Below are 115,343 nucleotides of genomic sequence, written 5' to 3' on the forward strand. Positions count from 1 at the left end.
ATTTAGCGTAAGGTTTGCTTGGGGAAACGCATTACAATCTAATGTGTTTAATAGGGCAGATTTACCAGCTTCTAGTTTTACTACAGAAAAATAAATTTAAATCATGACGACTACGAAACACACGATAATTTTTGCTTTAACGCTATTTGTATTCACAAATTGTAAGGCCCAAAATAATATGAAGATGACAAAAAATAAAACTATAGAAAACAAAATAGATTCACTATTAAAAATCATGACTATCGAAGAAAAGGTAGGTCAGATGAATCAGTATAATGGTTTTTGGGATGTTACAGGTCCTGCGCCAGAAGGTGGTAGTGCAGAACAAAAATATGAACATTTAAGAAAAGGTTGGGTCGGTTCTATGTTGTCTGTAAGAGGTGTGAAAGAGGTGAGAGCTGTTCAAAAAATAGCAGTAGAGGAAACCCGATTAGGCATCCCGTTAATTATTGGTTTTGATGTTATTCATGGGTATAAAACCTTAAGCCCAATTCCCTTAGCAGAAGCTGCAAGTTGGGATATGGAAGCGATTAAAAAATCAGCAAGTGTAGCGGCTGCAGAGGCTGCGGCATCTGGTATTAATTGGACATTTGGACCCATGGTGGATATTGGTAGAGACGCACGTTGGGGACGCGTTATGGAAGGTGCTGGTGAAGATCCTTATTTAGGGAGTAAAATTGCTGTGGCTAGAGTGCATGGGTTTCAAGGAGATGATTTGTCTGCAACGAATACTATTGCTGCTTGTGCTAAGCATTTTGCGGCTTACGGATTTGCGGAAGCTGGTAAAGAATACAATACCGTAGATATAGGAACATCAACGCTACATAATATGGTTTTACCGCCTTTTAAGGCGGCTGTAGATGCTGGTGTACGGACTTTGATGAATTCATTTAATGAAATAAATGGCGTGCCAGTAACTGGAAGTTCGCATTTGCAACGCGATATTTTAAAAGGTAAATGGGGTTTTGATGGTTATGTTATCTCAGATTGGGCTTCAATTTTTGAAATGATAAGTTGGGGACATGCTAAAGATAAGCGAGAAGCTGCTAAAATTGCAGCAATTGCTGGTTCAGATATGGATATGGAAGGCAATGTCTATGTGCAAGAATTGGCTCAACTTGTTAAAGATGGTGTTGTTGAAGAATCTATAGTAGACGATGCTGTAAGACGTATTTTACGTGTAAAATTTGAATTAGGTTTGTTTGAAGACCCTTATAGATATTGTGATGAAACAAGAGAGAAAGAAACTATAGGAAATCCGGCACATCACGAAGCTGTTTTGGATATGGCGAAAAAGTCGATTGTGTTATTAAAAAACGACAATCAACTATTACCATTAAAAAAAGAAGGTCAGAAAATCGCTTTAATGGGCGATTTAGCTAATGATAAATCGAGTCCTTTAGGAAGTTGGAGAATCGCTTCGGACGATGAAACTGGGGTATCTGTATTAGAAGGAATGGAAAAGTATACCGGAAATACCTTAACTTATGTGAGAGGTGCTGAGGTGGCTACTGAAAAAACGACATTTCTTAAAGAAATTCAATTCAACACAACAGATACGAGTGGTTTTGCTGAAGCTATAGCGGTTGCAAAAACTGTGGATGTTGTGGTTATGGTTTTAGGTGAGTATGGATTTCAAAGTGGTGAAGGGCGAAGTCGTACAGATTTGCAATTACCCGGAGTTCAGCAAGAATTATTGGAAGCTGTTTATGAGGTAAACCCAAACATCGTTTTAGTTTTAAATAATGGACGTCCCTTAGCCATTTCTTGGGCAGACGAACATATTCCAACAATTGTTGAAGCATGGCAATTAGGAACACAAACCGGAAATGCTGTAGCACAGGTTTTATATGGTGACTATAATCCTAGCGGAAAATTACCAATGACCTTTCCTCGCAATGTTGGTCAGGTGCCAATTTATTACAACCATAAAAACACAGGTCGACCAATAGATAAGGATGATAACGTATTTTGGTCACACTATTCTGATGTTGAAAAAACTCCACTATATCCTTTCGGACATGGCTTAAGTTATACGAGTTTCAGCTATTCGGATTTAGAACTTAACGGTAATACTTTTGCTTTAGAAGATGACGTAAAGGTGAGTGTTAATGTGACTAATACGGGGAAGTTAGATGGAAAAGAAGTGGTTCAATTATATATTAGAGATTTAGTAGGCAGTGTTACACGTCCTGTTAAAGAACTCAAAGGATTTGAATTAGTGGAAATAAAAGCTGGAGAAACCAAAACGATTAGCTTCACTTTAAATAAAGAAACGCTTGGATTCTATAACAATAACGGTGATTTTATTATTGAGCCAGGTGACTTTAAAGTCTTTGTAGGTGGAAGTTCTATAACCGTATTAGAAACCGATTTTATACTTGAATAAATTAATTTTTAATCAGTTTAAATGTTTTACTAGAAGTCTTTAAGCTTACTTTTACAAAGTAAATACCCGAAGTCTTAATGTTTTTTCCAATAGCACAAGAGTTTGAAAAACGACCCGTAGAAATAGAGCGTCCGGCTAAGTCATAAATATGATAAGTAGCTGGTTCTTCTGTGGTAATCGTAAATTCATTTTTAAAAGGATTGGGATGTAAGGTTATGTTTGAATTATTAACGACGTCATTAACAGAAAGTGGTTCTTGCAATCCAACAAACTTAGATAGCAAACGAATATAAGCCACCTGATAATTATTACTATTTTCAGTGACTTCCCAAGAATTCATTGGCCAAGTTGTATTAAAATCATCATAAGCTTTTTGTTTAGGTTGTCCTTTGATTCGGTCTACTTGAGTTATGTCACAAGTTTGACTGCCACAACCAGATGGACAGCAACCATCCCAATCGTAAAATGGATTAGCACCACCAACAACAAATCCAGGTGCCGGACCATATAAATCATTTTGAGCGTTATCCCAATCCGTTCCGTCGCTAAACCAAGTGTGGTAAAATTCATTGACACCGTGGTCTGCTCCGTAATCATACATGTTAGATAGATAGCAGAAATTTAATGGGTTTACACCATGTATATAGTGAATGTAACGTTCTGCAGCTCTAAAAGCATCCGTACTATTAGCGTTATTAATATCGTAATTAATGTAATCCATAAACATTAGACCTTTTCGAGATTTTGTACCATTACTGCCCCAAACATAATCTGTAAGATGAGCGAGATAAGGATCTGTTTCATTGGTTAGCGCACCAAAATTAGCTGTAGTGTTCATTGCATTTTCATACGTGGTTTTAATTGCGGCTACAACTGTTGGGTTTGCTGATGGAATTTTAGTGTAATACAATAATGTTTCCTGACTTTCTTGTTCAAAAGGATAGGCGTAATTCCATAATATTAAATGCATGTTTTGGTAATTGTTATCAATAAATGTTTTGTAGCCAGTGTCTAACGTTGCTTCATATAAATGTATGGCAGCTCTCATTTTATAAGCAAAACGACCATCGTCATCCGTTTCTTGTTGTCCTGCTCCAATATCCAATGAGTTATAAGCAGAACTATTGTTTTCCCAAATCACATTTGGATTTGCTTCTGTCCAATTCCAAGCATTAATAGCACTTTGTTCTAATGTTGAAGCGTATGTTGTGTTACCTAAATCATTAAAAACTTTAGAGCCAAGTGCAAATGCCACAGCAGAAGCTAGGGTGCATGATGTGTTTACGGCTCCATATAAACTTTGTCCGGTTGCAGAAGATGGTGGTGAGGCATGCGATAAATCGACAATACTTATCATTGAGCCATCCGTTTCTTGAAGACGTAATAAATGATCCATTCCCCATTTTATTTCATCAATAATATCTGGTGTGCCGTTTCCAGAATGTGGTAAGTTATAGTCATCTGTCCAAGCATCAGGCTTTTCTTGATAAGCTTTTAATAAATCAACAATGTAATTGGCTGTCCAAGTGGTGTATTTATTATAATCACCTGCATCATACCAGCCTCCACTTACATCTCTTTCAGTTGAGGCATCGTTGGGTGCATCCCAACGTCTTGCTTGTGTGTCTTGCAATGGGCCTATATGACTTGCTCCATCTGCCCAATTGCTTCCTGCATAAGTGGCGTCTTTGGCATAGCCAGCTCTTTGGTAGTAAAACGTGCGAACGGCATGTTTTAGAATATCAGAATAGATGTCTTCAGCAATAACAAAGTCGTATGATTTTAAATTTTTATTGATATCTAGAACATAATATGTCCCTGGAGTTTCAAATGCCGAAAAATCGAACCACCACACACGGTCTCCGGAAGAAGGGTCTTCAATACCTGATTTGTAAGGAACCGTATTTCCGAAAAATACTTGAGTGTTTGTTGTAGCGTCAACAATAGCATAAGAAAAACTTGGAGCAAAAGATTCTGCCGCATCAAAACCTGAAATAGGATCTCTTAGTATCGCAATTTTTTCTGATGTTGGCCGATAACCAAATTGATCCACTACAATATATTTAGACTGCGTTTGCGAACTGATAAAAAAAGGAATGCAAAACAAGATGGTGAAAATAGTGACTTTCATAAGTGAATCTTTTATTGAATTTATATTGTAATAATCATTCGGCAATTAATAAATTATACTTTTTAATCAATTCTAAAGTTGAAACGTCAGATGCAAAAACAGAATTTAAACCTTGTGGTTCTTGTGGAGGATCTGCAGTGAAATCATCACCATGTTTCCATTTTCCGTTATTTGGATCTGTAATCGCATAACCCGCAAATCCCCAAAAATTTAAACCAGCAATAGGACTTAGATTTGTTTTGTTTTTTTGAACCTCTTCAAAAATAGCTTTGTAAAATGTATTTCTGTTTTCTATGGACGCTTCAGGTGATAGATTTTCTTTTTTTCTAGGAAATCCAAATTCAGACATCACAATAGGTTTGTTTAGTTTATTCGCAATTACGACATGTTCATTCATGTATTTTTTAGCATTTATTATAGAAACTTGGGTCGATTCTTCTTCATTATCAATATCGTACCAACCCCAATTTTTTGGCCACATGTGCATGGTTAAATAATCGATATTCTCATTTTTATGCAGTCTTTGGTACATGTCTATGTCTTGTAAAAAACCATGTTTTCCTTCGGTTCCTGTTGAGATAAGTTGATTAGGTGCTAATTCTTTAATAATCCGTACGGTCTCATTTAACCAACCTGCAAAAGCGTCTTCATGTTCTGGAGTCATTAAAACTCTAGGCTCATTTGCCACTTGCCACGACATAATAGAAGGATCATCTACATACTTAATATTGGTATAAGAATTTGTGCGACCAATAATGTATTTTATATGTTTATAAAAGGCCTCTGTACAAGGTTCACAGCTATGAAATTGTTTGGTGTAGTTCATGTAGTCATCCCAAGAATACGCTTCTAAAAATGGGTTTGGAACCTCACCATAACCATTCCATTTTAAATATTCAGACATGCCGCCAGACCATATCCAATTGTTATTTAAATAGAGTACAGCATACATATTTCGCTGTCTCATTTCGGCTAGTAAAAAATCTAAACCATCAAGTAAATCGTCATTGTAAAGACCTTGTGCTGGTTGTAAAGCAGGAAAAACTCTTGAGTCACCTCCATCTCCTTCTGCACCAACTAAAATGCGTAGATTGTCAATACCAACAGATTTCATTAAGTCTAATTCTTTGATAAGGCGTTCGCGATCTCCACTTTTTTTGGCTCCTAATAATGGACCGTACCAATAATTAGCTCCGATAAAATAATAGGGTTGATCTCCTTTTTGAAATTGAGTGCCTTTTACAGTTATAAAATCTGATTTCTCTGGAGTTTCATCAAACACATATTTTTTACTTTTACAGGAAAATAGTACTGTAATACAAAGGCTTGTTATTATTAGCTTGAAGTTTTTCATTGTAAATTTATTGAGGTAATTCGTATATATTAGGCAGTTCGTTTTGTAATACCGATCTCGGTTTGTTTACAAATTCTAAGAAGTCTGAAGTGCTAGGTTGTCCTGGAGGTGGTGTGCAGTAGGTATTTGAAGTATTTGTCCAAAACATCATATAGCCGATTTCTACATTATTATCAGATAAAGCATTATACATGTGGTTAGAATAAAATCCTGAAATAGGATTATTAACACCAGGTGTTACGATATAAGCCGATTCTGTTAATGCTGCAATTTTAACGCGGTCCTTTGCAAGACCCGTAAGAATTTGAAGTTTTTCGTTCGCACTTTCTAAAGCCATTTGACCTTGATTATTAAAATCGGAATAATTATCCATCCCAAGAATATCTACATAAGCATCACCAGGATATCTGCTTAAGTATTCCGCAGCCGAGAAAAAATTGTTGTCTGGTGAAAAAGCAAAAAGGATATTGTTGACGTGCAATGTGTCTCTTAAATACGTGACGGTAAATTGCCAAAGTGCTTTAAATTCTTGTGGTGTACAATAATCTTTTCCCCACCAAAACCAATCTCCATCAAACTCATGAAAAGGCCGAAAAATAAAGGGCACTAAGTTTCCATCGCTTCCAACCATGCTATTAGCAACATCTGCTATTTTCTGAAGTTTTTGTTTGTAGTAATCGTGATTTGCACCATCGGGTAAAATGCTAACAAGTGCGTTATCTTTCTGAAATTGAGTCATTTCGCTAGTGTAAAAATGTTCACCGTTATAAGGTTCTCTCATGTGCCATGAAAAGGAGTTTATCATGCCTTTATTATAAGCTTCTATGGCGTCTGATTTTATATTCTGCTCTTGCTGATAATACCAGTTAGATGTGGCTCCATTATTATTGTCATCTGTAATAAACATAAAATCCAACCCTAATAAACCTGGATCACTTCCTGTTGTTTTCATGATGTCAGATTCTCCAATGTTATCGTTATAAAAACTACTGAAAGCGTCTTGCTGACCAACGACAAATTTGGTTTTAGAAAGTAGTTTTAAATTATAAAACAGTGCAATTGTTTGTGGTGTTGCATTCGGATTTACCATATATAAATAGGTTTCATCTGGTGATAGTATAAATTCTTCGGGTAGCTCAGAAATAGTAACTGTTGCAACATCTGAATTTCCTATAATAACGTTGTTGTTCGTTGCATTTAAAGTCATGGTTACCGTTTCATCACCTTCTGTTGTTGTATCATCAAGAACAATGATAGCTATTGATTTGCTTAAGGTATTTGCAGGAATACTAATAGAATTAGCAATGGTTTGATAATCGGTGCCATTCGTTGCAGTTCCACTAATGGTGTAATTAATAAGTGTGACTGTACTCACTGTGTTTGTTAATGTAAATGTGAATTCTCCGTTAGATGATGGTTCTGATGCAAAACCAATCGTTGCAGAGATATTAACTAGAATGTCATTTTCAATTTCAGGATCGTCTTTAGAACAACTGAAGACGAATAGTCCAAAAAAGACACTCATTAGTAGTAGTTTTTTCATTTACAGTTGTTGCTTAAAATAATTAATGCTCTAGAGGTATGGTATGGAGCTTTCCACATGCTTACTTTGTCTTCTTCTGTATAAGGTTTTCCCTTTTTATCAACTCTAAAATACCATTCTCCGTTTTCGTGATCTATAATATACTTTTTAGTAAACTCCCATATTTTTAAGGAGCTATCAATGTACTTTTTGTCTTTTTTGATGTCGTAAGCATATTTTAAACCCACTAAAGCTTCAACCTGTGGCCACCAATGCCTATCAGTATCTTTATGATTTGTATTCAGGTTTTTTTCATTTATAACAGCACCTTCACTATCAATGGCTTCTTCTAAAAAGGTGTTAGCAACTTGTATTGCCGTAGCTTTTGCGTCTTTTAATAATGCATCATTATTTAAAGCTTTTGCGGCTTCGAGAACTAACCAAGTGGTTTCAATATCATGTCCATAAGACACTGTATTGCTTAGTAAATTCCAATTTTCATCAAAAAATAAGTCGTAGTGATTGTTGCTATTTAGAAATTTATTTTGGAAGAGGTTTACTGATGTTGTTAAGGAGTCTTTTAAATTTTGATGGTCATATATTTTGAGTAGTGACGTGTAGGCTTCTAAAATATGAAGATGTGTATTCATTGTTTTTTCAGCATTCATATCCTTGTCACTTAATCGCATATCTTCAATAGGACTCCAATCTTCATTAAAGGCTTCTAAATATCCTGAGTGTTCATCTTTAGCATGTTTTTCTATAAGGTTGAATAGTTCAATAGCCCAATCTTTAGCGGCTTCATTTTTTGAAAGTATATAGTATTCTGATAAAGCATAAATAGAGAAAGCCTGAGCATAAACCTGCTTGCGTTTGTTAATAGGGTTTCCTAAATAATCCAATTCCCAGAACACACCTTTAGAAATGGTATCGTTAAAATGAGTTTTGAGATAATTGTAAGCTCTATCGCAAAAGTCGTTATACGTTTCCGTTTGAAAATGATTAGATACGGCAGAGAAACTCCAAAGAATTCGCGAATTTAAGATGATGCCTTTTGAGGCTTCTGGAATAACAACATTGAAATGATTAATCTGACCAAAAAATCCACCATACTTTTGGTCCAATGTGTTTTTACACCAATACTCTAGAATATTGCCGAGCTCAATTTTACATTCGTTTTGAAGCTGTTGGTAGGGTTTAGACATTAATACAATCCTTTATTGTTATCAATTAAATTTATGATGGTATCCACAGAACTTGCTGAGGTGTAGCCGTCTTTGGGTGAGTTTATAACATAATCAACCAATAAATCGATAGACGATACTGCGACATGCATTCTTGTGTCAGAAGAGGCGTAGTATATATAAACAGTACCGTCGTTATCTTCTATCCATCCATTAGAAAACAACACGTTTGATACATCACCTAAACGTTCTTTATTAAGAGGCGCCATAAAATGACCTGCGGGTTGGTGTGTAACTTTGGATATGTCGTTAAGGTCGGTCATAAACATATATAATGTGTAGCGTAAACCGGCAGCTGTATTTCTAACTCCATGAGCCAAATGCAACCATCCTTTTTCTGTTTTTATTGGAGCAGGACCCAAGCCATTTTTGAGCTCAAATACAGTGTGATAGATTTTGTTATTTATTATTTTTTCGTGTTTGACTTCAGGATTCAGCATATCGTCAATAAATCCTAAACCTATTCCTCCTCCATTACCAACGCTAATAAATCCATCTTGTGGACGTGTGTAAACAGCATATTTTCCATTGACAAATTCTGGATGCAATACAACATTACGTTGTTGTCCCGTAGTTGAAATTAAATCAGGAAGCCGTTCCCAATTAATTAAGTCTTTAGTTCTTACGATTCCGGCATTAGCAATTGCAGAACTTGTATCTTCTGAAGGAGCATTTGGATCTTTACGCTCTGTGCAAAAGATGCCGTAAATCCAACCATCTTCATGTTGAATTAATCGCATGTCATACACATTCGTATCTGGTATTTCGGTTTGAGGAATGACACAAGGTTTATCCCAAAACTCGAAACCATCTATACCATTTGCACTTTCGGCAATGGCAAAAAATGATTTTCTGTCGTTGCCTTCTACGCGGACACAAATAATATATTTTCCATTCCATTTTAAAGCACCTGCATTGAATGTGGCGTTAAACCCAATACGTTCTATACCATCAGGATTAGTTTCAGGATTTAAATCATACCTCCAATGAATTGGTATATGACTTGCGGTGACTATTGGGTATTTATATCTGGTATAAATGCCATTAGATAGTTTAGCTGGTTTATTTTTTCTACGTACTGTTTTAGCGTAATGCTTTTTTGCCTTATCGATAGTGTTGATGCTCATAACTATAGTTTAGTTTTTATAAGGTTAATCGAGTTTTTGATTTAAATTGTTCCACCAGAATTTCTTTAGTAGAATGATACATACTATTAATACCGCTATAGAAATATAGACCGGAGTTTCTTGTCTGAAAATAAGATACATTGGTAAAATTACTAATGCCGTTTGGGCAACTATACCTATCGCGACATTGAACATGTCTCTTCCGAAATCAGTATTCTTTTTGAAGTTTGGATTTTCGGCTGCTAGTTGATCATGCACCGGTTTCCAAAATCCCCATGGTCGTACGTTTTTATAAAAATCTTTTAATACCGTTGCTTCCGTTGGAGGGGCTGAATAGGTGCCGATAACACTTCCTATTAATGAAACAATTAGCAATATCGGGAATAAGTATAAAGCATTCACATTTGGAAATAATTGTGGAACTATTGCCGCAGCAAGTAATCCTGCGACCATTCCCCAGAAAAAACCTTCGCCATTAAATCTCCACCAATGCCATTTTAAAATGTTAGCTCCTACATAACTTCCATAAAGCACAGATACAATAATGTTTAATATGGCATTTACATTTTCTGCGAAAAAACCAAGAACAATACTGATAATAACCACAATGATACCTGTGATGTAGTTCATGTTTTTTATTTGATTTTGAGACGCATCAGGTTTTGTGTATTTTAAATAAATATCATTGACCAAATAAGCTTGAGCAGCGTTTAAGGTACCAGCAAAAGTGGACATAAATGCCGCAATTAAGCCCGCTAACAATAAGCCTAATAAGCCAACAGGTACAAATTCTTTAATTGCTGTTGGTAGAATGAGTTCAAAATCGATATGTCCGGCAGCATTTAATAAATCTAACTTATCGTAATAGATTAAAGCTAAAGCAGCAAAACCAGCAATCATTAAGTAACGAATTGGCATTAAAATTACGGATACAAACCCACTCATTTTTGAAGCTTCAACGGGGTTTTTAGTAGATAGAATTTTCTGCATATCATATGTTGGAGCAGGGCCAGCGACACTTACAAGCACTCCTTTAAATAGCATCATGAATAAGAAGTAAGTGAAGATACCATAACCATCACTTTTAATTTTATCTGTAACTTCTGGAATGATATTACTCCAATCTAAATCTAATCCTCCAACAAACGGATTCATCCAGTCCTTTGGCACGTTAACTCCAAATTCTCCAACGGCTTGCCATCCTAAATAGCCTATGACTAAGGCTGAAATGGTCATAATTCCGAATTGAACAACATCTGCCCAAACAATACCAGACATACCACCCAATAAAGAATAAAACACAGCAAACAACGTGAATATGGTGCCATAAAAATGCGGGACATATTCTAGTGGAATAGAAAAAGGAACATAATTACTTACTAATTCCCAAGGCACAAAGATTTCAACAAATTTTCCTAAACCAATAAAACCATAAGCTAAATAACCTAAGCACACTACTAATGCAAAAATGACGACAATAATATGAGATAGTTTTGCTCCTTTTCCAAAACCGAAACGTGTACCTATCCATTCAGCACCTGTTGTAGCATTAGATCTACGTAGCCATTTAGATAAATAAACCATTAAAAATATTTGGTTAAATACGGGCCATAACCATGGAACCCAGGCACTTTTTATCCCATAAACAAACATCAGCGTCACTAGCCAAATTGTCCCTGATATGTCGAACATGCCAGAGGCATTAGAAAGTCCTAATAAATACCAAGGAATAGATTTACCGCCCAATAAATAATCATCCTTACTTTGTTGAGCTTTTTTACGAAGTACCAAGCCAATGATAATAATTGTGACTAAGTATAAAGCGATAATTAGGATGTCAATTGTGTGTAGTAATTGCATGTGAATTATGGGTTTATAAGATTTATGTCTTTTAAGAACAATGTTTCAGGTAGTGCCTTAAATTTCTTAAAATCGAGCTCGTTAGTATGTCCTTTGTAAGGCATATAATGGTGTTTTTCGTCATGATTTCTCCAGAACAATATCCAACTAATTCCAGAATCTTTAATACTTGGATACAAAACCTCAGTAAACCAATTGGTAGTTGGTATTTTTTCTAAGCCAGTTTCTGTAAATGCAAATAGTTTACCTTTTTCTGTTGCATAAGATTTAACAATGGCCAAATCATTAACAACTGAATTTATGTATTCTTCAGTATTGTTGAAATCATAAATATCAGAACCTAAAATATCAACAAAATCATCTCCAGGGTAATAAGTCATATAATTATCATCAGGATTCAGTTTATTAGGTGAGTAGGTATATAATAGATTGTTGACACTGTGTTTGTCTCTTAAAAGTTCAACCGTTTGATGCCATAAAGTTTTATACTCTGTAGTTGTGCAATTGCCTTTTCCCCACCAAAACCAAGAGCCGTTCATCTCGTGAAAAGGTCTAAATATTATTGGGATTTCTGTATCATTATACTTTAAAGATTTAAAGAAGCTTGCGACTCTTCCGATCCAGAGTTCATATTTTTCTCTATGAACTCCTCCTTCTAAGATGTTAGCTACTGCAGGTGTTTGGTCCCAAGAATCTCCGCTAGACACAGGGTTGTCGGCGTGCCAACTAATTGTAATGATGCCACCTTTTTTATGGGCATCTATAATTAGGTTTCGCATCAAATCAAAGGGAACACTATCTAGGTTTATGTCCGATCCTTTTTCTATCCAACCAATATCAAAACCGTAAACTGAGGGTTGGTCTTCTATCATATCAAATACGTCACTCTTTTCAACATCGAGATAATCCGCTTTATTCCATCCCATACCATAAGATGTACAATCTTGATGCCCTATAGCAAAACCTTTTTTTGAGATAAGGAATAGTTTTTTTCTCAATAATTTAGAGCTTTCTGATATTTTATTATCAACCAAATTGGGTTTTTTGTAGTCACTCGTGTAAATTGATTTACAAGAAAGCATTGTAAAAACTAATACTATTGAGATAATCTTTCTAAACATAATTGTTAGGTGTTTATGGTATTCTTAAAAAAGAACATCTGTATTTTAAATTAATTAATATTTTTACACTTTTAATTATGAAAAACGTAAGATTTATATATTAATTTTAGATATTTCAAATTTAAGGAACACAACATTACATAATTGGTATTATTTTATCAATTTATTACACTATTATAAATCATTATTATGAATATTCTTAAAAACACGCATAGAGAAATCACTCCGTTATCTCCAGAGGATAGTTTTTTAGTCTTTGATAGGGTGAAAGAAGATTTTGACTTTCCGATACATTTTCACCCAGAATTTGAGTTGAATTTCATACATAATGGTAAAGGTGTGAAGCGGATAATTGGAGATAGTATGGAGGAAATTGGTGATATTGAATTGGTATTAGTTGGTCCAAATTTACATCATGGTTGGGTGACGCATAACTGTAAAAGCAAATCTATCCATGAGATCACCATTCAGTTTGATGAAAATTTATTTACACAAGATCTTTTAAGAAGACGAATAATGAAGCCTATAAGAGACATGTTTAATAGATCTATTCATGGTATTTTGTTTTCAAGAAAAACAGCTTCAGAATTATATAGTAGAATAGCTCAAGTGTCTCGTTTGGATGGAATGGATTATTTTTTAGAATTAATTTCAATACTTCACGATTTGGCTAATTCAAGAAATCAACGCTTGCTATCTACGTATACCGTTAATAGAGAGAGTTTTGAAAATAGTGATAAGATAAAAGCTGTTTATGAATATGTTCAGGAGAACTTCAGTAATAAAATAACGCTTTCCGAAGTTTCAGAAATCGTTAATATGAGTAATGTGTCCTTCAATAGGTTTATGAAAAAAAGAACTGGCAAAACATTTGTAGATTATGTTAATGATGTTCGTATTGGTTATGCTGCAATGTGGTTGTTAGAAAAAGACAATAGCATTTCTGAAATCGCATTTAATTGCGGCTTTAATAATATCGCAAATTTTAACAGGGTGTTTAAGAAGTTAAAAAAATGCACACCTAGTCAGTACAAAAATGAATTTTCTGGTATTAAAAGAATCCTTTGATTTTTTTTCGTTTTAGACCTTCAATATTATAATAGTCGGTATTTTTTTATATCCGCAACTTCTTCATAATAAATGCCTCGGGTTTTAATTGTTATCTATACAATTATTCGAATTCCATGTATTATTTTGTCCTATCGAATATATTTTATTAGTAAATGACAAAATAATATTAACAATAAGTTAACAATTCTCTTAATTTTGGAATCATCAATAAACGACCTTTAAAATTATTTATATAATAATTAAAAGGTAAAAAAATTGGGAATTAATAATCAACTTCTACAAACATCTATTAATATGCAAAAACTCGATTTTAAAAACATTTGTTGCAGCACTAAATATTGTTTTTCCTTCTTACTGCTTCTTATAATAGGGCAGTTTGCTGTTGCTCAAAACCAAGTAAAAGGAACTGTGTATGATTCTAATGGAGTAACGCTACTAGGAGTTGCTGTTATAGAAAGAGGCACCACCAATGGTGTGGTGACCGATTTTGATGGTGGTTATATAATTAACGTAAATGAAAACGCCACTTTAGTGTTTAGTTACATAGGGTTTACTACTAAAGAAATTGTAGTAAATAATAAAGAACTCATTAATGTAACATTAGAAGAAAGTGTTGAAGGTTTAGATGAGGTCGTCGTTATAGGCTACGGCTCGCAACGAAAAGAACAATTAAGTGGTTCTGTGTCTAGTGTAGATACAGAAGCATTAGAAACTATACCACAAGTTGGAATTGATCAAATGATGCAAGGTAGAGCGGCAGGTGTGAGTATTACTCAGAATTCTGGTCAGCCTGGTAGTGCAGTTTCTGTAAGAATTAGAGGTATAAATACTATTACAGGTTCTAGTGAGCCTTTATATATTATTGATGGTGTACCAGTGTCTGGAGATTCTAATAATACAGGTACTAGTGGACGGTCTATTGCAGATAATGGATTGGGTGAGAGTTCTGGTTCTACAGGAGTAAGCCCGTTGTCAGCATTAAACCCTAATGATGTAGAATCTATTGATATTCTTAAAGATGCTTCTGCTACGGCAATATATGGGTCTAGAGGATCGAATGGTGTTGTGATTATTACAACAAAAAAAGGTAAAAATAGCAAAGGAACACTTGCGTATAGCACATTTTTGGCTATTCAGCGTCCTACAAACTTAATTGAAGTTCTAGATTTACCTGGCTACGCAAGGTTGCAGAATGAAATCGGTGAAATATACGGTCTTAATCCTCAGATAGCTTTTTTAAATCCGAACTTATTAGGACCAGGAACTAATTGGCAAAAAGAAATTTTTAGTGACGCCATTATGCAAAATCATCAAGTATCTTTTTCTGGTGGTAATGAAGGTATAAATTACTTTTTGTCTTCAGGATATGTCGATCAAGAGGGAACGGTAATAGGATCTTCATTCGACCGTATTTCATTAAGAGCTAATGTGAATGCTAAATTAAATAAGTCCATTAATGTTGGGGCCAGTTTTACGATGAGTAGAACAAATGAAAGCCTAACCTTAAATAACTCAACTAATGGACTTATCGGACTTTCTTTATTAAATAATCCTGCAACGGCAGTTTATAATCCAGATGGTTCTTTTGCTGGCCCTGTTACTGCTGAAGAAATTGCTTTTGGTGTAAGAAACCCAATTGCTGAGGCATTAAGCGTTAAAAACAAATTAACAAGAAATAGAGTTTTAGGAAATATTTTTAGTGAGTTTAAAATATCAGATAACTTTACCTACAGATTAGAAGTCGGTGGTGATTTTGGAAATAATATTAGTAACAGATTTCAGCCTACATTTAGCTATGGTGCTATAGAAAGGGGAACTAATAATTTAAGTATAAGAAATGAAAACACCGATTTTTGGATTGTAAAAAACTTATTTACGTTTAATAAAACGTTTAACGGTAAGCATAACTTTACAGCATTAGTAGGACACGAGGTACAAGAGTCTAGATGGGAAGGTGCAATTGCTCAAGATGGAGATTTTGTAAGTAACGATGTTCCAATTTTAGGAACAGGAGATGCTAATGACTTTACAGATCAATACAAAGGAAGTGCGGCATTAGAATCCTATTTTGGAAGGTTAATCTATTCTTTAGATAATAAGTATAATGTGACGGCATCACTTAGAGCAGATGGGTCTTCAAAATTTGCTGAAGGTAATAAATGGGGTTATTTCCCTTCTATTTCAGCAGCATGGAGAATATCTAATGAGAGTTTTATGGATGGTTTTACGGCGATAGAAAATATAAAACTATATGGAGGTTATGGTGAAGTAGGTAATCAAAACATTCCAAACTTTGCGTATGGAGCACGTTTGAATACAATCTCAACAGGGACTGGAACAGGATTCGAATATGCGAATTTTGCGAACGAAGACTTAACTTGGGAATCGTCTACACAAACAAATTTTGGTTTAAATTTTACCTTATTCGATTCGAAATTAAACGCAACAGTTGAGGTTTACAAAAAAGTTTCAAAAGATTTTCTTTATCAACTTGCAGTAACCGATTTTATAACGGGAGGTAATTCACCAGGAGCTATTACTCCGCCGTGGGTAAACTTAGGTGAAATGCAAAATACAGGTGTAGATGTTACTTTAAGTTACAAAACTGATGCAAAGGATTTTAATTGGAGTTCATCATTAACGGTGTCGCATTACAAAAACAGAGTAAATGAGCTTTTAGGAGATTTAACTATAAATGGGGATCTTTCTTTAGATAATTCTAATCAGAACATAACCTTAACTCAAGTAGGACAGCCTATAGGTTTATTCTACGGATACCAAGTAGAAGGTCTTTTTAGAACTTTAGATGACATCAATGGTGCACCAATTCAATTCGGAAGACCATTTGAAGATGCCTTGTTTGGTTCAACATGGCTAGGAGATGTAAAATATAAAGATGTAAGTGGTCCAGACGGTGTTCCGGATGGTATTATTAATGGTGATGATAGAACCGTAATAGGAAATCCACATCCAGATTTCACGTTTGGTTTTCAAAACTCATTCTCTTATAAAAGCTTTGATGTATCCATATTTATGCAAGGGTCTTATGGGAATGATATTTTCAATGCTATCGGACGTTCTTTAACAGCAGGAAATAGAACCTATACAAATCAAGTTTCTTCAGTATTAGACTATTGGTCTATTGATAATCCTAATGCAGGTTCTCCGAGACTAGCTAGAAATGATACACCAAATATTAATATATCAGATAGATATGTAGAGGATGGTTCTTATCTTAGGATACAGAATGTAACTTTAGGGTATACGTTACCAAGTAAATTTTCAAAAGATATTGGGTTGAGTAAACTAAAAGTATATGGAAGTATTCAAAATCTACACACATTTACTAAATACTCAGGTTATGATCCAGAGGTTGGGGCATATAACCAAAATGCACTTTTATTGGGAGTGGATAATGGACGTTATCCATCACCAAGAACATTTACGCTAGGAATCAATGTTGAATTTTAAAAACCAAGATATAATGAATAATTTATTACGAACTAAGTTTTTGCTGACATTGGCAGTATTATTTCTTCTGCCATCATGTACTCACGAATTTTTAGATAGGCCACCAGAAGATTCGTATAACGTTGTAGACTTTTATCAAACAGAAGAGCAGGTTAATTCTGGAACGAATCACTTATATTCTAAACCTTGGTTTAATTTCATCTCTAATGTTTCTTGGTGTGTTGGTGAATTAAGTTCAGGTAACGGACGTACATGGGATCCTAGAAATGCCGATTTTAGTAATTTTGCAATTACAGGAGAACACGGAACATTAACCCAAGCTTGGGAGTCTTTATACGCTGTAATTGCACAAGCAAACTCAGTCATAAATACCTTGCCGGAATTTGTTAATCCAGATATCCCTCAAGATGTCGTTAATAATGCTATAGGCGAAGCGCGTTTTATTCGTGCAACAGCTTATTTTTATCTTGTAAGGATTTTTGGTTCTATTCCAATCATTGCAGATAATGATGAATATATACTAGAACCTGTTGTTCCTAGAAATCCAGAGTCTGATGTTTATGAGTTTATAAAAAGGGATTATCAATTTGCAGTAGATAATTGTTATCAAAAAATTAGAGGTGGTAGTTATGAGTTAAATGCAAAAGTTTCTAGTGGTTCTGCAAAAGCAATGTTAGCTAAGATTTACTTATATGAGCAAAATTATACGCAAGCTTTCCAATTATCTCAAGAGGTAATTAATTCTGGTGAATTTAAATTATATGGTGGTGACGCAGCAGATGGTGATGCTTCAGGTAGTTATTATGATTTGTTCTTAACCGCTAATGATAATAATCCGGAATCAATTTTTGCGCTACAATGGTCAACATCTGGTCAATATGCAGAAGGTAATGGTTTACAATCTCTTTTCGCACAAGCTGGTATCACTGGGTTCTCGGATGGATGGTCTGCGATTGGACCATCAATAGATTTACAAGAGGCTTATGAAGACAAGGAGCTAGATGTACGTTATTATGCTACAATAATGGATCCTGGTTCTTATTATCCGGATTTAAACGGAGGGTATACTGTATCTGATGCCGTGAACCATCAAGGTACAAATGTTGGAATAAAAAAATATGTCGTAGGTAATGCCGCAACTAATGGTGGCGGAGGACAACAGAGTTATCCTAATAATACTTACATCCTTAGATACGGTGAGTTGTTATTAATAAATGCAGAAGCAGCAATTATGGGAGGAGGTTCAAATTCATTTGGAACCGAATCTCTTAATAAAGTACGTAGACGTGCAGGTTTAGAGAATATAGATAACCCAGATATTGATGATGTTTTTCAAGAAAGACGTATTGAGTTGGCTTTCGAATTCGAATTTTGGTACGATGTTGTAAGACGTGGGCCTGCTTTTGCACTGAATTATTTGAGTAATACAGAGCGAGGAGCTTATAATAACGATACAACTCCTCCAACAGTTAACTCTGAAATGTATAGTCCTACAATGGATGATATGGTGTTTCCATATCCAACAAACGAAATTCAAAATAACCCAGCATTACAACAACCTCCGGTGCCTTATAATTTTGGAGAATAAAAATAAAAAAGAAGATTATGAAAAAAAATAATTTCACATTGAACAACATATCTGCTTTCTTTTTAATGTTGTTAGCCTTAGTCCAGTTAACGTCTTGCGAAAACGAATTCCAAAAAGATTCAATTCCAGAAGCGACCGCACCACCAGTTATTGAGAGTGTGAGCGAAGCTAGAGAAGATGTGCCTGTAACACAAGGTGTATTAGAAGGAACGTATATTATAAGAGGGAAGAATTTAGCGTCATTACTATCTATTGACTTTAATGGATTTCCAGCCGGATTTAATCCAGCGCTTTTAACTGATAATATAGCTTTTGTAAAAGTACCATTGGAAGCACCTTATGTAAATCAAGCAAATGTGCTGCGTTTAGAAAATTTAAAAGGTGTAACCGAATATGATTTTTCATTATTAACTATTGATGGATTTACTGAAGAAACGGTAGATGGAATTAAAATAGTTAAGCTTCAGGGGGGTGACTTTACAGATACGTCTACAGTAACCTTTGTATCCGGATCAGAAGAAAATGGAAACTTAGTTGAAGCACCAGCAACAATATTATCTATTACTGAAACAGAAGTTGCTGTAGAGGTGCCATCTGGTATAGAACAAGCTTTTATTTATTTAGCGACGAGTAGAGGTGCTGTTGCACAATCCGACTCTTACGGATTTAGCTATTCTATTTATATAGATGCTTTGCACCCAGATTGGACGACAAGTGAATGGGGAGGGACGCACGATTTAGCGTCTTCTGAAGTTGCTCTAGGCGAATACTCAATTAAAAGTGTTAGAGAAGCCTGGTCTGGACTGTCTTTCTTAATACCAAATATTCCATTTGATGAATATGATGCCCTTACAGTTTCTGTATATGGAACAGGAGCAGTAGGCGATAAAGTGCAAATTGCTTTAAATGATTTTGATGGAGCACAGACAGTACAGCCTATAGAACTGATACCAGGAGTATGGAATAAAGTCGTGATTCCTTTATCTGATTTTTATACAAATGGTGGTGCGCCAGACACTCTATTTAGACTGGATTTTCAAGAGGCATCTAATACAGGGTTAGCACAATACATTTTCTATATTGATGATTTTGGTTTCCTGTAATAGAAATTAATCAAGTGGAGTTTAAAAACTAATTATTAAAAATATTTGTAATGAAAATATCTAAAACCTTTTATATCTCTTTGCTTGTTGTCTTTACTTGCTTTTACTCTTGTAAAGAGGATGACGATATATTCCAATCAACAAGTAGTCCTAAAAATATTTCAGAGATTGTATCCGAACGACAGAGTTTGTCTATACTTTCTGATGCATTAGCTCAAGTGCATTTAGATTCTACTTTAAGTAGTACAACTACCTATACGGTTTTTGCTCCAGATAACTCGGCTTTTAGTGATTCAAACATAACGTCATTAACAAATGAAGCATTGGAGAATGTATTATTAAACCATGTGTTAAGTACAGTCACAGCTGATTTTACAGGAGGAATGGAAACGGGGTATTTAACGACTTTAGCTACTGGTCCAGATGATAATAATATTAGTTTTTATACAAATGCAGAAGGTGATCTTATATTTAATGGAGTAGCGTCATTGGTAGACAATGCATTCGACTTAGGAGCGACCAATGGAATTATTCATACTGTAGACGCTGTTTTAATGCCGCCAACAGTTGTAGATCATGTTATGGCAAATCCTGATTATTCTAGTTTGGCAAGTGCCATTGCATTGTCTGGATTAAGTGAAACATTGTCAATATCAGATCCTGAAAACGAAAATTATCCTTATACTTTATTTGCGCCTAACAATACAGCATTTGAAGCCTTAATCGCTCAAGTTAATGGTGCTTTTGGATGGGCGTCTTTAAGTGATATTCCAGAAGCGGTATTACAACAAATTTTATTATATCATGTCGTTTCTGGTGCTAATACGCGTTCTTCGGAAGTTGATGGTACAACGCAGACTTCCATGCAAGGAGATTCATTTTCCATTAGCGGAACATTAATAGATGATACCTCTTATAATAATGCGGAAATTGTTCTTACAGATATTCAGGGAATAAATGGTGTGGTGCATGGTGTTGACAAAGTGTTATTGCCAGAAGAGGTTTTTCAAAGCATATTAAGTGCAACTCTTAATATTGTTGAAAGATCTAATGATAGAGGTTTTACAACCTTTTTAGAAGCTGTAGAAAAAGTGGGGCTTACAAATAGTTTGTCAACAGATGACTTGACTGCTTTTGCACCTAATAATGATGCTTTTGTAGGACTTTTTGCGGCCATAAATAATTTTGAAACTTTAGCAGATTTTGATACACCTGAAGAATTAGCTGTATTAACCGATTTAATAAACTATCATCTTCATGCTGGTAGTTTAATGGCGAGTCAGTTAACGGATGGTGGAACAATATCTACACTATATGGTGATAATATTACAGCAGATTTATCTGGTGATAACGCTAGATTGTTACCGTCTTTTGGTGATGCAATCCCATCTACTATTACAATGGCGAATATTGGTGCTAATAATGGTGTTATTCATGAAATTAACCGCGTTTTAATCCCTGAAGCATTACTAAGTGCTCTTGGAATTGAAACAGGTGAAGGCGGATTATGTCCTGTAGGAGATCCTTCGATGGTATTCTTCGATTGGGATTCAAACGGACCTTGGTGGGGAAATGTTGTTGCAGAAAATACGGCGGCGTTAAGTATTGACGGTAGCTCGTATGGTAGAGCAAATTTCCAAACAGGAGGTGTAGGTTGGCAAGATTTATTTTGGAGAAACGATGCCGGGACTTTTAATGGTGCTGCAGCAGTAGGTAGTAATCTAAGTAATTACTCATTAAAGTTTGATTTAAATGTCATAGAACCTATGACAGGCGGTATGGTAAGAATTAGATTTAATGATGCCGACGGTGTAGATGCTTTTTATGATTGGGCACCTTGGAATGACACCGGTGAGCCTTTTACGACTGACGGATGGGAAACGATTGAAATCCCACTTTCCGTATTAGGTGTTCCAGACTTTAGTTTGGTAGATGCGGAATTCGGTATGGCATTTGAAGGGGCTGATGTGCTTTTAAATTTTGCGATAGATAATGTGCGTTTTGATACACCAGGATGTGGTGGTCCAGATCCTATAGATGATACGTCTTTAGTATTCTTTGATTGGGATGCTAATGGACCATGGTGGGGAAATGTTGTAGCAGAAAATGATGTTTCACTAAGTTTAGATGGTAGCGCTTACGGTAGAGCAAATTTCCAAACTGGTGGTGACGGATGGCAAGATTTGTTCTGGAGAAATGATGCTGGAACTTTTAATGGAGCGTCAACTGTAGGGTCTAATTTATCGGGTTACGTCTTAAAATTTGATATCAATACGTTAGAGCCATTAACAGCAGGTGTGTTTAGAATTAGATTTAATGATTCTGATGGAGTTGATGCTTTTTATGATTGGGCACCATGGAATGATACAGGAGAAGCATTTGATTCTGAAGGTTGGACAACCGTTTCAATACCGTGTTCAATACTAGGAGTGCCAGATTTTAGTCTTGTTGATGCAGAATTTGGGATGGCATTTGAAGGTGCAGATGTATTATTAAATTTTGCGATAGATAATGTGCGTTTCGAAGCTTTATAATAATTGATTTTTTTAGCAAGATGAAGTCCCTGTAATTTTTTTACAGGGATTTTTTCATTTGTAAAACATGAAATATCGTTTAGTTGCTTGTGCTTTTTTTTTATAAATATTAATGGATAGCGACTTGAAGATTTAACAAAATGTCTTCTATTTGTGAGCGTTTTTGTGTTATTCTAAACTCTAACTGTGCTAAAATTAATGATTAAATTCGGGAATTACTCGAGAATATAAAAACCAAAAAAGCCTTAAATCATTTATTTCTAAATGTTTAAGGCTTGTTAGTGGTGGTGCCTCCAGGAATCGAACCAGGGACACAAGGATTTTCAGTCCTTTGCTCTACCAACTGAGCTAAGGCACCAATTGCTTTGTTAAGCGGGTGCAAATATAAAAGCATTTTTATTATTAACAAAAGGAATTTGATAAAATTTGATTTTATAAATTTGTAACTTAGAATTTACTTATGAATCTTATTGTAGATGTGGGGAATACGTATGTTAAGTTTGCGGTTTATAATGACGCAGATTTAATTTATAAATTGAGTTTTAAGCTTAATGAGTTTAAAAAACAGTATAAAATATTAAAAAAAGACTTTCCAAAGTTGAAAAAAGCAATTATTTCTTCTGTCGGTCACTTGGCTATGGAGCAGTTAGAATTAATTGGAAATGATTTAAATACAATCGAATTAACTTCAGACTTAAAATTTCCGTTTAAAAATGATTATCAAACACCAACAACACTAGGTGTAGATCGTATTGCTTTGGTTTGTGCTTCCGTTTATCAATTTCCTGACAAAAATGTTTTGATTATTGATGCAGGTACTTGTATTACATACGATTTTGTTACAAAAGAGAACCACTATCTAGGCGGTGCTATTTCTCCTGGACTGCGATTACGATATATCGCATTAAATAATTTAACAGCAAATCTTCCGTTATTAGAGACGAAGTTGCCTCATAATGTTATCGGTGATTCAACAGAATCATCAATTCATTCCGGTGTGGTTTATGGTGCAATTAAAGAAATTGATGGAGTAATCGATCAATATCGTGAAGATAATTCAGATTTAACAGTTATTTTAACAGGTGGAGATAGTAAATTTTTGTCAAACCAATTAAAAAATACCATATTTGCGAAATCAAATTTTCTTTTGGACGGTTTGAATTTCATTCTAGAATATAATTCAAAATAATGATAAAACGATTCATTGTAATATGTATTACAATTATAGGTTCTGCAGCTTTTGCACAACAAGGAACTAGTTCTCCATATTCTTTTTATGGTATTGGAAGTCTTAAGTTTAAAGGTACTGTAGAAAATCGCAGTATGGGAGGAATAGGTGTTTACTTAGATAGTATACATTTTAATTTAAGAAATCCAGCTTCTTACGCTGGGAATGCTCTAAAGGGAAGCTATTTTAATGGCGAAAGTAGACCTGTGAAGTTCACAGTTGCAGGTACTATGACGAATACGACTTTAAAAAGTAACACCGGAGAGGCAAAGACTAATAATGCGATATTCGATTATTTAGCCATATCAGTACCTGTTGGTAAATTTGGCTTTGGCTTTGGTTTATTGCCTTTTACGTCAGTAGGATATAGACTCGATGATATTAATGATGACAGTGTTTTAGTAAACCGTTTCAGTGGTGAAGGTGGTTTAAACAGGGTTTTTGCTGGTTTAGGATATCAAATCACAGAAAAACTGAGCGTTGGTGTGGACTTTAATTATAACTTCGGGAATGTTCAAAATAATGCACTCGAAGTTGAATATACTCCAGAGGGTGAAGTAGTACAGTATCAAACAAGAGAGTATAACAGATCAGATTTAAATGGTTTAAATTTAAATTTTGGTGTGAATTACAAAACTATGGTTACTGATAAGTTAGAGTTGTCCACGACAGCAACTTTTGCGCCAGGCAGTAAACTTAATTCAGAGAACATAAGAACGTACTCAACGGTTACTGTAGATGGTTCTACGCTAGAAACTACAGCGACATCTAGCACAATTGATGCCGATCTAGAAGCTATAAATCTAAAAAATACAAAATTAACGTTACCATCAACCTTGTCTATTGGAGTAGGTATAGGGGATCCGAAATCTTGGTTTATAGGTACAGAATACACGTATCAAAGTTCAAGTGATTTTTCTAATCCTGTTTTTTCTAATAGCATCTCTACTTATGAAAACGCATCGAAAATAGCTATTGGTGGCTTTTATATTCCAGATTATAATGCGTTTTCAGGATATCATAAACGTGTGGTTTATAGAGCAGGATTTAACTTTGCAAATACAGGTTTAGTTATAAAAGATGAATCCATTAAAGAGTTTGGCATATCTTTTGGTCTAGGTTTACCAGTTGGAAGTCGAAACCTTTTCTCTAATGCCAATTTAGGCTTAGAATTTGGAAAACGAGGGACAACGAATCAAAATTTAATTCAGGAGAATTTTATAAACTTTAATATAAGTTTATCTTTAAACTCTAGATGGTTTGAACAAAGGAAGTATAAATAACAAAATTAACTAAAGATGAAGACGAGAATTACTATACTATTTTTAGCACTGTTTATGAGTGTTAACTTAGGGTTTGCTCAGCAAGATGAAGAATGTATGAACAACCTATCAATTTTTGATAGTTATGTAAAAAGCAAAAAATATGATGATGCTTACGGACCTTGGAAAATTGTTAGAGAAAAGTGTCCTAAATTTAATAGAGCAATCTATGTACATGGTGAGAAAATATTAAACCATAAAATAGAAAATTCTACAGGAGCAGAACAAGTAGCTTACATTAAAGACTTAATGCTTTTGCATGACCAAAGTAGAGAACACTTTGCATCTAAGTATGATTTAGGCGGAGTTTTAGAGGATAAGGCTAACTTAGCTTATAAGTATAGAAAAGAATTAAACATGTCTGACGAACAGATTTACAACATGTTTGATGATATTGCTAAGCAAGATCCTACAAACTTTACAAACGCTAAAGGGCTTTATACTTATTTTTCTTTAATCGTTGATTTATTTGATGCGGAAAAGAAAACAGCTCAACAAATGTTTGATAAATATGATGATGTTATTGAATTGATTGATGGTATCGAAAAGAGTCATACAGAAAAACTGAATAAGTTAGTTGAAAAGGAAGAAAGTGGTGCTGAATTAACGAAAACAGAATTGAAATACAAGAATTATCACGAAAGTAGTTTAGAAGCTTTTGATAAGGTGAAATCTAGTATGGATCAAAAAGTAGGGGAAAGAGCGACTTGTGAAGTCTTAGTGCCATTATACGAAAGAGATTTTGAAGAAAACAAAACTAATGGTGAGTGGTTACAACGTGCTATGAATAGAATGTATGCTAAAGATTGTAAAGAAGATCCATTATTCTTAAAATTAGTTCAACAAAAGAATACTATTGAGCCAAATGCCGATACTGCTTATTACCTCTATATACTTACTGGTGAGCAAAAATATATGGATCAAACAATCGCTTTATCAACAGATCCTTTAAAAAAGGCGAAGTTATATAAAGGTTTAGCAAATGAGCTTAAGTCTAAAGGAAGCTACGGAAAAGCAAGACAATATTATATGGAAGCTTTAAAACTAAATCCTTCAGATGGTTCACCACATTTAGCAATTGCAGCGATGTATGCTAAAAGCGCAAATAGCTGTGGAGATACTAACTTTAACAAAAGAGCGGTATTTTGGTTAGCTGCGATTGAAGCAGAAAAAGCAGGACGAGTAGATGGCCGTTTAAGAAGTGCAGCAGCCCAAACTGCAACTAGCTATAGAGCTAGCGCGCCTTCTAAAACAGAAATCTTTAACTGTACTTGCGCAGGTGAGGTTATCCAAATAGGATGTTGGATAGGACGTTCAGTAACTGTACCAAAGAATTAATTGAAAATAAAAAATTCACATATCATTAAAAACCTAGTCACAGCAATTGTTGTGACTTTGTTTTTTTCGTGTAGCAATGACTTTAACGAAGTTCAAAAAGTTGGTATACTACAGAATCAACCTATTGGTGAGGCTGAAAATATAGATTTAAAATATACCGTACTTAAAGAAGATACCGTTAGGTTAGTTGCTAATCTGTTAAGTCCAAAAATGCTAGATTATTCTAATCGGAATTTTGCTTTTAATGAATTTCCAATAGGTATAGAGCTTAAAATATACGACGAAAACAATAACCAAACGACTATAACATCTAACTATGCTATCGTCTATTCTGGAACGGACATTATCGATTTGCGTGGAGATGTACAAATAGCAACTCACCAAAAAGACACGTTGTTTACAGAGCAACTGTATTACAATCAAAAGTTAGAGTGGGCGTTTACTAATGAGCCCTTCGTCTTTAAAAGCTTAACAAATAGCACACATGGTGTCGGCTTTGATTCTGATAAAGAATTTAAAAGGTATCAGATGTTAGAAATGGGAGGCGAAATAGAACTCGATAATTAACTATCTTTGCCACATAATTATATTACTTAACAGATGAAGATACAGAAGATTTTTCATTACGCTTATATTATTTTTGCAGTACTGTTTGTATACGATGCCATTTCTAAATGGTCCGATAATAGAAACGGTGCATACATGTCACTGGTTTTTGCAGCTTTAGCAACGTTTATGTTTTTCTTTAGAAAGCGCTTCAGTAAAAAATTTGAAGATCGTAACAATCAGTAACGTATGACTGCTGATATAGTCATAATTAGTAGTACCCTTTTACTTTCCGCTTTTTTCTCTGGTATGGAAATCGCTTATGTCTCCTCCAATAAAATTCATATAGAATTAGAGAAGAAACAAGGAGATTTTTTAGGGAAGATTTTGGGTAAGCTTACTGCCAAGCCATCAAAATATATAGCGACTATGCTTATTGGAAACAATATTGCATTAGTTATCTATGGTTTTAAAATGGGGGATATTTTGGTGGACTGGTTTCAGACTAAGTTACCTTCAGATAGCACTGCTTTAACATATTTATTTGTTGATTTACAATTGTTAACACAAACTGTAATTTCAACTTTGGTTATTTTGATTACGGCAGAATTTTTACCTAAAGTATTCTTTCAGATTTATGCCAACACGTTGTTAAAGGTGTTAGCATTTCCAACGTATGTCTTTTATGTCTTGTTTTCTTGGGTTTCAGATTTTATAATTTGGATTTCAGATGCTGTTTTAAAACACATTTTTAGAGCTGAAGGCGAAGATGTGGTTTTAGCAATGACTAAAGTTGAACTTGGAAATTATATTACGGAACAGATGGAGTCTGTAGAAAATCACGATGATGTAGATAGTGAGATTCAAATTTTTCAGAATGCCTTAGAGTTTTCAGAAGTAAAAGCTCGTGAAGTTATGGTGCCACGTACAGAGATAACTGGTGTAGAAATTTCTGATTCTATTGAAAACTTAAGACAGCTTTTTATTGAAACGGGTAGAACGAAAATTATTGTATATAAAGACAGCATCGATGATATTTTGGGCTATGTGCATTCTTTCGAATTGTTTAAAAAACCCGAAACAATTAAGTCTATTATAATCCGTGTTGCTTTTGTACCCGAAACAATTCTTATTAAAGATGTGTTGAATATTTTGACTAAAAAACGTCGAAGCATGGCAGTGGTTATTGATGAGTACGGCGGAACCTCTGGAATTATGACTGTTGAAGATATCGTTGAAGAATTATTCGGTGAAATTGAAGATGAACACGATCTGGTTGAGATGGTAGAGGAGCAAATCGATGATAATACCTATAAATTTACGGCAAGATTAGAAGTCGACTACATTAATGAAACATATAAATTAAATCTTCCTGAAAGCGAAAATTATGAAACTTTAGGTGGATTAATAGTTCATGCTACAGAAGGCATTCCACAAGAGAACGATGATGTGCAAATCGAAAATTTCAAGTTTACCATTACAGAAGTGTCTTCTACAAAAATTGATGAGGTGATACTAAAGGTTCTTAATATAGATTAGTTGTTTTTTAGAGTTTAAAAATTCTGAATTCTTTCACCATTTTTGTCTATTATAGTTGTGTTATTTAGGTGCATTTCAACTAAATTTTGAATAAAACCGCTAACACTTATAAAAACTACACTTCTCCTTTTATTATTTAGTAGAATATACTATTTTCGCAGACTTATTTACACCAAATTAAAGACATTACAAAAAGACTATGGCTGTTTTAAATAAAATTAGACAACGCTCACTAGTATTAATATTAGTAATTGCATTAGCGTTATTTTCATTCGTAATTGGAGATTTATTCAAAAATTCTGATGCCCTCACAGGTGAATCACAAGATGTGATTGCTACCATTAATGGTACAGACATCAACCGAAATGAGTTTCAGCAAAAAGTAAAAAATTACCAAGATAGATCTGGAGGAAGACAAACCTCTACACAATCTATGAATGCAATTTACAATCAAGAAGTTCGTAGAATTGTGTTGCAATCAGAATTTGAAGAATTAGGATTGTCTGTTGAAAAAGACGAAATGCGAGATTTATTGAAAACTAGTTTTTCTTCATATCCAGAATTTCAAGATGCTAACGGAAACTTTGATGTTAATCGTTTAAATGCATTTATTGCAAACTTGAAAGATTTAAATGGTGACACTGCTCCTTTAGGAAATTTCTTAGTAAACTATGAAAGTTGGACAAGCAATGAGCAGACTATTGCTGCGAACGCAATTCAGCAAACGTATTATAATCTAGTTAAGGCGGGTATAGGAACAACGATTTCTGAAGCTGAGGAAGATTATTATGGAGATTCTAAGACCGTAGATATAAGCTACGTTCAAGTGCCTTACACAACTATTGCAGATAGTTTAGTTGCCGTTTCTAAAAGTGAGATCACTGCTTATATGAAAAAGCATGAGGATACTTATAAAACAGAAGCTACTAGAGAAGTTGTTTATGTAGAATTTAAGGAAGAAGCTTCTAAAGCTGATGAAGATAAAATACAAGCTGATTTATTAGCGTTAAAATCGGATAGAACTGAGTATAACGATAGCAGTAAAAATACAGAAACGATTCCAGGATTTGATTCTGCTACGGATATTGAGGAATTTGTAAATTCAAACTCAGCTATAAAATACAACGATGCTTTTTTAAGAGCAGGGCAATTACCAGCTGTAGCTAAAGACACGTTGATGAAATTAAGTGTTGGTGGTTATTACGGACCTTATAAAGATGGTGAATTCTATAAATTATCTAAAGTTGTTGCGACTAAGCAATTGCCAGATTCAGTAAAAGTTCGTCATATATTAGTTCCTTTTGTAGGTGGACAAAGAGCAGATGCGTCTGTAACTAAAACACCAGCAGAAGCAAAAGCTACTGCCGATAGTATTTTTGCTCAAATAAAAGCAGGTACTAAATTTATGGATCTATTAGAATTATCTTCTGATAAAGTAAGTAACGAGCAAGATGGTGAAATTGAATTTGACTATTTAGCAGGAATGGCACCAGAATTTAAAGCATTTGCTTTTGATAACAAAGAAGGTGATATCGATGTTGTACAAACATCTTTTGGTTACCATATTATTGAAGTATTAGAGCAAAAGAGTTTTAATAAAGCAATAAAAGTAGCAACAATTGCAAGTAAAATTGAACCATCTGACCAAACACTTCAGGATGTGTTTAACGTAATGTCTAAGTTTGAAATTGCTGCAAAAGATGGTGATTTTAATGCTTTAGCTAAAGAAGGTGAATTGAATGTTAAGCCAATTACATTTAAAGCGTTAGATGAAAATATCCCAGGACTTGGAAGTCAAAGAGAAGTTGTGCGTTGGGCTTTTGATAATGATACAGAAGCAGGCGATTACAAAAACTTTGCAATATCTAACTTTGGTTTTATAGTAGCTAAAGTGGTTGAGGTAAGAGAAAAAGGATTAATGAGTACTGAAGATGCTTCTATTACAGCATTACCAGAAATAAGAAAAGAAAAGAAAGCGAAGTTAATTCGTGAAAAAATTACAGGAACTACAGTTGCTGAGATCGCTAAGAATCAAGGTCAGAGTCCTAGAACAGCAGCAGCTCTTACTATTAAAAACACAACCTTATCTGGTGCAGGTGTTGAGCCTAAAGTTGTAGGAGCAGCATTTGGATTAGCTGAAGGAGCTACTTCTAAGCCGATTGATGGTGAAAAAGGTGTTTATGTTGTAGAAGTTACTAAGGTTAACGAACCTACTAAATTAGATAACTACGGAGCTATTGTGAACAGATTAAATGCTGAACGTAGAAACTCAGTACAAACTAAAGTATTTACTGCTTTAGAAAAAGCTGCAGATATCCAAGATAATAGAGCTAAAACGGTTTATTAACCATTATAGCAATTAGAATATGTTGAAATGGCTTTGCAGAAATGTGAAGCCATTTTTTGTGCTGTTAACTTATGTGATACTTTTTTTAAAGTAACATGTCTTTGTAGCTTATGACAGTATCAAAACCTTTCGCATTAAAATACGCAGTTGGGTTAGTTTTAGCGGCGACTAAAACAAAATCACCTCCCCATGCTCCTAGGCTTTTTATGGCACCCTTAAAATCAGGAAATAATCGCGTTTTAATTGGGTCTTGTTCAATGAGATTAGAAATGATTTTTTCATGAATCTCAATTAAGTTTTTAAATTCTGAAAGTGAAGTGCATGTAATCATGTCTTCAGTAATAGCATTAATTTCAGCGATAATGTCAGCATCAATTTTGCCTAATGTTTTATACGCTGAAATTCCATCTCTACTGTTTTGCTTCTGATTGAGATATACAAAATAGAGGTGATGTTTAAATGTAGGTTGAAAATCGACTAGTGTGACCAACGGTTTTTGTTCGAGTTGTAATTGAAATGTGATTGACGTGTTATTTTGAGCACAAGCAATATCATAGCCACTGCCACAAAAAGTCTTTTTAAGTAATTGATAAGCGTCAACATTAGCCCAGTCTGCTATGTTATTTATTAAAGTTGAAGATGTGCCCAAACCCCAAAGTCGATTAAAGTCTTGGTGTGTGGTAATATCATAACCTTGATTTGAAGCTAAAAATTCAGGATTTAAACTTTGAGTTGCTTTTAAAATTTGTAACAACCGTTCTTTAACGTCATTGTTCGGTTGGCTTTTTTCGTCAGTCACCGTAATTTCATTAAATGATATACGACATTCAAACCAAACCTCATTGAGTTCATTATAACTCTTCCAATTAATTACGTTAGAATCATTAGGTTCAACAAGTAAACTCTGCCCATATTTAGTTGGAATAGCCAAAGCTTTTGCGCCATCTAAAACAGCATATTCTGCTGTGATTAATAGCTTTCCGTTACTTCTGTATGTTGTCGGTTGTGGATTCAAAGTTTAGCGTTCAAAAAATTAAGTAATTAAGTTATTAAGGCTTTGCAGCTCTGCGACTTTGCGTCTTTGCGAGATGTTCCATCCGAGTAAGCATTGGAATTTAGTTTTTGTTATTTGAAACTTTCCTGGTCGCGAATTTGTTTTATAGCCTCAACAACCGCACTATGCGTTACCACATTAGTCTTAAAATGTTCGACAAGCGTCCCCTTTTCAGTATCATTAGCTTCAAACTGATTCAAAATATTCATTAAGTGCATTTTCATATGGCCTTCCTGAATACCGGTTGTGGTTAACGATTTTAGAGCACCAAAATTCTGAGCTAATCCTGCAACGGCGACAATTTTCATTAAGTCTTTTGCTGTTGGTTTCTGAAGCATTTCCATCGAAAATTTTACTAAAGGATGTAGGCTTGTTAAGCCACCAACGGTTCCTAATGCCAATGGTATTTCGATCCAAAATTTAAAAACGTCGTCAGTAATTGAACAGTGTGTTAAACTAGAATATTTGCCATCTTTTGCTGCATAGGCATGTACGCCAGCTTCAACGGCTCTAAAATCATTTCCTGTAGCTAAAACAACGGCATCAATACCATTCATAATCCCCTTATTATGCGTTACTGCTCTATAAGGTTCTATTTCTGCAATATTAACGGCTTGCTTAAATTTTTGTGCAAATTCTTCCGGATTCGGAATGTCTTTACCTTTTAAATCTTCAATCTTACAAGAGACTTCAGCACGCACCAAACATTGTGGAACGTAGTTAGAAAGAATACTCATTACAATTGAAATATGCCTCTCTTCATCATTAAAACCGTCAAACTGTAAGGCTTCATTTTTAAAAGTCGTCGCAAATTGTTCTAAACACGTATTGATGAAATTGGCTCCCATCGCATCTAAGGTTTCAAACGTCGCATGCAGCTGATAATAATTTGGTAAATCTTCCGATTTGTTACGTAATTGAATATCTAAAATACCACCTCCTCTGCGTTCCATACTTTTTGTCATGGACGCCGTATCACGGATTAATTTTGGTTTAACATGTTTAAAAAAGGTTTCGAGTTTATCAAAATCACCTGTATATATAAAATGGACTTGTCCAATTTTTTCTGTAGATAATACTTCTGCTTTAAAGCCACCACGATCCAACCAAAATTTAGCAGCTTTACTTGCGGCAGCAACAACCGAACTTTCTTCAATTGCCATTGGAATGGTGTACGTCGACTCATTAATTAAAAAATTAGGAGCAACACCTAATGGTAAATAGTAATTAGTAATGGTGTTTTCAATAAACTCATCGTGTAACTTCTGAAGTTTATCATCTGTATTCCAATACTGTTTTACGAGTGCTCTTGCACTATCTTTATCTGTGAAATACGTGTTTAAAAGCCATTCAATCTTTTCGGATTTAGAAAGCTTAGAAAAGCCAGAAATGGTATGAGGCATATTGGTTCTTATTTTTGTAAAAACAAAGATACTAGGATTGGTGTAAAATGTCTCCTTAATCGATTTTAAATGCCGATTTACTGTTAATAATAGCGATTTTTTGCATAATTTTTAGTAAACTTGGCATTGCTTTATTAAAACATGAAATTTAAGAAAAGAACATGCTAAAAATAGTATTGATAGAGAAAACAATCAATAGCGAGCAGGTTCTAAGCTTTTATAAATACTAAATATAAACACATGAATTTGAGACATCTTGCAGCTGTTTTTTGCTTTTTAATGACCTCATTAGTTTTTTGTCAGGAAAAACAAATCACACTTCAAGACATTTGGGGTGGAACTTTTAGAACTGAAGGAATGCAAGCTTTACATTCAATGGAGAATGGAAATCAGTATTCAGTTTTAAATTTTGATAGGCAAAGCCGAACATCTACCATAGATATTTACGATTATAAAACATTAGAAAAAGTAAAAACCTTAGTGTCTTCAGCTGATATTTCTGAGATTCAAGGTTTTTTTGATTATTCATTTAATGCTGACGAATCTAAAATAATTCTAACTACAAAATCACAACCCGTTTTTAGACGCTCTACTTTAGGCGAATATTACATATATGATATAGCTTCGAAAGAAGTAACTAAAGTATCTGATGATTTAGTGCAAGAACCAACATTGTCACCAGACGGAGCTAAAGTGGCTTACGGATTTGAAAATAATTTATTCGTAAAGGATTTAAAATCAGGAAACGTAGAACAGTTAACTACAGATGGAGAAAAGAACAAGATTATTAACGGTATTACGGATTGGGTTTACGAAGAGGAATTTAGCTTCGTAAGAGCTTTTGATTGGAATACAGAGAGTAATCAAATTGCATTTATAAGATTTGATGAATCTGAGGTGCCTGAATTTTCTATGGATGTTTATGGTTCAGATTTATACCAGACACAACATGTGTTTAAATACCCAAAAGCAGGTGAAGCGAACTCTAAAGTATCTTTGCATTTATATAATTTAAATTCAAAAAAGGGTTCGGAGTTAAGTGTTACTAAAGATTACGAGGATTTTTATATTCCTAGATTAGAATGGACAAACGATGCTAATGTGTTGAGTGTTCAGTTTATGAATCGTCATCAAAATGAATTAGATCTTTGGATGATTGATACTAAAACAAAGACTTCAAAAGTAGTTTTAGCAGAAAAAGATAAAGCCTATATCGATGTCACTTTCAACTTAACGTTTTTAAAAGATAATAGTTTTATTTGGACGGGCGAGTTAGATGGTTTTAATCATGTCTATCATTATTCAAAAGACGGTAAACTCATTAACCAAGTGACTAAAGGCAATTGGGAAGTTACCGACTACTATGGTTTTAATGAAAAAGCCAATACGATTTATTACCAATCTACAGAAAATGGTTCCATAAATAGAGATGTATACGCTATACAGTTAAACGGAAAAAACAAAAAACGTTTGACGGAAAAAGCAGGAACAAATAGTGCTTCTTTTAGTGCTGACTTCACCTATTTTATTAATACGTTCTCAAGTGCAGCAACACCTCAAGAATACACGTTATACAATTCTAAATCTGGTAAAGTTGTTAAACAAATTAAAGATAATGATCAATTAGCCAAGAAACTCGAGGGTTATGTGATGTCTGAAAAGGAATTTAGTACTATTTCTGTAAATGGAAATGATTTAAACATGTGGACGATTAAGCCTAAAGATTTTGATGCGAATAAAACGTATCCTTTATTTATGTATCAATATTCAGGTCCAGGTTCGCAGCAAGTTGCTAACCGCTGGAATAGTACAAATGATTACTGGTATCAGATGCTAGCGCAGCAAGGTTATATTGTAGTTTGTATTGATGGAAGAGGAACAGGTTTTAAAGGGGGCGATTTTAAGAAAGTTACTCAAAATGAACTAGGAAAATTTGAAGTTGAAGATCAAATAGAAGCCGCAAAACAATTGGGGGCATTAGATTATATAGACGCTGAAAGAATTGGGATTTGGGGATGGAGCTATGGAGGTTTTATGAGTAGTAATGCACTTTTTAAAGGAAATGATGTCTTTAAAATGGCAATTGCGGTTGCGCCAGTAACGAGCTGGAGGTTTTATGATTCTATTTATACCGAACGTTATATGACTACACCTCAAGAAAATCCAACGGGATATGATGAGAACTCACCAATAAATCACGTAGATAAACTTAAAGGTGATTTTCTGTTAATTCATGGTACTGGAGATGATAATGTACATGTACAAAATACCATGAGAATGGTTGAAGCATTAATTCAGGCAGATAAACAATTTGAATGGATGATTTATCCAGATAAAAATCACGGCATTTACGGTGGAAACACAAGATTACACTTATATAAGAAGATGACAGATTTTATTCATCGTACATTGGGCGATAAACTGCAATAAAATTAAATGCTGAGATAAATTACGATAAAACTAACTAATACTAACTAATTATATTATGTCAACAACAATTAAACAAGCACATCAGAAGGAACTTTTTGGGCATCCAGTAGGTCTATTTATTTTGTTTTTTACAGAAATGTGGGAGCGTTTTTCCTATTACGGAATGCGAGGTATCTTAGTACTTTATATGGCAACTTCTGCAACTGCAATAGATCCAGGATTAGGTTGGTCTAATAAAGATGCAATTTGGTTATATGGTTGGTACACTATGTTAGTTTATGTCGCTTCTATTCCTGGCGGATGGATAGCAGATAAGTTTTTAGGTCAAAAGAAAACTGTAATGCTTGGTGGACTTCTATTATGTTTTGGTCATGGAATTTTAGCGATACCTCAGAGTTGGGCCTTTTTTACAGGTTTAGTTTTAATTATTTTAGGTGTTGGTGGACTTAAGCCAAATATTTCTACAATGGTTGGTGGTTTATATAAAGAAGGAGATATTAGACGTGATAGTGGATTTACAATTTTTTATATTGGTATTAATGTGGGTGCATTCTTAGCAAGTATTACTGTTGGTTTAGTAGCTTATTATTACGGATGGCATTATGGGTTTGGTTTAGCTGGTATTGGTATGTTAGTTGGTCAGGCTGTATTTATTTGGGGACAAAAATTCTTAAAGGGTGTTGGTGAATTTACAGGTGGTAGCCAAGCTACAGAAGCAGAACGCTTAGCTTCAAAACGTCCGTTGAGTAAGATTGAAAAAGATAGAGTTGTTGTTTTATTAATTTCATTCTTAATTGTTGTTGTGTTTTGGGGAGCTTTTGAGCAAGCTGGAGGATTAATGAACTTATATACGGATGCTAAGGTTGATAGAACTACCGGATGGAGTTGGATGGAAGAAATTCCTGCAGCCGTTTTTCAATCTCTAAATGCAGGTTACATTATTATATTTGGAACGATCATAGGTGGTTTCTGGATTTGGTGGAAGAAAAGCGGAAGAGAATCTTCTTCATTATTCAAAATGGCAATTGGAACTATCATTATGGGGTTAGGTTATGTGTTTATGATGTTTGCATCTCAAGAAGCTAGTGCTGAAACGTTTGGAAAAGCAGCTATGATGTGGATTTTCTTAGCGTACTTATTCCATACAATTGGAGAGTTATGTACATCTCCTGTTTCATTATCATTTATAACTAAGTTAGCTCCATTAAAATATGCTTCTATTATGATGGGTGTTTATTTTGCAGCCACAGGTTTTGGAAACAAGTTAGCTGGTACTATTGGAGAGTCTTCACAATTAGAGTCTTTTACGGGTGAAATGATTGTTAGCAAACAAGAGATATTGCCGTTCATTTCAAAAGAGACATTTAAAATTAAAAATGAAAATAAAAAGGTTGTTGAAATAACAGAGTATCCAATTAATGAAGATAAAAACTTTACGATAAGGAGTACGGTTTATCCAGAAAATGGAGAAGTGATCTTTAAAGACTTTGAAACAGGTAAAGACTTAAACTCTTTATTCAAAATGTCCCAAGGTGAAGATTCAAATACGAAACAGTTATTGGAAGATTTAACTGAGAATAATGTTTCAGCATCAAATCCGTATCACGCAAAACTAGTTTTCGAAAAAGATAAAGACAAAGCTCAAATTACAGAAAACAAAGGAGACGGAAAAGATTATGGTGTATCTTTTGTTTTAGAGGAAGAACAAAGTGAGCAAGAGTATGCAACCTTTATGTGGTTAACTATATTTACTGTTGCATTTGGATTATTACTGCTTTTATTCTTGAAGAAATTGAAGAAACTAACACATGGTGCAGAAGATAACGAACATGAAATTTTAGAAGCAGAAGAGTTCGAGTTAGCAAATCCAGAACTTAACAAATAACCTAAACTCCTAAAAAAAGAATTCTCCATTAAGAATTCACTCTAACTAAATTATTTTTTATGAATACTGACATCGAAAATCTATTTAAAGATAAAGTTATTGGCCATCCAGCGGGCTTATTTGTGATATTTTTCACTGAAATGTGGGAACGCTTTTCATTCTATGGAATGAAAATATTATTGGTGCTATTTTTAACTGCACCCTTTTTAAGTGATAATCCTGGTTGGGAATGGTCTCGTGAGAATTCGTTAGCCCTAATTGGAACCTATTCCTCATTACTGTATTTAACACCAATTGTTGGTGGTTGGTTGGCTGATAAGATAACTGGTTATAAATGGGCAGTTATTATTGGTTGTTTTATAATGATGCTTGGTCATGCTTTTATGGTTTTTGAAACAACATGGTCTTTATACTTAGGTTTAGCTTTGTTAGTAATTGGTACGGGTTTCTTTAAACCGAATATGACCTCTATGATTTCTGAAATGTATAAAGGTAAAGAGTCTAAAAAAGATGGAGCATACACTATTTATTACATGGGAGTTAATGGTGGTGCCTTTTTTGGGATGATGCTATGTGGTTATCTAGCTGAGAATTTAGGTTGGAGTTATGGTTTTGGTTTAGCTGGAATTTTTATGCTTGGTGGCTTGATTCAATTTTGGTTAGCAAAAGATCTTTTTGGAATGATTGGTGAAAAACCTTCAAAAATTCATGAAGTAGAATTGCCGCAAAACATTAATGAAGAAAGTCCTAAAGAGCATGATGTAGCAGATGTTCAAGAGAAATTGAATCCTTTCACTTCAATAGACAAAATCTTAATTATTTTGTCTTCAATTGGTGGTGTATTGTATTTGTTTAATGATCCTTTGTCTAAAATTGGAAACATTAATCTATTAGACTTTGAATTATTAGGGTTAGATGGTTCTAATTTTATTGTCTTATTGGCATTAGCGTTATTCTTGTTTTTAATAACTTCAAGAATATTAAGATACAATGTAATAGTAAGAGATAAGATTATTGCCGTGTCTATATTCGGTGTTTTTACTGTGTTTTTCTTTGCGGCTTTTGAGCAGTCATTAGGCTCTATGACATTATTTGCAAGAGATTATACAGATAGAGTTTTAACAGGTTCTTCGGCAACGATATTTAAAGTTATAGATACGATTCTTACCATTGTTCCATTAGCTATTATAACTTGGGTATTGTATTTATTGTTTAAGAAAACATATTCAAAAATTGCAGCTTCGAATATTGTGTTAGGATTAACTTTTGTCTTCCTTTGGATTGTAGTTGGTTATAAAATTTATAATGAATTTAGTAAAGATGCAACTGAAGTTGGAGCATCTTGGTTTGGTATTTTAAATTCTTTCTTTATTATTACTTTAGCTCCAGTATTTTCTAAATGGTGGGAAAGTAAATACAATCCAAGTGTAGCGATGAAATACGGTATGGGTTTAATGTTATTAGGCTTGGGATTTGGAGTCTTAGTGTTTGGAACTATGGGAATTGAACCCGGTGCTAAAACAGCTTCAGTAAGTATGATATTCTTAATTCTCGCTTATTTATTACATACTATGGGCGAATTATGTATTTCACCAGTAGGGCTCTCGTATCTAAGTAAATTGGTTCCAGGGAGAATGATTGGCTTTATGTTTGGTATTTGGTATCTAGCTATTGCTATTGGTAATAAAGCAGCTGGTTCTATGGGTGGAATGATTGATAAAATTACGGCAGAATATTCATTAAGTACATTCTTCTTAATCTTTACGTTAGTTCCTGCAGGAATTGGTGTGATTTCAATGTTACTTAACCCAGTATTGAAAAAATTGATGCACGGTGTTAAATAGTAAAAACCGTTAAAAATATCTAAAATGCTCCTGTTTAGGAGCATTTTTTGTAAGTTCGGCTCATTATTTGCAATAAATCGAATATGATGAAAAAAATAACTTTAGGATTAATCGCTGTTTTTGCATTTTCATTAACAGCAATAGCGCAAGAGATTAATTGGGTAACTTTAGAAGAGGCTTTGGAGCTACAGAAAAAGGAACCTAAGAAAATATTTATGGACGTTTACACCAATTGGTGTGGACCATGTAAAATGTTAGATAAAAACACTTTTGGTAATGCAGATGTAGCTGCTTATGTCAATGAACATTATTATGCGGTTAAATTTAATGCAGAGGGAAATGAAGAAGTGACTTACAAGGATCAAACATTTAAGAATCCAAATTACGACGCTACAAAAGCAAATAGACGCAACAGTTCGCACGAATTTTCTCGATACTTAAAAGTACAAGCCTATCCAACGATGGTCTTTTTTGATGAAGAAGGTGGATTTATTTCCCCAATCACTGGATATTTAAAACCACAGCAATTGGAGCTGTACTTAAAACTTTTTCAAAGTGATAAACATAAAGAAATGACGTCGCAAGAACAGTTTAATGAATATTTTAAGTCATTTACGCCAACGTTTAAAGAGTCGTAAATCTCATTATTTAATTATAAAAGCTCCCTTTTCATTCGTTTGATGGAAAGGGATTTTTTTATGCTCACAAGTTGCCTTCCAACGTTTTAAATAGGACTTGTAATTACTAGCATCTGCAATGATAAATTGTGGCTTTAAACTATCAATAACTCTATTAAGATTTAATCTTGGGGAATTCCGCAATAAGATATAATTAGGTTTAAACGATAATCCTTTATAAATAGATAAACTATCTATGGCTAAAATAATCTTGTCCTTGTATTGGTAAACAGATTGTAAACTGTCCGAAATTATAATGTCTATAAATTCGCCTACTTTATAATTCTTTATGGCATAATCTGTTTTTAGTTTTACGGAATCTAAATTATGATATACGGTCATTTTTTTACCTTCTTTTAATCCAATCATTGAATAGCGACTCTTATTAAATACCACTAAAGCATTATGTTGAGTTTGATACATATTATAAAAGTATACACCTTGAAGTCCAATTATAGCGATTAAACTAATGGCTATGCATTTAAAATTCCGGAATTTATAAACCTGAGTCAAAGCCACAATTATTATATAACAAACAATAACCTGAAGTAGTGTAAAAGGAATATCCCTAAATAGAAAATCTTCAAACTGAGCTACCCAAGCGATAAAGCCATTCAAACTATCAATTATATAGCTATAAGCAGTTACTATGGAGCTATGAAGCATATTCATAAGCGCTAAAGCAATAACGAGCATTCCAAAACCTAGAATTAAACCTAAAAACGGAATTACGACTAGATTCGAGATAAAAAACAAGCCAGGAAACTGATGAAAATAAAACAAACTAATCGGGACAACTCCAACTTGTGCAGCTAAAGTCACGGTAAATATTTGCCAAGGTTTATCTATAATCCAGTATTTGGGTTTCCAAAGTTTATAAATGATAGGTTGTACACTCACAATACCTAGCACGGCTAAATAACTCATCTGAAATCCAACAGCAAACAAAAATGTAGGCTTAAATAGTAATATAATAAATGCCGAAATCACCAAAGTATTATAAATATTAGTGCGTCGTTTAAGATGCATAGCGATACTTATAACACTAAACATAGTTACTGCTCGTGTTACAGAAGGAGATAGGCCTGCAATGACAGCAAAGCTCCATAATATGCAAACTAAAATAAAAGGTCTAATAAAATGCCCGTATTTAATATAAAGTAGAGGTCTAAATAAAAAATTAAGAATCCATAAGATAATACCAACGTGGAGACCAGAAACTGCGAGGATATGGATGGTACCAGAGTCAACATAATTATTATAGATGGTTTTATCAATAGTTTGTCGTTGGCCAAGTAATAGCGCATTCATAATACTGAGTGCATCATCTTTAAACCCTGCTTCGATAAGCTTTACATTTATTTTAGTTCTTAAGGCATCAGCATAGCCATAAATAGTAGATTTAGAATCTGAAAGTTGTAAGATGTTATCTGTATTTAGATACATCTGATGATACACTTGATCTAATTCTAGATACTTACTATAATCAAACTGATATGGATTTAATGGTTGTTGAATTGTTTTTAATTCCGTTTTAGTATAGAATACATCATCAACATTAAGTTGAATAGGAATACTATCGCGCCTAATATTTATCAATACCCGTCCGATTGCTTCTTCGTCATTAAAAGTGATTATAGAAGCAATATATTTATCATTATAAGAATCAGGTTTAAGTCGTTCTTCAATTTTAAAAACGATAGCATTATAATTGTCAGATGAATTTTGATTTGTATAATGTTGAGGCCTTAGTGTTTCATCTTGAAGATTGTAAGAAGTCATTCCAACACCAACCATACATAGATAAGCAAGGATGCCAAAAAATGGTGAGCGATTAATTTTAGATTTTATAGCTAACCAATACGTACCTAATGAAACTAAGAAACCAATAGTCGCATATAAAATGACGTGGAAATTTTGCTTTAGGTAATGAGCCAAAAGAATACCGACGACCAAACAAATGGTTAATTTTATAATGGTAAAATTTAGTAACTTCATGATAGTGAGTTACTAAGATAGCGAAATTGTAATTACAATACGCGTCGTGCCTGCACAAAAGAAAAGTACCAATACTTTTCTGCTATAGAAGAAATCATAACACCTCTGCTGGTTGAGGCATGAATAAACTCAACATTCCCAGTTCTAACATTGGTGACAATACCAACATGATTCACTTTTCGACTGTTTTTGTTAGTTGCAAAAAACACCAAATCACCAACGTTCACTTCTTTTAAATCAACCCACTCTCCAGTACCTTTTAGTCCAGAGGTTGTTCTAGGTAAATTAACATCGTGTTTTTTATAACTCGTGTAAATCAAACCAGAACAATCCATACCGCTTTTAGTAGTGCCACCATATTTGTAACGTGTGCCGTCAAAAGTTTTGGCGTATTTTACGATATTTTCTGCCTCTGCAGTTGGTTTTGCAGTTGTGTTTACTTTTACAGTATGCGTTTGTCTGCTTTTGTTAGACGCTGTTTTCTTTGATTTACAGCTAACAATAAATAAGGACAATAATAAGAAAGGGAGTAAACGTTTCATTTAAATTTTTAATAGAAGTAGATACTTTAAAGTCGAAATTAATAAAAAAAGATGATGAATTTTTATAAATTTATAGAATCATGAAAATTATAACACTTTATTCAGATGTAGATTTTTTTATTATTGCAGTAATTACTTTAATCACTTCAATGGTTCTTTTTAATTTGGTAATAAGAAAACTAAATTCTCAAAAGAAAGTATCTAGCCATCTAACTGAAGATGAAGTCGAAATTGAGTTAAATCACTATATGCTAAATTTTAATGTGATTCCTGTTGATCAAAAACAAATAAGTTTCACTTCTAAATGTGTTGTAACCGTAATGGCGATAGCGATAGTATTTATTCCGTTTTATGAGTTTGTTGTTAAATTGACACCGGAATTAGTGTATTATGGAAGATCTTATATTTTATTTTAATAGATTATCGTTTGAAATTTAGTTTGTAGTCTTGGAGTTTTTTACAGAATTATATATCAACTTAGCCGTATTTTCACTAGCTCCACGACCACCTAATAGTTTCTCTAATTCGTAATAATCTAAAAATAGTTGTTCTCGTTTTTTGGTATCTAAAATGGCAGTTAATTCTTTTTTAAGGCGCTTTTTGTTCAGATCTCCTTGAATCAGTTCCGTAACCACTTCCCGATCCATTATTAAATTCACTAATGAAATATATTTCAAAGTTATAATACGTTTTGCTATTTGATAAGAAATAGCATTGGCTTTATAACAAACCACTTGTGGGACTTTAAATAAAGCGGTTTCTAAAGTTGCAGTGCCAGAGGTGACTAATGCAGCAGTAGAAATGCTCAACAAATCATAGGTTTTATTAGAGATGAAGTTAATATTCTTCTTTTTTATAAAACTTTGGTAAAATTCAAAATCTTGACTAGGTGCTCCTGCAATGACGAACTGGTAATCTTTGAAATCATCAACCAAACTCAGCATTACACCAAGCATCTTAGTGATTTCTTGTTTTCTACTTCCCGGTAGTAATGCGATGATAGGTTGGTCACTAAGGTTATGTTCTTTTCTAAAAACAGTTTCTTCAACCTGCGGCCGATCCGCAATGGCATCGATTAAGGGATGGCCTACAAAATTAACGTCGTAGTTGTATTTTTTATAAAACTCCTTTTCAAAGGGAAGAATACAATACATCGCATCAACGTCTTGCTTTATTTTTTCGACTCTACTTGCTCTAGAGGCCCAAACTTGTGGAGAAATATAGTAATGTGTTTTATAATTGAGTGCTTTTGCCCATTTGGCAATTCTAAGATTGAAACCAGAATTATCAATAAAAATAATAACATCTGGTTGAAATTTTTCAATATCAGATTTGCAGAACTTTATTTGTCCTAAAACTTTTCTGAGGTTAAGAATAACTTCAGCAAAACCCATAAATTGACGTTCTTTGTAATGCATTACCAATTCACCGCCAACACTCTGCATAAGGTCGCCTCCCCAAAATCTAATGTCAGCCTGTTCATCTTGTTTAAACAAGGCTTTCATAAGATTAGAACCATGCAAATCGCCTGAGGCTTCACCAGCAATGATATAGTACTTCATTTTAGTTCATAAATTTAATAACCATAGTTATAATAAGTATTAGAATTGTAGAAATTAAAACACCTTTTGCTCTATGGTCTTTATTTTTCTTTAAGAAAAGGAAAAACGCTCCTAGATTTAAAAGTGCACCAATACTCATAAGTTTTGTGAAAAAACCTTCAGCAATGGCTTGGTCAATTACATTTCCCCAATCATCGGAATCTCCAAAAAACTGAATTGCAAAAATAAACCCGAAAACGGTAGCTATCACACCTACTATAAAACCTATTAAAATTTCTTTTTTCATATACTGTACTGTTGATTCTGAGCTTTATAGCTTTTAATTGTTTAATTTCCAAGTATTCAAATTCTGTATAGCATGGTGTGCAGTTAAATCAAAATGAACAGGCACTACAGAAACATAACCGTTTTCTAAAGCCCATTCGTCAGTATCTTCCCCTTTATCCATATTTACAAATTTACCACTCAGCCAATAATAATCGCGCCCCATTGGATTGGTGCGTTTGTCAAATTCCTCTTTCCAATTGGCACGAGCTTGTCGACAAACTTTAATGCCTTTTATCGCGTTTTTTTCAAGGTTTGGAATATTCACATTTAGCACTACACCATCGGGTAATCCATTCTCTAACACTTGTCTCGTAATGGTTTCTACGAAAGTTTTGCAGTGTTCAAAATTAGCATTCCAGTTGTAATCTAATAACGAAAACCCAATTGCAGGAATGCTTTCGATGCCAGCTTCTAATGCAGCACTCATCGTACCAGAATAAATAACATTAATAGATGAGTTAGAACCATGATTAATTCCGGATACACAAATATCTGGCCGTCTATCTAAAATTTCATTAACGGCTAGTTTTACACAATCTGCTGGAGTTCCAGAACAACTGTATTCAGGTTGTTTGCCATCAATAATTACTTTTTCCATATGTAAGGTGGAGTTGATGGTAATGGCATGTCCCATAGCGCTTTGTGGACTGTCTGGAGCAACCACAACAACATCTCCAATTAGGTTCATTACAGAGATTAAAGTTCTTAATCCGGGAGCTGTGATACCATCATCATTAGTGACTAAAATTAAAGGGCGTGCAGACATTTCGTACAAAAGTTTAATGAATTGTAAAAATACTAAAAAAGGTTTCGATTTATAAGCAAACTACGCTTTAACAAAAAAATAAGGTCTCTATTTTTTATGGCACGGTTTTTTCTTCTATTTTAGTGAAAAATTGAGAACCTACTTAATTATAATCCTATTAAATAAAAAATGAACCGAGCCATAGATGAACCTTCAATTGAAGAATTAGTATGATTGGCGAACACATTTTCACCAAATTAAAATAATAAAAAAAGAAAAATGAACCGAGCCATAGATGAACCTTCAATTGAAGAATTAGTATGATTGGCGAACACATTTTTACCAAATTAAAATAATAAAAAAAGAAAAATGAAAGGGAAATATAAATTTTTGCTACTCGCCTTATTGATAGCATTCGCCTCGTGCAGTTTTACAAGTAAGAAATTTGAAGATCCAGATAAGGATAAATTGCTGATTCAGCTTATTACGTATCTTTTAGATCAAGGTCATTTTGAGCCAAAAGATATCAATGATGATTTTTCTGCACATGTATTTGAAGATTATTTGAATAATGTTGATCAGTTTAAACGCTTTTTTTACGAATCGGATATCAAAGAATTTGAGGCCTATAAATTTAAAATAGACGATGAAATAAAGGCTTACGATGTTTCATTCTTTAATCTTACGCACGAACGATTATTGCAACGTATTGCTGAAGCTAAGACAATATACACTGATATTTTAGAAAAGCCTTTCGATTTTACAAAAAAGGAGGACTATGTTGCGGATTATGAGAATTTGACTTATGTAACTAGTAAGCGTGAAATGAAAGAGCGATGGAGACAACAACTTAAGTTTTCAACCATTGCTAATTACGATGAAATAATTTCGCAGCAAGATTCGGATACAGACGATGTTAGTAACTTAACGGCTAAAGAAAAGAAATCAATTAAAAAAATTGAAGCTGAAGCACGATTAGCAACAAAAGAATCAATTGATGTGCTTTATGATTACATTGAAGATAGAAGGCGTAACGATTGGTTTTCTGTATATATAAATGCTATTGTAGAAGGGTTTGATCCACATACATTCTATTTTGCTCCTGAAGATAAGGAACGCTTTGATAGAGATATTTCTGGGAAATTTGAAGGTATTGGAGCGCGTTTACAAAAGAAGGTAGATGGTATAATGGTTGACGAAGTTATTAGTGGTGGACCGGCATGGAGAGCAAATGAATTAGAAGTTGGTGACCAAATACTAAAAGTGAAGCAACAAGATGAAAAAGAATCAATCAATGTTGTTGGTATGCGCTTAGCTGATGCTATTAAGTATATAAAAGGTCCTAAAGGAACTGTAGTTACTCTAACCTTGAAAAAAGTAGATGGCACCATTCAAGATATTTCTATTACGAGAGATATTGTTGAGTTAGAAGAAACTTATGCAAAATCTTCAATCGTTGAAAAAGACGGCAAAACATTTGGGATCATTAATTTGCCTAAATTTTATATCAGTTTTGAGGACTATAATGAACGAAATGCAGCTTCAGATATTAAACAAGAAATCTTAAGATTAAAAGAAGAAGGAGTTGAAGGTTTAGTAATGGACTTAAGAAATAATGGTGGTGGTTCTTTACAAACTGTTGTGGATATTGCAGGTTTATTTATTGAAGATGGGCCAGTAGTACAAGTAAAAACAACTGGTGAAGCTAAAGAAGTACTTGCAGATAAAGATAAGTCTATTGTGTGGGATGGACCATTAGTAATATTAGTTAATGAGTTGTCTGCTTCTGCATCTGAGATTTTAGCGGCTGCGATGCAAGATTATAAGCGAGGTATCGTCATTGGTAGTAAGCAAACTTATGGTAAGGGAACTGTACAAACGGTTATGGATTTAAACCGTATGGTTAAGAATAATACGAAAGGAGATATGGGTGCTTTAAAGTTTACCACTCAGAAATTTTATAGAATTAATGGAGGCTCAACACAATTAGAAGGTGTAAAGAGTGATGTCGTTGTTCCGGACCGTTACAGTTATATTGATATCGGAGAAAAAGATCAGGATAATCCATTAGCATGGGATAAAATTGATGCCGCTGATTATGAAGTTTGGAGTAATTATTTCGATTTTGATGCCACCATTAGTAAAAGTAAGGCACGAATGGCTAGTAATGAGCAATTGAAACTTATTGACGCCAATGCACAATGGGTGAAGAAAATAAGAGATCGTGAATCGTATTCATTAAACTATGACATCTATAAAAAGGAAATGCAGATTAATGAAGAAGAAGCAAAACGTTTTGCTAAGCTGTCTGAATATAAAACGGACTTAACATTTACGTCTTTACCTTATGAGGTGAAGCTGATGGATAAGGATTCTGTTTTATTAGAAAAGCGTAATCGCTGGCATGAGGCTTTAGCAAAAGATGTTTATGTTGAAGAGGCAATAAATGTACTTAACGACTTAAAAATGACGTATGCTATAAAAAATAAAGTTGCTAATTCTGTGAAGAATTAAAGTTATAAATGAGCAACCAAAACAATTCATTAACAAGGCTAGCGCTCCAAAAGTTTAAAAAGAACTTTTGGGGCGTTTTTAGTTTGGGTGTCATTATATGTATTGGACTGATTTCTATATTTGCTTATGTGTTTGCTCCAGATGCTTCTAAAAATGCTAATCAGATGCATTTGTCTATTCATTCAAAATCACCGGGTTTTGAAGTGCAAATGTTAACGATTCCATCTAGTATTGAATCGGAACAAAACTTTTTTTCAAAATTATTCTTTGGATATAATAATACAGATACCGAGATTCCTATTCAATCATATAAAGAGAGAAATGGTATTTTAACGTATGTAGAATATGCTTCAGACGGATTGCAAGGTGAAGAAAGACAAATTGCGGTGTCACGTTTTCCAAGTTCGAATTATGAATCTTATATCGCTACTAAAAGTTTTGTTTTTGGTACTGATAAATATGGACGCGATTATTTGAGTCGTATCTTAATTGGCTCAAGAATTTCGTTCTTCATTGGCTTTGTCGCGGTCTTTATCTCATTAATTGTAGGACTCTTAATGGGGAGTTTAGCAGGTTACTACGGCGGAAAGGTAGATGCCTTTATTATGTGGGTTATTAATGTAACGTGGTCTATCCCAACCTTGTTATTAGTGATTGCCATTACTTTGGCTTTAGGAAAAGGCTTTTGGCAGGTATTTATAGCTGTAGGTTTAACCATGTGGGTAGAAGTGGCAAGAGTGGTGCGAGGGCAAATTATCAGTGCCAAAGAAATGCAATACGTCACAGCAGCTAGAGCTTTAGGTTATAATGATTATAGAATTATCACCAAACACATCTTACCCAATATTTTTGGGCCATTAATAGTGATTTCTGCGGCAAATTTTGCAGCGGCAATTTTAATAGAAAGTGGACTTAGTTTCTTAGGTATTGGTGCACAACCGCCAATGGCAAGTTGGGGAGCGATGATAAAAGACCACTACAACTATATTATTTTAGGAAAACCGTATTTAGCCTTAATTCCAGGACTTTGTATTATGGTATTGGTGATGGCTTTTATGTTGGTTGGTAATGCTCTGCGAGATGCTTTGGATGTGAAAACTTAATTGCTAGATCTCAGTTGTTCAATTTCTTCGTTGGTCTTTTCAATGAAATTTAGCACATCATCCTTACCTGTATAATTAGAAGCAGACGTTACAAAATAAGGTGGTAACTCTTCCCAAAATTTAAGTAGTTCTTGGCAGTATTCATCTACATGACGTTCAATAGCTTTTGGTTTTAACTTATCCGCTTTGGTAAAAATAATGCCAAAAGGAATCTCGCTTTCACCCATGTATTTCATAAATTCTAAATCTATGGGTTGCGGTTTGTGTCTAATATCCACTAGTACAAATGCAGAAACCAATTGTTGACGTTTTTCAAAATAATCGGTAATAAACTTTTGGAATTTCTTCTTAGAGGACTTTGAAACACGCGCATAACCATAACCTGGTAAATCTACCAAGTACCAATTTTCATTAATAAGGAAGTGGTTAATTAATTGTGTTTTTCCAGGTCGTCCAGAAGTTTTTGCTAAACTTTTTCTATCAGTTAGCATATTGATTAGTGACGACTTTCCTACATTACTTCGCCCAATAAAGGCATATTCGGGTAGGGCATTCTTTGGGCATTTTGCCACTTCAGAATTACTAACTACAAATTCAGCTGATTTTATTTTCATCTTCAGTTCCTGCGAAAGCAGGAATCTTATTTAATTAAACTTAGTTTTTTGTGAAGTAAAAAAGGAAATGTTTTTAAAGGACAGAGACGAGTTGCATTTTTAGAGTATATACCTAGCGTGTCTGCACCTTTGTGTGATATTTTTACTTCCTGCTTTCAACTTTTCAGTCTTCAAGCTTTTTTTATTACCTAAAACCCACGCTTCTCAAGCCAACCCATCAGAATTGTATTAAATTCATCAGGATGCTCCATCATAGCAGCGTGCCCACATTTATCAATCCAATATAACTCAGAATCAGGTAATAGTTCGTGAAACTCCTCGGCAACTTCTGGTGGAGTAACATTATCGTTTTTTCCCCAAATGATACAAATAGGTGTAGTCATTTTTGGTAAATCTTTAGCCATGTTGTGTCTTATAGCACTTTTTGCAATCGCTAAGGTTTTTATAAGCTTATTACGATCATTTACGGTTTCATAGACCTCGTCTACAATTTCTTTAGTCGCAACTGCCGGATCGTAAAACACTTCTTGTGCTTTCTTTTTCATCACTTCGTAATCGCTCCGTTTGGTGTAGCCACCTCCCATTGCGCTTTCGTAAAGTCCTGAGCTTCCTGTAATGATAAGCGCTTTTACTTTTTTAGGGTATAATTTTGTATGGTACAAGCCAATATGGCCACCAAGAGAATTACCTAGTAAAATAACGTTGTCTAAACCTTTATACTCAATAAAATCTTTGAGATAATTAGCAAAGCTTTTAACGTTGGTTTTTAATAACGACATACCGTAAATAGGAAGTTCTGGAATAATGACTTTGTAGCCTTTAGCGCTAAAGTATTTGGTGACTCCATCAAAATTACTGAGTCCACCCATTAAACCATGCAACACAATAATTGGTGTGCCTTCGCCTACTTCAATATATCTAAAATCCTTTTCTTTCTTTAAAAGGTGTGCCATGTGCGAGTTCGTGCTTATGTGTTAGAAACAAATATAACCAAATCCTTTAGAATATAAATAATATGGAAAAAATATCAACTTTTTTTATCAGAAGGGTGTTGCGTGGGTCGATGTTAATAATTCCCACTTGAAAATATTTGCTTAAAACTTGAATTCATTGACGTGATAATATATTAAGGTTATTTCAAACTAAAACTTATCAACAAATGTGGTAGAATGTGGTAAAAAGTGGTGATTTTTTCAATATCTTTGACTCTTAACCGTTAAAGTGGTAAACAAAACCTTTTGAATTCATTTATAGGAACATACGAATGTAAAGCTGATGCCAAAGGAAGGCTAATGATACCTGCTGTGCTCAAAAAGCAGTTGTCGGCGGCTTTGCAAGATGGTTTTGTTTTAAAGCGTGCTGTATTTCAGCCGTGTTTAGAACTCTATCCTATGTCCGAATGGAACAAAATGATGGAGAAAATTAATAAACTCAATCGCTTTAAGAAAAAGAATAATGATTTTATCAGACGTTTTACGGCTGGTGTTAAAATTGTGGAAGTAGATAGCGCTGGTCGCTTATTAATTCCAAAAGATTTAATTGGATTTTCTGGTATTACTAAAGAAGTTGTTTTGGCGTCTGCAGTAAATATTCTTGAAATCTGGGATAAAGATAAATACGAACAAGCTATTGATGATGCGGCTGAAGATTTTGCAGATTTGGCCGAGGAAGTAATGGGACAAGAGGATGACGACAATGGATTATCATAATGCAGTATTACTTAAAGAAACTGTTGATGGTTTAGCAATTAAGCCCGATGGTGTGTATGTGGATGTCACTTTTGGTGGTGGAGGTCATAGTAAGGAGATTTTATCACGATTAGGTCCAAACGGAAAGTTGTATGCTTTTGATCAAGATAAAGATGCGTTAGCAAATACCATTGATGATGATCGCTTTGTGTTGATTAACGAGAACTTCAGGTTTGTAAAACGATTTTTGAGATTCTATGGAGCTAAAGAAGTTGATGGTGTTTTGGCAGACTTCGGAGTGTCATCACATCAATTTGATGTTGCTGAGCGTGGATTTTCAACACGTTTTGAAGCGGATTTAGATATGCGAATGAATCAAGACAGTAAGCTGTCTGCTTTTGAAGTCATTAATAATTATGACGAAGAGCAACTAAGAGCTGTTTTGTTTCAATATGGTGAATTGCGAAATGCGCCGGCAATGGCAAGAGTAATTGTTGATGAGCGAAAGAATGCTGAAATTAAAACGAGCGAGCAGTTAAAAGCGGTTTTAAAACAATTTTTAAATCATCAAAAAGAGAATAAGGTTTTAGCTCAAATTTATCAAGCCATTCGAATTGAGGTAAATCAAGAAATTGAAGTGTTAAAAGAATTATTGCTTCAAACACCTGAGATCTTAAAAAAAGATGGTCGCTTAAGTTTTATCTCATACCATTCTTTAGAAGATCGATTGGTAAAGCGTTTTATACGGAATGGATTATTTGAAGGGGAACCAGAGAGAGATATGTTTGGAAACTTTGAAGTGCCATTAAAAAAAGTTGGAGGTTTAATTGTGCCTTCAAAAGAAGAAATAAAACAAAACAATAGAGCGCGAAGTGCGAAACTGAGGATTGCCAAAAAAATATGAAAAAAAACATATACAGCATATTAAGGGGTAAGTTTCTAATCAGTGATGATTCGTTTAAAAATTGGCGTATCATCATTTTTATTTCGTTTCTGGCTATCATAATGATTGCAAGTTCGCATAGTGCGGATCAAAAAGTATATGAGATTGCAAATTTAACTAATGAGGTTAAAGAATTACGCTCGGCATTTGTAGATAAAAGAGGAAAGCTGATGCAACTTAAAAAAGAATCTTTTGTAGAGGCAGAGATGAAAGAAAAGGGTATTGGGATTTCCTTAAATCCACCAACAAAAATAATAGTAAAATCATCTAAATCGGTTAAGTAAACGGGTTTGGAATTTGAAATAGAGTACAGAACAGTCTTAAATATAATTAAATCTCGATTATCGAGTAAAAACACAACAGTAAACTTTGGCAATAACAGAAAAAAACATATTAAACAGATTGTACTTCGTGTCAGGCTGCATGTTTGTATTCGCTTTGGCTGTGGTGTTCAAGTTGGTGAGTATTCAGTTTATTCAAGGTGATGAATATAGAGCGCTAGCAGAAAAGAGTACAACTAGAGATTTTCCCATTCCTGCAAATCGTGGTAATGTGTATTCTGCTGATGGAAGTTTGTTGGCGACTTCGATTCCAAAATATGATATTAGAATTGATGCCATTCAGGCAAAAGACGCAACATTTGAAAAGTACATCGGAGCTTTAGCAGATTCGCTTCATGTGTATAAAGGTAAGCCGGTGTCTTACTACAAGAATATCATTCGTAAAGCCCGAAAAAATAAAAATAGATATTTTTTGTTAGCTCGAAATATTAGCTATTCCGATTATATCAGAATGCGCAATTTTCCTTTACTAAATCTAGGCGCCATTAAAGGAGGTTTAATTGTAGAACAAACGACAAGACGTGAGCATCCGATGGGAGGCATTGCAGAGCGTTTTATTGGTTATGAGCGTCAGGATAAAGACAGTAATTATACTAGAGCAGGTATTGATGGAGCCTTTGGTGTAAAATATCTACAAGGTAAAAACGGGAAACGTTTAAAGCAGAAAATAGGAAATGGGCAATGGAAGCCTATCGCTGATTTCGACCAAGTTGAACCTCAGGATGGTTACGATGTTTATACGACTATTGATGTCAATATTCAAGATATAGCGCATCATTCCTTACTTAAGCAGTTAGAGATTTACGATGCAGATCATGGTTGTGTGGTGGTGATGGATGTGAAAACAGGTGAGATAAAAGCAATTTCTAACCTTGGAAAAAACAGAAATGGGAAGTATTATGAGCGCTTAAATTATGCGGTTGGAGAAAGTCATGAGCCGGGTTCTACATTTAAAGTGATGGCTTTGATGGCGGCATTAGAAGATAAGGTTGTGGATACGTCAACAGTTGTTGATACTAAAAAAGGAAGAAAGTCTTTTTATGGTCGTGTTATTACGGATTCTGGTCCTGGTTATGGTGAAATTTCTGCGGCAAGAGCATTAGAGGTATCTTCTAATATAGGCATGGCTACTATTATTGATGAACATTACTCAAAACAGCCAGAGAAATTTTTAAATAGATTGAGTTCTTGGGGGCTCGATAAGCCTCTCGGTTTCAATATTAAAGGAGAAGGGGTGCCAGATATTCCAAAGCCTGGAGCATCTAACTGGAGTAGAAATGCGTTGCCTTCTATGGCTTATGGCTATAATCTTGAAATGACTCCATTGCAAACACTAGCGTTTTATAATGCTATTGCCAATGATGGTGAATTAATTAAGCCGCGCTTTTTGAAATCGGTTAAGTCGTTCGATAAGAATATTGAAGTGTTTAAAAAAGAAGTGCTTGTTGAGAAAATATGTTCTAACCAGACTTTGAATGAGATGCGAGATATTTTAAAGAACGTTGTTATTCGTGGTACGGGCGCGCGTATGTATTCGGAGACGTTTTCTATGGCTGGTAAAACAGGTACGGCTAGAACGGATTATGCAAATACTGAAGAATGGAATAAGAATCGGAAATATATTTCTTCGTTTGCAGGTTATTTTCCTGCGGATAATCCAAAATACTCATGTATTGTGGTGATTCATAAGCCAAGTACAAAAGTAGGTATCTACGGCTCTGATGTAGCTGGTCCGGTTTTTAAAAGAATTGCTCAAAAAATTTATACAGACACTCCAATTATAGATGAGGTTCAAACTTTAAACTTCAAAGACAATCTAGTTAACGAAGATTTTGAAAGTTACTTTGAAAACGCTCGTAAGTATAAAGAGTTAATGCCAAGTGTTGTTGGTATGCCAGCTATGGATGCGATCGCATTGTTAGAGAATTTGCAGATTGATGTAAGAGTGAAATTAAATGGAAATGGAGTGATTAAAAAACAGTCTGTAGAAAAACATCAAAAATTACAAACCAATCAAACCATTGTATTAGAAGCATCATGATGGTATTAAAAGACATATTATATAAGGTTACAATTAATGCAGTCGTTGGCAGCACAAGTATTACTGTGGGTAAAATTGAATTTGATTCACGTCAAATAGAAGTCAATGATATTTTTGTAGCAATATCGGGTACTATCACAGATGGTCATAATTTTATTGAAAAAGCAATAAAGGATGGAGCTACAGCAATAATTTGTGAGGTTCTTCCTGAGAATTTAGAAGATGGTATCACGTATATTGAAGTCGCTAATTCTAACCAAGCTATGGCTTATATGGCGGCTAATTTCTATGGTCATCCGTCTGAGAATTTAAAATTGGTTGGTGTAACAGGAACAAATGGAAAAACAACAGTATCAAGTTTATTGTATCAGTTGTTTAAAAAGGCAGGTTATAAAGTGGGGTTGTTATCTACCGTAAAAATCATGGTTGATAATACAACGTATAAGGCCACACATACCACACCAGATTCTTTAACGATTAATAGATATTTAAAGATGATGAATGATGAAGGTGTAGAATTTTGCTTCATGGAAGTGAGTTCTCATGGTATTCATCAAAGTAGAACAGAGGGCTTAAAATTTGAAGGTGGCATTTTTACAAATCTATCGCACGATCATTTAGATTATCACGATACGTTTGCGGAATATAGAGATGTGAAAAAACAGTTTTTTGATCAATTACCGAAAGATGCCTTTGCGTTAACCAATATTGATGACAAAAATGGTTTGGTGATGTTTCAGAATACGGTAGCCAAAAAATATACTTATGCTTTAAAGAATTATGCGGATTATAGAGCGCAAATTTTAGAAAATGAATTTAGCGGATTGCTGTTAAAGTTGAATGAAAGCGAATTATGGACGCGTTTAATAGGAAGTTTTAATGCCTATAATATTCTAGCAATATATGGTACGGCTGAACTATTAGGTTTAGATAAAGTTGAAATTTTAAAACTCATTAGTGAGCTCGAAAATGTAGCGGGACGGTTTCAATATTTTATTTCAGAAGGGAAAATTACGGCCATTGTAGATTATGCACATACACCAGATGCCTTAAAGAATGTTTTGCAAACCATAAACGATATCAGAACTAAAAATGAAGAGTTGATTACGGTTGTTGGTTGTGGAGGAAATAGAGATAAAACCAAGCGACCAAAAATGGCGCATATCGCTTCGGCTTTAAGTACTAAAGTGATTTTAACAAGCGACAATCCAAGAAATGAAGTGCCTGAGACCATAATTGAAGAGATGGAAAAGGGGGTGGAGCCTCAGAATTTCAAAAAAACCTTATCTATAACTGACAGGAAACAAGCGATTAAAACGGCGTGCCAAATGGCAGGTGAGAACGATATTATTCTTATTGCAGGAAAAGGACACGAAACATACCAAGAAATTAAAGGTGAGCGCTTTGATTTTGATGATTATAAAATCGTTCAAGACTATTTAAAACAATTACAGAAATAAATAATAACTAAGAATGCTGTATTACTTATTCGAATATCTAGAGCAACAGTTCCAATTTCCAGGCGCATCACTTTTTGGGTTTATAACCTTTAGAGCTGCTGTGGCAATCATATTGTCATTGTTGATTTCTACAATTTTTGGTAAACGCATTATTCGGTTTTTGCAAAAACAACAGGTTGGAGAAACTATTCGTGATTTAGGGTTAGAAGGACAAGTTGAAAAAGCAGGGACACCAACAATGGGTGGAATCATTATTATTCTAGCTACGCTTATTCCTGTATTGTTATTAGCAAAACTCGAAAATATTTACATCATACTTCTTATTATTACGACCCTGTGGATGGGGACCATTGGTTTTATTGATGATTATATCAAAAAATTCAAAAATGATAAAGACGGTTTAAAAGGGAGGTTTAAAGTTCTTGGTCAAGTCGGATTAGGAATTATTGTTGGAGCGACTTTGTTTTTTCATCAAGATGTTACCATCAAAGAGAAGTTGCCAATTGCACAGCAAAATGAATTACGTATTGAAAATCCAGATCTTCAAGCAGCAAAATTGTTTAAAGCAGAAGAGAAGTCAACAAAAACAACAATTCCCTTTTTAAAAGATAACGAGTTTGATTATTCCGATTTAATCACATGGATTAGTCCAGGGTTAGAGAAATACACTTGGCTCGTATTTATACTAGTCAGCATTATTATAATTACAGCCGTATCAAATGGTGCAAATCTCACAGATGGCATCGATGGTCTTGCGGCAGGAACATCTGCTATAATTGTATTGACGCTGGGGATTTTTGCATGGGTGTCTAGTAATATTGTGTTTTCAGGGTACTTAGATATTATGTACATCCCAAGAGCGGAAGAAATTACAATTTACATTGCGGCATTTGTTGGAGCATTAATTGGATTTTTATGGTATAACACCTTTCCTGCTCAGGTATTTATGGGAGACACAGGAAGTCTAACCATTGGAGGAATCATAGCTGTGATTGCTATAGCAGTTAGAAAAGAATGGTTAATTCCTATACTATGCGGTATATTCTTAGCAGAGAATTTATCAGTCATTTTACAAGTGAGCTATTTCAAATACACAAGAAAAAAGTTCGGAGAAGGACGACGCATTTTTAAAATGTCTCCTCTACACCATCACTATCAGAAATCGGGCTATCATGAAAGTAAGATTGTTACGCGTTTTTGGATTATTGGAATTCTGCTTGCTATTATAACAATAGTAACCTTGAAAATTAGATAATGAAAAGGCTAGTAATTCTTGGTGGAGGTGAAAGTGGAGTAGGAACAGCGCTTTTAGGAAAAGCAAAAGGATACGAGGTATTTGTATCAGACAAAGGAAAGATTAAAGAAAAGTATAAAGACGTTCTTTTAAATAATGAGATTGAATTTGAAGATGAGCAGCATACGGAATCAAAAATTCTGAATGCAAACATCGTTATGAAAAGTCCTGGGATTCCAGATAAAGTGGCTTTGGTAAAACAAATTCGTGAGGCAGGAATTACCGTGGTTTCTGAAATTGAATTTGCTTCAAAATTTACAGAAGCAACTTTGGTAGCTATTACCGGTAGTAATGGTAAAACCACAACAGCAACGTTGACGCATCACTTGTTAAAACAAGAGCTAGATGTTGGTTTGGCTGGTAACATAGGAGATAGTTTCGCGAAGCAAATTTTAGATAAAAATCATGATAACTATGTATTGGAGATTAGTAGTTTTCAATTAGATGATATCATTGATTTTAAACCGAAAATTGCGGTGCTAACTAATATTACGCCAGACCATTTAGATCGCTATGATTATAAGTTTGAAAACTATGTGGCTTCAAAATTTAGAGTTGTAGAGAATCAAACAGAGGATGATTATTTTATATATGATGGTGATGACGAAGTCATTTTAGAGTATATGAAATCACATCAAATTAAATCCAAAAAATTACCTTTTTCATTAACAAAAGTTATTGAGCAAGGCGCATACTTAGACAACAACAACAATATAATAATAACAATAGATAACAATAAAATCATTATGCCAACAAATAATTTAGCATTAGAAGGGAAACACAACGTGAAAAACGCAATGGCGGCTTCTACTGTTGCGCATTTATTAAAAATTAGAAAGCAAACAATACGCGAAAGTCTTGAGAATTTTCAAGGTGTTGAGCACCGTTTAGAGCACGTCTTAAAGATTAATAAAGTGCAATATATCAACGACTCAAAAGCAACCAATGTTAATGCAACCTATTTCGCTTTAGAAAGTATGGATGCACCTACAGTTTGGATTGTAGGAGGCGTAGATAAAGGCAATGAATACAGAGAGTTGTTTCCTTTTGTTAATGAAAAAGTAAAAGCAATTATTTGTTTAGGGGTAGATAACGCAAAGCTAATGGAGTCTTTTGGTAACATGGTAGATGTTATAATTGAAACACAATACATGAGTGAGGCTGTAAAGATTGCTTATAAGCTTGCAAGTGCTGGAGATAATGTGTTGTTGTCGCCTGCTTGTGCTAGTTTTGATTTATTCGAAAACTATGAAGATAGAGGAAGACAATTTAAAAATGCAGTTAGAAATTTATAAAAGAAGTTAAGATGAATTAGGGACTCATCTATAAAAGGGTTAAGCATGCAGAACATATTTAAACAAATAAAGGGAGATAAAGCCATTTGGGCTATAGTCACATTGTTGGCTATATTTTCTTTTTTGCCTGTGTATAGTTCAGCGAGTAATTTGGCTTATCATGGTGGGAATACGAGTACATTCTCCTTCTTCATAAAGCATTTTATGCATTTGTTTTTGGGTTTTGCGATTATGTTTGGTGTACATAAAGTGCCTTATAAGTATTTCCGTGGATTATCTATGGTTATGGTGCCTATTGTGTTTGTGTTGTTGTTGGTTACGATGCTTCAGGGGACTACGATTGAAGGTGCAAATGCGAGTCGTTGGATTCAAATTCCTATAGTTAATATGTCTTTTCAAACATCAACTTTGGCAGCTGTTGTATTGATGGTGTATGTTGCACGATATTTATCTAAAATTAAGGATAAAGAAGTGAGTTTTAAGGAGTCATTGTTGCCACTTTGGGGCCCCGTGTTTTTAATTCTAATTCTAATTTTACCTGCTAATTTTTCTACAACAGCGATCATGTTTACAATGATTATGATGTTAGCATTTATTGGTGGTTATCCCATTAAGTATCTTTTAGTTATAGTGGGAACAGGTTTGTTAGCGCTCACAATGTTTGTGTTAGTTGCGAAAGCCTTTCCGGATGCGATGCCAAACCGAGTAGATACGTGGATAAATCGAATTGAAAATTTTTCAAATGGAGAAGATACAGAAGCCGATTATCAAATTGAAAAAGCTAAAATAGCGATTGCTACTGGTGAAATTAAGGGATTAGGACCAGGGAAAAGTATTCAGAAGAATTTCTTACCTCAGTCGTCTTCAGATTTTATTTTTGCAATTATTATAGAGGAATATGGACTGATTGGCGGTGTGTTTATATTGGTTTTATATTTATGGTTCTTGTTTAGAATAGTTGTTGTAAGTCATAAGTCAGATACCATCTTTGGAAGGTTGTTAGTTCTAGGAGTTGGATTGCCAATCGTATTTCAGGCCTTAATAAATATGGCTGTTGCAGTTGAGTTATTTCCAGTTACTGGCCAAACATTGCCATTAATAAGTAGTGGAGGAACCTCTATTTGGATGACTTGTTTAGCAATAGGAATCATATTGAGTGTAAGTGCAAAGCGTGAAGAGTTGAAGGAACAAGAAGATGCAGAAGATAACCCATTAGCCATTTTAAGTGAAGCTATTTAATGAGTAACTATAAATTTATATTATCAGGAGGAGGAACAGGAGGGCATATTTATCCTGCGGTTGCGATTGCGGACGAGTTAAAGTCGCGCTATCCTGATGCGGAATTCTTGTTTGTTGGTGCTTCTGATCGAATGGAAATGGATAAAGTGCCACAAGCGGGGTATAAAATTGAAGGGTTATGGATTTCTGGAATTCAAAGAAAGTTGACTTTGAGAAACTTAGCTTTTCCATTAAAGCTAATAAGTAGCTTATTGCGTTCTCGAAAAATTGTAAATTCATTTAAGCCAGACGTTGTGATCGGAACAGGTGGTTTTGCGAGTGGACCTTTATTGCACGTGGCTTCCTCAAAAGGAGTTCCAAGTTTAATTCAGGAGCAAAATTCGTTTCCTGGTATTACTAATAAATTGCTTTCAAAAAAAGTAAACACGATTTGTGTGGCCTATGAAGGCTTAGATAAGTTTTTTCCGAAAGCTAAAATCAAATTAACAGGAAATCCAATTCGTAAGGATTTGTTGCAAGTAAAAGATAAACATATTGAAGGTAAAGATGCCTTTACGTTGAAGCATAATAAACAAACACTTTTAGTTTTAGGTGGAAGTTTAGGAGCAAGACGAGTTAATCAATTAATAGAAGATAATATAGCGTTTTTTGAAGCGCAAGACATTCAGGTGATTTGGCAATGCGGAAAATTGTATTACGATCAGTACAAGCAATATAATGATTTTCAGAATGTGCAAGTCCATGCGTTTTTAAATCAAATGGATTTGGCTTATGCGGCCGCAGATGTCATAATTTCTAGAGCGGGCGCGATATCAGTTTCAGAATTATGTATTGTGGGTAAGCCAGTGATTTTTGTGCCGTCGCCAAATGTAGCAGAAGATCATCAAACTAAAAACGCACAATCAGTTGCAGATAAAAATGCCGCTGTTTTAATACGAGAAAAAGATTTAGATGCTGATTTTCAAAGCGAATTTTCAGAACTAATGTCAAACGAAGAAAAACGAAAAGAGTTAAGTAAACATATTGAAGCCTTGGCATTAGTAAATGCAACTAACGCTATTGTTGATGAAGTTGAAAAATTATTGAAAAGCAAATGAAATTCGAGAGTGTAAATAGTGTCTATTTTATTGGTATCGGAGGTATCGGAATGAGTGCGATTGCGCGATATTTTGTAGCCAATGGTAAGCAAGTCGCTGGTTATGATAAAACACCAACTGACATCACTACGTCGCTTGAGGATTTAGGGGTTGAAATTCATTATGAAGATGATATTAATAAAGTTTCAAGTACGTTTTTAAATCCAGAAAATACACTTGTGGTGTATACACCTGCGATTCCGGGAGGTCATACCGAATTCAATTATTTTAAAGCTCATAACTTCAACGTGTTAAAGCGTTCAGTGGTTTTAGGAGAAATCACAAAACAAACCGTTTGTTTGGCGGTTGCAGGTACACATGGTAAAACGACAACAACGAGCATTTTAGGGCATTTATTAAATGTGTGTAATGTGCCTGTTACAGCCTTTTTAGGTGGGATTAGTGAGAATTATAATTCTAATTTAATTATAAACGGAACCGATGTAACTGTTGTAGAGGCAGATGAATTTGATCGTTCGTTTTTAACCTTGTCACCAGATTTAGCCTGCATCACGTCAATGGATGCTGACCATTTAGATATATATGGAAATGCTGAAGAGTTAGTGAAAACGTTTAAGGATTTTTCGGAATGTATAAAGCCAAATGGAAAATTATTCGTTAAAAATGGTTTGCCTTTAAAAGGTATAACTTACGGTATAGAAGACGATTCGGATTATTGTGCGCAAAATATTTCCATAGAAAATGGTAGTTATATTTTTGATGTAAAAACACCAAGCGGTATACAGAAAGGTTTTAAATTTAGTTTACCAGGAAGACATAACCTCTCTAACGCAATCATTGCGCTTGCCATGGCTGTAGAATATGGTTGTTCTTATGCTGAGCTAGCAAAAGGTTTGGAGTCTTACAAAGGAGTGAAGCGTCGATTTACATATCAAATTAAAACGGATGATTTTGTGTTTATAGATGATTACGCACATCATCCCGAAGAAATTAATGCAGTGCATCAGGCTGTTAGGGAAATGTATCCGAATAAAAGAGTGTTGGCGATTTTTCAACCGCATTTATTTAGTAGAACACGAGATTTTGTTGATGGATTTGCAGAAAGTCTTTCTAATTTCGATGAAGTATTGCTTTTAGATATATATCCAGCAAGAGAAATGCCAATTGAAGGAGTGACCTCAAATTGGCTTTTAAATAAGATTAAAAATTCGAATAAAAAATTAATCCAAAAATCACAATTAATTGATGAAATAGAAAAGTCTAATGCTCAAATTGTATTGACTATTGGAGCAGGAGATATTGGAGCTGAAGTTAAACATATAAAAGAAGCGTTTTATGTCAAAAATTAATTTCAACTATATAAAAAACATGGGATTAGTTATTTTGGTGGGCTTTTTGTTTGCGTTTTCAAATCAAAGAAATAAAACGAGGAAAGTAAGTGCTCCTAAGATCTCATTTTTAGGCGAAAACAAATTATTTATTACAGAAGCGAATGTTAGTAAATTGTTAATAGTAAATCAAGAACCTGTTTCGGAGCAACCTAAAGAAATTATAGATTTGAACAAATTAGAATCTGCCTTGAAATCTAATCCAATGATCAAGCAAGCGGAAGTGTTTATGTCAGTAAACGGGGCACTTTCGGCTGAAATTGAACAAAAAAAACCTATTGCAAGAGTGAACACAAAAGTGTCGTATTATATCGATGATGAAGGTGGTATTATGCCTTTGTCTCATAATTATGCTGCGAGAGTGCCACTTGTTACTGGAAATATTGAGAAAAATAAGCTTGAAACTGTCTATCAATTTGCGAAATTTGCAGACGAGGACGATTTTTTGAAGAAACATGTCATTGAAATTCGTCAGAACGACGATAATACCATTGATTTTAAAATAAGAAAAAGTGATTTTACGGTTCATTTAGGAACTTTAAAACAACTTAAAAAAAAGATAAACAATTTTAAAGCGTTTTATCAAAAGGCTTTAAAAGATCAAATTTTAGATACCTATAGCTTAGTGAATCTAAAATTTGATAAACAAGTTATTTGCACCAAAAAGTAAACTATGGACAAACAAAGCATTTCGGTAGGTCTAGATATAGGTACCACAAAAATTGTGGCCATGATTGGTCGCAAAAACGAGTATGATAAAGTTGAGATTTTAGGTTTAGGAAAAGCTAAAAGTATGGGTGTGCATCGTGGTGTGGTTAATAATATCACCCAAACGATTCAGTCCATTCAACAAGCGGTTCAAGAAGCTGAAGCAGCATCTGGAGAAAAAATTGTAGATGTTACCGTAGGGATTGCGGGTCAGCATATACGTAGTTTACAACATAGTGATTATATCACACGTCCAAATTCGGATATGGTGATCGATGAAGAGGATATTGACCGTTTAATTAATCAGGTTCACAAACTAGTAATGCTTCCTGGTGAAGAAATTATTCATGTGTTACCACAAGAATTTAAAATTGATGGTCAGGCTGAAATCACAGAGCCGATAGGAATGTATGGCGGACGTTTGGAAGCTAATTTTCATGTTGTAGTGGGGCAGGTATCATCGATTAGAAATGTTGGGCGTTGTATCAAAAGTGCAGGTTTAAATTTAGAAGGTATCACTTTAGAACCGTTAGCTTCAGCCAATGCTGTTTTGAGTAGAGAAGAGAAAGAAGCTGGTGTTGCGTTGATTGATATAGGTGGTGGAACAACAGATTTAGCCGTTTTTAAAGATGGTATTATTCGTCATACCGCTGTCATCCCTTTTGGTGGAGGTGTCATTACCGAAGATATAAAAGAAGGCTGTTCAATTATTGAAAAGCAAGCTGAACTTCTAAAAGTGAAGTTTGGATCTGCTTGGCCAGGTGAAAATAAAGATAACGAGATTGTATCTATTCCAGGATTAAGAGGAAGAGAGCCAAAAGAAATCACGTTAAAGAATTTGTCTAAAATCATTCACGCAAGAGTTGTGGAAATTATAGAACAAGTTTATGTTGAAATAAAAAATTACGGTCACGAGGAGCAAAAGAAAAAATTAATTGGGGGTATTGTTTTAACAGGAGGTGGAGCGCAATTAAAACACTTAAAGCAATTAGTTGAATATATCACAGGAATGGATACTAGAATTGGTTATCCAAACGAGCATTTAGCAGGTGATAGCGATGAGGATATTGCAAGTCCATTGTATGCTACAGCAGTCGGATTGGTAATGGACGGTTTAAAACGACAGGAGCGTAAAAAAGTAGAGGCTATTGAAGAAGACATTGTAATTGAAAATGAAGCGGAACAATTAGAAGAGCCAGAAGTGGAACCGGTAGCACCAGAGCCTATAAAGGAGCGTCGTTCGTTTTTAGATAAATTAACGGAGCGTGTAAAGGATTTTTTGGATAAAGCAGAATAAAAGAAGAATTTTGCAATTATGTAAAATTCATATAAAAATAGAATAAATATAACGATAAGGGCAAGTCATGGCTTGTCCGTATTTACAAGAAATAGAATAATAGTTAATCCATAATATATGAGTAATAGCAACGAATTTGGTAACATTTCATTTGATTTGCCAAAGCATCAATCAAACGTCATCAAAGTAATTGGTGTTGGTGGTGGTGGAAGTAACGCCATCAACCACATGTTTCAACAAGGCATTAAGGGAGTCGATTTTGTAATCTGTAATACAGATTCTCAAGCACTTCATAGTAGTGGTGTTCCAAACAAAATACAATTAGGAGTTAATTTAACTGAAGGGTTAGGAGCAGGAGCCAATCCAGATGTAGGAGAAGAAGCTGCAATAGAAAGTTTAGAAGACATTCGCAGAATGTTAGATACCAATACAAAAATGGTATTTATCACTGCCGGAATGGGTGGTGGTACCGGTACAGGTGCTGCGCCAGTCATTGCTAAAATGGCTAAAGAACTCGATATTCTTACGGTTGGAATTGTAACGATGCCATTTCAGTTTGAAGGTAAAATGCGAAACGCCCAAGCACAACGTGGTATTGAGAAACTACGTTCTCATGTCGATTCGTTAGTTGTAATTAATAACAACAAACTTCGTGAAGTTTATGGAAACCTTGGGTTTAAAGCAGGTTTCTCTAAAGCGGATGAAGTATTATCAACAGCATCTCGAGGTATCGCAGAAGTGATAACACATCACTACACTCAGAATATTGATTTACGTGATGCTAAAACGGTATTAAGTAATAGTGGAACCGCTATTATGGGATCTGCTACAGCTTCTGGTCAAACTAGAGCACAAGAAGCTATTATGAGTGCCTTAGATTCACCATTACTTAACGATAATAAAATCACAGGAGCTAAAAACGTATTGTTGCTAATCGTTTCGGGTTCTCAAGAAATTACTATTGATGAAATTGGTGAAATCAATGATCACATTCAAACTGAAGCAGGATTTGGAGCTAACATTATTATGGGTGTTGGTGAAGATGAAGAGTTACAAGAATCTATTTCTGTAACAATTATAGCTACAGGATTTGACTTAGATCAACAAAATGAAATTTCTAATACTGAAACTAAAAAAGTAATTCATGCTTTAGGCGATACTAATGAATCTAGTACTCAAGAAAAAGAGCCAGCTATTATTACGCCAGATATCGTTTTAGAGACGGAAAAAGAAGCTCCAATTGTTCGTCATACATTATTTGTTGAAGAAGAAGAAAAAACTGAGCCAAAAGCTGAGTCAAAAGCTGAAGATAATAATGGAACGAACTTAATTGCAACTACAGACTTCTTAAAAAATATGAATGTAGTTTATGATGAAGTTTTAGATTCTAAGCCACAAGCTACAATAGAACCTGAAGAATTTGTTATTACACCAATAGTAAATAAAGCAGAGACAATTGAAGAGGTTCATGAAGAGCAAATAACATTTTCTTTCGATTTACCATTAACGAACAAAGAACCGGAACAAGTAGAAGAGCCAAAAGCTGAAGAAGAAAAAATGTTCTTTAGTTTAGACGAAGATGTAAAAGGTATTGATGTTAATGAGCCAGTAGAAATTATTGCTGTAACTGAAGTTAATGAGAAAGGTGAAAAACGTTATGCTTTAGATGATTTTGAAACATTTCAATCCTCTATAAATACAAAAAAGGAAAAAGTAGAAGTAAAAGAAGAAATTGTTTTTGAAAAGAAAACACTTCCTATGGATGACACTAAAGTGGCATCTGAAGACGAGATAGACCCAATGAATAGTCCTATCTCAGAAATGCTTATAGCTCGTGCAGATGAGCGTAGAAGAAAGATGAAAGATTTCAATTATAAGTTTAATGACGCTAAAATAAACGAAATCGAAAAAGTACCTGCTTACAAAAGACAAGGTGTGAATTTAGAAGATGCTCAACATTCATCTGAAACAAAAGCTTCTAGAATGTCTGTCGGAACGGATGAGAACGACGATATTCAATTAAGAAGTAATAATTCATTTTTACACGATAATGTAGATTAATAGCAAGTTTAGTTTTTTGTGTAAAAACACTTAAGTCTAGCCCAAAAAGTATCTCCAACTTTTTGGGCTTTTTGTTTGGTAAAAATTTTAAAGGTATCTGGTATTCTTCTGTAAGCAAAGAGGAACTTTTTACTATCTTCGCAGTCTTATTTAAAGGAACAAGATTATGAGTTTACAAGTAGACATAATGACTGCTATGAAAGCAGCCATGAAAGAAAAGAATCAAATGGCTTTAGCTGCTTTAAGAGCTGTAAAATCAGAAATATTATTAGCACAAACCGCTACAGGGTCTAAAGAAGAGATTTCAGAAGATGAAGAAATAAAGATCTTATCAAAAATGGTAAAACAGCGTAAAGACAGTGCTGCCATTTTTTTAGAGCAAAACCGTAATGATTTAGCTGAACCAGAATTAGCGCAAGCTGAAATAATCAGTCAGTTTTTGCCAGCTCAGTTATCTGAGGAAGAAATTGCAGTTGAAGTCATGAAGGCAATTGCGGCAACAGGTGCAGCAGGTATGAAAGATATGGGAAGAGTTATGGGTATTGTAAGTGATAAATTAGCTGGGAAAGCTGATGGTAAAACGATTTCGAATATCGTAAAATCGAAGCTTACCTAAATCTAAATAAGATTCCTGCTTTGGTAGGAATTTATGGCTGCGTAGTTCAACTGGATAGAATATCAGATTTCGGCTCTGAGGGTTGGGGGTTCGAATCCCTTCGCGGTCACGAATAAATAGTTTCAAAAGAAAAAACGCCAAGCTTGCTTGAGCGTTTTTTTGTTGAAACTATTTTCAAAGCGGAGCTTTAAGGGATGCGTAGCAATCCTTTAAAGCTTCGTTTTGTTTTGAATAATAGATATTATAAGCTTGCTTGAGCGTTTTTTTGTTGAAACTATTTTCAAAGCGGATATTAAGGGATGCGCAGCAATCCTTTAATATCCGTTTTTGTACTAATAGAATTGATAGTGATATGACTTGAGTGTTTTTTTGTTAAAACTATTATTAGAACGGATCTTAAGGGATGCGCAGCAATCCATTAGGTTATATTTTGAAGATTAAAATGAGTTTTTAAGTTGCTACCAATAAACAGTTTTTTTTGTTAATGGACTAAACGTTAAATATTTATTACTTTACTAAAAGATAAATTAATAACTTATGAGTCCTAAACGTATTCAAATGAAAAAAATAACTTCAATTATACTACTCATAGTATTGTGTAGCTCTTGTACTGTACATAAACGGTCTAATATTCAATCTAACGAAGAATTTGTGGTAGAGATGAAAAAGGCTCAAACCAGAGGTGGTTTAGTAGAAACAGTTTTGCAAGGTGTCTTCTTTGGAGCATCTTATTTGGCTGAGAAATCATCTAAGTCTTTAGTGAGTACGTATTCTCAGTCCTTGTCATTAAATGATTATTATAATACCGACTTAGGAGATGTAGAAAAAACATATAAAGAGATTCATATAAAAAAATACTCTAAACCTTCGGTTAAAATCGAACAAGAAGAAATTACAAGCATAGTTAAAGATGAGTTTTCTAAAATGCCAAAATCGAGAAGTGCAACACAATCTTTAAATATTACTGATGTTGTGAGATTAGAAGAAGACGACTTATTAAATTTTTATGCTGTTGTAGAGCTTATAAGCGATCCTGAAAATCCTGGAATCACTAGATTAAGCTTTAATGAATTGCGTATTTTCTTCTCAAAAACGAAAGTTTATAGTGATGAGGATTTAAATGCTAAAATTTCAATTTCTATACAAGGGCAGTGGAGAAGTGATGATGGAACTCCTTTAAATGCGACATTAATAGAACAAGAATACGATTTTAAGAACTTAAAGTACGGTGCGGAAAATCTCATTGAAAAACCAATATTATCACCATGGTATTACGATATTCCTATAACCACGGCTTTAGATAACAATGATCATTTTGGAGTTGTTAAGATTAATGTAAGATTAGAAGAATACGAAGGCAATAAAAGCAAGTATATTAATAAACTGCCTAGTATGTTGAGCGATAATAAAGATGCCATAATAACTGATGGTGCTTCTGCTATAGAGAAAATCACAAATTAATTAATGAAAGGTTCTATAAATAAACTTTTATACAGAGACGCATTGCTATGTACTCTCATGACGTTTATCGTTGCAGGTTTACTATACTTTGCTTTCGTTAATTTATCTATTTTAGATCCGTTTGAAAAAGCCTTTAAAGATTTTAAATTTACTGATATGTATTACTCTGAGCGGTTTAATGAGACGCAAAGAAATAATAAAATCGTTCTTGTAAATATTAAACATGCTGATCGTTTTCAGCTTGCGCAAGCCATTGAGAAAATAGTAGAACAAAAGCCTAAGGTTATTGGGTTAGATATAATTTTTAAGGAACGAAAATTAGAATTTACTGATTCAATTTTAAAAAATGTATTACTATCTAATAATGATAACATTGTTTCAGCCTATTTTCATGATGAAGATTCAATAGTTAATAGTGATGATTATTTTAAAACCGAAAATCAAATAAAAGGTTATATTAATTTAAACTTAAATGGGCAAAACACTGTAATTAGAGATTTTATTGGTGTTAAAGGAGATAACGTTAAAGAGTTCGCTTTTGCAACGCGTCTCGCATTAGCGTCGGGTTATATTGACGAAGCTTATGCTTTAAAGGAATTAAGAAATTCAATACCTATTAATTATATCGGTAATAAGGATGTATTTTTAAATTTTGATATAGATGAAATTTCAAATTTAAATGAAATTCCCGCTTTAAAAGATGCTGTCGTTATTCTAGGATATTTAGGAGATGGAAATGAGCAGTTTGATATTGAAGACAAGCATTTTACACCATTAAATAAAGATTGGGTTGGTAGAGCAGTGCCTGATACTTATGGTGTTACAATACATGCAAATATTTTAAACATGCTTTCAAAGCAAAATTTAATTTATAGAGTTTCTACTGTAGGAACTTACTTAATAGCATTTGTATTTTGCTTTTTTATCATAGTTATGGGATTAAAACTTTATAAGCGGAGTAACTTCATGTTTGATTTTACCGAAAAAATTATTCAACTTTTACTTTCAGTATTACTATTATATTTAGCGTTATTATTGTTACAGTCTAATATATTTATCAATATTGTACCGGTAATTCTATTATCTCTTTTAAGTATAGAAATGGTATGTTATTACGAGTATCTGGTGAAATATCTTAATAAAAAATTTAAATGGAAAAGTCACTTATTATAATCCTGGCATGTTGTTTTTCTTGGTCACTAAATGCACAAGATAGTCTCTGTGTCTTTAAGATAAAGGGTAGTGCATACAGTAAAATGATGAGTTCCATTACGCCTATTTCTAAAGGCATGTTTATTACGGATAAATCTAAATTATTAGTAAATGAATCTAGTGAGATAACTGCTATTAACGCTAATGGAGAAGCATTTCAAATTAATAAAGTAGGTGAGTATAATTTCAATACAATTATAGAACAACATTCAGCTGAAAATTCAAAAAGCCTAACCTCAAAATACTTTAAGCTCATGTGGAATGAATTGCTTAAAAATGAATCTGGCAAAACAATTATTGGAGGAGTATTTAGAGGAGATGTTTTAATGGAATTTCCTAAAGATAGCACCAAATTAGCAAGTTCTAAACTCACTTTTAAATGGAAAATAGAAGAAGAAAATAAAACCTATTATCTCTTCGTGAAAAATTTAAGCACAGATGAAATTTTTAAAACAGCAACCAACGGAAGTGAACTCACACTTTATAAAGATCAAACTATTTTTTCTGAAGGGACTGATTTTGAATGGATGGTTTCGACTTCAGAATTCCCTAACCTAAAGAATAAAATGTTCTATTTTATTAATCTTGTGAGTAAAGCCGAATACAAATTACAAATAGCCACTTATCATACCTTAATTAAAGACTTAAAGAATTTAGGATTGTCTGAAACAGAAATAGAAACTTCAATTTGTGAAACGTATGGAATTTGTAAATAAAAAAAAACTAATTTTTCTTATCGTTTTATTAATTAGTTTTATAGGCTTCACTCAAAATCAGACAATTAATTATTCTTCAAATGAGAATCTGAATATTACGTCTTTTGATGTATCGGGAACTAATAATAAGATTGCGATTAATGTTTTTCCATTAACAGAAACCATTATTTATGATGGTTACACAGGTAACGAACTTAATCGATTAAAGGGTTTTGAGACCACACCAAGATCTGTGCAATTTGATGACAATAGAAATCTTATTATTGTTGAATATTCAAATAAAATTAATGTTTATAACAGTATAGATTATACGTTAATTATAACCCACGATAAGCCTGACTTTTCAGCTGCAATGGCTTATTCATCGGAACTTGGAAAACTTATTTTTTCGGCATCAGGAGATATTGTAAATATTAATGTTACCAAAGGTGATAAAGAAATTTACCCAGATTTAATAAAAAAAAACAGTTATGACCAAAGCCTAAAAATATCAAAAAAAGGTGATGTTATTGCGCATTTAGATAATGGTAAATTAAGCCTATTTAAAGATTATGTAAAACTCAGTGAATTAAAAACAAACCCTATTTTAGACTTTACCATTGGTGAAAATACTATCGTAGTTTTGTCAGAGTATGAACCTTTAAAACTCATGACCCAATTTTATGATTTTAATGGTAACCCCTTAACTGAAGAGAATCGTTATCAAAACTTATATAAGCCATATTCTTATAAAAACACATTGACATATGTAAATGAGGAGTTCGTGTTTTATGGAGCTTTTAAGGCCATTTCTTTATTAACAAAAGACCGAAAGCCTTACAAATATCAATTTCAAGAAAATTTTAGTGAGTACCAATTTATAAGAGCACTAGGGTTTGTAATAAATTATGGAAACCGTTTAGATATTGTTGATGTTGAAGGGAGATTGAAATCGCAAATTAATGTGGGATCTATCTATAATCAAAGTGGAATTTTTGATGATGATAAAGAGGTTTTTAGCGAAAATAATTTTGTACTACTAAGCGAGGATAAATTGTTTTTTTCAAATGATTCTGAGGGTAAACCAGAATCTATGCAATTACAAAGCCCCTATGTTAATGGTTATTCTAATGATAAAAATCTTTTAGCTTTTGTTACAAGAGATAATATGTTACGGGTTTGGGATATTGATAAAAAGCAGGAAGTAGCATCAATAGCTTATGAAGGTGCCTATCTTCAATTTATACAGCTCTCTAAAGCAAACAATATTGTGGTGGTAAAATCACAGACAACTAATACAGTTAAGGTATATGATTTAAAATCTCTTGAGGTTTTAGATATCTTAAATTTTGATGATGAGCTAATTACATCGCTAGACTTAAATGAGAAATGGTTAGCTGTTGGGACATCTAAAGGTGATTATTACACTTGGCAAGTAGACGGATCTAGCATAAATCCTGTACTAAAAAAAGCTAAAGGTTTAGGGAATGCAATTACTAGTATTAAAATTTTTGGTGACGATGTGTTTCTAGCAAGTATGGGTAGAATAGTAAAGTTTTCTTTAGTTGATGATAAAAAAATATATAGCACTACTTTGAAAGGTCATGAAAGTTATATTCAATCCATGGCTCTTAACGATTCTAATCAGTTTTTGGTTAGTAGTTCTATTGATGGTAGTATAAACCTTTGGGACTTAAAATCAGAACATCTTCTAGAAACTTATAGCTTAGATGCTACTTGGGTTAATCAAATAAAAATAAACAAAGATCTTACCATTACTTCAAATGGTCCCGGAAATTATGGCAATATTATTAGCGCCTCGGAACTGAGTGAGCGTTTTATAAATTCTAAACCAGAATTGATTATACAATCATCAAATGCTACAGGCTCTAGACAATTACGGTTTAGTCCAGATGGAAAACTTATAGCTAGTATCGATGGAAATAAAATAAAGGTAAGGGAGGTGTTAACTGGTTTTTTGGTAAGTGAATTCATTACAAAAAATGCCGTTGTAAATGATTTCGTTTTCGATAAGGATGGGCAATCCTTAATTGTTGCGACTGGTTCAGGTATTCAGTTTTTCGATCACTTAACAGGAAAGTCGAAGAAGTACCTAGATTTAAGTGTTCAAAATAGGAGCATACATCATATTGAGACATTTAATAATCATAACGTTTTTATAGCAAATAATATCCATGGTTGGCATCAACCATTGTTTATGCATTCTAATTCTGGGGTTTACCTTAGTGAGCTTAACGTTAATCCAGGTAATGAAATTGATACGTCTGTCATAAATATTAAAATAAGTGATAATGATAAAATGATAGCAACTTACGGTAGTCATTACATTAAAATTTTCACAGTAAATGATCAACTACAAACAGAACAAATTGTTGCAATACCAAGAAAAAAAGTAAAAGTTAGTAGCACGGAATGGAATAACCTTATGGATTTTAGCCCTAGCGGTAGTTATTTATCTTATCTGGAGTTTGAAGGCATGAAAACCGTAGTCTATGACATAGAGAAACAACAAGTTATATACGATGAGGTTGGCACGCCAAGTAAATTTGGTCAGGAAAATGAATTACTAGTTACTCAAGATATTACAGGCATAGCTTTAAAAAATCTTAATAAACCTAGTGAAAGGAATTTCATTTCAAATAAAGAACATATCTCGTTAATTTTAGCAATGGATTACGATCCTAACGAAAAATTATTCGCAACAGCTGATTCATGGGGGAATATAAAAATATGGAATAGTATTACTGGTAAAACTATAACTGAAATAGACCGATTTAGCAATGATATTTATACAAGTGAGTTAAGTCCTAGTGGCAATTTTATAGCATACAGTAATAAGCAAGGGCTGTTTTTATTTAATTTAAAGGAATTTAAAACTATAAAATTGGAAGGCAATAATTATCCTTATTTTGGCGCATTTTCAAAAGATAATAATCTTTATTATTTCAGAGATAAAACCAAATACAAAGCCTTTAATTTAAATTCCTTGGCCACAAAAACACTTTTTGATTCTAAGATTGAAAATGATAGGGTTAGCGGAACCACCTTATCTAAAGATGGTACACTTTTAATATTTGAAGATAAACCGACCAATGTGATACATTTTTATAATCTGAAGACTAATACAGAGGTTGCTCAACTTAATAAAACGTCCATATCAAACTATACAACAGTAGCGTCTATAAAATTATTAGATTCTGAGAAGTTAATAATAGAAGGTGTAGGGCTTACCAACGAAGATGGTGAAAAACTGTCTATAGAATTAATTAATTATAATATAAAGACAAAAGTTTTAACTAGACTTTCAAATAAGCGCTATATAGATATTAAGTCCGATTTTAAAGATGTAATTATCAAAGGAAATACGGCGGTAAATGTAGTGTCTTCAGATAAGGCGTATTATACCTATCAAGAAGATTTTCACTTAAAGGTTGAAGATTTACAGACAAATAAAATACTATATGATAAATATATTAAAGGTTTTGATATTAGGTTTGGCTATTTTACCGAAGATAATAAGGAGCTTGTAATAGGTTTTGACAACGGTACTATTCAAGTTTTGGATACTTCAAATTTTAAATTATTAAAGAGTTTTGAAGGTGTTGTAGGAGATATATCCAAGATAGATATTAAAGGGCGTTTTTTAATGGTACTGGGTGAAAATGATAAGATTAATGTTTTTGATATTAAACAAGGCTATAAAAAAATATATTCTACTGCATTTATTGGTAATGGGGAATTTTTAATTGCAAATGATGAAGGTTATTATTATGCCTCAAAAGGTGCTACTGAAAATGTTGCATTTAAAAAAAACTTAGATGTTTTTCCTTTTGAGCAATTTGATCTTTATTACAATCGACCAGATAAGGCTTCTAAGAATTTAGTGGACTTAGGCATAAAAGACAAGGCATTATCAGAGGCTTATTATAAAGCTTATTTAAAAAGGTTGAAGAATATAGGTTTTTCTGAAGCCCAAATTTCAGGAGATCTACATTTGCCAACATTAAGTATTGTTAATGATTTGCCGGTAACGATTGATAAAGATAGCATTGATATATCTGTTCTTGGAATTGACCATTTATATCAGCTCGATAGAATCAATATTTGGGTAAATGATGTTCCAATATTTGGATCGAAAGGAAAAAATTTAAAAGACAAAAATCTAAAACGCATTAAGGAGTCTTATAAAATAGCATTGACATCAGGTTCTAATAAAATTGAAGTTTCTGTTACTAATATTAAAGGTTCCGAAAGTTTAAGGAGCATAGCTCGCGTAAATTGTGAAATTAAAAGAGAAAAACCAGCTTTGTATTTAGTGAGTATCGGAGTTTCTAATTATGCAGATACAGATTTTAATTTAAAATATGCGGCAAAGGATGCTTTAGATATTAGTGCCTATACAGAAGCACTAACAGATAAATACAGTAGCATTAATACAATTAAATTATTAAATGAAGAGGTTACAATAGGTAATGTAATGGCTATTAAGAAAACTCTGAATAAAACAGAAGTGTCGGATGTTGTTGTGGTGTTTTTTGCAGGTCATGGTCTTTTAGATGATAATTTTGATTATTACCTAGCGACACATAATATTGATTTTAATAACCCGTCCGAAAATGGACTTTCTTATGAGAACCTAGAAGGTCTATTAGACGGCATACCAGCTCGCAAGAAGCTATTATTAATAGATGCTTGCCATTCTGGTGAAATAGATAAGGATGATACAGAGTTTACTTCAACAGACAGTCCTGAAAACGTTAAAGTAACCAATAGAGGCTCTGTTGGTGCAAAGTCGAAATCATCCAAAGTAGGGCTTAAAAATTCGTTTGAGTTAATGCAAATGTTATTTGCAGATTTAAGACGTGGCACAGGTGCTATGGTCATTAGCTCGGCGAGTGGAGTGGAATTTGCCTATGAAGGAGAACAATGGGAAAACGGTGTATTTACCTATGCGTTGTTAGAGGGATTAAAGTCTGGCAACTGCGATGTTAATAAGGATAATGAAATTTCGGTGTCTGAACTACGTAATTATGTTATAGAACGTGTTGACGTTTTAACTAATGGAAGGCAAAACCCAACGGCTCGAAAAGAAAACTTAGAATTCGATTTTAAAGTTTGGTAAATTTTTAGAGCTAATATCTCTACTTTAATATAAGTTATCAAATGTATTTGGACTAAAAAAATTTTTAAAGCTATTACCTATAATTTACTCTATGATCAAAGACGTGACGCCATAATCTTAGCTATTCAAACAACATAAAAGCAGCCCATTTTTCAGGCGGTTTTTATATGTTTTAGAAATTGATTTTTCATTTTTTTTTTTTTTTTTTTTAAGGCTTTTCGAACTTCCGTGCTACTTAACTAAGTGGTGTAAGAAATGGTCATTAACTCGGCACTTTCAGAAATAGCCGACATTACATTGATGTATTAAAGACTGAATTAGAAAATGATGGATTTGTTTTAGCGGAAGAAGACCTTCAAAACCTATTGAATTAACTGAAAGAATAATATCAGAACTATTGAAACAAGTTATGTTGCTAACGGATGGTTAGCAAACACCAGATTTACGAGAGCTAAATAAGGAGACGACGATTAAATAGTGGTCATCAGTTCGATAAAATATACTTATCTATTGTGTTTTGGCTATATAAACTCTTCAATTTGTTAGAACGTAATAAATTAGGGTCTGTTCTAAGTCTGTACTTTTCGCTGCTATTAAGGTCACCAATAAATCTGGAATACACTGAAGCCAATAATAAATCAGGATTTTGATCTAATTTAATTAAGTTAGAATAATAGTAGTTAGCATTATCAAAGGCATTAGCGTCAATTGCAGCTTTGACCATAACTTCTAAAAGCTGAATGTTTTGAGCCTTCGTATTGTTTTGCCCTAATGCAGGTAACGCAATTTCAATCGCTTTTATAGGTTCGGATTGTAAGTATAAAAATTCTGAATATACATAAGCATTTTCAGAAGAGTTAGAAATTTCAAAGGCTAATTTATATAAAGCATTAGTATCTTCTGGTTTTCCAAATTTTAATCTATCCTTAGCCATGGTTAAAATAAATTCTGAAATTTCTTTTTGCTTTTCTCCATAAGGATCACTTTCTGCAGCTGTACTTAATTGTGATTTTGCAGCTTCAAATAAATTGTTTTCTAATTGACTATAACCAAGGTTTTGAGAACTCTTTACGTAACTAGAATCTATGTGAGTAGCTTTTTGGTAAGCTAGTATAGCATCGTTATAATTGCTTTGTGAAAAAAAAGTTTGACCTAACAGGTGGTGTAAGTCTGGTGTATTAGGATGTTTTTTAATTGCACTATTTAATAATGCGATTGATTTGTCTTGAAGATTTTGGCTATTGTAAAGCGTAATTATCGCATTATATGCAGGTATAAAGTAACCGTTTTTTTCAATGGCTGTTAGATAGAGTTTCTCAGCTTCATCATTCTTGTTTAACTCATTTTTTAGATAATTAGCATAGTGAAAATATGATTCAGGTTTCGTTTTATTATTCGTTATACCAGTCTCAAAAGATTCTTTAGCTTTTAGTGGTTTTCTCATTTTATGCTGTAAAACACCACGGCCAGCATACGCCCATGTATTAAATGGATCATTCTCTATGGCTTTTCTATACAATGAATCTGCCAAACGTAAACGAGACAATCTCGTTTTTTTGAGACTTAAAAAATTGGCATATTCAGAATATACCATCGATGATTCTGGCGCGTAATCAATAGCATTAAGTAATAGTTTCTCTGCTGCTTCGTCTTCGATTTTATGATCTTGAATATAATTAACTAATCCATAACCAAAAATTGAATTTATAGAATCCGTTTTTACAGATTTCTTATACCAGTCAATTGAAGCTTTAGTATTCCCTTTTAACTTTTGAAGATGACTCATTTTCTGAAGCGCAAAGGTGTTTTCTGGTTCAGTTTTTAATACTGTAGCATAATATGTTTCTGCGATATTATATTTACCTTCTTTTTCATTTATCTCACCAAGTTTCAGGTTCGTATTTGCGCCTTTCGTTCCTAATGATGTATTTAAATAGGTTTTGGCATCATCAAATTTATATTGATCCATTAAATTATCACCAATATTGGTGAAAGGTTGCGACCAAGAAACTATTAGTTTTTTTGCTTCGTTATAATGATAATGGGCACTATCGTAGAGTTCTTCTTGATTGTAAACTTCTCCTAAAGCATTATGAATATAGGCCGCTCTAGGCTCTAAATTTAGGGCATTATTAAGCTTATGTTTTGCGGCTTCATACTTTGCGAAATTTCTAGTTCTAATTATAGCATAGGACTCTAATAGTAATTTGCTCGCTTCAATCCGATCTCTTAAAAAACCATCTTCACCCATAAGCTCCAAACAAATTTCTAAATGCTTTGCTTGAATATTAAAAGCTCTACTTGGTGGTAAAGCTTTATCTCCATCGATGTAAGTGTTAATCAGTTGTTGTGCGCTATTTGATAATATTTTTAATAGCATGCTTTGCATTTTTTCTTTTAAACCATCAGAAATGGAAGCATTATTTATGGACGATTTATAAATTTCATAAGCACTAGACGATTTTCCATAATAGGAATTTCGTTCTATAGCTTCATTAAATTTTGTAATGACCATGCCGCCACTTTTATCGCTCAATTTAGTTTCATTAATGCCTCTTGAAGCGATAGCTTTATCACTTTCAAAATTGACATTGATAGCTTCGAAAGCGATAGTATTTGTTTCAGGTTTTATGGATTTTAAAACGGCTCTATCATTTTGTGTTCGTACAATTGGAGTCTGATTTTTATTATATTTTTTAGACACAATGTTAAATACATTTTCATATAAATAATCATCAATCTCACGATATTGAATACTATTATCAGTATTGCTGTCTGCTTTTCCTGTAAGTCCTTTTACAAGGAAATATGTAAAATAACCATGGTTTAAGTCGCCACTCTCATAAGAAAGTTCATTAGAGCCACAACTTAATATTTTGGTTGAGTTTTCGAACATCGCCTGAATGGTTCCCATGTTTTTTTGAGTGCCTTCTTCAAAAACAAATCCCGATTTACAAGCATCTAAAATTAAAACGACTTTTGAGCCTTTGGTGGTTAGTGCATTTATAATTTTATTGAGTAATGCTAAAGGTATGACTCCACCTGAATAATATTCTTGTTTGGCATTAGCATCTGCTGCTAATAAAAACCCTTCTTTTTCACCAAAATCATCGACGACATCTCCATGACCTGCAAAGTAGATATAGTTAATATCTCCAGATTCAGACTTTTTAATGAGTTTCTTAAATTCCTGAACAATATTTAGCGCAACCGCATCCGTATTAATTAATAGGCTAATATTTTCGTTTGAAAGTTCTTCTATTTGACTGAGGTAGTTTTTAAAAAGAATAGCATCATTATCTGCATATTTTAGTCGTAAACCTTCTTCGTTGTAATCTGAAACACCTATCACTATAGCACGTTTAGTACCTTCTTCGATCGCTTCAGTTGATTGTGCTTTTGAGCCTCTCGAATCTTCTTGTGCAAAGCACAAATAGGATAGGAGTGAAAAGAAATATAATAGTAATTGTTTCATTTTAAGATTTGGTATGTGTTTTCAATATTAGGATTGATAGCTACAAATTACAAATTTTATCTGTGTGTGTCTTTTTTTAGCTATGTATGACCAGTTTAGCTTATTCAAATAATACAAAAGCAGCCCATTTTTCTGGATGATCTTTATACGTTTTTGCCATTGTTAATTGTGTATTCCTAAATGCCGTTCTGATTTTTTGTCCGCTTAGCCAATTGGTGTAAAAGGTAGTCATGAACTCTGAGGTTTCTGCATCTGGGACTTCCCATAAACTCATAACAATAATATCTACACCAGCCATTTTAAAAGCACGTTGTAAGCCATATACACCTTCAGAGCCGTCAATGTCACCAAGACCAGTTTCACAGGCGCTTAACACAACTAAATCTGTGTTTGATAAATCTAGGTTTGAGATTTCTAAGGCTGTTAAAATTCCATCATCTTCTATGTGTGGATTACTACCATTTTGCCAAGCGTAGTTGGAGCCAGAAAATAATAATCCAGAACGGAGTAATGGGTCCGCGTTAATGGTGTAACTATTTTTCTGCGCAGTATTTAAAGCGCTTTGAGTTCTGGTTTTGGGGTTTTCAAAAAAGAAACCATGTGTGGCGATATGAATTATATTTGGAGCGTTACCACTTAAGTTTTTAAAACGTGTTTCCGAAGCATTAGCACCAGTAAATGAGGAGTAGTCTTTATCTTTTTTTGAAAATAAAGATGCAATACTATTGACTTCCTCTAAAGTTCCTGCTAAATAATTCCATTGTGCTCCCAAGCTTCGTGTGTCAGAAACTGATTTTAATATTGAAAGTTGAGAAATAGTATCTTTAGATTCGGCTTTAGTTTTAGAAGGTATAAAGTCATAAGTAATACCTCCAATAAAAAGCGTAGTATTGGATTTTGGACCCGTATTAATTTCAGTTATTTTATATGTGCTGCTTAATTGTACCATTTGATATTGACTTGCTAAAATGGGCTTACCTTCTGTGTCTAAAGCCGCAAATGGAATCTGATTTAATAAACCGCTAGGCGAGAAGTAAACCGTTTCAATACCTTTTAAAGACGCTTCGATTGGTGACCAAATAAGCTCATATAGCCCTTTGGTATTCGTTGTGCTTTTTGATTTTGAACCTCTAGTTTGGTATAAGGTATTTGGGTTCTGACTCTTTAAAATAGCTTTTAAATCTTCTTCCTTAAATAATTCAATTATTTTGGGTTGGTCCCAATCTTTATAAATTAGGTAAACTCCATACACTTTAGTATTCGTAATAGTATTATCTACACGCTCCGTGTAATTCGTGAATTCTAAAGCAATTTCGTTAGATTTTAAGTTCGATTTTATTTGCGTCCAATCCTTGTTGAAATTATCTGTATTCAATTTTAGGTTAGTACTATGCAACTTAACCAATTCTATTTCTAAATTATTGAGTTGTGTTTTAATACTGTCTAAAATTGATTCTTTGTATTTTGAAATACTGTTCAAATATTTTTCTCTTTGCTGCCGAAGTTGTCTATAGTTTTCAATTTTCAACTTTACGTTTTCATCACCATTATTAGAAAGTTCTGCTAGTAAATCTTTAGTCGTATTTAAAAGCAGTCCTTTTAGTAATAATTGATTATTTAAACCTGTTGTTAATAATGCTTCGTTTTGAAAGTGCGAATTAAATACAGAGTTGCTCAACCATGAAAGTGTGGTTTCAAAACGACGTAAAAAATCTTTCTTTTCATTTTCGCTTCTATAAGTAAAAACATCCTTTAGTTCCTTTTTAAAACCCTTGTAGTTTTTTAAGTATAATTCAGTTGCTTTGTCATTATTTCCTAAAGCTTCATAATTTACAGCCAAATGAAAAAGAAGCTGATTAAAAAGGTCACTTTCTTCACCTGTGTATTTAGCAATAATTGGCTGGGCTTGTTCTAAAATAGATATGGATTCCTTATATTTTTTTGCTTTAAACAATGCGACACCTTTCTGTGCTAATGCTGTTCCGTAATAATAACTGTCGATGCCATAGTTATTAGAAAAATTATTTAAAGCTTTGTCTAAGTTTTCTATTGCTGCAGGAATTTGATTCGAATTAATTAAGGCTTCAGCAATATTGGTAAGCAAGGTGCCATAAAGATAATGACCTTCATTTAGAGATGTCTTATAACTTTCAAGAGCTTTTTTGTAGTACGAAAGAGCTTCAGTATAGTTTCCTTTTATATAGTAACACGCTCCAATATTCACGGCTATTTTACCATAATCTATATGACTTTGATTCGCATTATTTTTTAGAATTTCGAAACCTTTAAGTTGAAATTCGAGTGCATTATCGGTTTCTCCTAAAAATTGAATGTTAAGTCCCTTGCCTGCTAATGCTAATGCCATACCATAAGACTCTTGGCTCTGGTTTGCTGTGTAAATTTTAATTGCTTCGTTAAATGCCTCTAAGCTATTTTTAGTTTGTCGGGTTGTATAATAAAACTGTCCAAGGTTTAGTAATTGCTTAGCATACATTAAACTGTTAGACCCAATCGTAGTTTTAAAAATGGACAGGGCCTTATTAAATTGTTGTTCTGCTTTAAGATAGTCTCCTGTTTCTATTAAGAAATTCCCATAGTTCATCAAAGAAATTCCATAATCCGAATGTATGTCACCTAAGATTTCTTTTTTATTTTGAAGAACCTTTAAATGTAGCTTTTGAGCTTTATCATAGTCATCAACTCCCGTGTTTTGGTAAACTAAAGCTAAGTTGCTTTCTACATTTAGTTTATTCATTACTACCTTATCATCTAATTTGTCATAGAGGTTTAAAGCGTTTAAATAGTAACCTTCAGCGACTTTGTAATTACCTTTAAAGTAATTGAGTTGTCCTAAGTAGTTGAGTAAAATGAAATAATCATTAGTCGTGCTTACACCCAGTTTTTCATAAATTGTTTTGGCAAGGTGTAGGTGTTTTTCTGCATTGGTAATGTCTTCTGAGTTTAAATAGAATTCACCTAAGTTGATATTCTGCATGGCATAAATTTCAGTATTCTCTGCATTGTTATCCAATAAGAAAGCAAGGCTGTTAAAGTGTACCGTTTCTGCTTTTTTTGTTTGTCCTAATTTTTGTAAAACGTTAGCATAATAATCAACAAGTTGAATGTATAAAGTTATGTTTTCGGGTTGTTTATAATAAGGAGCATCTAGTATCGATTCAAATTTTAATGCCGCCATTTCAAAATCATCTTGTCTAAGTAATGCCACACCGTTTAAAAAGGTAATGTCTATGATGTTAATACTTTCATCTGTTTTTAAAAATTCAACTAAATTTTCAGCTTTAGAAAAGTAGAAACTTGAAGCTTTATAATCATCAATGGAGAAGTAATAATTACCTAAATAATAAGACGTGTAAGCGTAGAAATCATTATTTGTAGCGTTGTTTAATCTCAGGATAGAGTCAACTTCAATCAATGTTGTGTTGAACTGTAATTCGTCATTTACGTTCTTATAGTTAAAAGCTAAACTAAAGAGTTGCTGTGCATAGTTGAGATCTTTTGTTTTTAATCGTTTTAGTAATGTTTTACGAGTATCAATGGTTTTTTGTAAATCGAAATTGGTATAGCTGTTTATTAGGTTCTCTAATACTTGATTATAGTAGGAATCGTTTTCGGTCTTTAATATATCAATTTGCTTTAAGGTGCCTTCGAAATGTGTCGCAGCATTTTCGTATTGTTCTAGTCTGAAATAACAAACGCCTAAATAATTTTGGTTATTTATTGGATAATATTCAGTTTCGTTATTAGTGCTAAAATCTATTTGATCACTAACATTAAGCGCATTCGTAAAATGAGGAATGGCATTGGTAAAATCCCCTTTTTCATAGCGTTCATAGCCAACGGTGTATTCGTTTAGCCAATAGTCGAAAATATTCTCAGTGTCTTGGCCATAGCTTTTTACACTCGTTAAAAAAGTGATGCATACTAAAATTGATATGTTGAAGTATCTAATTCTCAAGTTTAAAGGTATTTAAACTTCTAATTAGTTTTTACTTCTCACAATCTCATAAACAAACTCAGTACTATAACCATCAATAGGGCCAGTCGTTGTTGAGCCACTACTTCCTCTGGTTTGTGTGTACGTTTGTCCAATAAATCCTACAAGAGGGTCAGTGGTGCCCCGTGTGCCAGCTTTAGCTCCTCTCGACTTTACCGTTGGTCTAAAATTAATAGGTGACGTGGTTGCAAAACCTTTTAAAACTAAGGTTTCGTAAGGGTCTCCAAATGAATAAATACAATCTTTAAAGGTCATGGTTTTTCCGGGTTGAATAAGACGTTCATTGTCATTGCGTTCACATTGGTCATTCGGCATAAATGGTGCTATTTCCCCCTTTGAATTAATTTCTATAATACTGAAGTATAGTGGTTTGTTGCTCTTGTTTGTGACTTGTAAATAGACAGCGTCAGAGGTTGTGTTTACCTGAAATTTACCAGACGCATTATTAAAGTCACCTTCCTCTAATAACGTCACTTCATCTGTATATTCATCTTTTTTGGCTGGCAATAATTTAAATTCAAATTCATAATCTAAATTATCTAATTTCAATTTTTTTAAATAACTCCCTTGTGCATAGTTGAAAAGTGTTTCGGTAACAGGCTTGTAATTGTAATCACCATCAATTCGTGTTTGTGTATACACACTGTTTCCTCCATTTCTGGTAATTATTGAAAATTGGGTGTTTTTCTTTAATTCTTCTAGAATAAGATCTGCTTTGGTAGAATCTTGAACAATGTCACCTAATTTATGTTCTTTTAAGTATTTGCTCACATTCTTCTTAATTGCTTCAGACTTTAATGATGTATCAAAGTAAATATTCATTGCCAAATCACCATAAGAAGGTTGATCTACAAAAACCCAATAGTCTTTTTCGTTTTCAGAACTTAATTTAGTGTCTAATTTTATTATTGATTCATTAAATGTTGCTTTCGTAATTGTGCCTGTTGTAATAATGTTACTTTCTTCAACCTTTGACGTGCCTGCTGGCAGAATATTAACAGTAGTGCCATCAAATAAACGTTGTAGTTTACCTGCGTTTATTTTTATAATATCTGGGCGTGGTACTTTTGAAACTTCAAAATAAGGTTGTTGCTTTACGTAGTCTCCTTTAAATAATTTATAATCAGAATCTCCTTCAATTGTTGGTGTTTGCTTTGGTGAAATAACATTTATGTTTGCAGAAATGGAAGAGAATAGTTTTCTATAGGTGAAATCTGTTCCCAATTCAGCCATAGCTTTAGAAAATGCAAAACTAAGTGAACCATAACCTTCGTATTCATAATTTAACTCATCTGCTGAAGCTCCTGATAACATTACAAAAGGTGCGGCATTTGGTTTTACCTTGGTAACTTCTAATAAACCACTTCCTGCTGCATTTTTATTAGTGGACGCTTCCCAACCTTTTGGTGCAAAAGTAGATTCTCCACCACGCGCTTTACCTCCTCTCGTGGCAGAGCCAGAATGACAACTATCTAATAGAATTAGGAGCTGACCGTCTTCACCAAGTGTATTTCTAAAATTAGCAATAATATTACCCAACTCATCATCTCTTATATGATTTTCTCCTTTATAATTTGAGGTGTATCTGACTAAGGCATCATAAGGCACCAAAGCTTCATCTTTATCATCAATTTCATCTCCATTATCATCAAAAATTTGCTGACCATGACCAGAATAATGAATCACAACAACATCCCCAGGTTTAATCCGTGACTGAAGCTCATCTATGGCTTTTAAAATACCAGCTCTTGTTGCAGCAGCATTAGTAAGTATGGTGATGTTTTCTTCTTTAAAATTTTGATTAAGTAAAGTATTTTTAATCAAAGGCACATCATTAACTGAGCTAATAGAGGACCAACCTGTTTTTGTAGGGTAATCACCAATTGCAACGATAAGTCCGTATTTTTCGGCCATAACATTTAAACTAAACATTAAGGCGATAAGAAAGAGTGCTTGTTTTTTCATAATTGTTTTAATTAATATGTTAGTTTAAATCAAAGAGGCTGAATGAAACGCCGAAATAGTATCCAAAATCATAGACGTTTTTTGTGAAGCTATCTGTACTATTAAATGGGGTAATATCTCCAACTTCCATACCATTGGTTAGCTTTTTTATCGGGCCATAAGCGACTCCCCCCGAAAGCGATAGGCGACTATCACTTCCAAAGAAAAGAGATGGTCCAAAAAGGAAATTAATACCATTAACATTATTGTCTCCAGAAATAGGAATAGATAACCCAAAACTTCCTCCTACGTTAAAATTCTCACCTAAATAGGGATAGAAGTTAATCATGGTGCTTAAGTTAGGAGTGTAAAAGTCATTTTTGTCTGCGCCAATGACTCCGCTATCATCTATAAAGTAGTCATTAGATTTAGATCCAAAATTATTTAAGGTCATCGCGACACTCGTATTAATTTTAAAACCTCCTTTAGAAAATAGCTTAATATTTCTCGTTTTTAATGTTGTTGAAGTGCCATCATTTTCAATATCATTTGAAAAATCACTTTGTATAAATTTAAGTTCAATATTTACTTTGTCTGCAGATATTTCGTAATCGTAAGTTTGTTCAAAATTTGAAGCTTCTAGAACAGTATATAGCGAACGTAATTCTTCTAAGCTTTGCAAACTTTGATTTGTGGACTGATTAAGGTTAGTCATTAGGCGCTGTAAATCTCCTAATGCAATGTTGCGAGAGGTTAATTCACCCCTAGTAAGATCTGTGTCGTTAGCAATTTCAGTTTCAACAGCACCAGACATGGTTTTAACATTGCTTTCTAATTGAGATCGACTTTCTTTGATAGATTTTTCAACTTTTGCTAAATAGACATAAAAGTTATCTTTTGCACTTGGCAATCGTACATCTGGTTCGGCATCTGCGGTTTCTATTAAATTTTTAAGAATTGTTTCTTTATCTAAATTAGGATTTAAAAGATTAGATAGTAATGTTGTTTTTAATGCCGAAACGTTAGTAATCGTATTGTTTAAATCTTCAAAATTACTAGTTGCAGAAGCACTCCCTCGTGATCCGGCTTCAGATCTAAACATTTGAGAATCTGGAAGGTTAGAGGTGTTTAAATCTATATTGTCTCCTGTAAATGAGTTAATGCCTCCTAATAAAGAGCTGAAATTAAAACCTTGTCCACTAGATAGTAAGTCTTCTTCTTTGACGTCTGTTTGTACTTGTACAGCAAAAGGGTTTATATTTTTTAATTTAAGTTCTACTAAGCTATTTCGTTTCAACTTCGGATTTTCGAGCGTGTCTATAACTACATTATTCTTATCGATTTTAAGATAACTCACTTTCTCGGTGGCATAATCGTAGGTGATTCTGTAGCGCTCTTGAGCTGTTAATGCGCTGAAAAACAGAAATGCAAATACAATTAAAATACTTTTGTTAGGGATGTTTTTTTTCATGATGATAAATTTAAATTTATACCTGATTTACTGTTTTACTTTCCAGTAGGTGTCATTATTTAGTTTAACAATAGACAAACGTTTTCGTTTTAAAGCGCGTTGTCCTGATTTTATAATATCAAAAATATCTGATATGATAGAGTTGGTGTCTGCAAAATAAGAATGACTTAAAAAACTAGTATCAATACCAGTGGCGTCTATTGTTTCAATACCTTTTAATAGCACCATTTTTTCGCCAGCATCGCCAGCTCTTGGGTTTCCATGTAATAATTTTGAAGCTTTTAAAGCTAAGTCATCTGCCGAAACATACAGTGTAATTGGCTTTTTAGCTGTAGAAATCATCTGAGGAGCTATTTCATTTTTAAAAACATCGGCATCAATATCGGGAGCCGCCAAAATAATTTCTTTTATTTTAGAATTTAATTCTGGGTGATCCTTTAGAACTTCTACAATGGCTTTAGTTAAACCGCGGTTACCCATACTATGGGCAACCAAATAGATGTCTTCTGCTTCAGATTTAGATAAATAATCTTCTAGAAATAATCTTAAGTTTTTTCTAGACCATTCAATGTTTTCTTCATCTTTCCCATACTTATAGGTAGAGGCTTGTGATGGCCAACTGTAAAATACCGCTTTACCATCAAATTTTAAATCGTAAGATATTTGAGCCGTTCGCTTTGCTGCATCACTAAACGAAGTGTTATAACCATGTACAAATAAAAATGTACTTTTTTTATCCGATTTTTTAATGTCGGATGCTAATTTATTGAAGAATTTTTGCCTATCCAATAGGGCAACATCATGTATCATAATATGTTTTGCTGGATCTTCAGAAAATTCAAACTTCCAAATCGAAGGACTTTCTAACTCACCAACTCTATGATCGTGTGGAATGCTAACGTTTACAATACCATATTTTAAATGAGAACGTTCTGTACCAAAAGCATCATTGATATCAGCTGCTTTGTCGTAGTCTCTGTCAGTACCAAAGTATATGGGTAGTTTTACAAAATCTGGATTGTTTCCACGACTGCCTCTGTCTTTTTGATTTGGATCTACGTAATCTAAACAGATGCTATAATTTTGCGATACTGCAATACCATTTACAAAATAGGTTAATCGCAATTTGAAATTTCCTTGGTTTTTAAAACTATCATTAGAGAGTAACCAAAATTTAAAATCGAATTGATTAAACGTTTCTAAAGATTTAAATTCTTCGTTCTTATAATTGGCTTCAACTTGAATGTTTAAACTATCTAAAATAGCATTGTTTGGTGCCTTAGCTAATTTAAAAGTGCTGTAATCAAATCTATTTGTTAAACAAGAATCGTGCTGAATTATAGAATTGCTTTGCAGCAGCACATAATCATTATTTTGACTATGCAAGTCTGTATTTATCGCTAAAACACATAGCATAATAAATGCTAAAGTATGATTTATGCTAATTTTTTTAAGCCAGTTTTTCATGCAAAATATTGATAGTTAATTTTTTATGTTAAGTGCAAAGCTGTAGAAATTTATAGTTTTCCTTTTCTAGCTTTTTTCAAAAACTTTGCCAAAGTTTTATGTTTTGCTTTTGCTGCAAGTTTCTCCGGATACTTTTTGTCATTATTTTTAGCTCCTGCATCAATCCCTTTATCTATTAAAATTTCAGCTAAATCTTTGCTGCCAGTTTTAGCCACTAAGTGCAATAGATTATCTCCATTGTTCGTTTTTACGTTGGTATCCGCTCCATAATATATTAAGGTTTCGGCAGCCTCCGTTTTATTAGTTATTATAGCATTTTGCAGTGCTGTATATTTAGAGTTCATTCCTGCATCGGCTAAAAGCCCTTTCTCTAAAATAATATTAAGAGCTTCAATACTATTTTTAGAAACAGCAAGATCAATTAACGCTCTCGCATAATCATCAGATATGTTTTCTGAAGTATTATCTAAAACAAGTTCTAATGCGTCGTTGTTATTGTGATTAATAGCAAGTGTTTCAAAACGACCATTTTCATTGGTGTAATCGTGATTAAAAATCCAACTATAGATACTCCAAGCATTAAATCGATTCATTACATTATGCTGTACCGCATATTCTATATTCTTATATATAGACATAATTAGTGCTTCTGTTGGTACAGCTGTGATTTTATGTGATTGGCAACCGGCAGTATAATCCACAGAATCCCATTGCACTGTTTTTATACATTCGCAATCTTCGTCATATTTATAATCGCCTGTATATTTATCATCAGCTTTATTAAATTCTACAGCACCTCTAACTAAGATGCCTTCAATAAATCCGTTTTGATCAAAAACGGGTCCACCAGAATTTCCAGGAAATGAATCAATATTACTTTTAAACCAATTACTTGGCGAATTATCAACAACCACCGCATCCGTAGAGAATTTTAAAGGTAGACCTGTTGGACAACCAATAGTATTAATAGCTCCATTTTCTAAAACAGTTCCGCTCGTTCTAAAACGGTACGGTGCTCTATCAGACTGTCTTTTTAGTTTTAAAATAGCATAGTCATTGTTTGTGTCATCATCAAACGTAGAAGCGATGATGCTTTCAACTTCAAAAATATTTTCAGATTTAAAATTAAGGCGATTACCATCTATAAAGTCAGACTCGTTTGTATAATCAAATACCCAAACAGATCTGTTTGCGTCTTCCATAGAATTTATACAATGCCCAGCCGTAACCATAATGTCGGGTGCAATTAGAAACCCTGTGCAAGAACCTACAGTTGGTTGATCCAAGAATTTTACATTTGGGTGAAACTTATCTGTTTCAAATTTTTGTGTTAATAAATCGCGTAAGGACCATGCATAAAATTCATTATCATAGATGTTTTGTTTTGAAATCATAACAGCTGTAGCTCTTACAAAGTCTGTATAACCTTCAGCATCTTTAACTTCCTTTCGTCCATCTTCACCAAAAACACCTCTAGTTACTTTAGAGCCTGGTTCAGCAAATGGGTATTCAATTTCTTTGTTTTGTGATTTTTCTTGCGCAAATAGCGACAAACTAAAAGCAACTATTAGACTGAATAGATAGTGTTTTCTCATAAGAATTGTTAATTAATAGCGCTTTAAAGTTATTGTTTTTTATGATTTTAACAATAAAATAATGAATAATGATGTTGAAATGCTCTTAGATTCAATGAATTAAGCTGTGATTAGTGATGAAACGACAAGAAGACGTTAAAACTATTGACGTGAATATTTCAAGATTTTCAATTGAATTTCAGGAAATTTTAAAAAACTGTAAGCAAGCGATATCAAAGGAAGGTCCCATTGCTATAGAGATTATAAAGTACGGCCTTCCAATATTTGTGTTAAATAAGAATTTGATTCAATTTGAAGGTTTTAGTAAGTATGTAGGATTTTATAGATCAACTTAAGGTATAGGGATTTGCACTCATAAGTTGATTGCGAAAATTAGAAATCAAAGAAATTTAACAGTCATTTAATAAGTGATTCCTAAATTATAGATTTAATTTGTACTCTATTTTAGAATAAAAATGTTTAAGACGCTTTTTAATATAATTATAATTGTTGTTGGCTTTGTAACTTCTGTGCACGCCAATGACTTGCAATTATTTAGTAGCGATATTGAACAGTCTGCTTCAGAATCTTCAGACGAAGTTTACGCGTTTTCGCCAACGCATCATCAATTTATTGATGTACAGAAAGAACAATTTAGTGTTGTTTCTAATGTAAAGGTAGAACCGTCACCATCAGAAGAAATCTCGGTAAATAATGATGGTCTTTTTTATCGCAGTAATCAACTTTTTACATTACAGTATGCTCAATTTGTAAGAGCAGAACGCGATAGTATAATTCACATTCATTTAAGGGCTATCCTTTTTCCTTTTCACTCTTTTTGGTAAAATAGGTGTAAAACCATTTTTCGTTTAAATAATTTCTAACTAGAAATGGTCTAAAGCATCCTTAAAACTGATGCCTAATATGGCACCATATGCCATATTAATTTTTTACACTTTTAATTATTATCAAAGAAATCAAATATCATGGGAACAGGATTATTTATTATCGATGCGATTATTATCGCTATCGTTATTTTACCATTTGCACTATTTATAAACGGAAGCAAAAAAAGACAGCGAAAATTACGTAATGCACTTCAGTCTGAAGCGACGCAAAACAATTGTAAATTGAGTAAAACTGAAGTACATAGTAACTTTGCAATAGGGCTGGATGAGGTTGAAAAAAAGGTGTTTTTTTATAAAGAAACAGAAGACTCAGCTTATGCACAGGTTATAGATTTAAAATTTATAGTCTCTTGCAAATTTATAAAAGACAGTAAACGCATTAAGGATAAAACGAAGCATTACGATGTAATAGATAAAATACAATTGTCTTTTGAGCATCAAAATTTAAAGGAAGTTACCAACTTTGTGCTTTTTAATAATGATGATGAAATGGCTTTAAATAATGAAATTGTCATTGCGCAAAAATGGCAAGACATTATAAATGACCTTCTAGAAGAAAAGGTGAAGGCTGTGCCGTCAGAAAATGAGAAACAAGTCGTATTAGCTTAAACGAATTGCTTTAGAATAAAAAAACCGTCTTTCGAATTTTAATTTTGTAAGACGGTTTTTTAATGTAAAAATCTGACTAGCAGCTAATAGAAACATTAATCTACTTTAAATTTAGCTGTCAATTTTAACATCTTCTCACTTAGGCTAAACAACCAATACAGTTGTTCCCAAATTAAATGTGCTTCTTTATGTGTACGTTCACTATCAGTCTGTGAAATAACGTCAGTAGTGATGCTATTAATAGGAAAGTTGAATGGTTCTGGTTTAAAAATGGAAACGTTTGTATATGGATTTTCAAAATTTATAGCCTTTAACTGAGAACAAACCTTATCGAGGTTATCATTAATCTTTTCTGAAATTAATATAAAATTTTCAGAAGCTTCAGTTGTTACATGGCTTTGAATATAAGTACTCAAAGATGCCAACGACGATAAAAAACTATGGTTAATAACCACAAGTTCATAAATGTCATCTATGTGGTTTTGTTTAGATTCTGGTTCTTGAGCCATGCGCTGAAATGCAGAACTTAAATTAGAGGTTTGTAAAAAGGCTTCTTTTCGATTTACCTTAAGACTTGTTGGTACAATACCTTTTTTCTGATAGTAGGTGCTAATGGATTTAAAAAATGCGGTGTTCGCTTTTAAGCTATCTTTAATGCTATCTCCAATTTCCATAAATGACCATGCAGGCCAAAGCCATCGCATTGCCATATAAGAGAGTGCAGCACCAATTAGTGTGTCTATAACTCTAAACTGAATCACCTTTAAAATATCGGGTTGTAAGATGGCATAAATAAAGATGACACTCAGTGTAATAAAGGTTGCCGAGGCTTTATAATTTTTCTGAACCATAGAAAACGCAACTACTAAGGATAGTACGCCTAGCGCACCATAAATGTAGGGATTGTTAATGGTGAAAACTAAGCCACTTGCTATAGCTGCTCCAATGAGCGTACCAATAATTCGGTCTTTAGAACGTGTTTTTGTAAGGCCGTAACTCGGTCTCATAATTACAATTACAGTAAGTATAATCCAATAAGGATTCTGAAAATCGAAAAATAAACCAATTCCATAACCCAACATTACCGCAACAGCTAATCGTAACGAGTGTCTAAAAATGGTTGACCTAAAGCTAAGGTTTCTAAGAATTAATTTAGGGTTGTAATCTTGTGAATCTATAAAACGTTTTAGTTTGTCATTTTTAATAAAATCATCTGACGTTAATTCAGGATTACCCAACAGCCATTTTATTTTCTTTAATTTTTCAAATTGTTTTTTTTGATAGTCTAATAGGTTTTGAAGCATTAAATAGCGTTCATAATCTTCAATGTGATTCTCGTTTTTGAATTTTAAAATGTCATGCTCTAACATTTTAAAAGCATCATAAAGGACTTTGTTCGACGGAAATAGTTTCGATTTATTGATGTTCTCAGCAATAGAACGCAATTGATGAGAGAATTCTGAAATCAACTTCTGAAAATCAGTTTTAAATTCAGGATGTTCTTTAAAAAGCAAATCCATTTTATCATAATTCACTGGGTTTGCAACCGCAGTTTCTAACATTTCTACCAGTTGGACAAATACTAATAAGCGTCTGCTTTGATAGTTAGATTTCCCCGAACTTTTTCGAGATAAGATTAATATTTCACGTAAAGTTTGATGATGCTCGGTTAACGCACTTTGTAAGGTCATAAGTTGAGTTTGCAAACTGTCTCGATCTGGTTGCTCACCTATGAGTTGTCTTCTAGTATCTAAAAAATCGGCTGTAAGTATAAAGGTTTCATTTAGTGCTTCTTCGGTTTGAGCTTTTGGGTTGAGTTGAAACCATAATGTGGAAAGCAATAAATACCAAATACCTCCAATACCAATAAACAATGCATATTGATAGACCTCTAAGTTTTCTGAAGTATGCGCAAAACTTAAAACCAAAGCCAATAATCCTGAAAAGCTAATTAACGATGCTCTAAAACCATAGATGGAAATAAAGGCAATACTGAATGTTAAAAATCCTAGAATTGGAAAAAGTAAGTAATTTGAAATATTAAGATAACCACCAATAAAACTAATGACCACAACTAAAACCGAAGAAAATAAAATTCCAATTTGCTTATGTTTTAAGCGACCACTAACATCACTTGGAGAACACCAAAATGCACCAAAGCAAAGAGCAAGACCAACTTCAAATTGATTAGTTGCGATACCTAAAACTATGGGTATAGTGACAGCAACACCAATTAAAACGGCTTTAGAAAAGCTAGTGCTTTTAAAGAATTCTAATAATTCTTTAGCGTGTTTTGAAATGAGCGTTAAAATGAGATTAATGATTTTATAATTTGGAACAAAGATACGACTTGAATAGGAAGGATATTTTTTTTTATGTTTAACTATTATAGAACATTGAAGAAAAATAAAAGCTGTTAACTTTCAATGAAATGAAAATTAACAGCTTTAAAAATTATGGAAAATATTAATGTTACTTCATAATCCGTGTCAATTGAAAAAACTTCTCGTATTCTTTAGGAATGGTGTCAATGTTTAACAAAGAACCTTCTTCAATAGGTGGGTAGATATCATGATAAGTTTTCACGACGTAAAGTCCAACCCTTTTGCTAATGTGATCGCGTGTTAATTCAGCCGGACTATTAAGTCCTGCAGCAGCCACAAGCTCTAAGAAACTGTGAATTGTTGCTTCATGATAGCGTTGTGCTCGTGGTGCTTTGTCTTCCACAACCAATCCTTTTACTAAAGATGGGTTTTGAGTTGCCACACCAACAGGGCAGGTGTTAGTGTTACATTGTAACGCTTGTATACAACCAATAGAAAGCATCATAGCACGTGCACTGTTACAACCGTCTGCACCTAAAGCTAAAGCTCTTGCCATGTGAAAACCTGTGATGATTTTTCCGGCAACAATGACTTTGATATCTTTTCTTAAATTGAAACCCACTAAAGTATCATGTACAAAAATTAACCCTTCACGTAAAGGCATTCCCATAGAGTTAGAAAATTCTACAGGAGCAGCACCAGTTCCACCTTCACCACCGTCTACGGTTATAAAGTCTGGTAGAATTCCTGTGTAAATCATAGCTTCACAAAAATCCATAAATTCTTGTTTCCTACCTAAACAAAGCTTAAAACCAACTGGTTTTCCTTCTGAAAGTTCTCTAAGTTTTTTTATAAAATGCATAAACTGAATAGGGTCAGAAAATGCAGAGTGCGAAGGAGGAGAGTGTACTGCAATACCAGGTTTTACGTGTCTGATTTTTGCAATTTCTTCCGTGTTTTTTGAAGCAGGTAAAATACCACCATGACCAGGTTTAGCACCTTGAGATAATTTAATCTCAATCATCTTAACTTCTTTTCGTAGCGCATTTTCTTTAAAGGTTACTTCGTTAAAGGTACCATCATCGTGTCGGCAACCAAAATACCCAGTTCCAATTTGCCAAATTAAATCACCGCCATGCTCTAGGTGATAATCACTAATAGCACCTTCACCAGTATTGTGAGCAAAATTCCCCATTTTAGCTCCTTTATTTAAAGCCAATACAGCATTTTTACTTAAGGATCCAAAACTCATTGCAGAAATATTTAGCAAACTTGAAGAATAAGGTTGTTTACAGTCTTTTCCTCCAATGATTAAACGTGGAAATTCACCAATATTTTTTGGGTTTGTTTTGGCGTACATAGAATGCTCCAGCCATTCGTAACCAGAATGATAAAGATCCATTTGGGTTCCAAACGGTTCGGTATCGTTTAAGCCTTTTGCTCTTCTGTATATTAAAGATCTTAAAATTCGGTTAAGAGGTCTTCCTTCAGTGTCAGTCTCAACAAAATATTGCATTATTTCTGGTCTGATCGACTCTAAAACATATCTAAAACGACCTAATAATGGAAAGTTACGTCGTATAGTATGCGAGATTTGAAAAATATCAAAAACCCCTAACAGCACAAGTGGTCCTACAAGCAAAAATAGCCATAAAATAGGTTGCCAAAAAAATGCTATTCCAACGATAGCTAAAACTACGACTGTAGAAATTATAATAAAATATTCACGAACTTTCATGGTGATAATTTTAAATTAATTGGCAAAGATAAGATTACCCAATCAAATAATAAATTAAAATTATAGAGTTTGTCTTTTTTTACTTAATAATTTTTGAAATTGATAATTATCTCTTTTTATTTTGTAAATCTCGTAAAAAATATAAAATTAAGAATCGATGTTTCTTCTTCTAGAATTTACTTTTTTAAAGAACTTATAGACGCACAAAATTTAGAAAGAAATCTGATTGATAAATGAAGTTAAATTTTTCAGAACGATTAAAACTATTGAAGATGCTAAGTTTTATATTTATATAGTGTATTGTATTTACGAGAACGAAATTACCAGAGATGGAGTTACAAAACCCTTAATTACAAAAGTAAAAGAAGATGTTGAGGTTCATTTTGTGAACGACGATTTTGGAAATCATCACTTAAGAATTAGAGTCCTTTATTTTAATTTAATGTGAAATCTGTTTCTTTGTAAATATCAAAAACATTTCAAATATGAGAACAAGTAATAATTCTATCAGTACTATTAATGATTTAGGTCTTTTGTTATTAAGACTATTTCTAGGCTTAGGTATGTGTTTTGGGCATGGTCTAGGTAAATGGAATATGCTTTTTAGTGGAGGAGATATTCAATTTGCTGATCCTTTTGGACTTGGAGCATTCACATCGCTAGTGATGGCTGTGTTTGCAGAGGTTGTTTGTAGTGTTCTTATAGCATTAGGCATATTAACGCGTTGGGCATTGGTGCCATTAATAATCACTATGTTGGTGGCTGTATTTATAGTTCATATTTCGGATGGCTTTAGTGGTATGGAAAAAGCAATGCTTTATGGTATGGGTTACATTACCTTGTTATTTACGGGGCCAGGTAAATTTTCTATTGATGCTTTTTTAAAAAGTAAAAACAAATAATTTAAAGTAATGGGACTTTAAGTTTGATTTTCAATACGTGCAAGGTGATATAGGGGACTATGTTTTTTTTGATTTGTGAATTTGTAAAAAATAGTAAAACAAAAGGCAGTTAATAATATATGGTGTTAGAATTATAATGACTTTTTACGTTAAATATTATTTAAATTGAAAATGTATTTAAAGCTATCTTATATTGAAACCTTATATTTGAAATTAATCTTTTTCGCAACAAAACTATTTATATGATCAAAGAAGTATTTCTCACACCATTCCAAAAATTCGTAAAAATTGAAAGCTTCAGTGGTATTTTACTATTGCTTGCTACAATATTAGCTTTAATTTGGGCAAATTCACCTTATGGTGATATTTATAGAGAAATATGGCAATATGATATAGGAGTTGTAACTGAAAGTTTTGAGTTTAAAAAGCCTTTAATTCTTTGGATTAACGATGGGCTAATGGCGATATTCTTTTTTCTGATTGGATTAGAGATAAAGCGTGAACTCTTGATTGGAGAACTCAACTCTCCAAAAAAAATCGCATTTCCATTAATTGGTGCCTTAGGAGGTATGTTGGTTCCTGTTGTTTTCTTTTTAGTACTTAATCAAAATCCGGAAACAACTAAAGGTTGGGGAATACCGATGGCTACTGATATTGCATTTTCATTAGCTATTTTAAATGCGCTAGGGAAGCGTGTCCCCTTGAGTCTTAAAGTGTTTTTAACTGCTTTTGCGATTGTAGATGATATTGGTGCAGTGTTGGTTATTGCATTGTTTTATAGTGGAAGTATTAATATAACGTTGTTGTTGATTGCCTTAGCGATGTTAGTGGTTTTATACATTCTATCATATAAAGGTGTCTATTCTAGATTTCTTATGTTTTTCTTTGGTATAATCATTTGGTTCTTGTTCTTAAAATCTGGAATTCATCCAACTGTCGCGGGTATATTATTAGCCTTTTCTGTGCCTATAAGACAAAAGATAGATACATCAACGTTTTTAGAGCAATTAGAAAACGTTTATAATGATATTAAGACTGCAAGCGTATTAAAAAAGCCAATCCTTTCTACAGAACAAATTCAACATATAGATGATTTAGAGGACTGGTCCTCTAAATTTCAATCTCCATTGCAACATTTGGAACATAATTTACATGGTTGGGTGGCCTATTTTATTATTCCAATTTTTGCACTTGCCAATGCAGGGGTTTTAATTTCGGGTTCAGAAAATCTCGAAATAGCATTGGTTACAAATATTATTATTTGTTTAGTTTTAGGTAAAGGTATTGGTATTAGCTTAATAGTGTTTTTAGCCAAAAAAATTAAATTGATAGAAGTGCCAAGTGAGATTAGTTTTAGACACATTTTAGGAGTGTCATTTATCGCAGGTATTGGGTTTACTATGGCTATTTTTATTGCGAGTTTAGCATTTGCTTCAACTCCAGAATTTATAGATTCTGCTAAAATAGGAATTTTAATAGGGTCATTAATCTCCGCAATTATCGGTTATTTTATTTTGCGTTCAGCATCATCAAAAACACAATCGTAACTCATACAGAATGGATTTGTTATTTTTCTACAAGGAATTGGTTTTTCAATTTTTGTTCCATTATAAATAAATTAAGAAAAATCTCTTTGTATTAAAATGATGTGTTTTTTTAGCAAATGTGCTTTATTGGCTTACTGACAAGGAGTATATAAATGGTGGACGATATTGATTTTAAAAAAATGTAATATTTACTTAGAATCTAGTTTAGTTATTTAATAATAAAACCTCTTTTTATTATGGAAAGTGTTATTTTTGCTGCGTAAAAATATATAATTCCAAAAATACGAGCACATAAATGGGAAATTCAAAAAAAGATTCAAAAACAAAGAATAAAAAAGTGCCTTTAAAAGGTATGATGGATAATGTAATGGAGCAGTTTAATAGTGCTGCCAATCATATTAATCTTCATCCTAATATTAGGAAAATATTAAGCATCACTAACAACGAGATTTTGGTAAATTTTCCAGTGAAAATGGATAATGGAGAAGTTGAAGTTTTTACAGGTTATCGCGTACAGCATAACGGTGCGTTAGGTCCTTATAAAGGTGGTTTACGTTACCATGCTACAGTAGATTTAGATGCAGCAAGGGCATTAGCCATGTGGATGACATGGAAAACGTCTTTAGCTGGTTTACCATATGGTGGAGCAAAAGGAGGTATCAAAATTGATCCAGCATTATATTCAGAAAACGAACTAGAGCGTATAACAAGACGTTTTACCTATGCTTTAGCTGATAATATCGGTCCAGAGCATGATATTCCTGCTCCAGATGTTAATACTAACAGTCAAACTATGGCTTGGATTGCTGACACCTATATGAGTACAAGGCCTCCTGCGCAACGTTCAGCTAATCAGCATGTCGTTACAGGAAAGCCTGATGGAAGTGGAGGGCTAGAAGGTAGAGATAGAGCCACAGGATTTGGTGTTTATTTAACAATTAAATTTTGGGCAGACAAAAATGATATGGAATTAAACGGTAAAAAGTTTATCGTTCAAGGTTTTGGTAATGTTGGGTATTGGGCGTCGCATTTCTTAGAAAAAGATGGTGCGAAACTAGTAGGTGTTCAAGATGCTCAGGGAAGTATTCAAAATCAAGATGGTCTAGATGTTGAAGCACTATTTAAATATAATTTAGCAAACAAAGGAACTATTGTAAATTATCCAGATTCTACTCCAGTTGAGAAGGGAGAATTCTTTTCATTAGACTGTGATATCTGTATTCCTGCAGCATTAGGAAATCAAATTACTAAAAAAAATGCGCCTAATATAAAAGCAAAGCTAATTGCTGAAGGTGCTAATGGTCCAACAAACGTTGAAGGTGAAAAAATATTGATGGAAAGAGGCATCGTTATTATTCCAGATATTTTATGTAATTCGGGTGGTGTAATTGGAAGTTATTACGAATGGTTACAAAACAGAAGTGGTGAGATTTGGCATTTAGAAGAAGTTATGGAGAAGTTGCGTAATAAGCTTAAAGTATCTTTTGATAAAGTTTATAACTATTCAGAGAGTGAAGGTATAGATATGAGAACGGCTGCTTTTTGCATTGCTATAGAACGCATTGAAAAAGCTTATGTACAAAGAGGTATTTTTCCATAGACTATAAAATCATAGGAGAATTTAATTTTAGAAAAGTAAGTATGCGTTTATATGACCATACTTACTTTTCTTGTTATATAGAAGTTTTAAAAAGTGTTTATACTAGAAAAGTAGAACTCTAAATGTTGTAAAAATTGTATTAAAATAAAGAATACTTAGAGACAGGGCTAATGTAATTTTCTATTGATATAGCTGTCTTAATGATTGCAAAATTAGATTAATTAATAATTAACAGTTCTATAATCCCCAGTTAAAGACTATTGTTTTTTCATGGGAAGATTTTCTATATGGATATGAAATTGCCGATAATCTTAATTCAGATATTCATGAATTTGGGCATGCTATTCACTTAAATGTTTCTCGTAAAAATGATATACGTAGTTTGATTTTTAATAAAGGGTTTAAAAAATTAACGACCTGCTTGCAGGAAAACGAATGGGTAAGACAAGATTTAATTGCTTCAAAATATTTTAGGGCATAGACTTATACCAATCAATATGAGTTTTTTGCTGTCCTACTAGAAAATTTTTTAGAAACTCCATTAGAATTTAATCCCAATTCCCAGAACTTTATAGGTGTCTAAAACAGATGCTTAATTTTAAGTTTACTGAGTATTAGATGCTGTTAAATGAAAATATATCTTATTTTTGACTAATGGAAATAACTAATTTATGAAAAGAATTTTGGTAACTGGTGGGGCTGGATTTGTCGGTTCTCACTTATGTGAACGTCTATTAAATGAAGGTAATGAAATTATTTGTTTAGATAATTATTTTACGGGTTCTAAGCGAAACATTGAACATTTAATGGATCACCATTATTTTGAATTAGTGCGACATGATATTACTAATCCTTATATGGCGGAAGTAGATGAAATATATAATCTAGCGTGTCCTGCTTCACCTGTGCATTACCAGCATAACCCTATAAAAACCGTAAAAACGTCTGTTATGGGAGCAATTAATATGTTGGGACTAGCAAAACGTGTAGGAGCAAAAATATTACAGGCCTCTACTAGTGAGGTATATGGTGATCCAGCGGTACATCCACAACCTGAGAGTTATTGGGGGAATGTAAATCCTATTGGATTGCGGTCTTGTTACGATGAGGGTAAGCGTTGTGCAGAAACTCTATTCATGGATTATCATAATCAAAATGATGTAGATGTTAAAATCATTCGTATTTTTAATACATATGGTCCAAAAATGCATCCTCAAGATGGTCGTGTGGTTTCAAATTTTATTGTACAAGCTTTAAATGGTGATGATATTACTATTTTTGGTAATGGAACGCAAACTAGAAGTTTTCAGTATGTAGATGATTTAGTTGAAGGTATGCATAGAATGATGAATAGTAGAGATGGTTTTGTTGGCCCGGTAAATATTGGAAACCCAATAGAATTTACTATGTTGGAATTGGCAAAAGAAGTAATCGATTTAACAAATTCTAATTCTAAAATCACTTTTCTTCCGTTACCACAAGATGATCCTTTACAACGTCAGCCAAATATTAGTTTAGCAAAGAAAGAATTAGATGGTTGGGAACCTAAAGTGCATTTGAAAGAAGGATTAGGGCATACAATTAAATATTTTGATAAATTATTAAAAGGGATATAACCGTATTCCTCTATAAAAAAAGCCGTCTTAAAAAACTAATAGTTTTAAGACGGCTTTTTTATAATTAATAAGCGTATTACAACTTAAACACAGCTTGTAAGTGATATTGATAATGATTATTGTCATAACCACTATCTGAATGGTTAAAAGCAAATTTAGCAATAGTTTGAGCTCTTAAGCCAAAAGTTCTATTTCTGTTTAACCAAAATAAAACGCCACCACCAATGTTTGCAGAGATGTTAGTCTCATCTATATGAAAGAAACCTACACCAGCATTAGCATATAAGTTAAACCAATCATTTCTAGCACGACCAAAAAGAAGTTCTCCAAAATAATATTTTACATGTGTATCTAAAGATAAATAGTTATAATCCTCATTTGTATAACGGTAATCAATACTCGAATCATCGGTAAAACCGTTAAAAGTAATTGATTGTTCTATTGCAAATTGGTCTGTCCAGTTAAATTCAACTGCAGCAGAAATAGGAGTATTAAAGCTCCAATCCTCAGGACTATTAATTGGAGACTTAGTTCCCAAACTATTGATAGCATTGACACCAATGCTCAGAAACCAATCTTTATCGTTTCTTTGTGCAAAAGAAGAGATGCTAAATGTTATTAATAAAGCTAGTAAAAGTATTTTTTTCATACTAAAATAATTTTTTCAAAGGTAAACTTTAATGATTATAAAACAAATATAGAGGTAAAGTTATTATAATAATAATCAAAAAAAATTAAAATTGATTTAAAATGGACATAAAACCGATTTATTAGGGGGATTTTCGTCATTTTTTGCATTTAAATAATAATAATTTTTAAAAAGTTCAATTCATATGGCTTAAGGCTAGCCTAAAATAAAAAAAACAGAAAGAAAAAATTTCTATATTTTAAGAGACTTTAAATTAAAAGATATTGAAAATATTAGTTTTCTTTAATATTTTCTCCTTAATTATATGCTTTGTATAATTTCTATTAGAGTAAACTAAGTATAAACGACTCGTTATAAAAATAGTAGCTAGTTGAATACAATTGATAATAATTCTTAAGGGTTTGAAAGACATTTTAATTTTGTGCCAAAAACCTCTATATTTCATGTAATTATTAGAGGTAATATCAGAGAATTCAGGAAAATAATATTTAGCTAACTCTAAATAAGATTGACCATATTTGGAATTCATCATATTCTGGATAATATTATTGTCCTTATGTGTTCCTATAGAAAGCAAATCATAAATTGATTTTAAGCTTATTATATTATAATAAAGACCTTTATCATTTAGTTGCCAGCTTAATATCAAGTGTTGGCTTAGATAGTGTGTATTAGGAATAGCGATTGTATTTATAATTTTTTTAGAATTAAGAATGAATTCCATATTCATTAGTGGCCAATGTGTTTTGTTTAGTAGCTCGGAATGTAGTTCAATTGCAGCTAATTCATTATCTGAGATTAAACGATCAAGATGTCTAAAATCCTTTTTTTTGTATGCAAAGCCAAATGTTTTGTTATAGCCTGAGTTTTTCAAAATATCAAAAGCATTATGCACTTCTGATTTTTCGACTAAAATATCAATATCACCAACCATACGTTCCCCATTATCTTTATAACATCCTGAAACTAGTAACGCAGTACCTTTTAAAAAGACATGATTTATATTGTTTTGGTTTAAAATATGCGATATAGTATGTACTTGATTGAGTATTCTTAAATTTCTAGACCTATTTATGTTAGTGATTTCTTCTAAGTAACCAATCAATTCTTCGGGTAATATATGAAGAAGTTGTTTCGCTTTTAATCTACAATATATTGTAGGTAATACTAGGTGTTTGCTACCTTCAATCACTATACTATCCCAATTAAAAGAAGAGTTACTAATCGTTTTCTCGAGTTTAGAATTTGGAGTGTCAAAACTTAAGATATCTGCAATATGTTGATATGTAGTAGCTAAATTATTCATAGACCTCAATACAGACTACTAATATAGACTATTAATTTTCGTGATTAAATTGTTTAAATAACGTTGAGATTTTAGAAGACACACTATTAGTATCACTATACGTTAATTGAAGTAGTTTAGCTTTTTGTAGCCAATCTAAAAATTGCTGAGCATGCTGAGGATTTGGTGATAACCAAGAGTCTTCTATTATGGTTTCTAAAATGTGTTTGATAGAAATCGGCTCTATTATGGTGTCTGATTCGGGTTTGTAATTTACTAAAACAATTGCCTGGCATGAATAATGATCGTGTTTTGGTTTTATACAAGGCATGTACTTTAATTGACCTTTAGTTTTGTTAAATTCTACTATTGGTAATTCTTCGAAATTCTTTACTAGTGGTTGCAGTAGGTTAAAAGCTCCTTCTTTAATAGAAATAGATAAAGGATTATAGTATATATGTTGATTTTCAGAGAGCAAAGGAGAAACATCATCAGCTAATAATTCAAAGCCATTTATAGCTAATAATGCGGATAACGTACTTTTTCCTTTTCCGGATTTCCCAATAAAAAGGATAGATGAATTACCATCTGTAATAGTTGAACCATGAAGCGTTCCAATCCAATCTTGTTCCGTTTTATTATGTAAAGAACAGAGTAGTTGCATGATGAATTTACCTTGTAAAAGATGATATTCTTTTTTAGGAACACAAGACATTAATTCTCCATTCTTAAAAAGGTATAAGTTATCATTCTTTAAATAAATATCGAATATTACATCGGTTTCAGTTGTGGTTGTTTTACTATAATGTGCAATAGCAGGATGAACTGTTTTTAGTACTAGCTCAGAGCTGTAATAAATTTGAATATTTTTAGAGCCAAATAAGTAATGCTTAGAAATATTTCGATAAGATATATTTAAAACGTCCGAACTTTTATTAGGCAGGCTATAAGGAGTATTACAGTCTTTGAGGTAATTATGAATGGTTTCAGAAAGATTTGAGCTATCTGAGTTACAACTATGATTTGAAATAGTAGAGGAAAATTCGGTTTGCGTATCGGATGCAAGATAAGAATCCAAAAGTAGCCTAAATTCCGAATTAATAATACTGTAACTATTAGAAATGGCATACCACAATACCCAATAGTCACCAAACATTTTTTCATATGTTGGTGCTAATTTAGTATTCAAAATAGAAATAGAAATTTAATCGAATGGGTTTCCACCTGGATCAGGAGGTAGAGATTGTGCCTGCGATTTAAGTGGATTTAAAATCACAAATGTTCCTACTGCAGTTATTGCAGCATATTTACCCATTTTTGAAATGGCTTCTTTACGAGTGATTTTATCTGAGTTGTTTTCTTGCTTCATGGCTCTTGCCCTAAATTTGAGTTCAAAAATAATAAAATTATTTATTTAAAAAAGTAATAATACGAAAAGGTTTACATTTAATTTAAATTTACTCTATGAAACAGCATAGTTCTCTGTTGAATTACACTTAAAATGTAAAACTACCACCATAAAAAAACCATGGGTTTCATTCTTATTTACGAAATAAGTGAGCGTATGGTTTTTAATATATCTATACAGTACTTTTTTTAACTGTTTTCTAATTGCTTTTACGTTAAATATAGCTCTTAAATTAAGTCGGTAATATACGCTAATTTGTTAAAAATCATACATAATATAAAATTTAACTTTATAAAAAATAAAGTGTTAGTGTCTTCTAAGTGTAAGTTGGTAGCTATAGAAAAACTACTGGCACTTATGTTAAACCTTCATGGTTCAACGAGATTTAAGTTAACACCAAATAGAATTCGCATATGAGTATAATTCAATTCACATAAAAGCTTGAATTGCTAATGGTAAGCCCTTATTTTTAACTTAAAATATATTGAAAAGAAAAGTATGTTAACTAACGCCTTGGATTAGCTAAATTGTTTTTCAAGGAAACTACATTTTATTTTTTTGTAATTGGTGGTAACAACAAAGCGCACCTTTAGAAGGTGCGCTTTGTTATTTATTATTAAAAATTTTATACTTATCTTAAAATTACTTTTTGAGTTTTGTTTTGAGCTGCATTATGCAGTTTTACTACATAGATGCCATTATTTAATTTACTTGCATCTATAGCTTGTGATCTAAGATTGGTTTGTAATAACGTTGTGGATATCAAACGTCCTTGAACATCATAAATAGATGCTGTTGTAGGTTCTAATAATTGACCAGCAATAACAATGGTATTATCTGCTTTATTGGTGTAAATGTTTAATTCGTCTAAGTTACTATCTAGTGTAGATAATGTGCTATTCGATACGCGTAAGTAAAAACGCCCCGTTCCATAAAGGTCTGCACTTGGTGTAAGAACGTAATTGCTAGTGTTTAAAAGAGTTGATGTATTATCAACATTGTCTTCTAAATAAACGTCTACTGAGCTGGGTAAATTAGTTTCAATGATACTAAAAGTAAGTTGCTCTCCTTGGTTTGCATTTACTCCTAATGGAATTGTAATATCAGTATAGTCCGTTTTACCAAGGGCCTGCACTGCGAAAGGGACTCCTGTATTTTCTTGAACTAAATGCGAATACAAAGCAAAAGAAGGAGCTACACCTCCTAATAAACTCGCGTCATAGCCTGGATCTAAATCGAGACTAGAATATTCTGTAAAGAAAATATCAGTTATAAAATTATCAGTAGTTTTATTTAGATTTAACTTTAAATTGGTAATTGCAGTTGAAGTACTTCTCCCTGTAATAAAATCATCTCCCCCAGAAGCTAAACGCATATCGGTACTGGTTGTAGTAAATTCAATATTACCACCTAAACTATTGGAAGCTACAAAAAAGCCCTGACCTGGTGCGATATTTATATCGGTGTTCAATAAAGCACTTATTATGGTGTAATCTCCAGCAGAACTCCCATCTGTACTGTCGTTATAACCATATATAACAACAGCACTAGGATCTAATAAACTAGCGTTATGCGATAAAAATTCCTGTGCATCTAAGTAAGAAGGAAAAGGGTTTCCAATTAAGTTTAAGGTACTCTCTGTACCTTGATCAATATAGGTTTGGACCAATCCAGTACTTACCGCACCTTCAAAGGTTACGAGATTACTTAGCGCTCCTTCTGCAATACCCGAGCGATACCCTTTGCCAGCAGCTAATGGTGTTGTGTCAGTGTCGTTCCAAAGTTCATAAGGACTGGTATTGCTATCATTATCAAAACGACCAAATAATACTTCAGGTCCTGTAGGATTGGATGTTATGTTAGGGTTGTTAGCTATAAATGTATTAAAAGCTTGTCCAGACAATGGTGCGCTTATTAAGTCATTACCATTTACAGAGTCGTTATTGTTTACATGGCGATTATATTTTACAATTCCCGAAATTGTACCATCTGAAATTAAACTTGAATACAGCATTGAATTAGATTCTAGTGTTAATTCATTTGAAACCGTTAATGTCATTCCTGAATTGACGCGTACATAACCACCAGCTTCTACGATTATTGATTTTACGGTTATACTTCCATTAATTTCTAGTGTGGCACCAGATTTCACTGTTATTGCACTATTTAGAAGATTGCCTTGAAGCTTTAAGGTGCCTGTAATAACTGTTGTTGTGCCAGAGTATGTGTTAGATGCTGTAGTTACGAGCGTATTATTTCCTGTTTTTTGCATATTACCTGTGCCTTGCATGACTCCATTTACAACAATTTCTCCTGAACCTAAATTCCCGAATTCGACAGTATTACTATTTATGAATATAGTTTGGTCGATTATGAAGCCACCACTAGAATTTGAGTGTATTTGTACGCTAGGACCATCAATGCCTATTGGAGTATTTATAGTATGGGTAGCAATTGAAGCATTGTAAATACCTCCTGACACGGATAGTCCTCCGTTGATATTGTTTATAGTTCTAGCTGAAGTTGCAGCAGATTCAAAATCGAGAGTGTTTACAAGGTAAAAGCGACCATTAGTTGACATGATAGTATTGTTATTATGGCCTATTTTAACGAAATTTCTTGTGGTGCTGCCACTGTCAGGATCTCCTTGAGAAATAGTTGAAGTTTCATAATACCATGGTAGTTGGCCATCTCCAAAATTACCTGTAGTAACGTCACTTCGACTAAAAACATTTTGTTGAGCATATATTTCGCTGCTCATAAAAAACAACGTGAAAAGGGTTAAAATAGAATAGACATGTTTTTTAATCATCTTAGGGGTGATTTAATTGTTTAGAGATATTAGTTTCAGTAAATATATATGAGTTTTTATAACGGCAATAAGCGAAAACGTTTGCGTGTTAATAAATTGTTGTGAATAGGTTAATTTTTTTAATATTTGATAATTTTATACACAAAAAAAACGCGCTAAACCAAGTTTAGCGCGTTTTTTAAAACAGTAAGCTAGTTGTAAGATATTATCTTATAATCACTTTTTGAGTTTTGTTTTGAGCCGCATTATGCAGTTTTACAACATAGATGCCAAGACTTAGGTTACTAACGTCTATAGCTTGTGATCTAACAGTAGTTTGTAATTGCGTAGTAGATACTAAACGTCCTTGAACATCATAAACAGATGCTGTTGTAGGTTCTAATAATTGACCTGCAATAATAATAGTTTTATCCGTCTTGTTAGTGTAAATGTTTAATTGATCTAAGGTGTTATCTACTGTAGATAATGTGCTATTTGAAACACGTAAATAGAATCTGCCTATACCACTTAATCCTGTACTTGGTGTTAATACATAATCACTAGTATTTAAAAGCGTAGAGGTGTTAGCCACGTTATCTTCTAAATACACACTAACCGTATTTGGTAGTGTAGAGGCACTGATACTAAACGTTAGTTGTTCTCCTTGGAAGGCATGAACACCAAGTGGTATTGTAACATCTGTATAATCCGTTTCACCTAGAGATTGGATAGCTAATGGTACATTGGTATTATCCATTACCAAATGAGAATATAAAGAAAAATCATTTATTTGGCTTTTAAATAAACTAGAATCATATCCTGGATCTAAACTTTGTGTCGCAGATGCTGTAAAATAAATATCGGTAATAAATGACGCACTAGAATTGTTTAGCGTTAATTCTAAATTTGTAATAGAATTAGTACTTCTTCCTGAAATAAAATCATCTGATGTTCCTGTCACTCTGTGATCTGGATCAAATGTAACAGATCCTCCTACAGGTATTGATGCTACAAAAAAGCCTTGACCAGGTGCAATAACAGCTCCTGCATTTGTAGGGTCTTGTGCTCTGGCTAAATTCCATATATCCCAACCATCTGAAGCTAAACCATCATAACCATAAATTCCACTACTTGAAAAATCAAATTGAGCAATGTTATCAAGCAAAAATTCTTCTATTTTGAAATAAGAAGGATATGGGTTACCAATTAAATTCCAGTTACTTGCGGCGGGTGCGACAATACTTTTTGTTACTGTAGCAGTTTCAACAGTACCAGAAAATGTATAAGTATCTTGATTCCCAAGTGACGTAGAGCCTGTTCTATAGCCATTACCAGCATCAAGAGTTTCAGAATCATCACTTTCACTGTAATAGGTGTACTCATTTAAAGCGGTATTAAATGGACTAAATAGATAAAATATGGTTCCAGGACTAATGTTGTCAATTTCGCCAGAAAGAATATTTGTATTAGCAATTCTGAAGGCTCCAAAACTCTGACCTGTTAATGGTGGGCTAACTAAATCATTAGATCCTGTTCCTTCACCACTCTCTGCAGCATTGTTAATGTGTCTTTGGTAGCTTACAGCACCAGCAACAGTACCATTTAGAATTAAACTAGAATAACTGTTTGAAACAGATTCTAAAGCTAAGCCGTTAGTTGTTGTAAGTGTAACACCTGTGTCTACAGTAAGGCCCGCACCAGCTTTCACTGTTACGGAATTAGCAGTAGTGTTGATGTCAATTGTAGCATCTCCTGAAGTAATTACAATATCATCATTAGCAGTAGCTGCTCCATTTGGATCACTTGGTGACCATGTGCCGTTGTATGTGTAGGTTGTGGGTGAGGGGCTCACTATTCCCTCAATTTTAAAGTTGTCTACTCCAAAATAGTCGCTTCCTCCATTAAATTTAGCTAGAATTTGTAAGCTTATAGTATTAGTTCCATCAGGAACATTCATACTTATCGTACCCTCGTTGTTTTGTTGGTCACAGCCATCACATAAAAAGACTTCTGTTTCCGATATAGTATCTAATGTTATTATATAACTTAGTTCATCTGAAGCACCATTAAAACCATCAACTTCATAATCGAATGATACAGTTATAGAGGTATAGTTGGAAGTATCTATGGTGTTAAAATCTATAGTGGCTATACCTGATGTTCCACATCCATTAGAGCCTTCTAAATCTTGCCCGCCAAAAAAATTACCAGTACTATTGGGAACTGTGATATTGCCTAAGCTACTTACTACATTCCAAACATCACCACTCGATACACAAGAAGAATTGTTTTCAGAAGGACTAGTTGTATATGTCCATTCTGGCGTAGTATCATCAAAATCTTGAATAGCAATAATAACAGGATCTACAGGTATGGCTTCAATATCAAAAGCACTACTATTTACAGTTGGATATAAATCATCATCAGCAGTTAATACTAATGCAGTGCCTAATGCAGTATGAGTTAAACCTGCAAATGTTACAACACCATTAACAGGAGTTGCTACTAGAGGACTTCCTGTTAATGTACCTGTAGAAGTTATTTCTATATCTAAATTATAACTAGTATCTATGTTTCCATTTGTATCAATTGCAGATACAGTGACATCTGGGGTCATGGCTGTATTCACAAAGGTATTAGAAGGTTGTTGAGAGAAAACCAGTTCGGTTACATAAACATCTACAATAATATCATTACCAATAACATCACCAGAAAAAGGATCCGCAAAACCTGAACCACTAGTATTGGCAGCAAAGCCATTTGAAGCAGCATCTATTTGAAATTGAATAATACTTTCATCAACAATGTTTGTTGTATTTAAGTAAACCCCTAAAGTAAACTCCAAAATAGAATCATCAGCAATGACAATAGGTGTGCTGAACTCTAAAATGATTTCAGTATCGTTTATTGTCGTTGTTGTAGGAGTGTATGTTGCTGCATTTTCATCAACTAAAGTGATACCTTGGATATGATCTGACCAGTCTGCTGTATTGTTAGCACCTGGAACAAAACGCATCATTGTTATATTTGTAGGTAAACCATCTGTAGAACCAAAGTCATAGATGCTAAAAGCAAAAGCATCGAGAGATGTAATACTTGTTGTTGCGTCGGCAGCAATAATTGTTGTGGTAGCAATTTGTGTATTAGGGTCGGTTGCTTCCGTATCTGCATCTAAAGCAATATCCTCATAGATGTCAATGTTTTGCACTCTCCAGTCTTCCGCGCCATTACCAAAATTCATATCGTATTTAAATGCGATATATGCTACTCCTGTAATACCAGAAGCATCAACAGAAGTTACAGAAGGAGAAGATAAGCCTCCACCAAATTCTGTATTGTTTGGATCAAATGAAAGTGCTGTCCATGTTGCAATTGTTGGATCTCCACCAGAGTAATCTGTTGAGTATAGTAATTCAAATTCACCAGGAGTATTTATATTATCTCCATATTGTTCTTGAGTAGTGATATCAATTTTAACGGATGAATAAGCACTAAAATCAATTGAGAAATCTGAAATTAACCAATCAACGTTTGTACTTCCATAGCCGTTCATAGCATATTCACCAGAACCACATAACCAAGAGTTACTTCCTGCTTCATCATACGGAGTCCACTCTGCAGCACCGCAATCAGAAAAATCTTCACTATAAGGTAATGCAATTGGAGGTGTTACATCATTATTAGTAATAGTAAGTGTAAATGTACTATTTGAACCTGCAACGGCATTGTTGCCACCTGATACATTTTGGATTTCAAACATTAAGGTTTCATCAGTCTCTAAATCAGTATCATCTGTAATAGTAAGTGTAACGGTTTGGTTAGTACTTGTGCCACCGGGAAATGTTACTGTTTGAGTAGTATATCCATCTATATCTGTAGCGTCACCATCGCCACTTGTAAGTACCACATCAAAACTAGTGGCAGCAGCATCTTCATTAGTTATTGAAAATTCCAAATCGTAAGTTCCTGCATCTTCAATAACAGTTGCTGTAGAAGCTGTGAATTCAACGAGTGTGTCGGTAGTCGGAATATCTCCATTAATTTCGATGTCATCCAATACGACACCACGGCCATAATTTCCAGTTGCATCAAATGCAATATAATAATCTGAACTTGGGTTAGGTAGTAAAACAGATTCTTGTGTCCAAGATCCTATTGAACTAGTGAATTCTTGTCCTGGGATCAGTGTCCAAGTACCACCAGCAGATGTCTTGTAATATACTCGAAGTTCATCTTGATCTCCACTCCAATCTACTTGAGCATGCCAAAAAGATAATGTTGGAGAAGAAACACCAGTTAAATCTAAAGCAGGAGTGATTAATTTGGTTTGATCACCATTTGTGTCATAGAAATATGCATTTTTTGTGCCAATATGTGCATCAAGTGAACTGTTACTATTTCCATCTTGGTATGCCCAATTTACTGTCCCAGTTTCATATTCTTGAGACCAACAAGATGGTAATGCACCACCTTCAAACCCTTCAGTAAAAGGAAATGATGTAATTTTAGCACATAGAGTTGTAAAACTTCCTGTAAGTTCTGTAAGATTATAACAGGTGTTTGTGTCATTATATTCATATACGGCAAGGTGGTATGTTGTGCCTTGAGATAATCCGTTAATGTTAAAATCAATAGGATCGCCACCGATTCCTGGGTTAGATCCTTCATTACCATTATATACTGCAAAGTTACCGGTACCTAGTTCATCTGCGCTTAAATCTCCAAAATTACTATTTGCAGTATAGCTAGTTCCACTAATAGGATCTTCATCTACAGTAGAGCCTTCTTTCATCAAAACTAGAACTTTATCTCCATCACCTCTTGTAAATTCAATAGAAACTCCTGTTGCAGTAGGTAATAGTGTTGTAAATGCTGAGGCTTGTATTGCTGGAGCAGTACAATCTAATGTCGCATCATCCGCAACTGCTGCACTCCAAGATGTAGCTTTTCTTGTAAATACTGAAAAATGGTAAGTGTTTCCATTAGTTAAACCAGTTACAGTTACTGATGTACCAATACCTTTATAAACAGCATACTCACTAGTACCTAAATCTGCGCTAGAACCAAAAGTAGCATTAGCGGTGTAAGCAGAACCATCACCTGTTGGTGTAACCGTTACTGCAGATGTTTCTTTAGCTATGATTAATACTTCATCATAACAACTACCATTAGACCATGTTAAATCTACCTCTTCGATACCTGCTGTAGCTGTAAATGTATAGACTTCAGAAGGTGTCGAACATTCTGTTGTAAAGTTTCCGGTTAACTCGGTTAGCTCATAACACGTATCAATAGTGTTGTATTCATAAACAGCAACATGATATGTTGTTGCTTCACTTAAACCAGTAATGCTTACTGAGCTTGTTGCTGAACCTGACTGCACCACATAATTGCCTGTTCCTATTTGGTCTCCAGAAGTAAAAGTCGTGCTGCCTGTGTAATCAGTTCCACTTTCAGGATCTGTATCAACAGCAGAGCCTTCTTTTACTAGAACCAATACTTCATCTCCATTTCCTGTGGTCCAGTTTAAGGTTGCAGATGTCGTACCTAAAGCTGTTGTGTTATATAACGACGCTTGAGTTGTAGGTGTTGTACATGTGACTGCAACTCCTGATGCTGTTAATTCTAAATTTCTTAATCTTACACCTCTGCCAGAAGTTCCATTGTTAGATATCCTGATTACTACTTGGCTAGAAACACTATTCAGCGTGAATGTACCTCCATATAAATATGAAGAACCAGTTGTTATAGTTGAGGTTTCAGTTTGTGTGTAATTTGAACCGCCATCAAATGATATTTCTATTTTTGCTCGATTATATCCACCTGAATTAAAAGAAGCTACATCTAGAGTGAATTCTGCATCTGTATATGATGATAAATCATATGTTGCAGTTGTAATAAAATCACTAGTGCTTCCTGCGTCAACTAACCAATAACTGCCTTTGTCAATGGGATTTGAAGATATGTTATTTTCAAATGTCCAGTCTGTTGGTTCAGAGCCACCACCACCTTCATTGAAAATTGTTGTCTGAGTAAACCCAAAACTCCCAATAAATAGAGTCATTAAAAATACGTAAATGTGTTTCATGTGTTAATTTGTTTTTAATTTAGATTGAAATGCAGATTATGAAATAAGTAAATTAAAGGAAAATACTTACAAATTCAAACTGTATAACAACATAAAATGCTATTAATGGTTAAAATATCATAAAAGCGCGCTAACACTCAAGATATTAGGGATGGCAAATATAATAAAAGTTAGTAATCGAGGTTTTTAAATGTATTAACAAATCATTAAGATTAGGTGAGATATATGTTAGATAAGAATTGCAATCTCGGCTTAAATTATTGTAGTTTAATTTGTTAGCCGAACGTTTTTGTAATTATAAAAATGTTTATTAATTTTTTAAAATTATTGTTTTTTACAAATAAGTTTTATATACGCATTTAGGATTGTATTGGCTAGAAAACAAAAAAAGCGCATCTTATAAAGATGCGCTTTTAGTTATTGTGATATAAGTTTTAAACTTATCTAATGATAACTTTTTGAGTTCTGTTGCCAGTTGTATTTTGTAACTGTACAACGTAGATGCCAGCAGTAAGATTAGAAGCGTCAATACTATGCTCTGTATTATCAGCATTTAGTGATTGTGTTGTTACTAATCTCCCTTGGATATCAAACAATTTAAATGCTGTTTGGCCTTCTAACTGTCCTTTTACAACAATTGATTTAGGGTTTGCATTTACAAAAATTTCTAAACCATTTAATAAATTGTCATTTACACCAAGTGTCGTTTGTCCAAAATGTAAATAGAAACGACCAGTGTTGTTTAACGTAGTCGCAGAAATAAACGTGTAGTCACCTTCTAATAGATTCGTAAATGAATTGGCTACATTATCTTCTAAAATTACAGTAGTCCCTTCAGGAATATTATGTTCTGCAATACTAACGACACCTTGTTCACCTTGTGCAATATTAATTCCTAAAGGAATTGTTACATTGCTTAAGGCAGAATAGCTAACAGCTTGTGCTGCTAAGTTTCTTCCTGTGTTATCTTCTACAAGACGAGAATAGATTGAGAAGGCAGGAGCAATAGCTTCAAACATTTCAGAATCGTAACCAGGGTCCATACTTAATGATGCATTATCATTAAAGTATAATGCCGTTTGGTAAGCCCCATTTCCTTTAGCAACTTGAATATTTAAATGTGCTAAATTCTGATTTTCAGCTCTACCACTAATAAAATCATCAGTTGTTCCTATTCTTCGCATTTCTGGTGTGAATTGTATTGTAGCTCCATCAGATTTTGAGGCTACAAAAAATCCTTGTCCTGGTGCAATACGTGCTGTAGGATTGGCATCCGAGTACGCTTGGTTCCATATAGTATATCCTGTTAAAACATCACCTTTATAACCATATACTCCAGAATTTGAAGCGCTGAATTTAGTGCCATTACTTGCTAAAAAGCTAGAAAGGCTTAAATAAGATGGGTAAGGGTTTCCTATAAGATTAAATGTACTTAGAGCACCTGCTGTAATAGGAACAGATACAAATCCTGTTTTAACATCACCAACAAATTCAAAAGTAGAACCTGTAGGAGTGTTTGAAGCTGTTCTATAACCAATTCCAGATGTAATTACGTTTGAGTAATCAGATGGAGTATAGTTAATAAAGTCATTTAAAGTGTTATTATCAAAAGGACCAAATAGAAATGCAGGATCACCACCAATGGTACCAGAAGGAATATCTGCATTAGCTGTTACTAAGGCAAGAAATGTTTGACTTGAATTCGTAACTGGGGCAGAAATTAAATCATTAGCACCAGTTGTAGAACCTGAGCTTGCAAATTGATTCACGTGACGGTTATAAGTTACTTCTCCAGTAATGTTATCTGTAATTAAACTAGAGTATGATGTTGAAACCGAATTTAACTCTAATGTTCCATAATTTGCAACTGCAGAATTGGTTTTAAGAGATTTTCCAGAGGCAATATTTACTTTAGCGTTTTCATTAATAATGAAGTTGTTGATTTCAACTTGAGCGGGTACTATATATTCACCGCTAATAACGTACGCATTGTTCGCGCCAGTAGTGTTGCTCGGAGTTCCACCTTTCCAACCCGCGAAGGTTCCATTGTCTATATGAATAAAACCATCAAACACACTAGTTATTTTAAAATTGTCAAAACCAGTAAAGCCATTTGTATCATTTCTATTTTTAACACTGATTTCTAAAGCTACAGTACTTACAGAACTTGGAATACTAATAGTAACTGTACCTTCATCAGTGTCAATAGCTCCATTACCATCTACTAGATAAACTAAAGGCTCAGCTACACCATCATAAATCAACGTGTAACTTGCATCACTATCATCGTTTTCATAACCATGTACATCCCAATCAAATGATAAGGTCACATTCTCTAAGGCACTAATATTAATAGTTTCAAAAGTCATTACTGCAAAATCAGCTGTTCCATTGTCTCCTTCGTCATTAATATCGTTTTC

Annotated in this window: 79 protein-coding genes and 2 tRNA genes (2 of these 81 only partly in view); 49 read left to right on the forward strand and 32 right to left on the reverse strand. The window is 33.5% G+C overall.

What is annotated here, in order from left to right; genetic code table 11:
* Together BLT80_RS05445 and bglX are read left to right on the forward strand one after the other, a co-directional pair.
* A protein-coding gene (locus BLT80_RS05445) for a sialate O-acetylesterase (RefSeq protein WP_245710121.1) crosses the window boundary here: on the forward strand, positions 1–94 show its final stretch. The gene continues 1,280 nt to the left of window position 1, outside the view; only the last 94 of its 1,374 coding nucleotides appear in the window; the start codon falls outside the window, past its left edge; it ends in the stop codon at positions 92–94.
* Between the two features lie 9 nt (positions 95–103).
* Positions 104–2,389 (forward strand): beta-glucosidase BglX, encoded by a 2,286-nt coding sequence (gene bglX / locus BLT80_RS05450; protein WP_092466547.1) that lies wholly within the window; start codon positions 104–106, stop codon positions 2,387–2,389.
* 1 nt (position 2,390) lies between these two features.
* Here bglX and BLT80_RS05455 read toward each other — a convergent pair whose 3' ends face one another.
* Genes BLT80_RS05455 through BLT80_RS05485 form a run of 7 tightly spaced genes read right to left on the reverse strand, consistent with a single transcriptional unit; the run spans position 2,391 to position 12,748 of the window.
* Positions 2,391–4,520: a glycoside hydrolase family 9 protein gene (locus BLT80_RS05455; protein ID WP_092466548.1), complete on the reverse strand. Its 2,130-nt coding sequence runs from the start codon at positions 4,518–4,520 to the stop codon at positions 2,391–2,393.
* A gap of 34 nt (positions 4,521–4,554) precedes the next feature.
* Positions 4,555–5,874: a glycoside hydrolase 5 family protein gene (locus BLT80_RS05460; RefSeq protein ID WP_092466549.1), complete on the reverse strand. Its 1,320-nt coding sequence runs from the start codon at positions 5,872–5,874 to the stop codon at positions 4,555–4,557.
* Between the two features lie 7 nt (positions 5,875–5,881).
* Positions 5,882–7,417, reverse strand: coding sequence for a glycosyl hydrolase (locus tag BLT80_RS05465; protein ID WP_092466550.1), 1,536 nt, complete (start codon positions 7,415–7,417; stop codon positions 5,882–5,884).
* Entirely contained in the window at positions 7,414–8,601 is a 1,188-nt protein-coding gene (locus tag BLT80_RS05470; RefSeq protein ID WP_092466551.1) for an AGE family epimerase/isomerase, read from the reverse strand. The genes BLT80_RS05465 and BLT80_RS05470 overlap by 4 nt, the downstream gene beginning before the upstream one ends.
* Positions 8,601–9,767 carry a glycoside hydrolase family 130 protein gene (locus tag BLT80_RS05475; RefSeq protein WP_092466552.1) on the reverse strand — a complete coding sequence of 389 codons (1,167 nt, stop codon included), beginning with the start codon at positions 9,765–9,767 and terminating at the stop codon, positions 8,601–8,603. Before BLT80_RS05475 ends, BLT80_RS05470 begins: the two co-directional genes overlap by 1 nt.
* Before the next feature lie 24 nt (positions 9,768–9,791).
* On the reverse strand, positions 9,792–11,627 hold the full coding sequence (locus BLT80_RS05480; protein WP_092466553.1) for a sodium:solute symporter family protein: 1,836 nt from the start codon (positions 11,625–11,627) through the stop codon (positions 9,792–9,794).
* Positions 11,628–11,632: 5 nt separating this feature from the next.
* The gene (locus BLT80_RS05485) at positions 11,633–12,748 is read right to left on the reverse strand and encodes a glycoside hydrolase family 26 protein (RefSeq protein ID WP_092466554.1); all 1,116 of its coding nucleotides are present in this window, start codon (positions 12,746–12,748) and stop codon (positions 11,633–11,635) included.
* 189 nt (positions 12,749–12,937) lie between these two features.
* Between BLT80_RS05485 and BLT80_RS05490 the strand changes: the two genes are divergently transcribed.
* The 5 genes from BLT80_RS05490 to BLT80_RS05510 all read left to right on the forward strand — a co-directional run bounded on the left by BLT80_RS05490 (position 12,938) and on the right by BLT80_RS05510 (position 22,515).
* Positions 12,938–13,816, forward strand: a complete 879-nt coding sequence (locus tag BLT80_RS05490; RefSeq protein ID WP_092466555.1) for an AraC family transcriptional regulator — start codon at positions 12,938–12,940, stop codon at positions 13,814–13,816.
* Between the two features lie 297 nt (positions 13,817–14,113).
* Positions 14,114–17,290 carry a SusC/RagA family TonB-linked outer membrane protein gene (locus BLT80_RS05495; protein WP_139181019.1) on the forward strand — a complete coding sequence of 1,059 codons (3,177 nt, stop codon included), beginning with the start codon at positions 14,114–14,116 and terminating at the stop codon, positions 17,288–17,290.
* A gap of 13 nt (positions 17,291–17,303) precedes the next feature.
* A complete protein-coding gene (locus tag BLT80_RS05500) occupies positions 17,304–18,878 on the forward strand; it encodes a RagB/SusD family nutrient uptake outer membrane protein (protein ID WP_175455547.1) in 1,575 nt (524 codons plus the stop codon).
* Between the two features lie 17 nt (positions 18,879–18,895).
* Positions 18,896–19,981 (forward strand): hypothetical protein, encoded by a 1,086-nt coding sequence (locus BLT80_RS05505; protein ID WP_092466558.1) that lies wholly within the window; start codon positions 18,896–18,898, stop codon positions 19,979–19,981.
* Between the two features lie 50 nt (positions 19,982–20,031).
* The gene (locus tag BLT80_RS05510; protein WP_092466559.1) at positions 20,032–22,515 is read left to right on the forward strand and encodes a glycan-binding surface protein; all 2,484 of its coding nucleotides are present in this window, start codon (positions 20,032–20,034) and stop codon (positions 22,513–22,515) included.
* A 282-nt stretch (positions 22,516–22,797) separates the two neighbouring features.
* Here the strand turns inward: BLT80_RS05510 and BLT80_RS05515 are convergent.
* Positions 22,798–22,873: transfer RNA gene (locus BLT80_RS05515), tRNA-Phe, on the reverse strand.
* Positions 22,874–22,975: 102 nt separating this feature from the next.
* On the opposite strand from BLT80_RS05515, the gene BLT80_RS05520 reads away from it, so the two are divergent.
* The 7 genes from BLT80_RS05520 (at position 22,976) to BLT80_RS05550 (ending at position 30,835) form a co-directional block, all read left to right on the forward strand.
* Entirely contained in the window at positions 22,976–23,704 is a 729-nt protein-coding gene (locus tag BLT80_RS05520; RefSeq protein WP_092466560.1) for a type III pantothenate kinase, read from the forward strand.
* Positions 23,704–25,026: a BamG family beta-barrel-assembly machinery protein gene (locus tag BLT80_RS05525; protein WP_092466561.1), complete on the forward strand. Its 1,323-nt coding sequence runs from the start codon at positions 23,704–23,706 to the stop codon at positions 25,024–25,026. Before BLT80_RS05520 ends, BLT80_RS05525 begins: the two co-directional genes overlap by 1 nt.
* A 15-nt stretch (positions 25,027–25,041) precedes the next feature.
* On the forward strand, positions 25,042–26,403 hold the full coding sequence (locus BLT80_RS05530) for a tetratricopeptide repeat protein (RefSeq protein ID WP_092466562.1): 1,362 nt from the start codon (positions 25,042–25,044) through the stop codon (positions 26,401–26,403).
* Entirely contained in the window at positions 26,404–26,970 is a 567-nt protein-coding gene (lptC, locus tag BLT80_RS05535) for an LPS export ABC transporter periplasmic protein LptC (RefSeq protein WP_092466563.1), read from the forward strand.
* A 33-nt stretch (positions 26,971–27,003) separates the two neighbouring features.
* Positions 27,004–27,195: a hypothetical protein gene (locus tag BLT80_RS05540; RefSeq protein ID WP_092466564.1), complete on the forward strand. Its 192-nt coding sequence runs from the start codon at positions 27,004–27,006 to the stop codon at positions 27,193–27,195.
* Positions 27,196–27,198: 3 nt separating this feature from the next.
* Positions 27,199–28,488 (forward strand): hemolysin family protein, encoded by a 1,290-nt coding sequence (locus tag BLT80_RS05545; protein ID WP_092466565.1) that lies wholly within the window; start codon positions 27,199–27,201, stop codon positions 28,486–28,488.
* A gap of 199 nt (positions 28,489–28,687) precedes the next feature.
* Positions 28,688–30,835 (forward strand): peptidylprolyl isomerase, encoded by a 2,148-nt coding sequence (locus BLT80_RS05550; protein WP_092466566.1) that lies wholly within the window; start codon positions 28,688–28,690, stop codon positions 30,833–30,835.
* Between the two features lie 85 nt (positions 30,836–30,920).
* Here BLT80_RS05550 and BLT80_RS05555 read toward each other — a convergent pair whose 3' ends face one another.
* Entirely contained in the window at positions 30,921–31,850 is a 930-nt protein-coding gene (locus tag BLT80_RS05555) for a GYDIA family GHMP kinase (protein ID WP_092466567.1), read from the reverse strand.
* 110 nt (positions 31,851–31,960) lie between these two features.
* The gene (locus tag BLT80_RS05560) at positions 31,961–33,304 is read right to left on the reverse strand and encodes a hydroxymethylglutaryl-CoA reductase, degradative (RefSeq protein ID WP_262508023.1); all 1,344 of its coding nucleotides are present in this window, start codon (positions 33,302–33,304) and stop codon (positions 31,961–31,963) included.
* Positions 33,305–33,532: 228 nt separating this feature from the next.
* Here BLT80_RS05560 and BLT80_RS05565 point away from each other — a divergent pair, with 228 nt between their 5' ends.
* The 4 genes from BLT80_RS05565 to BLT80_RS05580 all read left to right on the forward strand — a co-directional run bounded on the left by BLT80_RS05565 (position 33,533) and on the right by BLT80_RS05580 (position 40,089).
* The gene (locus tag BLT80_RS05565) at positions 33,533–35,722 is read left to right on the forward strand and encodes a S9 family peptidase (RefSeq protein ID WP_092466569.1); all 2,190 of its coding nucleotides are present in this window, start codon (positions 33,533–33,535) and stop codon (positions 35,720–35,722) included.
* A 55-nt stretch (positions 35,723–35,777) separates the two neighbouring features.
* The gene (locus tag BLT80_RS05570; RefSeq protein ID WP_092466570.1) at positions 35,778–37,607 is read left to right on the forward strand and encodes a peptide MFS transporter; all 1,830 of its coding nucleotides are present in this window, start codon (positions 35,778–35,780) and stop codon (positions 37,605–37,607) included.
* A gap of 59 nt (positions 37,608–37,666) precedes the next feature.
* A complete protein-coding gene (locus BLT80_RS05575; RefSeq protein WP_092466571.1) occupies positions 37,667–39,451 on the forward strand; it encodes a peptide MFS transporter in 1,785 nt (594 codons plus the stop codon).
* An 86-nt stretch (positions 39,452–39,537) separates the two neighbouring features.
* Positions 39,538–40,089 (forward strand): thioredoxin family protein, encoded by a 552-nt coding sequence (locus tag BLT80_RS05580; protein WP_175455561.1) that lies wholly within the window; start codon positions 39,538–39,540, stop codon positions 40,087–40,089.
* Positions 40,090–40,095: 6 nt separating this feature from the next.
* Here the strand turns inward: BLT80_RS05580 and BLT80_RS05585 are convergent, their stop codons facing one another.
* Both BLT80_RS05585 and BLT80_RS05590 read right to left on the reverse strand, forming a co-directional pair.
* A complete protein-coding gene (locus BLT80_RS05585; RefSeq protein ID WP_092466572.1) occupies positions 40,096–42,126 on the reverse strand; it encodes a ComEC/Rec2 family competence protein in 2,031 nt (676 codons plus the stop codon).
* Positions 42,127–42,158: 32 nt separating this feature from the next.
* Positions 42,159–42,668, reverse strand: coding sequence for a C40 family peptidase (locus BLT80_RS05590; RefSeq protein WP_092466573.1), 510 nt, complete (start codon positions 42,666–42,668; stop codon positions 42,159–42,161).
* An 80-nt stretch (positions 42,669–42,748) separates the two neighbouring features.
* On the opposite strand from BLT80_RS05590, the gene BLT80_RS05595 reads away from it, so the two are divergent.
* Positions 42,749–43,084: a hypothetical protein gene (locus tag BLT80_RS05595; RefSeq protein ID WP_092466574.1), complete on the forward strand. Its 336-nt coding sequence runs from the start codon at positions 42,749–42,751 to the stop codon at positions 43,082–43,084.
* Positions 43,085–43,102: 18 nt separating this feature from the next.
* Here the strand turns inward: BLT80_RS05595 and lpxB are convergent, their stop codons facing one another.
* Genes lpxB through surE form a run of 3 tightly spaced genes read right to left on the reverse strand, consistent with a single transcriptional unit; the run spans position 43,103 to position 45,323 of the window.
* Positions 43,103–44,230, reverse strand: a complete 1,128-nt coding sequence (gene lpxB, locus BLT80_RS05600; RefSeq protein WP_092466575.1) for a lipid-A-disaccharide synthase — start codon at positions 44,228–44,230, stop codon at positions 43,103–43,105.
* Between the two features lies 1 nt (position 44,231).
* Positions 44,232–44,516, reverse strand: a complete 285-nt coding sequence (locus tag BLT80_RS05605) for a hypothetical protein (protein ID WP_092466576.1) — start codon at positions 44,514–44,516, stop codon at positions 44,232–44,234.
* Between the two features lie 33 nt (positions 44,517–44,549).
* Complete coding sequence (surE, locus tag BLT80_RS05610; RefSeq protein WP_092466577.1) at positions 44,550–45,323, reverse strand: 5'/3'-nucleotidase SurE; 774 nt, start codon at positions 45,321–45,323, stop codon at positions 44,550–44,552.
* Positions 45,324–45,671: 348 nt separating this feature from the next.
* On the opposite strand from surE, the gene BLT80_RS05615 reads away from it, so the two are divergent.
* Positions 45,672–47,816 carry a carboxy terminal-processing peptidase gene (locus tag BLT80_RS05615; protein ID WP_092466578.1) on the forward strand — a complete coding sequence of 715 codons (2,145 nt, stop codon included), beginning with the start codon at positions 45,672–45,674 and terminating at the stop codon, positions 47,814–47,816.
* 8 nt (positions 47,817–47,824) lie between these two features.
* Entirely contained in the window at positions 47,825–48,919 is a 1,095-nt protein-coding gene (locus tag BLT80_RS05620) for an ABC transporter permease (RefSeq protein WP_092466579.1), read from the forward strand.
* Here BLT80_RS05620 and yihA read toward each other — a convergent pair.
* Positions 48,916–49,533 carry a ribosome biogenesis GTP-binding protein YihA/YsxC gene (gene yihA, locus BLT80_RS05625; RefSeq protein WP_092466580.1) on the reverse strand — a complete coding sequence of 206 codons (618 nt, stop codon included), beginning with the start codon at positions 49,531–49,533 and terminating at the stop codon, positions 48,916–48,918. The genes BLT80_RS05620 and yihA overlap by 4 nt on opposite strands.
* Before the next feature lie 188 nt (positions 49,534–49,721).
* The gene (locus BLT80_RS05630; RefSeq protein ID WP_092466581.1) at positions 49,722–50,486 is read right to left on the reverse strand and encodes an alpha/beta fold hydrolase; all 765 of its coding nucleotides are present in this window, start codon (positions 50,484–50,486) and stop codon (positions 49,722–49,724) included.
* Between the two features lie 285 nt (positions 50,487–50,771).
* On the opposite strand from BLT80_RS05630, the gene mraZ reads away from it, so the two are divergent.
* From mraZ to BLT80_RS05725, 19 genes are all read left to right on the forward strand, one after another.
* Positions 50,772–51,242 (forward strand): division/cell wall cluster transcriptional repressor MraZ, encoded by a 471-nt coding sequence (mraZ, locus tag BLT80_RS05635; protein ID WP_092466582.1) that lies wholly within the window; start codon positions 50,772–50,774, stop codon positions 51,240–51,242.
* The gene (gene rsmH, locus BLT80_RS05640; protein WP_092466896.1) at positions 51,229–52,125 is read left to right on the forward strand and encodes a 16S rRNA (cytosine(1402)-N(4))-methyltransferase RsmH; all 897 of its coding nucleotides are present in this window, start codon (positions 51,229–51,231) and stop codon (positions 52,123–52,125) included. Before mraZ ends, rsmH begins: the two co-directional genes overlap by 14 nt.
* On the forward strand, positions 52,122–52,448 hold the full coding sequence (locus tag BLT80_RS05645) for an FtsL-like putative cell division protein (protein WP_092466583.1): 327 nt from the start codon (positions 52,122–52,124) through the stop codon (positions 52,446–52,448). The genes rsmH and BLT80_RS05645 overlap by 4 nt, the downstream gene beginning before the upstream one ends.
* A gap of 139 nt (positions 52,449–52,587) precedes the next feature.
* Positions 52,588–54,546: a penicillin-binding protein gene (locus BLT80_RS05650; protein ID WP_092466584.1), complete on the forward strand. Its 1,959-nt coding sequence runs from the start codon at positions 52,588–52,590 to the stop codon at positions 54,544–54,546.
* On the forward strand, positions 54,543–56,006 hold the full coding sequence (locus tag BLT80_RS05655; protein ID WP_092466585.1) for a UDP-N-acetylmuramoyl-L-alanyl-D-glutamate--2,6-diaminopimelate ligase: 1,464 nt from the start codon (positions 54,543–54,545) through the stop codon (positions 56,004–56,006). The genes BLT80_RS05650 and BLT80_RS05655 overlap by 4 nt, the downstream gene beginning before the upstream one ends.
* 13 nt (positions 56,007–56,019) lie before the next feature.
* A complete protein-coding gene (mraY, locus tag BLT80_RS05660; protein WP_092466586.1) occupies positions 56,020–57,261 on the forward strand; it encodes a phospho-N-acetylmuramoyl-pentapeptide-transferase in 1,242 nt (413 codons plus the stop codon).
* Positions 57,261–58,595 (forward strand): UDP-N-acetylmuramoyl-L-alanine--D-glutamate ligase, encoded by a 1,335-nt coding sequence (gene murD, locus BLT80_RS05665; RefSeq protein WP_092466587.1) that lies wholly within the window; start codon positions 57,261–57,263, stop codon positions 58,593–58,595. Before mraY ends, murD begins: the two co-directional genes overlap by 1 nt.
* Before the next feature lie 45 nt (positions 58,596–58,640).
* Entirely contained in the window at positions 58,641–59,834 is a 1,194-nt protein-coding gene (locus tag BLT80_RS05670; protein WP_092466588.1) for an FtsW/RodA/SpoVE family cell cycle protein, read from the forward strand.
* Positions 59,834–60,931, forward strand: coding sequence for an undecaprenyldiphospho-muramoylpentapeptide beta-N-acetylglucosaminyltransferase (gene murG, locus BLT80_RS05675; protein ID WP_092466589.1), 1,098 nt, complete (start codon positions 59,834–59,836; stop codon positions 60,929–60,931). Before BLT80_RS05670 ends, murG begins: the two co-directional genes overlap by 1 nt.
* Positions 60,928–62,280 carry a UDP-N-acetylmuramate--L-alanine ligase gene (gene murC, locus BLT80_RS05680; protein ID WP_092466590.1) on the forward strand — a complete coding sequence of 451 codons (1,353 nt, stop codon included), beginning with the start codon at positions 60,928–60,930 and terminating at the stop codon, positions 62,278–62,280. Before murG ends, murC begins: the two co-directional genes overlap by 4 nt.
* A complete protein-coding gene (locus BLT80_RS05685; RefSeq protein ID WP_092466591.1) occupies positions 62,267–62,989 on the forward strand; it encodes a cell division protein FtsQ/DivIB in 723 nt (240 codons plus the stop codon). The genes murC and BLT80_RS05685 overlap by 14 nt, the downstream gene beginning before the upstream one ends.
* 3 nt (positions 62,990–62,992) lie before the next feature.
* Positions 62,993–64,324 carry a cell division protein FtsA gene (ftsA, locus tag BLT80_RS05690; protein WP_092466592.1) on the forward strand — a complete coding sequence of 444 codons (1,332 nt, stop codon included), beginning with the start codon at positions 62,993–62,995 and terminating at the stop codon, positions 64,322–64,324.
* Positions 64,325–64,441: 117 nt separating this feature from the next.
* On the forward strand, positions 64,442–66,385 hold the full coding sequence (gene ftsZ, locus BLT80_RS05695; protein ID WP_092466593.1) for a cell division protein FtsZ: 1,944 nt from the start codon (positions 64,442–64,444) through the stop codon (positions 66,383–66,385).
* A 166-nt stretch (positions 66,386–66,551) separates the two neighbouring features.
* On the forward strand, positions 66,552–67,001 hold the full coding sequence (locus tag BLT80_RS05700; protein WP_092466594.1) for a GatB/YqeY domain-containing protein: 450 nt from the start codon (positions 66,552–66,554) through the stop codon (positions 66,999–67,001).
* A 35-nt stretch (positions 67,002–67,036) separates the two neighbouring features.
* A tRNA-Arg gene (locus BLT80_RS05705) sits at positions 67,037–67,110 on the forward strand.
* A gap of 449 nt (positions 67,111–67,559) precedes the next feature.
* The gene (locus tag BLT80_RS05710; protein WP_139181020.1) at positions 67,560–68,462 is read left to right on the forward strand and encodes a hypothetical protein; all 903 of its coding nucleotides are present in this window, start codon (positions 67,560–67,562) and stop codon (positions 68,460–68,462) included.
* A 3-nt stretch (positions 68,463–68,465) separates the two neighbouring features.
* Entirely contained in the window at positions 68,466–69,635 is a 1,170-nt protein-coding gene (locus BLT80_RS05715) for a CHASE2 domain-containing protein (RefSeq protein ID WP_092466596.1), read from the forward strand.
* On the forward strand, positions 69,614–70,390 hold the full coding sequence (locus tag BLT80_RS05720) for a hypothetical protein (protein WP_139181021.1): 777 nt from the start codon (positions 69,614–69,616) through the stop codon (positions 70,388–70,390). Before BLT80_RS05715 ends, BLT80_RS05720 begins: the two co-directional genes overlap by 22 nt.
* Positions 70,374–75,512, forward strand: coding sequence for a caspase family protein (locus BLT80_RS05725; protein ID WP_092466598.1), 5,139 nt, complete (start codon positions 70,374–70,376; stop codon positions 75,510–75,512). Before BLT80_RS05720 ends, BLT80_RS05725 begins: the two co-directional genes overlap by 17 nt.
* A gap of 484 nt (positions 75,513–75,996) precedes the next feature.
* Here the strand turns inward: BLT80_RS05725 and BLT80_RS05730 are convergent, their stop codons facing one another.
* From BLT80_RS05730 to BLT80_RS05755, 6 genes are all read right to left on the reverse strand, one after another.
* The gene (locus tag BLT80_RS05730) at positions 75,997–78,987 is read right to left on the reverse strand and encodes a caspase family protein (RefSeq protein ID WP_092466599.1); all 2,991 of its coding nucleotides are present in this window, start codon (positions 78,985–78,987) and stop codon (positions 75,997–75,999) included.
* Between the two features lie 100 nt (positions 78,988–79,087).
* The gene (locus tag BLT80_RS05735; RefSeq protein WP_092466600.1) at positions 79,088–82,963 is read right to left on the reverse strand and encodes a CHAT domain-containing protein; all 3,876 of its coding nucleotides are present in this window, start codon (positions 82,961–82,963) and stop codon (positions 79,088–79,090) included.
* 24 nt (positions 82,964–82,987) lie between these two features.
* Positions 82,988–84,967, reverse strand: coding sequence for a caspase family protein (locus BLT80_RS05740; protein WP_092466601.1), 1,980 nt, complete (start codon positions 84,965–84,967; stop codon positions 82,988–82,990).
* 19 nt (positions 84,968–84,986) lie between these two features.
* The gene (locus BLT80_RS05745; protein WP_092466602.1) at positions 84,987–86,417 is read right to left on the reverse strand and encodes a hypothetical protein; all 1,431 of its coding nucleotides are present in this window, start codon (positions 86,415–86,417) and stop codon (positions 84,987–84,989) included.
* A 27-nt stretch (positions 86,418–86,444) separates the two neighbouring features.
* The gene (locus tag BLT80_RS05750; RefSeq protein ID WP_092466603.1) at positions 86,445–87,884 is read right to left on the reverse strand and encodes an alpha/beta hydrolase; all 1,440 of its coding nucleotides are present in this window, start codon (positions 87,882–87,884) and stop codon (positions 86,445–86,447) included.
* Between the two features lie 50 nt (positions 87,885–87,934).
* Positions 87,935–89,479, reverse strand: coding sequence for a trypsin-like peptidase domain-containing protein (locus tag BLT80_RS05755; protein WP_092466604.1), 1,545 nt, complete (start codon positions 89,477–89,479; stop codon positions 87,935–87,937).
* A 455-nt stretch (positions 89,480–89,934) separates the two neighbouring features.
* Between BLT80_RS05755 and BLT80_RS05765 the strand changes: the two genes are divergently transcribed.
* Entirely contained in the window at positions 89,935–90,303 is a 369-nt protein-coding gene (locus BLT80_RS05765) for a hypothetical protein (RefSeq protein ID WP_092466606.1), read from the forward strand.
* 141 nt (positions 90,304–90,444) lie between these two features.
* Entirely contained in the window at positions 90,445–90,975 is a 531-nt protein-coding gene (locus tag BLT80_RS05770) for a hypothetical protein (protein ID WP_092466607.1), read from the forward strand.
* 95 nt (positions 90,976–91,070) lie between these two features.
* On the opposite strand, the gene BLT80_RS05775 is transcribed toward BLT80_RS05770, so the two are convergent.
* Positions 91,071–93,047 carry an FUSC family protein gene (locus BLT80_RS05775; RefSeq protein ID WP_245710126.1) on the reverse strand — a complete coding sequence of 659 codons (1,977 nt, stop codon included), beginning with the start codon at positions 93,045–93,047 and terminating at the stop codon, positions 91,071–91,073.
* Between BLT80_RS05775 and BLT80_RS20370 the strand changes: the two genes are divergently transcribed.
* Both BLT80_RS20370 and BLT80_RS20375 read left to right on the forward strand, forming a co-directional pair.
* On the forward strand, positions 93,040–93,162 hold the full coding sequence (locus BLT80_RS20370; protein WP_262508019.1) for a hypothetical protein: 123 nt from the start codon (positions 93,040–93,042) through the stop codon (positions 93,160–93,162). The genes BLT80_RS05775 and BLT80_RS20370 overlap by 8 nt on opposite strands.
* A gap of 21 nt (positions 93,163–93,183) precedes the next feature.
* Positions 93,184–93,306, forward strand: coding sequence for a hypothetical protein (locus tag BLT80_RS20375; RefSeq protein WP_262508020.1), 123 nt, complete (start codon positions 93,184–93,186; stop codon positions 93,304–93,306).
* A gap of 141 nt (positions 93,307–93,447) precedes the next feature.
* On the opposite strand, the gene BLT80_RS05780 is transcribed toward BLT80_RS20375, so the two are convergent.
* A complete protein-coding gene (locus tag BLT80_RS05780) occupies positions 93,448–95,037 on the reverse strand; it encodes an FMN-binding glutamate synthase family protein (protein ID WP_092466609.1) in 1,590 nt (529 codons plus the stop codon).
* Between the two features lie 226 nt (positions 95,038–95,263).
* On the opposite strand from BLT80_RS05780, the gene BLT80_RS05785 reads away from it, so the two are divergent.
* The 5 genes from BLT80_RS05785 (at position 95,264) to BLT80_RS05805 (ending at position 100,702) form a co-directional block, all read left to right on the forward strand.
* A complete protein-coding gene (locus BLT80_RS05785) occupies positions 95,264–95,485 on the forward strand; it encodes a hypothetical protein (RefSeq protein WP_092466610.1) in 222 nt (73 codons plus the stop codon).
* Between the two features lie 37 nt (positions 95,486–95,522).
* Positions 95,523–95,939, forward strand: a complete 417-nt coding sequence (locus BLT80_RS05790) for a DoxX family protein (protein WP_092466611.1) — start codon at positions 95,523–95,525, stop codon at positions 95,937–95,939.
* Positions 95,940–96,181: 242 nt separating this feature from the next.
* A complete protein-coding gene (gene nhaA, locus BLT80_RS05795) occupies positions 96,182–97,486 on the forward strand; it encodes a Na+/H+ antiporter NhaA (protein ID WP_092466612.1) in 1,305 nt (434 codons plus the stop codon).
* 295 nt (positions 97,487–97,781) lie between these two features.
* Positions 97,782–99,086, forward strand: coding sequence for a Glu/Leu/Phe/Val family dehydrogenase (locus BLT80_RS05800; protein WP_092466613.1), 1,305 nt, complete (start codon positions 97,782–97,784; stop codon positions 99,084–99,086).
* Positions 99,087–99,757: 671 nt separating this feature from the next.
* On the forward strand, positions 99,758–100,702 hold the full coding sequence (locus tag BLT80_RS05805; protein WP_092466614.1) for a UDP-glucuronic acid decarboxylase family protein: 945 nt from the start codon (positions 99,758–99,760) through the stop codon (positions 100,700–100,702).
* A 76-nt stretch (positions 100,703–100,778) separates the two neighbouring features.
* On the opposite strand, the gene BLT80_RS05810 is transcribed toward BLT80_RS05805, so the two are convergent.
* From BLT80_RS05810 to BLT80_RS05835, 7 genes are all read right to left on the reverse strand, one after another.
* Positions 100,779–101,351, reverse strand: coding sequence for an outer membrane beta-barrel protein (locus BLT80_RS05810; protein WP_092466615.1), 573 nt, complete (start codon positions 101,349–101,351; stop codon positions 100,779–100,781).
* Positions 101,352–101,604: 253 nt separating this feature from the next.
* Positions 101,605–102,657, reverse strand: a complete 1,053-nt coding sequence (locus tag BLT80_RS05815) for a nucleotidyltransferase family protein (RefSeq protein WP_092466616.1) — start codon at positions 102,655–102,657, stop codon at positions 101,605–101,607.
* A 31-nt stretch (positions 102,658–102,688) separates the two neighbouring features.
* Positions 102,689–103,825: a phosphoenolpyruvate carboxykinase (ATP) gene (locus tag BLT80_RS05820; RefSeq protein WP_139181022.1), complete on the reverse strand. Its 1,137-nt coding sequence runs from the start codon at positions 103,823–103,825 to the stop codon at positions 102,689–102,691.
* 15 nt (positions 103,826–103,840) lie between these two features.
* Positions 103,841–104,005 carry a hypothetical protein gene (locus tag BLT80_RS20010; protein ID WP_175455548.1) on the reverse strand — a complete coding sequence of 55 codons (165 nt, stop codon included), beginning with the start codon at positions 104,003–104,005 and terminating at the stop codon, positions 103,841–103,843.
* Positions 104,006–104,675: 670 nt separating this feature from the next.
* A complete protein-coding gene (locus BLT80_RS05825; protein ID WP_092466618.1) occupies positions 104,676–106,856 on the reverse strand; it encodes a T9SS type A sorting domain-containing protein in 2,181 nt (726 codons plus the stop codon).
* 205 nt (positions 106,857–107,061) lie between these two features.
* On the reverse strand, positions 107,062–112,923 hold the full coding sequence (locus tag BLT80_RS05830) for a T9SS type A sorting domain-containing protein (RefSeq protein WP_092466619.1): 5,862 nt from the start codon (positions 112,921–112,923) through the stop codon (positions 107,062–107,064).
* 440 nt (positions 112,924–113,363) lie between these two features.
* Positions 113,364–115,343 carry the 3' portion of a T9SS type A sorting domain-containing protein gene (locus BLT80_RS05835; protein WP_092466620.1) on the reverse strand. The gene runs 1,572 nt beyond the window's last position, so only the last 1,980 of its 3,552 coding nucleotides appear in the window; its start codon lies beyond the right edge, outside the window; it ends in the stop codon at positions 113,364–113,366.

The sequence above is a fragment of the Winogradskyella thalassocola genome, assembly GCF_900099995.1.
Classification (GTDB): Bacteria; Bacteroidota; Bacteroidia; order Flavobacteriales; family Flavobacteriaceae; genus Winogradskyella; species Winogradskyella thalassocola.

What these genes read in the sequence shown, in the direction of transcription:
- BLT80_RS05550 (WP_092466566.1), top strand. Translation starts at nt 28,688, where the DNA reads ATGGCTGTTTTAAATAAAATTAGACAACGCTCACTAGTATTAATATTA.
- BLT80_RS05745 (WP_092466602.1), bottom strand. Translation starts at nt 86,417, where the DNA reads ATGAAAAAAAACATCCCTAACAAAAGTATTTTAATTGTATTTGCATTT.
- BLT80_RS05715 (WP_092466596.1), top strand. Translation starts at nt 68,466, where the DNA reads ATGAAAGGTTCTATAAATAAACTTTTATACAGAGACGCATTGCTATGT.
- murD (WP_092466587.1), top strand. Translation starts at nt 57,261, where the DNA reads ATGAAAAGGCTAGTAATTCTTGGTGGAGGTGAAAGTGGAGTAGGAACA.
- BLT80_RS05810 (WP_092466615.1), bottom strand. Translation starts at nt 101,351, where the DNA reads ATGAAAAAAATACTTTTACTAGCTTTATTAATAACATTTAGCATCTCT.
- surE (WP_092466577.1), bottom strand. Translation starts at nt 45,323, where the DNA reads ATGTCTGCACGCCCTTTAATTTTAGTCACTAATGATGATGGTATCACA.
- BLT80_RS05580 (WP_175455561.1), top strand. Translation starts at nt 39,538, where the DNA reads ATGAAAAAAATAACTTTAGGATTAATCGCTGTTTTTGCATTTTCATTA.
- BLT80_RS05700 (WP_092466594.1), top strand. Translation starts at nt 66,552, where the DNA reads ATGAGTTTACAAGTAGACATAATGACTGCTATGAAAGCAGCCATGAAA.
- BLT80_RS05605 (WP_092466576.1), bottom strand. Translation starts at nt 44,516, where the DNA reads ATGAAAAAAGAAATTTTAATAGGTTTTATAGTAGGTGTGATAGCTACC.
- BLT80_RS05720 (WP_139181021.1), top strand. Translation starts at nt 69,614, where the DNA reads ATGGAAAAGTCACTTATTATAATCCTGGCATGTTGTTTTTCTTGGTCA.
- BLT80_RS05620 (WP_092466579.1), top strand. Translation starts at nt 47,825, where the DNA reads ATGAGCAACCAAAACAATTCATTAACAAGGCTAGCGCTCCAAAAGTTT.
- BLT80_RS05830 (WP_092466619.1), bottom strand. Translation starts at nt 112,923, where the DNA reads ATGAAACACATTTACGTATTTTTAATGACTCTATTTATTGGGAGTTTT.
- lpxB (WP_092466575.1), bottom strand. Translation starts at nt 44,230, where the DNA reads ATGAAGTACTATATCATTGCTGGTGAAGCCTCAGGCGATTTGCATGGT.
- BLT80_RS20370 (WP_262508019.1), top strand. Translation starts at nt 93,040, where the DNA reads ATGACCACAACTAAAACCGAAGAAAATAAAATTCCAATTTGCTTATGT.
- BLT80_RS05825 (WP_092466618.1), bottom strand. Translation starts at nt 106,856, where the DNA reads ATGATTAAAAAACATGTCTATTCTATTTTAACCCTTTTCACGTTGTTT.
- BLT80_RS05725 (WP_092466598.1), top strand. Translation starts at nt 70,374, where the DNA reads ATGGAATTTGTAAATAAAAAAAAACTAATTTTTCTTATCGTTTTATTA.
- BLT80_RS05710 (WP_139181020.1), top strand. Translation starts at nt 67,560, where the DNA reads ATGAAAAAAATAACTTCAATTATACTACTCATAGTATTGTGTAGCTCT.
- BLT80_RS05730 (WP_092466599.1), bottom strand. Translation starts at nt 78,987, where the DNA reads ATGAAACAATTACTATTATATTTCTTTTCACTCCTATCCTATTTGTGC.
- BLT80_RS05455 (WP_092466548.1), bottom strand. Translation starts at nt 4,520, where the DNA reads ATGAAAGTCACTATTTTCACCATCTTGTTTTGCATTCCTTTTTTTATC.
- BLT80_RS05805 (WP_092466614.1), top strand. Translation starts at nt 99,758, where the DNA reads ATGAAAAGAATTTTGGTAACTGGTGGGGCTGGATTTGTCGGTTCTCAC.
- BLT80_RS05475 (WP_092466552.1), bottom strand. Translation starts at nt 9,767, where the DNA reads ATGAGCATCAACACTATCGATAAGGCAAAAAAGCATTACGCTAAAACA.
- BLT80_RS05500 (WP_175455547.1), top strand. Translation starts at nt 17,304, where the DNA reads ATGAATAATTTATTACGAACTAAGTTTTTGCTGACATTGGCAGTATTA.
- BLT80_RS05525 (WP_092466561.1), top strand. Translation starts at nt 23,704, where the DNA reads ATGATAAAACGATTCATTGTAATATGTATTACAATTATAGGTTCTGCA.
- mraY (WP_092466586.1), top strand. Translation starts at nt 56,020, where the DNA reads ATGCTGTATTACTTATTCGAATATCTAGAGCAACAGTTCCAATTTCCA.
- murG (WP_092466589.1), top strand. Translation starts at nt 59,834, where the DNA reads ATGAGTAACTATAAATTTATATTATCAGGAGGAGGAACAGGAGGGCAT.
- BLT80_RS05670 (WP_092466588.1), top strand. Translation starts at nt 58,641, where the DNA reads ATGCAGAACATATTTAAACAAATAAAGGGAGATAAAGCCATTTGGGCT.
- BLT80_RS05790 (WP_092466611.1), top strand. Translation starts at nt 95,523, where the DNA reads ATGAGAACAAGTAATAATTCTATCAGTACTATTAATGATTTAGGTCTT.
- BLT80_RS05780 (WP_092466609.1), bottom strand. Translation starts at nt 95,037, where the DNA reads ATGAAAGTTCGTGAATATTTTATTATAATTTCTACAGTCGTAGTTTTA.
- BLT80_RS05495 (WP_139181019.1), top strand. Translation starts at nt 14,114, where the DNA reads ATGCAAAAACTCGATTTTAAAAACATTTGTTGCAGCACTAAATATTGT.
- BLT80_RS05740 (WP_092466601.1), bottom strand. Translation starts at nt 84,967, where the DNA reads ATGAAAAAACAAGCACTCTTTCTTATCGCCTTAATGTTTAGTTTAAAT.
- bglX (WP_092466547.1), top strand. Translation starts at nt 104, where the DNA reads ATGACGACTACGAAACACACGATAATTTTTGCTTTAACGCTATTTGTA.
- BLT80_RS05650 (WP_092466584.1), top strand. Translation starts at nt 52,588, where the DNA reads ATGTTTGTATTCGCTTTGGCTGTGGTGTTCAAGTTGGTGAGTATTCAG.
- BLT80_RS05750 (WP_092466603.1), bottom strand. Translation starts at nt 87,884, where the DNA reads ATGAAAAACTGGCTTAAAAAAATTAGCATAAATCATACTTTAGCATTT.
- BLT80_RS05470 (WP_092466551.1), bottom strand. Translation starts at nt 8,601, where the DNA reads ATGTCTAAACCCTACCAACAGCTTCAAAACGAATGTAAAATTGAGCTC.
- BLT80_RS05655 (WP_092466585.1), top strand. Translation starts at nt 54,543, where the DNA reads ATGATGGTATTAAAAGACATATTATATAAGGTTACAATTAATGCAGTC.
- BLT80_RS05530 (WP_092466562.1), top strand. Translation starts at nt 25,042, where the DNA reads ATGAAGACGAGAATTACTATACTATTTTTAGCACTGTTTATGAGTGTT.
- BLT80_RS05565 (WP_092466569.1), top strand. Translation starts at nt 33,533, where the DNA reads ATGAATTTGAGACATCTTGCAGCTGTTTTTTGCTTTTTAATGACCTCA.
- BLT80_RS05685 (WP_092466591.1), top strand. Translation starts at nt 62,267, where the DNA reads ATGTCAAAAATTAATTTCAACTATATAAAAAACATGGGATTAGTTATT.
- BLT80_RS05615 (WP_092466578.1), top strand. Translation starts at nt 45,672, where the DNA reads ATGAAAGGGAAATATAAATTTTTGCTACTCGCCTTATTGATAGCATTC.
- yihA (WP_092466580.1), bottom strand. Translation starts at nt 49,533, where the DNA reads ATGAAAATAAAATCAGCTGAATTTGTAGTTAGTAATTCTGAAGTGGCA.
- ftsA (WP_092466592.1), top strand. Translation starts at nt 62,993, where the DNA reads ATGGACAAACAAAGCATTTCGGTAGGTCTAGATATAGGTACCACAAAA.
- BLT80_RS05480 (WP_092466553.1), bottom strand. Translation starts at nt 11,627, where the DNA reads ATGCAATTACTACACACAATTGACATCCTAATTATCGCTTTATACTTA.
- BLT80_RS05630 (WP_092466581.1), bottom strand. Translation starts at nt 50,486, where the DNA reads ATGGCACACCTTTTAAAGAAAGAAAAGGATTTTAGATATATTGAAGTA.
- BLT80_RS05465 (WP_092466550.1), bottom strand. Translation starts at nt 7,417, where the DNA reads ATGAAAAAACTACTACTAATGAGTGTCTTTTTTGGACTATTCGTCTTC.
- BLT80_RS05540 (WP_092466564.1), top strand. Translation starts at nt 27,004, where the DNA reads ATGAAGATACAGAAGATTTTTCATTACGCTTATATTATTTTTGCAGTA.
- nhaA (WP_092466612.1), top strand. Translation starts at nt 96,182, where the DNA reads ATGATCAAAGAAGTATTTCTCACACCATTCCAAAAATTCGTAAAAATT.
- BLT80_RS05585 (WP_092466572.1), bottom strand. Translation starts at nt 42,126, where the DNA reads ATGAAGTTACTAAATTTTACCATTATAAAATTAACCATTTGTTTGGTC.
- BLT80_RS05770 (WP_092466607.1), top strand. Translation starts at nt 90,445, where the DNA reads ATGGGAACAGGATTATTTATTATCGATGCGATTATTATCGCTATCGTT.
- rsmH (WP_092466896.1), top strand. Translation starts at nt 51,229, where the DNA reads ATGGATTATCATAATGCAGTATTACTTAAAGAAACTGTTGATGGTTTA.
- BLT80_RS05800 (WP_092466613.1), top strand. Translation starts at nt 97,782, where the DNA reads ATGGGAAATTCAAAAAAAGATTCAAAAACAAAGAATAAAAAAGTGCCT.
- BLT80_RS05490 (WP_092466555.1), top strand. Translation starts at nt 12,938, where the DNA reads ATGAATATTCTTAAAAACACGCATAGAGAAATCACTCCGTTATCTCCA.
- BLT80_RS05755 (WP_092466604.1), bottom strand. Translation starts at nt 89,479, where the DNA reads ATGAGAAAACACTATCTATTCAGTCTAATAGTTGCTTTTAGTTTGTCG.
- ftsZ (WP_092466593.1), top strand. Translation starts at nt 64,442, where the DNA reads ATGAGTAATAGCAACGAATTTGGTAACATTTCATTTGATTTGCCAAAG.
- BLT80_RS05645 (WP_092466583.1), top strand. Translation starts at nt 52,122, where the DNA reads ATGAAAAAAAACATATACAGCATATTAAGGGGTAAGTTTCTAATCAGT.
- BLT80_RS05505 (WP_092466558.1), top strand. Translation starts at nt 18,896, where the DNA reads ATGAAAAAAAATAATTTCACATTGAACAACATATCTGCTTTCTTTTTA.
- BLT80_RS05520 (WP_092466560.1), top strand. Translation starts at nt 22,976, where the DNA reads ATGAATCTTATTGTAGATGTGGGGAATACGTATGTTAAGTTTGCGGTT.
- BLT80_RS05545 (WP_092466565.1), top strand. Translation starts at nt 27,199, where the DNA reads ATGACTGCTGATATAGTCATAATTAGTAGTACCCTTTTACTTTCCGCT.
- murC (WP_092466590.1), top strand. Translation starts at nt 60,928, where the DNA reads ATGAAATTCGAGAGTGTAAATAGTGTCTATTTTATTGGTATCGGAGGT.
- BLT80_RS05815 (WP_092466616.1), bottom strand. Translation starts at nt 102,657, where the DNA reads ATGAATAATTTAGCTACTACATATCAACATATTGCAGATATCTTAAGT.
- BLT80_RS05485 (WP_092466554.1), bottom strand. Translation starts at nt 12,748, where the DNA reads ATGTTTAGAAAGATTATCTCAATAGTATTAGTTTTTACAATGCTTTCT.
- BLT80_RS05460 (WP_092466549.1), bottom strand. Translation starts at nt 5,874, where the DNA reads ATGAAAAACTTCAAGCTAATAATAACAAGCCTTTGTATTACAGTACTA.
- BLT80_RS05765 (WP_092466606.1), top strand. Translation starts at nt 89,935, where the DNA reads ATGTTTAAGACGCTTTTTAATATAATTATAATTGTTGTTGGCTTTGTA.
- BLT80_RS20010 (WP_175455548.1), bottom strand. Translation starts at nt 104,005, where the DNA reads ATGAAGCAAGAAAACAACTCAGATAAAATCACTCGTAAAGAAGCCATT.
- BLT80_RS05575 (WP_092466571.1), top strand. Translation starts at nt 37,667, where the DNA reads ATGAATACTGACATCGAAAATCTATTTAAAGATAAAGTTATTGGCCAT.
- BLT80_RS20375 (WP_262508020.1), top strand. Translation starts at nt 93,184, where the DNA reads ATGGGTATAGTGACAGCAACACCAATTAAAACGGCTTTAGAAAAGCTA.
- BLT80_RS05570 (WP_092466570.1), top strand. Translation starts at nt 35,778, where the DNA reads ATGTCAACAACAATTAAACAAGCACATCAGAAGGAACTTTTTGGGCAT.
- BLT80_RS05590 (WP_092466573.1), bottom strand. Translation starts at nt 42,668, where the DNA reads ATGAAACGTTTACTCCCTTTCTTATTATTGTCCTTATTTATTGTTAGC.
- BLT80_RS05510 (WP_092466559.1), top strand. Translation starts at nt 20,032, where the DNA reads ATGAAAATATCTAAAACCTTTTATATCTCTTTGCTTGTTGTCTTTACT.
- BLT80_RS05595 (WP_092466574.1), top strand. Translation starts at nt 42,749, where the DNA reads ATGAAAATTATAACACTTTATTCAGATGTAGATTTTTTTATTATTGCA.